Raw genomic sequence first — 113,074 nt, 5'->3', positions numbered from 1 at the left:
CAGAGCGATCCCACCTTGCCGTTCTTCAACGAAGCGCAGGTGGGCGTGCGTTCGGACGCGTTCGGCCAGGTCATTCTCGGCCGGCAATACAATGTGATGATCGAGGGCATCACAGCGGGCGGCTACGGCAGCAACTGGTGGATTCCATACGACTTCAGCTTCCAGCCCGAAGTGACGATGACGGGCGGCATCTGGACCAGCAACCAGGTGCAGTATCAGGCGAGATATAACGGCATCACCTTCGCGGCCGGCTACGCGTTCGGCGGCAATGCGGGCAATTCGTACGGCAGCCAGATCGGCGCGGCGCTCGCTTATAAGCCGGTGGGCGGACCGTTCAGTGTCGGCGGCGCGTACGAAGAGTCGAAGGATTCGGTCAACGGCGCGGCGGCGAAAGCGTGGACCTTTGGCGCTTCGTACACGTGGAATCTCACGCGTTTTTCGGCGGGCTATATCGTCAATCAGAACGATGCCGGCTTTTCGAACTTCGCCAACGGTCCGTTCACCGCGCCCGTGCTCGCCGCACTGAAGTACACGGATTTCGCGCGGCGCCGGATGATCATGGGCGGCATCACGCAGCAGGTCGGCAACGCCTGGCACTTCGCCGCCAACATCTGGCGCACGCTGCAGGACGGCAAGACCGCGAAGCAGGATGGCTCGGCCTGGCAGTATCAACTGGTCGCCGACTACAACCTGTCGAGGCGCACCGACATCTATCTCGAAGGCGATTACGCGCAATACCGCGGCGGTCTGATCGGCGCGCAATTGCAGGGCGTCAACAGCATTGGACTCGCGCAGAAGGGTACGCAACTCGGTCTGATGGCGGGACTTCGGCATCAGTTCTGAAGGCCGCGCCGCGCGCGCCGCGCCCTGCAGCGACGCGTGATTCCGGGTACATTTACGGTCTCGTTTTATTACGCAACAGGGAGTGCACAATGCGCCTGCTTCACACCATGCTCCGGGTCGGCGACCTGGATCGCTCAATTGCCTTCTACACCGAAATGCTCGGCATGAAGCTGCTGCGCCGCGAAGACTATCCGGACGGCAAATTCACGCTGGCCTTCGTCGGCTATACGGACGAACGCGACGGCGCTGTCATCGAACTGACGCACAACTGGGACACGCCGTCGTACGATCTCGGCACCGGCTTCGGCCACCTCGCGGTCGAAGTCGACGACGCGTATGCCGCGTGCGACAAGATCAAGGCGCAAGGCGGCACGGTCGTGCGCGAAGCCGGCCCGATGAAACACGGCACCACCGTGATTGCTTTCGTCACGGACCCGGACGGCTACAAGATCGAATTCATCCAGAAGAAAAAGTGATACGGGCAGCGGGGCGGCGCGAACAATGAACAACGATAATCCCTACTTCAAAGAACTCGGCGACCTCCACGCTGAAATCCAGGCATTGTTCGACGGCTCCGCTGATGACGGCGCGCTACAACGGATCGTCGCGCGCTTCGCACCGCACTTCACGATGGTGACGCCTTCCGGCGTCGCGCTGGATCACGCCGGCGTGCGCGACGTTTTCACGAAGCTGCGCGGCGCGCGTCCGGGCTTGCAGATCACGATCCGCGATAGGGAGATCGTCGCCGACTATGTGTGGGGCGCGGTGGTGAAGTACCGGGAGTATCAGCGCGACGGCGCGGGCAATGCGAACGTGCGGCACTCGACAGCGGTGCTGGATCTCGACGCGCACGGCAAGGTCACGTGGCGTCATCTGCACGAGACGTTCTGCGCGGAGTGACGCGCGAGTCGTCGCGGCTGGCGACCTGAAAGCGACCTCGAAGCAACGTCAACGCAACCTCGAAGTACCTTCAAAAACAGGCTCAAAGCGTCGGCAGCAATTCCGGCGGATGCGACTTCAGCGTTTGCCGCGCTTCGCGGAATTCCGGGAAAATCGATTCGACCGTTTGCCAGAAGCGCGGGCTGTGATTCATTTCTCGCAGATGCGCGAGTTCGTGCGCGACGACGTAATCGATGATGGACAGCGGAAAGTGAATCAGCCGCCAGTTCAAACGAATCTTCCCGTCGCTCGAACAACTGCCCCAGCGCGTGGCCGCCGACGACAGCGCGTACGCGCGATAGTTGACGCCGAGCTTGTCCGCGTAAATCGCGAGGCGCTCGCCGAACAGACGCTTCGCTTCGCCTTGCAGCCAGCCTTGCACGCGGTCCTTGATCTGCTGCGGATCGGCCTGCAATGGCAGCGGCACCTGCAGTGCGGCATCGTGCGCGCTGAACGCGAGCGTGCCGTGCGGCGAGCCGAGTTTCACGCGCACAGGCTGACCGAGGTACGGCACTTCGGCGCCGTCTTTCCAGTCGACCTTCGGCAACGCGCGCTGTTCGACACGCGTTTGCCATTCGATCAGCTTCGTGAAAATCCAGCGCTGCTTTTCGGTGATCGCGGTTTCGATATCGGCGAGCGTGACCCAGCGCGGCGCGGTGATCGTCAAGCCGGTGCTGTCGATCGCAAAGCCAATTGAACGGCGCGCCGAACGCTTGAGCACGTAATGCAGCGTGCGCGAACCGATGGTCACGCTGCGCAGCTTGCTGCCGTCCGGTGCGAGCGGCACGGCCGGCTGCTGCCCGACGGGCGAGCCGGACAAAGGCGCGGACGGTGAAGGGGACGACGACGTCGACCCCGGCTCGGCGAAGAGCGGGAGGTCGAGCTGCCGGTTATCGAGCGCCTCAGCGGGCTGCGACGTAGGAGACTTCTGCATCGGATTCGCTTCGCGCAATACGCCTTCGAGGGCGTGGGCGCGTCAGATTGGTGCGGCGGCGGAACTGCTGTCCGCCGCGCGGTACGCGGTGGGATCGATGCGACGCATTTCAGCTTCGATCCACTGTTCGACGCGCGTGTTCACTTCGTCGGGCGTGAGCCCCGTTGTCTCGATCGGCTTGCCGATCGACACTGTGACTATACCCGCATATTTAAGGAACGAGTTGCGCGGCCACACGCGTCCCGCGTTGTGCGCGATCGGCACGACCGGCGCGCCGGTGGCGATCGCGAAGCGCGCGCCGCCGGTCTTGTACTTGCCCTGCTTGCCGGTCGGCGTGCGCGTGCCTTCCGGAAACATGATGACCCATGCGCCTTCGGCCATGCGCGCCTTGCCTTGCTTGATGACGGATTCGAACGCGTACTTGCCTTCCTTGCGATCGATATGAACCATCTTCAGCATGCCGAGCGCCCAGCCGAAGAACGGCACGTACAGCAGCTCGCGCTTGAACACGTAGCACAGCGGACGCGGCATCAAAGCCGGAAACGCCAGCGTTTCCCACGCCGATTGATGCTTGGAGAGCAGCACTGCGGGACCGTCGGGCAGGTTCTCGTAGCCTTCGATCTTATAGCGGATGCCGTTGAGCCACCGCACCGTGTGGAGCGTCGCACGGCACCAGCCGGCCGCCATCCAGTAGCGGTTGTCGGCGCGCAGGAACGGGAACGCGATGAAGCACGCGGTCGCGTACGGCACCGTGAACAGAACGAAGTAGATCAGCAGCAGCAGGGAACGGTTGAAGCGCATCGGCGTGGTCAGTGAGGGTTGGGGACGCGCATGACGCGCGTCACTCTTGGGCGTCGGCGAGGAAGTCGAGCGCGAACGCGCGCAGGTCGTCGTGCACGATCGTGCCTTCGGGCAAGCCGCCGGCCGCGAGTGTCTTCTTGCCTTTGCCGGTCAGCACCAGATGCACCGGATGACCGAGCGCGGCGCCCGCTTGCAGATCGCGCATCGCGTCGCCGACGACCGGCGTATGCACCGGGTCGACTTCGAAACGCTCGGCGATCATCTTCAACATGCCGGGCTTCGGCTTGCGGCACTCGCAGTGATCCTCCGCCGTATGCGGGCAGAAGAACACCGCTTCGATGCGTCCGCCGACCGTCGCCGCCATCCGGTGCATCTTCAGATGCATCGCATTGAGCGCGTTCATGTCGAAGAGACCTCGACCGATGCCCGACTGGTTGGTCGCGATCGCCACGCGATACCCGGCCTGGTTCAGACGTGCGATCGCTTCGAGCGAACCAGGCAGGGCGACCCATTCGTCCGGCGACTTGATGAACGCATCGGAGTCGACGTTGATCACGCCGTCGCGGTCGAGGATCACCACTTTCTTGTTCGGCATGGCGCGGGGCTCAGGCGGCGAGTCGGGAAATGTCGGCGACGCAGTTCATCTGCTGATGCAGCGCGCCGAGCAAGGCCAGACGGTTGGCGCGCAACGCCGGATCTTCGGCGTTGACCATCACGTCGTTGAAGAACGTGTCGACCGGTTCGCGCAGGGCGGCGAGCGCGGTCAGTGCACCCGTATAGTCACGCGCGGCCAGTTGCGTCTGCACGCGCGGCGCGACCTGTTCGAGCTGCGCATGCAAGGCCTTTTCCGCCCCTTCGACGAGCAGCGTGACCTGCACGCCGCCGGTCGCCGCGCCTTCCGACTTCTTCAGGATGTTCGAGATGCGCTTGTTGGCTGCCGCGAGCGATGCCGCTTCGGCCAGCGTCGCGAACTCGCGCACGGCATCGAGACGCGCGACGATGTCGTCGAGCCGCGTCGGGTTCAGCGCCAGCACCGCGTCGATTTCGCCGGCCGCATAGCCGCGTTCGCGCAGCAGGCCGCGCAGGCGGTCCATGCTGAAGTCGTAGATGGCTTGCGTCGAATCGGCGACGTTCGGCACCGCGGCGAATTGCGCGTAAGCGGTGCGCAGCAGTTCGACGAAGTCGACCGGCAGTTGCTTCTCGACCAGAATGCGCAGCACGCCAAGCGCGTGACGGCGCAGCGCGAACGGGTCTTTCTCGCCGGTCGGTTGCAGGCCGATGCCCCAGATGCCGACCAGCGTTTCGAGCTTGTCGGCGAGCGCGACGACGGTGCCCGTTGCGGTCGCGGGCAATGCATCGCCAGAAAAGCGCGGCTGATAGTGCTCCGAGCACGCGAGCGCGACTTCTTCCGGCTCGCCGTCGTGGCGCGCGTAGTACGTGCCCATCGTGCCTTGCAGCTCGGGGAATTCGCCGACCATGTCGGTGATCAGGTCGGCCTTCGCGAGACGTGCGGCGCGCTTGGCGAGCGTGGCATCCGCGCCGATCAGGCCGGCAATCGCGCCGGCCAGCGCTTCCACGCGCTCGACGCGTTGCAGCGCCGAACCGAGCTTGTTGTGATAGACGACGTTCGCGAGCAGCGGCACACGATCCGCGAGCGGCTTCTTCTTGTCCTGCTCGAAGAAGAACTTCGCGTCGGCCAGACGCGGGCGCACCACGCGCTCATTGCCTTCGACGATATCGCCTGGCGTCGTCGTTTCGATGTTCGACACGATCAGGAAGCGCGAGCGCAGCTTGCCGTTCGCGTCGGTCAATGCGAAGTACTTCTGGTTCGTCTGCATCGTGAGGATCAGGCATTCCTGCGGCACTTGCAGGAACTCGTCCTCGAAACGGCACGAGTAGACCACCGGCCATTCGACCAGCGACGTCACTTCGTCGAGCAGCGCTTCGGGCATCACCACCTGGTCGCCGTTGGCTTGCGCGAGCAGATGCGTGCGGATGACTTCCTTTCGGTCGGCGAAGTTCGCGACCACTCGGCCCTTGTGCATCAACGTCTCGGAGTACGCGTCCGCGTGCTGGATCTGCACGAAACCTTCGGACAGGAAGCGGTGGCCGAGCGTGGTGTCGTCGGCGTCGATGCCGAGCGCGCTGACCGGCACGACCTGGTCGTTATGCAGTGCGGTCAGACGATGCGCCGGACGCACGAACTTCACATTGGTGCCGTCCGGACGCTGATAGGTCATGAACTTGGGGATCGGCAGCTTGGCCAGCGTTTCGTCGAGCGCGCTTTGCAGGCCGTCGGCGAGCGTCGCGCCGGGCGCTGCATAGCGCAGGAAGAACGCCTCGGCCTTGCCGTCCTGTGCGCGCTCCAGGTCGTTCACCGAAAAATCGGGGAAGCCGAGCGCCGCGAGTTTCTTCGCGAGCGGCGCGGTGGGCTGGCCGTCTTTGTCCAGCGCGACGGAAACCGGCAGCACTTTTTCGCGCACGTGTTTTTCCGGCGCAACCGAGCGCACATTTTTAATCGTGACCGCGAGGCGGCGCGGCGTTGCGTAACGTTCGAACGTCAGTTCGCCTTCGATCAGATCGAGCGCCGCGAGGCGCTGTGCAATGCCTTCGGCGAACGCATCACCGAGACGGGCGAGCGCTTTCGGCGGCAGCTCTTCAGTCAACAGCTCGACGAGCAGGGTAGCTTGATGGGGTTGAGTCATGAGGTGATGTTCTCGTCAGTCCTGGTCGATCTTGCGTTCGACTTTCAGCGGCGGCGCCCACGCGGGCATTGCGGCATCTTGCGCGTCGGTGGTGAGGCCGGGCACGCCGTGCACCGGATTGCCGAGCATTGGGAAGCCGAGCTTTTCGCGCGAATCGTAGTAAGCCTGCGCGACCAGACGCGACAGCGCGCGAATCCGGCCGATGTACGCAGCGCGTTCGGTGACCGAAATGGCGCCGCGCGCGTCGAGCAGATTGAACGTGTGGCCCGCTTTCAACACGAGTTCGTAAGCGGGCAGCGCGATCTGCGCTTCGATCATGCGCTTCGCTTCCGCTTCGTAGCTGTTGAAGAACGTGAACAGCAGATCGACGTTCGCGTGCTCGAAGTTATACGTGGACTGTTCGACTTCGTTCTGGTGGTACACGTCGCCATATGTGAGGCGGCGGATTTCCGGGCCGTTCGGGCCTTGCTCTTCCCACTCGGTCCACACGAGGTCATAGACGTTTTCGACCTTCTGCAAGTACATGGCGAGGCGTTCGAGCCCGTACGTGATTTCGCCGAGCACCGGCTTGCAGGCCAGACCGCCCACTTCCTGGAAGTAGGTGAACTGGGTCACTTCCATGCCGTTCAGCCACACTTCCCAGCCGAGGCCCCACGCGCCGAGCGTCGGGTTTTCCCAGTCGTCTTCGACGAAGCGCACGTCGTTCTGCTTCAGGTCGAAGCCGAGTGCTTCGAGCGAGCCGAGGTACAGGTCGAGGATGTTTTCCGGTGCGGGCTTGAGCACCACCTGGTACTGGTAGTAGTGCTGCAGACGGTTCGGATTCTCGCCGTAACGGCCGTCTTTCGGACGACGCGACGGTTGCACGTAGGCGGCGCGCCACGGCTCCGGACCGATCGCGCGCAGGAACGTATGGACGTGGGACGTGCCCGCGCCGACTTCCATGTCGATCGGCTGGAGCAACGCGCAACCCTGCTTGTCCCAATAGGACTGCAGCGTCAGGATGATTTGCTGAAACGTGAGCATGAAGTGCCTTTCGGGCATGGGGCCGGCTCGCGATGCGCCGAAGCGCGCGAGGAGGCCGTGGAGCGAAGTGCTAAACCGGAGATTTTAACGGAAAGGCAGGGGGGTGTCCGTTTTGCGGGGTCGGGCACGAGCGGATGCGATGTTTGCACGACACAGCGCCGCGAGATGCGGCCCTGTGTGGTTGTGCGGGCAGTCGGCGCCGGGTCTGCGCTTACGTCGCCGCCAGCTCGACCTTCGGCGAAAACGAATCGCTTTGCGCGACCGGCCAGTACTTCTCGAACAGCGAATAGCGATACTTGCCATTGAGCAGATCGTTCGGTTCGAGATACTTGAGCAACTCCGACATCAGTTGCACCTCATGCGACGACACGCGCCGCACGATGTGATGCGCACGCAACTCCGCCGGATGCTTGAGCCCTGCGGCCTGAATGATTTCCTTAAGCGCATGCAGTGTGTTGTGGTGGAAGTTGAACACGCGGTCGGCCTTGTCCGGCACTACCAGCGCGCGCTGGCGCATCGGGTCCTGGGTCGCGACGCCGGTCGGGCAGCGGCCGGTGTGGCAGGTCTGCGCCTGGATGCAGCCCACCGCGAACATGAAGCCGCGCGCCGCGTTGACCCAATCCGCGCCGATCGCGAGCGTCTTCGTGATATCGAACGCGGTGATCATCTTGCCGCTCGCGCCGATGCGGATGCGCTGCCGCAAGCCGATCCCGACCAGCGTGTTGTGCACCAGCAGCAGTCCTTCCTGCAACGGCACGCCGACGTGATCGGTAAATTCGAGCGGCGCGGCGCCGGTGCCGCCTTCCGCGCCGTCCACGACGATGAAGTCCGGCAGGATGCCCGTCTCCAGCATCGCCTTCGCAATGCCGAAGAACTCCCACGGATGCCCGATGCACAGCTTGAAGCCGGTCGGCTTGCCGCCCGACAGCGTGCGCAAACGGTCGACGAATTCGAGCAGGCCGCGCGGCGTCGAGAACTCCGAGTGGGTGGCTGGAGAGATGCAGTCGCGGCCCATCGGCACGCCACGCGTCTCGGCGATTTCCGGCGTGATCTTCGCGGCCGGCAGCACGCCGCCGTGACCCGGCTTCGCGCCTTGCGACAGCTTCACTTCGATCATCTTCACTTGCGGCTCGGCGGCCTGCTTCGCGAACTTCTCCGCGCTGAAGGTGCCGTCGTCGTTGCGGCAGCCGAAGTAGCCCGATGCGATTTCCCAGATGATGTCGCCGCCATGCTCGCGGTGATACTTCGACATCGAGCCTTCGCCGGTGTCGTGCGCGAAGTTGCCTTTCTTCGCGCCGAGGTTCAGCGCCATGATCGCGTTCGCCGACAGCGAGCCGAAGCTCATCGCGGACACGTTGAAGATCGACATCGAATAAGGCTGCGCGCGCTCGGGGCCGACCACGATGCGGAAGTCGTGATTGTCCAGCGTGGTCGGTGCAAGCGAGTGGCTGATCCATTCGTGCGCGACGGCCTTGACGTCGACCTCGGTGCCGTACGGTCGGCTGTCCACGTCATTCTTCGCGCGCTGGTAGACGATGCTGCGCTGTGCGCGCGAAAACGGTTTTTCGTCGGTATCGTTTTCAACGAAATACTGGCGGATTTCCGGGCGAATGAATTCGAACAGAAAGCGGAAATGCCCCCACAGCGGATAGTTACGCAGAATCGCGTGGCGTTGCTGCGTCAGGTCGAACAGGCCGAGCGCGACGAGCGCGAGTGGCACGACGAGCCAGAACCACGAGAGGTGATGCGTGGCGGCGAGCGTCGCGCAGACGATGAGCAGCGCGGCTGCGCACCACATGGCCAGATAGCGTCGAGAAAACATGGGGACTCCAGTGCAGTGAAGATCGTCGCGGGGGGATCGCCCAGACCGAAAAGACGGACGGAATCCTCCGCGAAGGAAAGCTGAGGGTTGCGGGGCAGCGTGAAGCGGGCGTTAGCCTGGAGCGGCCTCGCGCGCAGGCCCGGGCGGACGGGATAATCGGCGGGGCAGCGGGCGAAGCCAGGCGCAATGCAATGGCCCGGCAAATCTGACGATGAGGCATGCGAACGATTTGCAAGAGTCGCACGCGAAAGTGAAGCAGGTGTGAACGGAGAGGGCGAGGGAGCGGGAAGCGCAGCGGCGGGCGCGAACGACGCAAACACGGTAAGTGTGTCGGACCTGCGCCGCTTGCCCGCGAGCATCGACTAGCGCGCGCCCAGCAGCGCCGCTTTCTGCCGCCGTTTCTTTGGCCGCTCTTGCGTCTGATCTGGCGGCAGGACAGCCGGCTGTCCGGTCATCGCATGTTCGATGATGCCGCCGCCGAGACACACGTCGCCGTCATAAAGCACCGCCGATTGCCCCGGCGTGACGGCCCATTGCGCGTTGTCGAACGTGAGTTCGAACAGGGCTTCGCCGCCGTTCGCGTTGATGTTCGCCGCACTGAACGTGCACGGCGCATCCGCTTGCCGGTAACGCGTTTTCGCGCCGCACGCGAAGCCTTCCGCCGGCGGCTCGCCCGCGACCCAGCTCGTGTTGCCCGCGCTCAGCGTATGACTGAGCAGCCACGGATGATCGTGGCCTTGCGCGACGTACAGCGAGTTCGAAGGAATGTCCTTGCCCGCCACGAACCACGGTTCGCCGCTGCCGTCCTTGCTGCCGCCGAGGCCGATGCCTTTGCGCTGGCCGAACGTGTAGAACGCGAGGCCGATGTGTTCGCCGATCACTTTGCCGTCGGTGGTTTTCATCGGGCCCGGTTTGGTCGGCAGATAGCGGTTCAGGAAGTCGCGGAACGGCCGCTCGCCGATGAAGCAGATGCCGGTCGAGTCCTTCTTCTTCGCGTTCGGCAACGCAATCCGTTCGGCGATTTCGCGCACTTTCGTTTTGGGAATCTCGCCCAACGGAAACAGCGTCTTCGACAGTTGCGCCTGGTTCAGCCGGTGCAGGAAGTACGACTGGTCCTTGGTATGGTCGAACGCCTTCAGCAGTTCAAAGCGGCCGTCGTTCTCGCGCACGCGCGCATAGTGGCCGGTCGCGATGGTTTCCGCGCCGAGCGACATCGCGTGATCGAGGAAGGCCTTGAACTTGATCTCGGCGTTGCACAGCACGTCCGGGTTAGGCGTGCGGCCGGCCGAGTATTCGCGCAGGAATTCGGCGAACACGCGGTCCTTGTATTCGGACGCGAAGTTGACCGCTTCGACGTCGATGCCGATCAGGTCCGCCACCGATACCACGTCGATCCAGTCCTGCCTTGTCGAGCAGTACTCGCTGTCGTCGTCGTCTTCCCAGTTCTTCATGAACAGGCCGACCACGTCGTAGCCCTGTTCCTTCAGCAGCCACGCGGTGACCGACGAATCGACGCCGCCCGACATGCCTACTACGACTTTCTGCTTGCTCATAAGATGCTCACTGGGTGCTGCATGACTGCATGGATCGTGGAATCGCGAGATAGCCGCTCGTGACGGCCGCCGCGATATTTACCGTTTGGGCCCGACCGAATGCGTTTGCACGAAGTCGAGCGGGAAACGCCGGCCGGCCAGGTAATCGTCGACGCATTGCATGACGAGCGGCGTGCGATGCCGTTCGGGACAGGCGCGCAGTTCGTCGGCGCTCATCCACAAGGTACGGACGATGTCGGGGTCGAGCGAACGCGCCGCGTCCGGCTGGCCGCCCGCGCCACAATAGGTGAAGCGCAAATAGGTTACGCCGCCGTTGTCGTGGTCGGTGCCGCGCCGCTCGAAGTGGGTCATGTACATGCCGACCAGCGCCTCGGGCGCGAACGGATGGGCCGTTTCCTCCAGCGTTTCGCGGATCACCGCCTGCTGCAGCGTTTCGCCCGCCTCCAGATGGCCGGCGGGCTGATTCAGGCGCAAGCCGTCGGCGGTATGTTCCTCGACGAGGAGGAAGCGCCCGTCACGCTCGACGATCGCCGCGACGGTGACGTGCGGCAGCCAGGTTTCCGGTTTCATGGCTGCGCATTTTACCGGTTATGGGCGTGGGCTGCCGGGAGGCGGCCCACATCGGCCCGCGCCGGACCGCACGGACACCCCCGGATTGTCCCCGATTTCTGCGCACCCCCCTGTTTCGGTTACAGTGAGGCGTTAGCCGTTGCACTTGCAAGCCGGCGTGCCTCGTCGGCCGATCTGTCGTCAAACAGGAAGTCGAGGAGGAACACGATGCATATCGGAGTGCCAGCCGAGACGCGCGCGCACGAAACCCGCGTTGCCGCGACGCCCGAAACGGTCAAAAAGTACGTGAGCCAAGGCCATCGGGTCACGATCCAGAGCGGCGCGGGCACCCCCGCGAGCTTTCCTGACGACGCCTTTACGGCCGCCGGCGCGGAAATCGTCGATGCGGCCACCGCCTTCGGCGCCGATCTCCTCCTCAAAGTCCAGTCCCCCACCGACTCCGAGCTGCCGCTTCTGAAGCGCGGCGCGACGCTGGTCGGCATGCTCGACCCGTTCAACGCCGACAACGCGCAGAAGCTCGCCGACGCCGGCGTCACCGCGTTCGCGCTCGAAGCCGCGCCGCGCACCACGCGCGCGCAGAGCCTCGACGTGCTGTCGTCGCAGGCGAACATCGCCGGGTACAAGGCGGTGCTGCTGGCGGCGACGCTCTATCCGCGCTTCATGCCGATGCTGATGACGGCGGCGGGCACCGTGAAAGCCGCGCGTGTGCTGATTCTCGGCGCGGGCGTGGCCGGCTTGCAGGCGATCGCGACCGCCAAGCGCCTCGGCGCGGTGATCGAGGCGTCGGACGTGCGGCCGGCCGTGAAAGAGCAGATCGAATCGCTCGGCGCGAAGTTTCTCGACGTGCCCTACGAAACCGACGAGGAGCGCGAAGCCGCGCAAGGCGTCGGCGGCTATGCGCGGCCGATGCCGCCGTCCTGGCTCACGCGACAGTCGGCGCTGGTCCACGAGCGGGCGAAGCAGGCGGACGTGGTGATCTCCACCGCGCTGATTCCGGGCCGCCCCGCCCCGACGCTGATCTCGGTCGACACCGTGCAGGCAATGAAACCGGGCTCGGTGCTGGTCGACCTCGCGGCCGGGCGCGGTCCGGAGTACGAAGGGCGGCGCGGCGGCAACTGTCCGTTGACCGAAGCCGATCAGGTGGTGGTCAGGCATGGCGTGCAGATCGTCGGCTATACGAACCTGGCGTCGATGGTGCCCGCCGACGCGTCGTCGCTCTACGCACGCAACCTGCTCGACTTCCTGAAGCTGATCATCACGAAGGACGGCGCCCTGAACATCGATCTCGCGGACGATATCGTCGCGGCCACGCTGCTGGCCCGCGACGGCGCAGTCACGCGCAAGGCATAGAGGAGAACGGCGATGGAAGTCATCAACCACACCGTCATCAACCTGATCATCTTCGTGCTGGCGATCTACGTCGGCTACCACGTGGTCTGGAACGTCACGCCCGCGCTGCACACGCCGCTGATGGCCGTGACCAATGCGATCTCGGCGATCGTGATCGTCGGCGCGATGCTGGCCGCCGGTCTCACGCTCGGCGCGCCCGGCAAGTTCTTCGGCACGCTCGCGGTCGCGCTCGCGGCAGTCAACGTGTTCGGCGGCTTTCTCGTCACGAGGCGAATGCTGGAGATGTTCCGCAAGAAAGAGCCGAAGAAGCTCGTTACCGACAAGACCGCCAAGGAGAACGCGTAATGAGCCTGAACGTCGTCACGCTGCTTTATCTGATCGCGTCGGTCTGCTTCATTCAGGCGCTCAAGGGGCTGTCGAATCCGAAGACGGCGCGCATCGGCAATACCTTCGGCATGGTCGGGATGGCGATCGCGATCCTCACGACCGTCGCGCTGATCGCCAGGCAGGCGAGCGAGCTCGGCTCGAATCTCGGCCTCGGGCTCGGCCTGGTGCTGGTCGCGCTGGTGATCGGCGGGGCGGTCGGCGCATTCGTCGCGGCGCGCGTCGAGATGACCAAGATGCCCGAACTGGTCGCGGCAATGCACTCGCTGATCGGTCTCGCGGCGGTCTGCATCGCGTATGCGGTGGTGTCGGAGCCGGCCGCGTTCGGCCTCGTCGATCCCGAGTATCCGATCCCGGGCTTTCTGCCGTTCGGCAATCGCATCGAGCTGTTCATCGGCACGTTCGTCGGCGCGATCACGTTCTCCGGGTCGGTGATCGCGTTCGGCAAGCTGTCGGGCAAGTACAAGTTCCGGCTCTTCCAGGGAGCGCCGGTCGTGTACAGCGGCCAGCATCTGATCAACCTGATGCTCGCGATCGCGATGCTCGGCTTCGGCATCATCTTCTTTCTCACGCAAGCCTGGCTGCCGTTCATCATCATGACGATCATCGCGTTCGTGCTCGGCGTGCTGATCATCATCCCGATCGGCGGAGCGGACATGCCGGTGGTGGTGTCGATGCTCAACTCGTATTCGGGCTGGGCGGCGGCGGGCATCGGCTTCTCGCTGAACAATCCGATGCTGATCATCGCGGGCTCGCTGGTCGGCTCGTCGGGCGCGATTCTGTCGTACATCATGTGCCGCGCGATGAACCGTTCGTTCTTCAACGTGATTCTCGGCGGTTTCGGCAACGAGCCGGGCGCGGCGGTGGCGGGCGGTGCGGCGGAGCAGCGTCCGGTGAAATCCGGATCGGCCGACGATGCGGCATTCATGCTCGGCAACGCCGAAACCGTGGTGATCGTGCCGGGTTATGGGCTTGCCGTGGCGCGTGCACAGCACGCGCTGAAGGAGCTCACCGACAAGCTGGTCGAGAAGGGCATCGAGGTGAAGTACGCGATTCACCCGGTGGCCGGACGCATGCCGGGGCACATGAACGTGCTGCTCGCCGAAGCCGAGGTCGCCTACGACATGGTCTACGAAATGGACGACATCAACGGCGAGTTCGGCCAGGTCGACGTGGTGCTGGTGCTCGGCGCGAACGACGTGGTGAATCCGGCCGCGAAAAACGATCCGAAGTCGCCGATCGCGGGCATGCCGATCATCGAGGCATACAAGGCGAGGACGGTGATCGTCAACAAGCGGTCGATGGCGGCGGGCTACGCCGGGCTCGACAACGATCTGTTCTACATGGACAAGACGATGATGGTGTTCGGAGACGCGAAGAAGGTGATCGAGGACATGGTGAAGGCAGTGGAGTGAGTGCTTTCTGAAGATCACGGGCTGCGTGGCGATGGGCCCGTGATTCTCTCGTTGGTGTGACAGTGGCAGTGGCCTTCACCTTTACCTTTACCTTCCTCTTCGCGTGATGCGGCCGGCTCACTTCGGCTTCGCGTTCACATGCCGCAACAGGTCCGCGAGCCGTCTACCTTCCTGGTCCGGGTACGGTTCGAGCACCTGAAGATCCCCGATCTTCTCCAGACTGAAATTGCGGAAGTCGCCGCGCAATTCGCACCACGCGCCGAGCGTCCAGCGTGCGCCCCAATAGGCTAGCGCGAGCGGCCAGACGCGGCGCTCGCTCGCCGCGCCGATCGCGTCGATGTACGCGAAGCGCACCACGTGGCGGGTGTCGATCGCGCGATGCAACGCATCCAGTTGCGCCGAGAAATCCCCTTTGATGTGAAACGACGGCGCGAAGATCGCCAGCCTTTCGAGCGTCGCGCGTTTGTCGGCGGGCATTGCCGAAGCGATCTTCGCGAGAGCTCCGCGCGCGCCGCTCGCGAAGCCCGCGCCGCCCCACGATTCGAGCATGCGCGCGCCGGCGGCGAGCGCGGCCAACTCGTCGGCGGTGAAGGTGAGCGGCGGCAGACTCGCCGCGCGGCTCAAGCGGTAGCCGATGCCCGCCTCGCCTTCGATCGGGACCCCTGACAATTGCAGATCGCGCACGTCGCGATAGACGGTGCGCAGCGAAATGTTGAGCCAGTCGGCGAGTTGTTGCGCGGTGGTGAGACGCCGGCCGCGCAACAGTTCGGCGATCTGGAACAGGCGGTCGGCGCGGCGCGTCATCGTGGGCGTCTGGTGGAGGAGGACGGGAACGGTCCCGCGATGATAGCGCCGCATGCCGCGCTCCGCTCGTGGTTCGCCGCGTCGCGCGCGGCCGTGGCGCGCGACGCGTTGCGGGTGTGTTGCGTGGTACTGCCGCTCGCATGGCGAGGTGCGCGTTGCGCTGCGCTGTGTCGCTTTTTTTTCGTTGCGCTGCGCGGTCTCGCGGCTTAGCCGTTGGTAAGCGAATGCAGGCCGAGGCGATTGCCTTCCGTGTCGGTGAAGAACGCGATGTAGCCGATGTCCTGCGGCAGCTTGATCACGGGGCCGTCGGTTTTGCCGCCGGCTTTCTCGACGCGCGCGAGCGTAGCGTCGACGGTCGGCTGGGCGTTCAGGTAGACGAGCACGCCGTCGCCGTTCGGCGTCATCGACGGGCTCTGGATGATCGCGCCGCCGGTGGCGGGCTCTTCATACGGAAACACCGCGATCGGCTGACCGCCGAATTCCTGGCGATTGAGTTCGATGTCGAGCGCGGCTTCGTAAAAACGGACGGCGCGATCGAAATCGACGGACGGAATCTCGAACCAGGCAACAACTTTGGATGACGTGGACATGACACTCTCCTGTGGATGGCGGGTAAGCCGTGCAAAGCGCCGGATGGCGTGAGAAGGAGTGTGCGGGGGTGCTGCTGACAGCGTGGTGTCAGTAGGGTATGGCAGGAGACACGAGCGGGTTGTCAGGAGAGCGGGGATGAGGTGCTGCGGCGGGCGGTAATGCGAAAGCACGCGACGTGTGCCGGCGAGTTGCAACGGGCGAAGGGCAGATGGGGGGCGCTGTGATAGGCGGCAGTACTGGGCGGCGAGGCGCGATGGTGGAGCCAGGTGTCGCAGTGGGAAATGCAGCGCTGCAAAAAAACGCCAGCACCACATCGCGTCAGCGAAAAAAAACCGCGGAGCACAAAGGTCCGCGGTTTTCGTAGCCATACCACAAGCGCGCTAAGCAGCATTACCTCAGCCGCCTTCGCTCTTCGCCGCCGGCGTCTCACTCTGCTGCGGCCGTTGACGCACGCTGCCCGCGATCAGATCGAAGCGGAACAGGCGGCACTCCAGAGCGCCGTTAAAGAGCGGCGTCTTGGTCGACTCGCGCAGGCGCAGTTGCCCCGGCAGCTTGCGATCCGAAGTCAGGATGAACGCATGCCAGCCCGTGAAGCGCTGCTTCAACGCATCGCCGAGCGAGTGGAAGAATTCGCTGTCGGGCGCTTCTTCCTGGACGCGGCGGAAACCGTCGTCCTCGCGGCTCTCACGATTGCCGCGGCCTTCGCGCAGTTCGCCGCGCGCGTTGCGGCCGCGCACTTCGATCCGCTCGCCATACGGCGGATTCGCGACGAGGATGCCCGCCGCCGACGAAGGCGGCGTCATGCCGCGCGCGTCCACCTGCTTAAGTGGAATCGACGGCAAGCCGGCGCGCTGGAAGTTCGCGCGCGCCTTGTCGAGCATGTCGCCGGAAATATCGCTGCCGAAAATCTGCAGATCGGCGCGTGAGCTGCGCGCGGCATGCTTCGCGTCGAGCGCGGCCGCCTTCAGCGTCTGCCAGGTCTTGGCGTCGAACTGCTTGAGCTTCTCGAAGCCGAAGCGGCGTTCCGCACCCGGCGCGATGTTCAGCGCGACTTGCGCGGCTTCCGCGAGGAACGTGCCGCTGCCGCACATCGGATCGTACAGCGGCGTGCCGGCGGTCCAGCCGGTCAGGCGCAGAATGCCCGCCGCGAGATTTTCGCGCAGCGGCGCCGCGCCCTTGTCCAGACGCCAGCCGCGTTTAAAGAGCGGGTCGCCGGACGTGTCGAGGTAGAGCGTGCAATCGGTGGCGGTGAGAAACGCGAACACGCGCACGTCGGGCATCCCGGTGTCGATGCTCGGCCGCGCGCCGCTGACTTCGCGCAGACGGTCGCAGATCGCGTCCTTCACGCGCAGCGTCGTGAACTCCAGGCTGCGCAGCGGCGACTTGATCGCGGTGACGTCCACCCGCAGCGTTTCATTCGCGGAGAACCACTGCTCCCAACGCTGTTCGACCGCGAGCGCGTAAATGTCTTGCTCGCTGCGATACGGCCGGTGCGCGATCTTCAGCAGCACGCGGCTCGCGAGACGCGAATGCAGGTTGGCGGCCATGCCGGCGGCCCAGCCTCCGCGAAAATGCACGCCGCCGGGCACTTGCGCGCCGGCCGTGAACGGCGCGCCGTTCAGATGTTTCGCAGCAATTTCGGCGAGTTCGGCCGCGAGCGAGGCTTCAAGGCCGCGTGGGCAAGGGAGGAAGAAATCGAAGGACATTGAGGTTGCCGGAAGGCGTTGGATAAGGCGCTATTGTACGCGGTCGGGGTGGGCCGCCCGGCGCGATGGCGAGGCGGGTCGTTCGCGCAGGTTTGCAGCCCAGCGCGACAAGCACCGTCAATCCGCTTTCCGTGCCGTTTTCGCCGGCCACACCAGCTCCAGCGGATGGCGGCGCAGCCGCTGCCAGATCGCGCCGCGCAGCGAGCGCACCGCGTTGCGCCGCAAGTCGCGCGACCTCGCGGCCATGTAGAAGGCGAGCGCGAAACTCACGGCCACATTGAGTATCGCCATGCTCCCGACCCCCGCCACCGCCCACCACAGTTCCGGCCACTTCAACGCGCTCTTGCCGAGCACGCCGAGCGCGACGCCGATGGAGCCCGCGCTCAGCGTCACGTGCCGCACTTCGAAACTGAACGCGAGCGCGGTGACGATCGCCGGCACGAGTCCGAGCATCAGACCGAGCGAGATGTTGCCGACCACCCCCGCCACGTTCGCGCGACACCAGTGCGCGAAGCGGTCCGCCGTCGCCGCGCCGAGCGTGAGGCGCAGGCGGCGATTGTAGGCGAGCGCATCGGCGACGCGATGCAGTACGAACCAGTTGTCCGCCCAGCCCGCGAGCAGACTCGACGACCACAGCAGCACGCCGGTCAGCGCCGCGTAAAACGGCGTCGGCCCGATGAGCGAGAACGACAGCAGCGTGGCGTGCGCCTTCTGCGGCGAGATGATGTCGGCGTGAAAGAGCGCGTGCCACAACAGCTGCACGGCGAGGCACACCGGAAACACCACCAGCACGTTGCCGAGCACCGCGGCGGCCTGGGTGCGCATCAGCGCGGTCACCGAACTCACGAAACTGTCGACGCCCGCCGGCGTGCCGACGCCGTCGAGTTCGCGGGCGAGCGTGGGCGCGGTCATCGCCGGCTGCTTGGTGGCGAGCGAGAAGTGCAGGAAGTGCATCAGCAGGAAGCTGGCCGCGTAGTTGATGCCGGCAAGCAGGCCCTCCAGCATCGCCTGCAGATGCGCGCCGGTGATCGCGAACTTCACGCAGACCGTGACGACCGTGACGAGTCCGCCGCCGGCCGCCATACGCATCATCTTCAGATACTCGGTGCGATCGCGGGCGATGTAGTGCTCGCCGGTATCCGCGCTGTACTCGACGACCTTGCGCGCGAGCAGCGAGAAATTGCTGCGCATCAGGTGTGCGATGCTCTGGCTCGCGTGATTCGCGTTGACGAGTTCGGCGGTGAGGCGTGCGCTCGCGTGCGGATCGTCGTGCGCCATCCACGCGTTCAGCAGATGCTCGGCGCGCACGATGCGCATGCGCATCCGTTCGACCTGGAACACGATGTCGACGCTCACGCCGTTGCGATAGAGATGGGCGAAGACGTCGTCGGTCGCGCTGCGGCAATCGTCGAGCAGCAGCCGCAGGTAGTTCACTTCGCGCAGCAGCCGCTCTTGCGGCTCGCCGGCCATGACCGCGTGATGCGCGGCTTCGACGGCGAGCATCGCGCGGGTGAGCCGGTAGAACGGCTGCTTTTCCATCGCGACGCGCATGTCGCTGGTGTCGTGCGCACCGGGCGTATCGCGGTCGTCGGGGTCGACCGCGACGAGGCGGCTGCGCACGGTTTGCGACAGACCCGTCGAGCTGATCTGGCAGGTGAGGTTGTGCAGCGCGGCCAGCAGGTCGAGCGAGAACGGCGTGCTGTCGCGCGGTTCGTCCTGGTCTTCGGCGTAGTCGAACAGCGCGTGGATGCGGATCAGCAGATCGGTGGGCAGCGTCGCAATCCACGCGACGTCGCGCTCCGAGCCGAACATCAGCGTGACGATCGCGGTGAGGTCGCGCCGATTCGGCGCGGGCGGGATCAGCGACGCTTCGAGGCGCCCAAGCACCGCGCCGACGAAGCCGGAATGCACCGGCATGCCCGCGTCGCACAGCAGCGAGAGACCGTCGCTCTCACGCAGCAGCGCGCGCAGAATGCCGGCGACGTTCGCCTTCCACGCGGGGTTGCGATCGAGCACGTGGAGCAGATAGCGGATGCGCGTATGCGCCGGGATCGTGCGAGAGGCTTCGGTGTTGGCGTCGGGGTTGAGCGCGCCGGGTTGCACGGCTCGGCCACGGCGAATCCAGTGTGCGAGTTCGATCAGCCACTCGCTGCGTTCGGGATAGGGCGCGTTGCGGTCGGCGATCGCCAGCAGCGCATCGAGCTGATGGCCGCCGTCGCGCGACGCGCGCCATTTCTTGATAAATCGTTTGAGCGGGTCGAACATGGTTTGCCTGCGGGATGTGTGCGACGGGTCAAAGGATCGGTGATTTTTCGCTGGCTTTCCTTGATAGCGCCAGTCCGTGCGTCGATTATGACCGGAGCCCGGTTTCGGGCGTGACGTTGTTGTCCCGGAGGAAGAGAAAAGTGGTCAACGTGAAAATCGAGAAGTTCATCGACGGCAAACGTGCAACGTCGTTCAGCGTGCCGGTTGCGGTTCTGCGAATCGCCGGTGCGGTGTTGCCGGGCGCGGCCCTTGAGTCGCTGGCCAGACGTGGGTTGAACGTGCGGCAGCTTCTCGAAGCGAAACGCACCGGCGCCAGCTATACGACGACGATGAGCGTGCGGGAGCGGGGTGTCTGGACGGAGGTCGTGGTGTCGTTGAAGTAGCGCGGGGGGTGCGTGATGCGGGTCGCTGGTCGGGCACGCTGTCGATGTCGACGCATGCTGTCGTGCGCGACACCGCTCACGTGGGCAACGAGGCTGTCGGTCAACGATGGTGATGAGGCGAGTGCCGGCGCATGTCCCGATACGGTTCCGCGCCGCCGAAATTGCCGACCTTGCTCACGCGCTCCTGATGTGCTGCTAACGTGCTCAGCACCGCGAAAGTATCGATGCGGCCCACGCAAAATCGCGCAGACCGCCCAGCCTGAAGCGCCGAGCCCTCTACTTCAACCGCCAGCCGCCGTCGTAGTCGCCCCGGCGACCGGACACGCCGGCACCGCCACCGCCGCCTCCTTGCCCGAAGATGACGACGTACTGGTCGCCCCACGCGGAGCCGCCGCAGCCATCGCCTGCACGGCCGTCGCAATTTGACCGGTGATCTGCTGCAACGCGCGCCGGTGTCCATCGACCAGCGCGTCATACCCGCCACTGACCGTTTCGTTCACCACGCTGCGGCACGTCATCACCGCGTTGCTGCGCACGGCCCGCACGCTCCACACCGCGTCGATCAATGCATGCGAGCCGGGCCACGACTCGAAGCGCTGCACGTTCATGCTGACGCGATAGACCGGCGTCGCATCCGGATGCGCGGTGCCATAGACGTCGATGGTGCCGAGCTGCTGCGTGAGACTCGTCGACAGCGCCCGGCGGATTTCGTCGCCCGGCAGCGACGCCCAGCGTTCCTCTTCGAGCACCTTGACCTGAGTCGGACCGGTCTGCACGACCAGCTGACTCTTCGCCACTTGCGGCGGCACGTCGATCGGCGCGACCTCGATCAGCAAGGCCGGCGCCGCCGAAGTACGCGCAACAACCGGCGCGGCGGAGCCGGACGCATCGGCGCCGAGCGTATAGAAGCGGCTCGACGGCGACGCGCACGCCGCGAGAGCCAGCACCGCGGCCAGTGCGCCGGCGGTCACGGCGCCGCGCACGAGCGCGCGCGGCGGGCGGGGGAGCCGGGCAAACATCATGGTTTATCTCCTGATTTACCGCGCAACAGCGATTCGGGATGACGCTCCAGGTAATCCGACAGCGCGTTCAACGACTGCAACGTGCGCGTCAGTTCCTGCAACGCCTGATGAACATCCGACTGCAACGGCGAGTCCTGCTGCAACGTCGCCTGCGCCGAGCCGAAGGTCTGCTTCGCGGCCGCGAGCGTGTCGCGGGCCTGCGGCACGACTTCCTTGTCCAGACGCGTGAACAGTTGATCGGCGTTCTTCAGCGCGCTGTTCAGGTTGCTGCCGATCTGGTCGAACGGCACCTTGTCGAGCTTCTTCGCGATGTCCGCGACCTGGAGCTGCAACTCATCGAGCGTGTTCGGGATCGTCGGCAGTTCGAGCGGGTCGCTCGCGACATCGACGGTAGCCGGCGGCGCCTTCGGGAAGATATCCAGCGCAACGTACAACTGGCTCGTGATCAGATTGCCGGTGCGCAACTGGCCGCGCAGTCCGTGCTTGACGAGTTGTTGCAACATCTGCTGACCGGCGAGGCTGCCCGGCGCCGGCGCGGTTTCGCGGAAGCGCTTGCCGAGGCGGTCGGGGAACACGTTCATCGTCACCGGCATTGTGAAGCTGCGCGTCTTGGGATCGTAGTCGATGCCGATGTTGGTCACCTGGCCCAGCACGATGCCGCGGAAATCGACCGGCGCGCCGATCGACAGCCCGCGCAGCGACTGGTTGAAGTTCATTACCACGCGCAGCGGCACGCCGTCCGGATCGCGCATGGCGTCCGCTTCATCCGATGCGAGGCGGAACGTCATGTTGTTCGGCGCCTGCGCGCCCACACCCTGGCCGGGCGGCGACTGGAACGACAGGCCGCCGACGATTACCGTCGCGAGCGACTGCGTGTTCAGCTTGAAGCCGCTCGAATCGAGCCGCAGATCGACGCCGCTCGCATGCCACCAGCGCGAGTTGGTGCCGACGTACTGATCGAACGGCGCGGACACGAACACCTGCATGGTCACGCCGGTGCCGTCCTTGTCGAGCGAGAAGCCGACCACCTGACCGACCTGCACGCGCCGGTAGAAGATCGGCGAGCCGATGTCGATCGAGCCGAGCGAGTCGCCGTGCAGCACGAACTGATGGCCCTTCTGGTCGCCGGTGATCGGCGGCGGCGTTTCGAGGCCGACGAAGTCCTTCTCGGTGTCCGTCGAGCGGCCGGCATCCGCGCCGATGTAGGCGCCCGAAAGCAGCGTGGTCAGACCCGACACGCCGCTCGCGCCGACCCGTGGCCGCACCACCCAGAAGCGCGAGTCCTTGACCGCGAATTTCCCGCCTTCCTTGGTCAGCTGCACCTGCACCAGCACGTGCGACAAATCCTGCGACAGTGTGATGGTCTTCACCGAACCGACGTCGACGTCCTTGAACTTGACCTTGGTCTTGCCCGGTTCGAGCCCCTCGGCGCTGATGAAGCTGATCGTGATGGTCGGGCCTTTCTCGGTCACCGACTTGATCACGAGCGCGATGCCGATCAGTGCGGCGATCAGCGGAATCACCCAGACGAGCGAAGGCAGCCAGCGGCTGCGCGGCTCGATGTCGGGGTCCGGGAGTTGCGGCGGTAGCCTGGGTCCGTTCGAATCGCTGCGCGGCGCATCATCGGAGGCGGGCGTCGGTCCTTGCGGGCTAGTCATGGTCGAGATCCTGAGGTGTTTTAGTATTGCCGTCCACGTGGTCCCAGATGAGCCGTGGATCGAATTGCATGGATGCCAGCATGGTCAGAATCACCACCGAGCCGAACGCGATCGCGCCCGGTCCGGCCGTGATCACGGCAAGCGATTTGAAGCGGACCAGCGCGACGGTCAGCGTGACGACGAACACGTCGAGCATCGACCAGCGGCCGATCCGTTCGACCATCCGGTACAGCGTGGTGCGCTGCTCCGGCCGCCAGCGAGAGCGGCGCTGAGCGCTGACAGTGAGCAGCACCAGCACGCTCAGCTTGAGCATCGGCACCATGATGCTGGCGATGAACACGATCACCGCGAGCGGCCAGTCGCCCGAGGTCCAGAAGTACACGACGCCGCTCATGATGGTGTCGTCTTCGGAGCCGAGCAGCGACGCGGTGTGCATCACCGGCAACAGGTTCGCGGGAATATACAGCAGCGCGGCGGCGATCAGCAGCGCCCACGTACGCATCAGGCTGTCGGGGTTGCGCGAGTGCAGGTGCGCGCCGCAGCGTGCGCAGTGCTGCGGCGTGACCGAGCGGATGCGCGGTTCGACGCGTCCGCACGCGTGACAGGAGACGAGACCCGCGCGCTTCGCGGTGACGTATTTCATCGTGGACTCATCCCTGATGCGGCGCGGGCGGCACGCCGGGCGGCAACGACGCTTGCGTCGTTTGTGCTCGAGGTTGCGCGATGTCCGGCTCGCCGGCCGGCGGCGCGTTGGGCGCCGCCGCCTGGAGATCGGCGGGCGCGGGCGGTCCTGCCTGCGAGCTGACGGCGACCGCCGCGCTGTCGGCTGAGGTGCGCGGCAGCGGCCGCTGGCTGCGGTCGCCGAGTTCGTCGGCGAGGTCCCACAGCACGCGCGGATCGAACGTGACGACCACCGCGAACATCAGCGTCAGCGTGCCAAACGCGAACAGCGCGGCTTCGGGGATCACGCGCGCGAGGCTGACCATCTTCACGATCGTGATCAGCACGCCGAGCATGAACACTTCGATCATTCCCCACGGGCGCACGAACTGGATCGCGCGCAGCACGCGGTTGAACGCGGGCGGCACGTAGCCGGCGCGCAGCGGCACCAGCACGTAGAGCAGCGCGACCAGTTCGGTCAGCGGAAACAGGATGGTCGAGCAGAACACCATCACCGCGACGATCTGCATGTCCTCGTCCCACAGCGCGATGAGCGCGCCGAACAGCGTAGTCTGCGATGTGATGCCGTTGGTCTCGAGTTCGACGATCGGAAAGCCCTGCGCGATCACGAAGGTGATCAGCGCGGCCAGCGTCATTGCGCAGATGCTGTCGAGCTTGCGCGACACGCCGCGATAGAGCGTCGCGCCGCAGCGCGGACAGCGCGCGCTCGTGCGGCCCACAAGCCGTGGCTTGCGGAACAGCGTATCGCATTCATGGCACGCGATCAGGTTGTCATGGTCCATACGGCAGAAGGGCTAACGACATGAAGGGCAGCGTGCAGGCCGGTTCTTATGGCAGGCCGGGAGTGCAGCAATAGTACCAAACGTGGCTTTGCCGCCGCACCGGCCGTTGCAGCGGCGCGGCGCGCGTACCCGAGGCGGTGCGGCATCCCTCGACATCCTCCGCATCCCGGTCCCGAATCGCCGGACAACGGATCGCGTTGCAGCAAAATTCGAACCCGGCCCGGCCGAATCGTTCAGCCGGCTTCTTTTGCATGGGGTAGCATGGCGGCCTTGGCGTGTATCGCAGCGGGCATGTCCCTGGCCACACACACCGATGCCATCCGCATCGACGCAGGGAATAGCAGGGCAAGCTGCGCCGTTAACCTCTCTTAGCTTGCGTTGATCTGTCATGGCACTCAATCCTTCATTCGGCAGCCGGGAGTCCTACACGCGGACCGCCATCGCCTTTCACTGGTTGATCGCGCTACTGATCGTGTGCGGCTTCGCGCTCGGCTGGGTGATGACCGACATTCTGGGCTTCACGCCCACCAAGCTGCGCTACTTCTCCTGGCACAAATGGATCGGCGTCACGGTATTCGCGCTCGCGATTCTGCGCATCCTGTGGCGCGCGACTCATGCAGCCCCGCCGATGCCGCGCCGCATGCCCGCCTGGCAGCGCGGCGCGGCGCATCTCACGCATCTGCTGTTGTACCTGCTGATGATCGCGATTCCCGCCTCGGGCTACCTGTACAGCTCGGCGGCGAACGTGCCGGTGGTGTACCTCGGGCTGATCCCGCTGCCGCGTCTGATCGCGCCGGACCCGCACCTGAAGGAACTCCTGAAGACCGTACATATCACGCTGAATTACACGTTGCTCGTGCTGGTCGCGCTGCACGTCGCGGCCGCGCTCAAGCATCAATGGCTCGATCGCGACGGCCTGCTGTCGCGCATGCTCCCTTTCCTCAAATAAGGACAACCATGAAGGTCTCGTTTCATCGCTACATGCTCGCCGCGTTCGCCGCGGCCTCGCTGACCGCGGCCGGCAGCGCGCTCGCGCAGGTGGACCTCGCGAAGAGTTCGGTGACGGCCATCTCACGGCAGATGAACGTGCCGGTGGAAGGCAAGTTCAACAAGTTCACCGCGCAGGTCAAGTTCGATCCGGCCAAACCCGCCGACGGCAGCGCGCAACTGAACATCGACGTGGCCAGCTACGATCTCGGCGACGAGAGCTACAACGAGCAGGTGCGCGGCAAGGAATGGTTCGACGCGAAGACTTACCCGAGCGCGACCTTCGTGTCGAGCGCGATCGCGCCGGCCGGCGGCAACCAGTTCAAGGTGACCGGCAAGCTGACCATCAAGGGCAAATCGCAGACCGTGGTGGTGCCGGTCACGGTGAGCCAGCAAGGGGCGGCGCAAACCTTCGACGGCTCGCTGCCGATCAAACGCTCGCAATTCGACATCGGCACCGGCGAATGGAAGGACACGTCGGTGGTCGCCGATGATGTCGTGATCAAGTTTCATATCGTCGCGGCGCATAAGTGAAGCGTGCGATGCGCGTGATGTCTGCTGCGCTCGTCGCCGGGCGCGGCTGTTTTTTTCACCGCTTTTTTCACCGTACTCCAGGAGCATGAATTGAAAACATCCATGTTGATCGCCGTCGGCGCGCTGGCTTCTTCCGTCTCGCTCGGCGCGTTCGCCGCCGATACCTATCAGCTCGACCCGACCCACACGTATCCGAGTTTCGAAGCGGATCACTTCGGCGGGCTATCGGTGTGGCGCGGCAAGTTCACGAAGAGCTCCGGCACGGTGACGCTCGACCGCGCGGCTAAAACCGGCACGGTGGACGTGACCGTCGATCCCGCTTCGATCGACACCGGCAACGCCAAGCTCGACGAACATCTGAAATCGGATGCGTTCTTCGACATCGCCAAATATCCGGCGGTGACCTACAAAGGCACCGCGATCAAGTTCGACGGCGACAAGCCGGCCGAAGTGGTCGGCAATCTGACGCTCCACGGCGTGACCAAGCCCGTGAATCTGAAGATCGAGTCGTTCAAGTGCATGCAGCATCCGGTGCTCAAGCGCGAGGTGTGCGGCGTCGAAGCGAGCGCGCAATTCAACCGCGCCGATTTCGGCATGGACTTCGGCACCAAGTACGGCTTCAGCATGGAGACCCGACTGCATATCCAGTCGGAAGGGATCAAGCAATAGGCGCTTCGACCCACGCTTCGACGCAGCGTCGCGCATCGTTTTTGCGGCATGTCCTCGGACCGCGCCGCTGAATCGCGCAACCGTTGCACGGCAACACAAAAAACCGCTTCATTCGCTTTGCGACGAAGCGGTTTTTTGTTGCCTGTCCGCGCCTGATCCGATGCTTGTGCGCTGCGGCTCGATGCGTTATGCGGCGCTGCATCCAATTTGTTGCTCGCCTTCGATTTTTTTTCCAGTTAAATAGAGCGCTGGCACCGTGCCGGTGATGCGCGTATCCGGTGCGGCAATATTGGGCCAGCGAGCCCACATCGATAATATTTCGCGCGAACTGGAGATCTGGATGAATGCAACAACGGCAGCAAGCATGGCGGGGAGTCGGCAGAGCTCGTGGCGCGCGGTGGTCGCCGCGTCGATCGGCAATGCGCTCGAATGGTTCGACCTGGTGGTGTATGGCTTCTTTGCGGTGACGATCGCGAAGCTGTTTTTTCCGGCCGGCAACGACACGGTCTCGCTGCTGTTGACGCTCGGCACTTTCGGCGTGTCGTTCTTCATGCGCCCGCTCGGGGCTATCGTGATCGGCGCTTATGCGGATCGCGCCGGGCGCAAAGCCGCGCTCACGCTGTCGATCCTGCTGATGATGTGCGGCACGCTGATCATCGCGATCCTGCCGACGTATCAGAGCATCGGCCTCGCCGCGCCGTTGATTCTCGTGATCGCGCGTCTGATGCAGGGCTTCTCGGCGGGCGGCGAGTTCGGCAGCGCGACCGCTTTTCTCGCGGAGCATGTGCCGGGGCGGCGCGGTTTCTTCGCGAGCTGGCAGGTGGCGAGCCAGGGGCTCACGACGCTGCTCGCGGCCGGCTTCGGCGTGCTGCTGACCGGCTCGCTGACGCCGGAGCAGATGGCGTCGTGGGGCTGGCGCGTACCGTTCTTCTTCGGGCTGCTGATCGGGCCGGTCGCCTGGTACATTCGCACGAAGCTCGACGAGACGCCGGAATTCCTCGCCGCCGAGACCACCACGACGCCGTTGCGCGACACCTTCGCGACCCAGAAGCAGCGGCTCGTGATCGCCATCGGCGTGGTGGTGCTCGGTACTGTGTCGACGTATCTGGTGCTGTTCATGCCCACCTACGGCGTGAAGCAGTTGGGGCTGGCGCCGTCGGTCGCGTTTTCGGCGATCGCGCTGACCGGTGTGATCCAGATGGTGTTCTCGCCGCTGATCGGTCACCTGTCGGACCGGCATGGACGCACGACGATCATGCTGGTCCCGGCGCTGCTGCTTCTCGTGCTGATCTATCCGGCGTTTCTGTATCTGGTCGCGCATCCGACCTTCGGCACGTTGATGGTGATGCAGATCGTGTTCGGCTTTCTGATGACCGGCTACTTCGCGGCGCTGCCGGGTTTGCTGTCGGAGATGTTCCCGGTGCAGACGCGCACGACGGGCATGTCGCTCGCATATAACATCGCGGTGACGATCTTCGGCGGCTTCGGGCCGTTCATCATCGCGTGGTTGATCAGCGCGACGGGGTCGAAGGCGGCGCCGAGCTACTACATGATTTTTGCCGCGGCGGTGAGCCTCGTGGCGTTGATGGCGGCGCGTCGCAAGCTCGGGTTTCGCTGACGCACCGAGGTGGCGATAAACGCAAAAGGCCGGTTCAATCCTGAACCGGCCTTTTGATTTGCGAAGTCTGCGGCTACAGGAGCATCATACTTGCGCGCCTGCGTTCGGGTCGTTCGGATCGGTGCGTTCCTTCTTGTCCTTCACCAGGTCTTCACGCTTCACGCCGAGCCACATCGCGAGCGCGGCGGCGACGAACACCGACGAGTAGATACCGAACAGAATACCGACCGTCAGCGCAAGCGCGAAGTAGTGCAGTGTCGGGCCGCCGAACAGGAACATCGACAGCACCATCATCTGCGTACAGCCGTGCGTGATGATGGTTCGCGACATCGTGCTGGTGATCGCGTGGTTGATCACTTCGATCACGGTCATCTTGCGTTCGCGGCGGAAGGTCTCGCGAATCCGGTCGAAGATAACGACCGACTCGTTGACCGAATAGCCGAGCACCGCGAGCACGGCAGCCAGCACCGACAGCGAAAACTCCCACTGGAAGAACGCGAAGAAGCCGAGAATGATGATCACGTCGTGCAGGTTCGCGATCACGCCGGCCACCGCGTACTTCCATTCGAAGCGGAACGACAGGTAGATCACGATGCCGATCACCACGCACGCGAGCGCGAGCAAGCCGTCGGTGGCGAGTTCCTTGCCGACCTGCGGACCGACGAACTCGACACGCTGTAACTGCACCTGCGGCGTTTCGGCCTTCAGCGCGCTCATCACCTGATCGCTCTGTTGCGCCGACGTATAGCCTTGCTTGAGCGGCAGACGGATCAGCACGTCGCGCGAGGTGCCGAAGTTCTGCACCTGAGCGTCCGCATAACCGAGCTTGGCCAGCGTGCCACGCACGGGATCGAGCGGCGCGGCGCCCGGATACTGCACTTCGATCACGGTGCCGCCGGTGAACTCCACCGACAGATGCAGCCCGCGATGCGCGAGGAAGAACACAGCGGCAAGGAACGTCAGCAGCGAGATTGCGTTGAAGAGCAACGCACGCTGCATGAACGGAATATCTTTGCGAAAACGGAAAAATTCCATGGTCTTGTTCTCCGGGACTCAGCGGGATGAACCCGGTTTCTGCGGCGTGTTCGAGGAACCCGGCGACGAACCCGACGCGTCGCGGCGGCGCACGGTCGGCTTGCCGGTGCGCGCCTGCGCGCTGGCGGCCGGGGCCTTCGGCCTGGCCGCGGCCTTGGCGACGGCTTGTGCGGTGTCGGTGGCGGCGTCGTTAGCGCCGAGGTAGGCGCCGGCGCCCGCGGGCGCGGTTTCCGGACGCCACACCTGGCCGATCGCCAGCGACTTCAGCTTCTTCTTGCCGCCGTACCAGAGGTTGACCACGCCGCGCGAGAAGAACACCGCCGAGAACATCGACGTCAGGATGCCGATACAGTGGACCATCGCGAATCCGCGCACCGGGCCGGAGCCGAAGGCGAGAAGCGCGAGGCCGGCGATCAGCGTGGTGACGTTCGAGTCGAGAATCGTCGCCCATGCATGCGCGTAGCCGTTCTGGATGGCCAGTTGCGGCGGCGCGCCGTGGCGCAGTTCTTCACGTACCCGCTCGTTGATCAGCACGTTCGCGTCGATCGCCATACCGAGCGCGAGCGCGATAGCGGCGATACCCGGCAGCGTGAGGGTCGCCTGCAGCATCGACAACACCGCGATCAGCAGCAGCAGGTTCACCGACAGGCCGATCATCGAGATCACGCCGAACAGCATGTAGTACGCGATCATGAACACCGCGATCGCCGCGAAGCCCCACACCACCGAATGGAAGCCCTTCTTGATGTTGTCCGCGCCGAGGCTCGGGCCGATCGTACGTTCTTCGATGATTTCCATCGGTGCCGCGAGCGAACCGGCGCGCAGCAGCAGCGCGAGGTCGGCGGCGGCTTGCGGCGTCGGCTGGCCGGTGATCTGGAAGCGGTCGCCCAGTTCCGACTGGATGGTTGCCACCGTCAGCACTTCACCCTTGCCGCGTTCGAACAGCACCATCGCCATCGGCTTGCCGATGTTGTCGCGCGACACGCTGCGCAGCGCGCGGCCGCCGGCCGAGTCGAGACGCAGGTTGACGGACGGACGCTGATGTTCGTCGAAGCCCGCCGATGCGTCGATGATCCGGTCGCCCGTGAAGATGACCTGCTTGCGCAGCAGCACCGGCGTCTGGTTGCCTTGCGTGAACAGCTCGTCGCCCGGCGGCACCGGGTCGGACGGATTCGGGTGCGTGTTGACCGGATCGGCGAGGCGCGCTTCGAGCGTCGCCGTGCGGCCGATGATGTCCTTCGCCTTCGCCGTGTCCTGCACGCCCGGCAGTTCGACCACGATGCGGTCGGTGCCTTGCTGCTGGATCACCGGCTCGGCCACGCCGAGTTCGTTCACGCGGTTATGCAGCGTGGTGATGTTCTGCTTGAGCGCGGCGTCCTGCACTGCGCGTTGCACGGCCGGCGTGAACGTGCCGACCAGTTGCAGACCGCCGTCCTGGCCAGGTTGCGTCGCCCACTGGAGTTCGCTGATGCTACGGTTGAGCAGCTTGAGCGCCGCGTCCGCCGTGGCCTGGTCCGCCACATTGACCAGCACCGATTGACCCACGCGATTCACGCCGCCGTCGCGCACGTTGTTGTCGCGCAGCAGCGTGCGCACGTCCGAGGCGTCGGAGTCGAGCTTTTTGTTGAGCGCGCCGGCCATGTCCACTTGCAGCAGGAAGTGCACACCGCCGCGCAGATCGAGACCGAGGTACATCGGCAGCGCGTGCAGTGCCGACAGCCAGGTGGGCGATGCGCTTTGCAGGTTCAGCGCGACGATGAACTGCGGATCGGTCGGATCGCTGTTCAGCGTTTTCTGCAGCAGGTCCTTGACGCGCAATTGCGTGTCGGTGTCCGGCAGACGCACGCGGATGTTCGCGTTGGTCGTCGAGTTGTCGAACGTGACGGCGGTCGGCTTGATCTGATTGGCGGCGAGCGTGGCCTCGACTGCGGCCAGCGTGGTCGAGTCGAGCCTGACCGTTGCCTTGCCGCTCGACACCTGCACCGCCGGCGCTTCGCCGAAAAGATTGGGCAGCGTGTACACGAGGCCGATGACCAGAGCCACCAGCATCACGGCGTATTTCCAGAGGGGGTAACGATTCATGAGTGGTCCAACGGGAAGGTTGGCTTGGAAGCGATGCGTCCGGCGATGAGCGCGGGCGATTCGGCGCGGTTGGCGTGAATCGCCGGCGAGGCCGCGCCGGACGCGAGAGAGCAGGCCTTACAGCGACTTGATCGTGCCCTTCGGGAGAATCGTCGTGACCGACGCCTTTTGCACGGTGATTTCCGTGCCTTCCGAGATTTCGACGCCGACGTAAGCCTCACCCACCTTGGTCACCTTGCCGACGATGCCGCCGTTCGTCACCACTTCGTCGCCCTTGGCCATGGCCGCGAGCATGTTGCGATGCTCTTTCTGGCGCTTCATTTGCGGGCGAATCATGATGAAGTACAGCACGCCGAACATCAGGATCAGCGGCAGGAAGCTCATCAGGTTCGATTCAATGCCACCTGTTGCTGTGCCTTGGGCAAAGGCATTGGAAATGAACGACACGTTGGTCTCTCCGTTATCAGTCAAACGATCAAAAAAATCAGCCGATTATTCTACCACCGGCCTGACGCGCGTCGGCGCGGCGAATCGGCTTTGCGATCAACCGTTTAAAGCCTTTTACGCCGTCCGCGAAAGTAGATTGTAAGGTTTTCCCCGCGAGGCGCGCGGATTCTTCGGTCGAATCCGCGTGCCGCACGGCTTATGGCGCCTGTTCGACGCCGCGCGCGCGGTTCTCGTGGAAGCGTTTGCGGAACGGCTCGAACATCTTCGCGTCGATCGCGTCGCGCATTTCCTGCATCAGTTCGAGGTAGTAATGCAGGTTGTGGATCGTGTTCAACTGCGCGCCGAGGATTTCGCCGACACGATGCAGATGATGCAGGTAGCCGCGCGTGAAATTGCGGCAGGTGTAGCAGCCGCATTGCTCGTCGAGCGGGCGCAGCGAATTCTTGTGCACGGCGTTGCGGATCTTGATGTCGCCGAAACGCGTGAACAGCCAGCCGTTGCGCGCGTTGCGGGTCGGCATCACGCAGTCGAACATGTCGACGCCGGCCGCGACGCCCGCCACCAGGTCTTCCGGCGTGCCGACGCCCATCAGGTAGTGCGGCTTGTTGGCCGGCAGCTTCGGGCCGATGTGATTCAGCACGCGCATCATGTCTTCCTTCGGCTCGCCGACCGACAGTCCGCCGATCGCGAGGCCGTGAAAGTCCATCTCCGCGAGGCCCGCGAGCGACTCGTCGCGCAGGTCCTCGAACATGCCGCCCTGGACGATGCCGAACAGCGCGTTCGGATTGCCTAGCCGCTTGAACTCGTCGATCGAGCGCTGCGCCCAGCGCATCGACATGCGCATCGAATCGGCCGCTTCCTGGTGCGAGGTCGGAATGTTGTTGGTCGCGTACGGCGTGCATTCGTCGAACTGCATCACGATGTCCGAGTTCAGCACCTTCTGGATCTGCATCGACACTTCCGGCGACAGGAACAGCTTGTCGCCGTTGATCGGCGACGCGAACGTGACGCCGTCCTCGGTGATCTTGCGCAGCTCGCCGAGCGAGAACACCTGAAAGCCGCCGGAGTCGGTCAGGATCGGCTTCTTCCAGCCCATGAACGCGTGCAGGCCGCCGTGGGCTTCGATCGTTTCGAGACCGGGGCGCAGCCACAGGTGGAAGGTGTTGCCGAGGATGATCTGCGCGTGCATTTCCTCCAGCTCGCGCGGCTGGACCGCCTTCACCGTGCCGTAGGTGCCGACCGGCATGAAGATCGGCGTTTCGACCACGCCGTGATTGAGCGTGACGCGGCCGCGCCGCGCCTGGCCGTCGGTGCCGAGCAGTTCGAATTTGAGGCCGCCGAGATCGGTCTCGGGGCGCTCGGCGGCAGTCGTTTGTTGCGGTTGATGACCGAGGGTCATTGAGTCACTCCTGGGCAACCGGAGAACAGTCCGGCGCAAATGTTGAAACGCCGCCGGAAGAGTTCGCGGCGGCTGAGGGAACTGCAAAAAAGTTGAAGCGGCTATTCAGTTGGCGAGGCAATCGGCCCGGCCAGCTCGGCTCAGACGTCGCGGCGCGTCAACAGCATTGCATCGCCATAACTGAAGAACCGGTAACGCTCTTCGATCGCATGACGATACGTCGCGCGAATCGTTTCGATGCCGGCGAACGCCGACACCAGCATCAGCAACGTCGACTTCGGCAAGTGAAAATTCGTCACCAGCCGGTCGACCACGCGGAATTTGTAGCCCGGCGTGATGAAAATGTCGGTTTCCGTGCTGGCCGCGCCAAGCGGACGGCCGGCGGCTTCGGCGTCGCGCGCGGCGGCTTCGAGCGCGCGCATCGAGGTCGTGCCCACCGCGATCACGCGATTGCCGCGTGCCTTGGTTGCCGCGATCTTGTCGGCGAGCGACTGCGGCAGGTGATACCACTCGCTGTGCATCTTGTGCTCGGCGAGATTCTCGACCCGCACCGGCTGGAACGTGCCCGCGCCGACGTGCAGCGTGAGCGTCGCGCGCTCCACGCCGCGAGCGTCGAGTTGCGCGAGCAGCGCGTCGTCGAAATGCAGGCCGGCGGTGGGCGCCGCGACCGCGCCGGGATTCTGCGCGAACACGGTCTGGTAGCGGGTCTCGTCGGTCGAGTCGGGATCGTGTTCGATGTACGGTGGCAGCGGCAGGCGGCCAAACTGCTCGATCAGCGTCAGGCAGTCGTCGGGGAAATGCAGCGTGTAGAACGGCTCGACCCGTTCGCCGATCGTGACGTCGAACGCATCCGCGAGACGGATCGTCGTGCCCGGCTGCGGGCTCTTGCTCGCGCGGATCTGCGCGAGCGCCGTGCGCTCGCCGGTGAGACGCTCCACCAGCACCTCGATCTTGCCGCCACTGGCCTTCTGGCCGAGGAAGCGCGCCTTCAGGACCTTGGTATCGTTGAAGACCAGCAGATCGCCCGGCGCGATGCATTCGGGCAACTCGGCGAAGCGGCGGTCGATCAGCCGCGCGGCGTCGGCGTGGCCCGTGTTGTCCACTTCGAGCAGACGGCTGGCACTGCGCTCGGGCAGTGCAACTTGCGCGATCAGCTCGGGCGGCAGATCGAAATCGAAATCGGAAAGCGTAAACATGCGGACGACTGGAAGCGAATTGGGACTGAATTGAGCCGAAGCCGGAGCCGGGCGGCTATGATTGCGGGACGCCGGAGCGGCCCGCGAGTCCGCGCGCACGCAGCGAACCCCGCCGGCGGCGAACCCTTTGACAGCCGATATTGTACTTGCGAAGCAGCCCATGCCTTTGTCCGACCGCCGATTGCCCTCCGCTACCGACGAAGTGAGCGCCGAACCGAAGCGCCGCGTCGCGCGAGGCAAGGCGGCGGAGCAGGCGGGCGACGTGCCCGCGGACGCGTCGCTGGAGCGCGAAATGGCCGCGCCGGCAGACGGCCGGGCCCACGACAGACCAACGGGATCACCCGGCGCGGCGGAACCATCTGACGCGGCCGACCCATTCGGCGACAAGCCCACTGGCAGGTCTGTGCCAAAGTCCGCCGCCAGGTCCGCCGCGAAGTCCGTTGACAAAGCCGCCGCGAAGGGCGCCGAGAAAGGTCCCGACGAAGGCACGGAAAAACGCGCCGCCAAGCCTCCCGCGAAACCTGCCGACAAGCTCGCCAAACTCGGCCTCACGCGCGCGATCGACCTCGTGCTGCATCTGCCGATGCGCTACGAGGACGAAACTTCGCTGACGCCGATCGGCCATCTGTTGCCGGGCGGCATCGCGCAAACCGAGGGCGTGGTGTTCGACAACGAGATCGCCTATCGGCCGCGCCGTCAGTTGCTGGTGAAGCTGCATGACGACGCCGGCGACGAACTCGTGCTGCGCTTTCTGAACTTCTACGGGTCGCAGGTCAAGCAAATGGCGATCGGCGCGCGGCTGCGCGTGCGCGGCGACGTGCGCGGTGGTTTCTTCGGTATAGAGATGGTGCACCCGGCGGTGCGCGTCGTCGACGAAGACACGCCGTTGCCGCAGGCGCTGACGCCGGTCTACCCGAGTACCGCGGGCGTCACGCAGGCGTATCTGCGCAAGGCGATCGACAACGCGCTGTCGCGCACGTCGTTGCCGGAATTGCTGCCCGAGTCGGTCGCGCGGACTTATCTGCAACCGCTCGGCGTGCCGTCGCTGATGGACGCCGTGCGCACGCTGCATCATCCGGGCGTGCAGTCCGACGAGACCGCGCTGATCGACGGCACGCATCCGGCGTGGGTGCGCATCAAGTTCGAGGAACTGCTCGCGCAGCAGATGTCGCTCAAGCGCGCGCACGACGAGCGTCGCACCCGCGCCGCGCCTGCCATGCCGCGCCGCAAGCAGGGCGACGAGTCGGCGCTGGTGGCGCGGCTGCTGGCGGCGCTGCCGTTTTCGCTGACCAGGGCGCAGGAGCGCGTGGGCGGCGAGATTGCGCTCGATCTGACCCAGCCGCATCCGATGCAGCGGCTTCTGCAAGGCGACGTCGGCAGCGGCAAGACGATCGTCGCCGCGCTGGCCGCCGCACAGGCCATCGACGCCGGCTACCAGGCCGCGCTGATGGCGCCGACCGAAATCCTCGCCGAACAGCACGCGCGCAAACTGCGCGGCTGGCTGGAGCCGCTCGGCGTGAGTGTCGCGTGGCTCGCGGGCAGTCTGAAGACCAGGGAAAAGCGCGCCGCGATCGAAGCGGCCGCGCTCGGCACCGCGCAACTCGTGATCGGCACGCACGCGATCATTCAGGACGCGGTGGAGTTCGCACGCCTCGGGCTCGTGATCGTCGACGAACAGCATCGTTTCGGCGTCGCGCAACGACTGGCGCTGCGCGCCAAAGCCCAGAACGCCGCCGACGGCGCGCACGACTTCCAGCCGCATCAACTGATGATGTCCGCGACGCCAATTCCCCGCACGTTGGCGATGACCTATTACGCCGACCTCGACGTGTCGACCATCGACGAATTGCCGCCCGGCCGCACGCCGATCCTGACCAAGCTCGTCTCCGACGCACGCCGCGACGAAGTGATCGCCCGCGTGCGCGAGGCGGCGCTGACCGGGCGTCAGGTGTACTGGGTGTGTCCGCTGATCGAGGAAAGCGAGACGCTGCAGTTGCAGACCGCCGTCGAGACCTACGAGACGCTGGTGGCCGCGCTGCCGGAGCTGAACGTCGGCCTCGTGCACGGGCGTCTCGCGCCCGCCGAAAAGGCCGCCGTAATGGACGCGTTCACCCGCAACGACGTGCAGTTGCTGGTCGCGACGACGGTGATCGAAGTGGGAGTCGACGTGCCGAACGCGTCGCTGATGGTGATCGAGCATGCGGAGCGCTTCGGCCTCGCGCAGCTGCACCAGTTGCGCGGACGGGTGGGGCGCGGCAGCGCGGCGTCGGTGTGTGTGCTGTTGTACACCGGCCCGTTGTCGATGACCGCGCGTGCGCGCCTGCAGACCATGCGCGAAACGACCGATGGCTTCGAGATCGCCCGGCGCGACCTCGAGATTCGCGGACCGGGGGAGTTTCTCGGCGCCCGTCAGTCGGGCGCGGCCATGCTGCGGTTCGCCGATCTGGAAAACGATCAGTGGCTGATCGAGCCCGCGCGCGAGGCCGCCGCAGTGTTGCTCGAACAGTATCCGGACGTGGTGCTGCAGCACCTGGCGCGCTGGCTCGGCGCGCGTGAGCATTACCTGAAGGCGTAAGAAGGCTTGAATGAAGCGTGGCGGGTTTGACTTCGCTCGCTACGCGCGCGGCGATCGGAAAATTCCGTCGACGCATGGCGCGCACGCCGGGAAACCAGAGGTTGGCGAACCGACCCTATAGGTGTATAACTAGAACCTATCGAATTCACCGCACTGATTGGTCCCCTAATGACGCTCACCGAACTGAAATACATCGTGGCGGTTGCCCGCGAGCGGCACTTCGGCCGGGCCGCCGAAGCGTGTTTCGTCAGCCAGCCGACGTTGTCGGTCGCGATCAAGAAGCTTGAAGACGAGTTGAACGTGCAGATTTTCGAGCGCGGCACCAGTGAAGTTAGCGTCACGCCGATCGGCGAACAGATCGTCACGCAGGCTCAGCGCGTGCTCGAACAGACGCTCGCGATCAAGGAAATCGCCAAGCAGGGCAAGGACCCGCTGGTCGGGCCGCTGCGCCTGGGCGTGATCTACACGATCGGGCCGTACCTGCTGCCCACGCTCGTCAAGCAGATGATCAAGCGCGTCCCGCAGATGCCGCTGATGCTGCAGGAAAATTACACGCTCAAGCTGATCGAACTGCTCAAGCAGGGCGAAATCGACGTGGCCATCATGGCGCTGCCTTTTCCCGAAACGGGTCTGATGCTGCGCCCGCTGTACGACGAGCCGTTCGTCGTCGCGCTGCCGTCCGGCCACGCGTGGGAGAACCGCAAGAAAATCGACGCCGACGATCTGAAGCAGGAAACCATGCTGCTGCTCGGCAGCGGCCATTGCTTCCGTGACCACGTGCTGGGCGTATGCCCGGAGCTGATGCGTTTTTCGCAGAACGCGGACGGTATCCAGAAGACCTTCGAAGGCTCGTCGCTGGAGACCATTCGCCATATGGTCGCGAGCGGCGTCGGCATTACCGTGCTGCCGCGCATGTCGGTGCACGAGGTCAAGCCGCATGCGGCCGGCATCGACGCCGGCCTGCTCAGCTACGTCGCGTTCGACGAACCCGTGCCGGATCGGCGCGTCGTGCTCGCGTGGCGCAAGAGCTTCACGCGCATGCCAGCGATCGACGCCATTTGCGACGCGATCGCCGCCTGCGATCTGCCGGGCGTGAAGAAGCTCGATCTGCCGGTCGCGCTTAACTAGGCAACGCCGCGCCTTTTCTACTTCTCCCGCTTCTTCGGCTCTATCTCCGTCCGCTAGCTGGCGCCGCATCATGCGCCGGCTGCCGGGCGCATCGGCGCGCGCGCGCGTGGCGTCGGGGAAGTCCAAGCGCCTATTGAATAGATATAATTAATCAAACACTATATTTCAATAGTATTGATATAGTTTCCTCCATGGATCGCTCGATCCCTTATTCGATAAGGCTCAGGAGGAAATCATGACGCAGCCGAACCCGCAGCAAATCCACGCGCTCGTCGCGCAATCGGTCGGCGCTGGCGCTGTCCGCGTGAGCGCGCCGGCGCCGAGCATGCGCACCGTCGCGTTGTCGTTGCTGGTCGATCGGGCCTTGTCCGCATGACGCACGGCTCCCGGCATCTATGCCGCGCTGCCCCCTCGATCACTCACGATAAAAAACCACGCAGGAGTTACGCATGTCCGAACGCACGCTCACCAACGCTGCCGGCGCACCCGTCGTCGATAACCAGAATTCGATGACCGCCGGCGCGCGCGGCCCGGTCGTTCTGCAAGACGTCTGGCTGCTCGAAAAGCTCGCTCACTTCGATCGCGAAGTGATTCCCGAGCGCCGCGTTCACGCCAAAGGCTCGGGCGCCTTCGGCACGCTGAAGGTCACGCACGACATCTCGCGCTACACGAAGGCGAAAGTGTTTGCGGCAGTCGGCAAGGAAACGGCGCTGTTCATGCGCTTTTCGACGGTGGCGGGCGAGCGCGGCGCGGCCGACGCGGAACGCGACGTGCGCGGCTTCTCGATCAAGTTCTATACGGAAGAGGGCAACTGGGACGTGGTCGGCAATAACACACCGGTGTTCTTCATTCGCGATCCGCTGAAGTTTCCGGACTTCATCCACACGCAAAAGCGCGACCCGTACACGAACATGCGCAGCAACGTCGCCGCGTGGGACTTCTGGTCGCGTCATCCGGAGTCGTTGCATCAGGTGACGATTCTGATGAGCGACCGTGGCATCCCGAAGAACTACCGGCAGATGCATGGCTTCGGCTCGCACACGTACTCGTTCATCAACGCGAACAACGAACGCTTCTGGGTGAAGTTCCACTTCAAGTCGATGCAGGGCATCGAGAACTTCACCGATGCCGAAGCGGCGCAGGTCGTCGCGCAAGACCGTGAAAGCGCGCAGCGCGATCTGATCGGCAACATCGACGCCGGCAATTTCCCGAAGTGGCGCTTCGCGATTCAGGTGATGCCGGAGGCGGACGCGGCGAAGTATCGCTTCAATCCGTTCGACATCACGAAGGTGTGGTCGCAGAAGGACTATCCGCTGATCGACGTCGGCACGATCGAACTCAACCGCAACGCGGCGAACTATTTCGCGGACGTCGAACAGGCCGCGTTCACGCCGGCGAATGTGGTGCCGGGCATCGGCTTCTCGCCGGACCGTCTGTTGCAAGGGCGCCTGTTCTCGTACGGCGACACGCAACGCTACCGCCTCGGCATCAATCACCATCAGATTCCGGTGAACGCGTCGCGCGTGCCGAACCCGCATTCGTTCCATCGCGACGGCGCGATGCGCACGGATGGCAATCTCGGCGGCAACGTGAACTACGAGCCAAACCGTTTCGGCGATTTCGCGCAGGACCCGAGCGCGTCGGAGCCACCGCTGGCGGCGGGCACGGTGGACCGCTACGACCATCGCGCGGACGACGACTACTACACGCAGCCGGGCATGCTGTTCGCGCTGTTCGACGCGGCACAGCGTGAGCGTCTGTTCGGCAACATCGCGCGGCATATCAACGGCGTGCCGCAGGAGATCGTCGCGCGTCAGATCGAGCATTTCCGCCGCGCCGACCCGGCGTATGCGGAAGGCGTGATCGCCGCGCTGGCCGAACTCGCGGAAACCAGCAGAAAGTGAGCAACGGTGGTTGAAGCAATGCAGCAGAGCGGGGCGCATCGGCGTCCCGCTGGTATCGATATGAATCGCGGGAGTACGATCATGATTCAGATGATGATGGCCACGCTGGGCGGCTCGCCGGCCGCACGCGGCGCGCAATGGCAGCAGGCATTCAGAATGCGCAAGGCAATGGGTTTCGTGATCGTCGCGAGCGGGTGGGCGGTGATCGTCGCGCAGGCGTTGCAGCACACGCTGGGCGGCTGATCGCAGCCTGGCCGTCGCTGCGGCAAGTGGCCATGCGTCACGCGAACGCAGCGAATTTCCAGGCTAAACTGTCGAGCGTTCGATGTTTCGCGTTTGCCTCGCGCAAACCGTCACTTTGCCGACCGGTTCGTATCACTCTTCGAAGGAGTCATCATGGCCAAGAAAGAACCCGCAGCCGTACAGCACGTCAATATCGGAATCAGCGACAAGGATCGCAAGAAAATTGCAGATGGTCTGTCGCGTTTGCTCGCCGACACCTACACGTTGTACCTGAAGACCCACAACTTCCACTGGAACGTGACGGGCCCGATGTTCAACACGCTGCACCTGATGTTCGAAACGCAATACACCGAACTGGCGCTCGCGGTCGATTCGATCGCTGAACGGATTCGCGCGCTGGGCGTGCATGCGCCGGGCAGCTACAAGGATTTCGCGAAACTGTCGTCGATTCCGGAAGCGGACGGCGTGCCGGCCGCGGAAGAAATGATCCGCCAACTGGTGGAAGGCCAGGAAGCCGTGGTGCGTACCGCACGCGCGATCTTCCCGTCGACGGAAGCCGCGAACGACGAACCGACCGCCGACCTGCTGACGCAACGCATGCAAACGCACGAAAAGACCGCGTGGATGCTGCGCTCGATGCTCGCCTGAGCGTTGCCACGTCGCTAACGAGTCGCTTCATGCAGGCGCCGGCGTTGCATCGGCAGCACTGAAATGAAATGACACAGAGCCTCCCTTTGCGGGAGGCTTTTTTGTTTGTGTCGCCGGTGACGACCGGTGCGAATGAGTGGCGTGGTCGACGCCGCGCCCGCGCGCAAGCTGTCTCCCGCGCACATCCCGTAAAATAGCCGCACCGTCTTCGCCCATCATCGACTTCACCGAATCCGCCCATGTTTGCCCGACTTCCGTTGTATCTGCGCCTCGTGCGCATGGACAAGCCGATCGGCAGCCTGCTGCTGTTGTGGCCGACGCTCAACGCGCTGTGGATCGCCTCCGACGGTCATCCGTCCTGGCCGTTACTGGTGATCTTCACCTTGGGCACGGTGCTGATGCGCTCGGCGGGCTGCGCGATCAACGACTATGCGGATCGCGATTTCGATCGCTTCGTGAAGCGCACCGAGAACCGGCCGATCACGTCGGGCAAGATCAAGGCATGGGAAGCAGTCGCGCTGGCCGCGGGTTTGTCGTTGCTGGCGTTTCTGCTGATCCTGCCGCTCAATACGTTGACCAAGGAGCTGTCGGTGGCGGCGCTATTCGTCGCCGGATCGTATCCGTTCACCAAGCGTTTCTTTGCAATTCCGCAGGCGTATCTCGGCATTGCGTTCGGCTTCGGCATTCCGATGGCGTTCGCCGCGATTCAGGATCACGTGCCGATGCTCGCCTGGGTGATGCTGCTGGCCAATGTGTTCTGGTCGGTCGCATACGACACCGAATATGCGATGGTCGATCGCGACGACGACATCAAGATCGGCATCCGCACCTCGGCGCTGACGTTCGGCCGCTTCGATGTGGCCGCGATCATGCTGTGCTATGCGGTGACGCTGGGGATTTATGTCGGCATCGGCGTGATGCTCGGTTTCGGCGTGCTGTACTGGCTGGGATGGGCAGCCGCGGCGGGCTGCGCGATCTATCACTACACGCTGATCCGCAACCGCGACCGGATGGCGTGCTTCGCCGCGTTCCGGCATAACAACTGGCTCGGCGGCGCGTTGTTTGTCGGGATTGCCGCGCATTACGCGGTGGCTTCGTTCTGATTTCGGCGCAAGACCTGCCTGGGGCGCGGCCTGTTGGTACCGCACTGCCGCGGCTTTTTTCAGCGGCGCGCCGCGTCGTTTCAATGCCGTCGCGCTACTTGGGCACGCCTTCAGATAGCGTGGACGCAGCCTCGATTCACACCCTGGCGCCGCGTCCTGCGGCGTAATTCCTTTCTCGCTCGCTGAGAGTTTGACGTCGCAAGCGCAAGCGAGCGCCGCGCCGTCAAACGACCCTCACTGCTTGCCGAACTCGTCGCCCATTTCCTTCGCGCGCGCATCGGCGGCGAGCGCGCCGCGCACGATCGCGTCCTTGATGCCGCTCGCGTCGAACGACGTCAGCGCGGCCGCAGTCGTGCCTCCCTTCGATGTCACGCGTTCGCGCAGCACGCTCGGCGGCTCGTCGGAATTCGCCGCGAGTTGCGCCGCGCCGGTGAAGGTCGCGACGGCCAGCGCGCGGCCTTGCGCTTCATCCATGCCGAGCTGGCGCGCGGCTTCCTGCAACGCTTCGATGAAATAGAACACGTAGGCCGGGCCGCTGCCCGAAATCGCGGTGACCGCGTCGATCTTCGCTTCGTCGTCGAACCAGACCGTTTCGCCGACCGCGCCGAGCACCTGCGACGCGAGCGCGCGGCCCGCTTCGTCGACGGTAGGGGTGGCGACGAGACCGGTCACGCCCATGCCGATCAGCGCTGGCGTATTCGGCATCACGCGCACGATGCGGCCGTGGCCGTTCAGCCAGCGCGACATGTCGCCCATACGGATGCCCGCGACGATGCTGATCGCCAGTTGCGACGCCTGCAGATGCGGCGCGAGCGCCTCGGCGACACTCTTCAGAATCTGCGGCTTCACTGCCAGCACGACCGCGTCGTATTCGGCGAGCGCGCTGTCAGCGGCCGCACCCGTGCGGATGCCGAATCGCTGCTCATTGCGCTTGCGCGCGTCTTCGTTGGGATCGATCGCGTAGAGGTCCGTAGGGGCGATGCCGCGCTTGATGAGGCCGCCGATCAACGCTGCGGCCATATTGCCGCCGCCGATAAAAGCAATTTTCATGATGTTCGGATGAGTTTCGATGAAGAGCCCGTACGGGCTCGGAAAAAATCAGCGAGCGTAATCCCGCGCGCCGAAGATCGCGGTGCCGACGCGCACGATCGTCGCGCCTTCGAGCACAGCCGCTTCGAGGTCGCTCGACATGCCCATCGACAGCGTATCGAGTTCGAGACCGTCGTTGCACAGCCGCTCGAACAACTCGCGCAACTGACGATGCGGCGCACGTTGTGCGTCGAGGTCGCCGGCCGGTTCGGGAATCGACATGAGTCCGCGCAGATTCAGTTTCGGCAGCGCGGCGATCTGCTGCGCGACTTCGACCGCCTCGGGAATGCTGACGCCGCTCTTGGAGGTCTCGCCGCTGACGTTCACCTGCAGGCAAACGTTCAGCGGCGGCAGATGGTCGGGGCGTTGCTCGGAAAGCCGCTGCGCGATCTTCAGGCGATCGACCGAATGCACCCAGTCAAACTGCTCGGCGACCGGCCGCGTCTTGTTCGATTGCAACGGCCCGATGAAATGCCATTCGAGCGACGCGCGCAAATCGGCGAGCGACTCGATCTTGGCAAGCGACTCCTGCACGTAGTTCTCGCCGAATGCGCGCTGGCCGGCGGCGTGCGCGGCGCGCACGTCGTCGGCGGGGAAGGTCTTCGAGACCGCGAGCAGCGTGACCGAACGCGCATCGCGTCCGGCCGCCTGCGCCGCCGCGGCGATGCGCTGCCGCACCGCTTCGAGGTTGTGAATCAGATCGGGCATGGAACGGAACCGGTGGTTCAGAAAAGCGATGGCCCGATTATACGGACAGCATGTGCTCGACCAATTCGATCCAATGCGCGACCGGCGTCGACGTGCCGCTTTGCAGATGCGCAATGCAGCCGACGTTCGCCGACACGATGACCTGCGGCTCCTGAGCCTGCAATCGTTCGAGCTTCTGATCGCGCAGCGCGTAAGAGAGCTTGGGCTGCGTCAGCGAGTAAGTGCCGGCCGAGCCGCAGCAAAGATGACTGTCGGCGGGCAGGCGCACTTCGACGCCGAGCGCGGCGAGCAGATGTTCGACCTTGCCGCGCACCTGCTGGCCATGCTGCAGCGTGCAGGGCGGATGAAACGCCACGGTATGCACCGAGCGGCGTCGCGTGACGGCGGTGAGCGCTTCCTCGAACTCGGGCAGGATCTCCGAAATGTCGCGCGTCAATTCGACGATGCGGCGCGCCTTCTCCGCATATGCCGGATCGTGGCGCAACAGGTGGGCATATTCCTTGACGGTCGCGCCGCAGCCGGACGCGTTCATCACGATCGCCTCGGCGCCCTGTTCGACGTAGGGCCACCATGCGTCGATGTTGGCGCGCAGATCGTCCAGCGCCTCGTCGTTGTAGCCCAGGTGCAAACGGATCGCGCCGCAGCAGCCGGCATCCGGTGCGACTACCGTTTCGATGCCGAGCGCATCGAGCACACGCGCGGTCGCGATGTTCACGTTCGGCATCATCGACGGTTGCACGCAACCCGCGAGCATCAGCATCTTGCGCTCATGTTTCGCGCTCGGCCATTCGAGCGGACGCTGCCGCGCGGGCACCTTGTCGCGCAGTTTCTTCGGCAGCACGCGGCGGAAATGCTGACCGAGACGCATGGTCGGCGTGAAGATCGCGCTGTTCGGGACGACGCTCGCCAGCAGCCGCCGCACCAGACGCTGACCGAGCGGGCGCGTGACTTTTTCTTCGGTGAGCTTACGACCGATTTCGACCAGTCGGCCGTATTGCACGCCGGAAGGGCAGGTCGATTCGCAATTGCGGCAGGTGAGGCAGCGGTCGAGGTGAATCTGGGTACTGCGCGTGACCGGCGCGCCTTCCACCATCTGCTTGATCAGATAGATGCGCCCGCGCGGACCGTCGAGTTCGTCGCCGAGCAACTGGTAGGTCGGGCAGGTGGCCGTGCAGAAACCGCAATGCACGCAATTGCGCAGAATGGCGTCGGCCTCGTCGCCATCGGGCGTATTGCGAATGAAGTCCGCGAGGTTGGTTTGCATCGCGTCGCTCAGAAGTCGGAGTAGAGACGGCCGCGATTGAAGATGCGGGCCGGGTCGAAAGCGCTTTTCAGGCCGCGATGAATTTTCATCAGCGGCGCGGGCAGCGGCGTGAACACACCGGCGCTGCGGTCGTAACCGTGGCCCGTGCGGAAGATCGTGGCATGACCGCCGGCCTGCTTCGCGCTGATGCGCACGGTTTGCGCGTCGGTGTCGGTGATCCACCAGCGCTGGCCGCCGCCCCATTCCATCAGCTGCGCGCCGGGCAGTTGCAGCGGCTCGGTGATCGATGGCAACGCTAGACGCCAGAGCGCGGCCTTCGGCGGAATCGCGGCGAAGAACGAATCGGTCTGCTCGCGCAGGCCGGCCCAGAAACGTTCGGCTTCAACCGCATCGACGACTTCGCCGCCGAGCGACGTGCGTGCCGACTTGACCGCCGCTTCGGCGCCCGCGAGGCGCACCGCGAGCGTGCCGTGACGCCACGCGCTCGCGGTGATCGGCAGCGGCCGGCCGCCCCATTCATTGAGCTTACGGACCGCGTCCGTGCCGTTCATGTCGAACTTCAGCGTGGCTTCGGCCTGCGGCAGAGGCAGCACTTTGACGGACAGTTCGAGGATCAAGCCGAGCGTGCCGAGCGAGCCGGCCATCAAACGCGAGACGTCATAACCGGCGACGTTCTTCACCACCTGACCGCCGAAATGCAGCTTCTGTCCCTGACCGTTCATGATGACCGCGCCGAGCACGAAGTCGCGCGCCGCGCCTGCGGCAGGGCGGCGCGGCCCGGCGATGCCCGCCGCGATGCAGCCGCCGAAGGTGGCCTGCGGCCCGAAGTGAGGCGGCTCGAAGGCGAGCATCTGATGATGTTCGGCGAGCGCGGCTTCGATCTCCAGCAGGGGCGTGCCCGCGCGCGCCGTGATGACCAGTTCCGCCGGATCGTACGCGATGATGCCGCGATAAGCGCGCGTGTCGAGGATGTCACCTTCCAGCGTCTGACCATACCAGTCTTTGGTGCCGCCGCCACGGATGCGCAACGCGCGTCCCTCGGCGCTGGCGGAACGCACGCGTTCCGACCATACGGCGACGATGTCGTCCTCTTCCATGGTGTCCTGCTTCGTTGTGTTTCGTTTGATTGTACCGGGCGGGGGCTCGCTGGCAACCCGGAGCGGACCCGCATCCGACAATCAGGGTGAGGAAGGACAAGCGCTGCCGCAGCGGCGTGGCCAGGCGGCGCCGTGCGGGGCTAGAAGCGCGGCAGCTCGGGGTGCGGCAGCAGGCCGCCGCGTATGTGCATCTTGCCGTACTCGGCGCAGCGCGCTCGCGTGGGAATGCCCTTGTCCGGATTGAGGAGGCCGGGCGCGTCGAAGGCTCGCTTGACCGCGTGGAACGTGTCGCGCTCTTCCGGCGAAAACTGCACGCACATCGAGTTGATCTTCTCGATGCCGACGCCATGCTCGCCCGTCACCGTGCCGCCCAGTTCGACGCACGCTTCGAGGATGTCGGAACCAAATGCTTCCGCGCGATGCCACTCATCCTGATCGTTGCCGTTGAAGAGGATCAGCGGATGCATGTTGCCGTCGCCCGCATGGAACACGTTGATGCAGCGCAGGCGGTAGGTTTGCTCCATCGCTTCGATGCGCGCGAGCAGCGGGCCGATACTGCGGCGCGGCACGGTGCCGTCCATGCAGTAGTAGTCGGGCGAGATGCGGCCGGCGGCCGGAAACGCGTTCTTGCGGCCGGACCAGAAGCGCAGCCGTTCGGCTTCCGAGCGTGAAATCTGGATGCGCGTCGCGCCCTGTTCGCGCAGCACCGCGGTCATGCGTACGATTTCGTCGGCGACTTCCTCGGGCGTACCGTCCGATTCGCACAGCAGGATCGCCGCCGCGTCGAGGTCGTAGCCCGCTTTGACGAATTCCTCGACGGCGCGCGTGGCCGGTTTGTCCATCATCTCCAGGCCCGCCGGAATGATGCCCGCCGCGATGATGCCGGCGACCGCTTCGCCGCCTTTCACGACGTCGTCGAAACTGGCCATGATGACCTGCGCGGTTTGCGGCTTCGGAATCAGCTTGACGGTGACTTCGGTGACGATCGCGAACATGCCCTCGCTGCCGATCAGCACCGCGAGCAGATCGAGGCCAGGCGCATCCGGCGCGAGCGAGCCGAATTCGACGATCTCGCCTTCCATCGTCACCGCGCGCACGCGCAACACGTTGTGCACGGTGAGGCCGTATTTGAGGCAATGCACGCCGCCGGAATTCTCCGACACGTTGCCGCCGATCGTGCATGCGATCTGCGACGACGGGTCCGGCGCGTAGTACAGACCATACGGCGCTGCGGCTTCGGAGATCGACAGGTTGCGCACGCCCGGCTGCACCGTGGCGGTTCGCGCGTACGAGTCGACTTCGACGATCTTCCTGAAACGCGCGAGCGACACCACCACGCCGTGCCGGATCGGCATTGCGCCGCCGGACAGACCGGTGCCCGCGCCGCGCGGCACGATCGGCACGTCGAGCCGATGGCAGATCTGCACGATGCGCTGCACCTGGGACTCGGTCTCCGGCAACGCGACCGCGAGCGGCAAACGCCGGTACGCGGCGAGTCCGTCGCATTCGTAGGCGACGGTGTCTTCCTCGCGATACAACAGACAGTGGGTCGGCAACACGGCCATCAGCGCCTGCACGACTTCGCGCTGGCGCTGGGCGAGTACTTCAGCCGTCAGTTCAGCGGGTGCGTTCATGTGACTTGTCTCCTCGTGCCTTTCGCCAAACTTGCTCGTATTTCGAGCAGTGCTGTTTCCGAAGCCGGCGCGGCGGCCGTTGCCGATGTCGTTGACTTTGCTGTTGCAGCGTGGCCGCGCTGGATCATGGCTATGTCGTCACTCAAGCAGCCCAGGAAAAGATCTTGCCCGGGTTCATCAGGTTGTGTGGATCGAGCGCGTGCTTGATCGAACGCATCGTGTCGACGGCGACGTCGCCATGTTCTTCGAGCAGGAAGCCCATCTTGTGCAGGCCGACGCCGTGCTCGCCGGTGCAGGTGCCGTCCATGCGCAGCGCGCGTTGCACGATGCGATGGTTCAGACGCTCGGCCTCGGCGAGTTCTTCCGGCTTGTCCGGGTCGATCAGGATCGCGACGTGGAAGTTGCCGTCGCCGACGTGGCCGACGATCGGGCAGGGCAGCGGCGACGCCTTCAGGTCCTGCTCCGTTTCCACCACGCATTCGGCGAGGCGGGAGATCGGCACGCAGACGTCGGTGGTGACCGCGCGGCTGCCGGGCTTCAATTGCAGCATCGCGAAATAGGCGTTGTGACGCGCGTTCCACAGACGGCTGCGGTCTTCCGGGCGGGTCGCCCATTCGAAGCCTTCGCCGGCATTTTGCGCGGCGATCTCCTGGACCAGTTCGGCCTGCTCTTTCACGCCGGCCTCGGTGCCGTGGAATTCGAAGAACAGCGTGGGCGCCTCGCGCAGCGTCAGATTCGAATGGCGGTTGATCGAGCGGATCGCGAGCGAGTCGACGAATTCGACGCGCGCAATCGGCACGCCGATCTGGATCGTTTCGATGACCGCGCGCACCGCATCGCCCATCGACGGAAAAGTACAGACCGCCGCCGACACCGCTTCCGGTTGCGGATAAAGGCGCACGGTGATTTCGGTGATCACGCCGAGCGTGCCCTCCGAGCCGACGAACAGACGCGTCAGGTCATAACCCGCCGACGACTTACGCGCCCGCGTACCGGTCTTGATGACTCGGCCGTCCGCCAGCACGACGGTCAGGCCGAGCACGTTCTCGCGCATCGTGCCGTAACGCACGGCGTTGGTGCCCGACGCGCGCGTGGCCGACATGCCGCCGATGCTCGCGTCCGCGCCCGGGTCGATCGGAAAGAACAGGCCCGTGTCGCGCAGCGCTTCGTTCAGTTGCTTGCGCGAGATGCCGGGCTCGACGGTGACGGTGAGGTCTTCGGCGTTGATCGACAACACACGGTTCGTTTCCGACAGGTCGATCGACACGCCGCCTTGCACGGCGAGCAGATGTCCTTCGAGCGACGAGCCGTTGCCGTATGGAATGATCGGCACGTTGTACTGGCCGCACAGTTTGACGACGGCCTGCACGTCTTCCGTGGTGCGCGCGAAGACGACGGCGTCAGGCAGTTGAGGGTCGAACGGCGATTCGTCGCGGCCATGATGGGCGCGCACGGCTTCGGCAACCGACACGCGTTCGCCGAAGGTGGCTTTGAGCGCGTCCAGCAGCTCGGCGGGAAACGGCCGGCGCAGCGGGGCCGGTGGCACGGGATGGTTCACGCTTGTCTCCAGATATTTTGGGGCAGAGCTGGTTTGCAGCAGGTGTTTCATTTTACGCCGATCGCCCGCGAGCCGGCGTCAGGACGGCCACCGCTCCTATAATGGCGGCGACTTCACGATGCGCGCAATATGGATAAACGCGGTGGCCCGACGGCTTGTTCGCACCATGCTGCAGCGACGCATCGCCACCAATGGACGGGAGACATCATGGGCAACCGCTTGAGCAAGATCGCGACTCGTACGGGCGACGACGGCACCACCGGTCTCGGCGACGGGCGCCGTGTGCGCAAAGACAGCGCGCGCATTGCCGCGATCGGCGACGTCGACGAACTCAATTCGAACCTCGGCGTGCTGTTGTGCGAAACGCTGCCCGAGAGCGTGCGCGCGGCGCTGGTTGCGATTCAGCATGACCTGTTCGATCTCGGCGGCGAACTCTGCATTCCCGGCCACACGATGATCACCGACCGGCATCTCGCGCAGCTCGACGACTGGCTCGCCGACTACAACGCGGCATTGCCGCCGCTGAAAGAATTCATTCTGCCGGGCGGCTCTCGTGCGGCGGCGCTTGCGCATGTGTGCCGCACCATTTGCCGCCGTGCCGAGCGGGCGATCGTGGCGTTGGGAGAACATGAAGCGATTAACGCGGCGCCGCGTCAATACGTGAACCGGTTATCCGACCTGCTGTTCGTGCTCGCGCGTGTGCTCAATCGCGCTGACGGCGGCACCGACGTGCTGTGGCAGCACGATCGCAACGCAAGCTAGCGCGCGTTAGCCTACGGCCAGCGTGACCGGCTTGCCGATGCGGCTCATCATTTCGACCAGCGTGTCGATGGTGAACTTGGCGGTTTTCTTGTTGACCACGTCGGATACGCGCGGACGCGACACCATCAGAATTTCTGCCGCTTCGGCCTGCTTCAGATGATGTTGTTCGATCCAGGTGGAGAGCTCGGTCATCAGTTGCTCTTTCAGCAGCCGCGTGTCGTTGATCTGCTTTTGCGAGGCGGCGTGCAGACGCTTCGCCTCGGCGGCTGAAAAGCCCAGTTCGAGGAACAGATTGGCGCCAGGCTTCGTTACGTGACGAATTTTGGTGTCGATCGTCATTTGTTAAGGTTTCCTATCATTGATGATGGCGCGGTAACGCGTCTCGGCAATCTTTCTGTCGTGCGGCCCAAGCTTCTGGGTTTTCTTCTGGAAGCAATGCAGCACGTACAGCGCTTCGACGTACTTGGTCACATACATCACGCGAAAAATGCCGTCAGGGTCTCTGATGCGAATTTCGCGCGTTCCGGCGCCGATAGAGTCAAACGGTTTCCAGTCGTCAGGGTCGAGCCCTGCCTGAATCTTGCCGAGTTGAAACCCTGCGCAACGACGTGGTTCTTCGGGAAAGGCGAGTAAATCGCGATAGCTGGAACCCAACCAGCGAATTTCTTTTTCCTGCTCCATGACTGCCTTTCGTGTACAAAATCTTATACGTAACATTCCGCCCGGTCAAGTCGTACACGACAGGGCGATGAGTTGTTACGTTACAGAGGCGGCTCATGAAGCACCATTCGTCCGTTCGGCTAAAAAAAACCCGGCTCGAATTGAGCCGGGTTTTTTTGCGGACCTGCCTGAAGCAATCGGGCAGCGCTTTAGTTGCCGCTGCCGCGCGCAACGCGTCGTTGCTTGACCGACTCGGCGAGACCTTCGAGCACGGCGACGCTTTCGTCCCAGCCGATGCACGCGTCGGTGATGCTCTGGCCGTACGTCAGCGCGCAACCTTCCTGCAGATCCTGGCGGCCCGCCACCAGGTGCGATTCCACCATCACGCCGACAATCCGTTCGTCGCCCGAAGCAATCTGGCGGCCGATGTCCGCGCACACCGGAATCTGATTCTCGTGCTTCTTCGAGCTGTTCGCGTGGCTTGCGTCGATCATCAGCCGCGCCGCGAGACCGGCCTTGCCGATATCCGCGCAGGCAGCGTTGACGCTGTCCGCGTCGTAGTTCGGCGTTTTGCCGCCACGCAGGATGATGTGGCAGTCTTCATTGCCGGCCGTCGACACGATCGCCGAATGACCGCCCTTGGTGACCGACAGGAAATGGTGCGGCTGCGACGCGGCTTTGATAGCGTCGACCGCGATCTTCACGTTGCCATCCGTGCCGTTCTTGAAGCCGACCGGGCACGACAGCCCCGAAGCCAGTTCGCGGTGGACCTGCGATTCGGTGGTGCGCGCGCCGATCGCACCCCACGAGATCAGATCGGCGATGTATTGCGGGCTGATCATGTCGAGGTATTCGGTGCCGGCCGGCAGGCCCAGTTCGTTGATACGCAACAGCAGCTCGCGTGCGGTGCGCAGGCCGTCGTTGATCTTGAAGCTGTTGTCCATGTGCGGGTCGTTGATGAGACCCTTCCAGCCGACCGTCGTGCGCGGCTTTTCGAAGTACACGCGCATCACGATTTCGAGTTCGCCGGCGAAACGCTTGCGTTGCTCGATCAGGCGCCCGGCGTATTCCATCGCCGCTTTCGGATCGTGAATCGAGCACGGCCCGATGATGACGATCAGACGGTCTTCCATGCCGTGCAGAATGCGATGCATCGCGTTGCGCGAGTTGTAGATCACGTCGGACACCGATTCGTCGCAGGCGAATTCGCGGATCAGGTGAGCGGGCGGCGTGAGTTCTTTCAATTCGCGAATGCGGACATCGTCGGTATTGTGCGGGGGCATGTTGTTCTCCTGAATCGGTTCGTAGCGTGTTCGCGCGGGCAACGAAGGTTGCGATGCCAGAGCGCGCGACAATCAATAAATGTTCAACGGCGAAAGTGTCGGATGAGGTTCAAAAGCGTGAGGCGAAAAAAAACCGCCAGGCTGGGCTGGCGGTTTTTCGGGAATTCCTGGTGTCCTGCGTGCACTAACACCCCTCTCGATCCGCCAGCGGTCTGAGATACCAAAAAAAGTAAAAGTAAAACTTGGCGGACATGACGAAATGAGGTCGCTGGTCAAAAAGGGTGAGTGACTTTATAACCCGCTCAGGCTCGGTTGACAAGCGGAGGGGTGCAAAAATGCGGAAAATCCGCATACTTCGCGCATATTGCGCACGAAGTATGCGTTTGCTGCAAAATCAGGCAGTGCCGCCCACGGTCATCCGGTCGATGCGCAGCGTCGGCTGGCCGACGCCCACCGGCACGCTCTGGCCTTCCTTGCCGCACACGCCGACGCCCGAGTCGAGCTTCATGTCGTTGCCGATCATGCTGACGTACTTGAGCGATTCCGGACCGCTGCCGATCAGCGTCGCGCCCTTGACCGGGTATGTGATCTTGCCGTTTTCGATCATGTACGCCTCGGAGGCCGAGAACACGAACTTGCCGTTCGTGATGTCGACCTGGCCGCCGCCGAAGTTCACCGCGTACAAGCCGTTCTTCACCGACGCGAGAATTTCCTGCGGGTCCTTGTCGCCGTTGAGCATGTACGTGTTGGTCATGCGCGGCATTGGCAGCGCCGCGTACGACTCGCGACGCGCGTTGCCGGTGACGGGCATCTTCATCAGGCGCGCGTTCAGCGTGTCCTGGATGTAGCCCTTCAGGATGCCGTCCTCGATCAGGGTCGTGCACTGGGTCGGGTTGCCTTCGTCGTCGATATTGAGCGAGCCGCGACGGTTCGGCAGCGTGCCGTCGTCGACCACCGTGACGCCCTTAGCGGCGACCTGTTCGCCGATACGTCCCGCGAACGCCGACGAGCCCTTGCGGTTGAAGTCGCCTTCGAGGCCGTGGCCGATTGCTTCGTGCAGCAGCACGCCGGGCCAGCCCGGTCCGAGCACGACGGTCATCGCGCCGGCCGGCGCCGGACGCGCGTCGAGATTCACCAGCGCCGCGTGCACGGCGTCGTCGACGTAGCGCGACAGCACTTCGTCGGTGAAATAGCCATAGTCGAAACGCCCGCCGCCGCCGCCGCTGCCGATTTCGCGGCGGCCGTTCTGCTCGGCGATCACCGTGACCGACACACGTACGAGCGGACGGATGTCGGCCGCGAGGGCGCCGTCGCTGCGCGCCACCAGCACCACGTCGTACTCGCCGGCGAGGCCCGCCATCACCTGCTGGATGCGCGGATCGCGCCCGCGCGCCATCTTTTCGATGCGCTCGAGCAGCTTGACCTTGGCGGTTGCGTCGAGCGAATGGAGCGGATCGGAGGGCAGATACAGATCGCGCCCGGCGATGCCGGTCAGCGAAGTGGCCGCCTTGATCTTCTGCTTGCCGCCGCCCGCCTTGGCGATCGAACGGGTGGCGAGCGCCGCCTGACGAATCGCCTCGGGCGACAGATCGTCCGAGTACGCGAAAGCGGTGCGATCGCCCGACACGGCGCGCACGCCGACGCCCTGGTCGATGCTGAAGCTGCCCGATTTCACGATGCCTTCTTCGAGACTCCACGCTTCGCTGCGCGTGTACTGGAAGTACAGGTCCGCGTAGTCGATCTTGTGCGTGAAGATTTCGGCGAGCGTGCGGGTGAGCAGGGATTCGTCGAGACCGTAGGGCGTCAGGAGGATGTCCTTGGCGGTGGCGAGATTACGGATACCGGGTTCGATGATGTTCATGCGAAGTATGTTCTGCTCGATACGGAGGATTCGGTTAGCGCCCGAGTCACGCTAGGTGCGTGCGGGGCGCCGCAGTTTCAATGTCGTTTCAACTGAGCACACGATGACGCCAGGCGGGCAGGCTCTGTCGCACTTCGTCGATGCGCGCACGCTCGAGATTGCCGGCGACCACGCCGGCGCCTTCATCGCGCACCGCGACGACTTCGCCCCACGGGTCGATCAGCATGCTGTGGCCCCAGGTCCGGCGGCCGTTTTCGTGTTTGCCGCCTTGCGCCGCGGCCAGCACGTAACACTGGTTTTCGACCGCCCGGGCGCGCAACAGCATTTCCCAATGCGCGCGGCCGGTGGTGTAAGTGAAGGCGGACGGCACCACGATCAGCGCGCAATCGCCCATGCGCCGGTACAGCTCCGGAAAGCGCAGATCGTAGCAGACCGACAGACCCACGCGGCCGAACGGTGCCTCGAAGCTGCGGACCTCGCCGCCGGGGCGGATGGTGCGCGCCTCGTCGAACGACTCCTCGCCCTTCTCGAAGTTGAACAGGTGAATCTTGTCGTAGCGCGCGGCTTCGTTGCCTTGCGGATCGAACACCAGCGTGGTGTTCAACACGCGCGACGCTTCCGGCGCGGTGATCGGCAGCGTGCCGCCGATCACCCAGATTTTGTGGCGGCGCGCGGCATCGGCGAGAAAACGCTGGATCGGGCCGTCCCGATAGGCTTCGCGCACGGCCAGCTTGTCCGTGTCTTTGAATCCCATGAAGCAGAAGTATTCGGGCAGCAGGACGAGTTGCGCGCCGTCGGCGGCGGCTTCGGCGATCAGGCGCCCGGCTTCGGCGAGATTGCGCTCGCGGTCCGGCGTGCTCACCATCTGCAGCGCGGCGATCCGGAAAATGCTGGCGAGGGAACCGCTGGAGTGCGCGGCGGACGGCGATGGAGAGACGTGTGTTTCGCTCATGAGCGTTTCGAAGAACTCCCGGCAAGGCGGGCGGCGCGAACCGCTGACGCCAATTACGTCGATAACGTCGTTCAGGGCTGGCTGGAGCCGCCGTCGCGGCACTGGGGCGTTCGGCCGGCCGAACGGGCAAACAGAACGCCGGAAAAACTCAGTGCGCTTCCACGGTCGAAGCCGGAGCGTCCATCTTACCGCGATCGCCCGTCACCCGCTCGACGTGCGGTTTCGACCACGAACCGGTGATCGCATACTCGCGCGCGAACACGTGCGAGACCGAGTGGGTGAGCGCCAGATCGGCCACCAGCGCGCCGAGGCCGAACAGTGGGTTGATGACCGCCGCGGCGATCACCGCGGCGCCCGCGCTGACGGTCGGCGTGACATGCAGATGCATGTCCTGGGTCTTCTGCGCGAGGTCGACGGAGCCCTTCATGTCGACGCGCGCCGGCGCGGTCACCATCCTGAAGTTGTCCGTGCGGCCGATGCCGTTGTGAATCTGCGCGGTGGCCGTGACGCTCGAGAACGGCAGCCCCTCGCCGATTACATCGCGGAAATCCAGCGTGGCGATGCGCGCAAGGCTTTGCAGGCTGAGCACGCCCAGCAGCGTGGCGACACCTGGGTCGATCTTGAGGATCTGGCCGTGGCGCAGGTCCCCGGCCAGATTGCCGTTGAGCGTCGGAAAGTCGATCGCGGCTGGCGCGCCGAGCCACATCATCTTGCCCGACAGCGAACCGGTGCCGCCCTTGATCGTGCGCGGCAGGCCGAAGCGTTCGACCAGCCCGCCGGCGTCCTTCACGTCCAGCTTGAAATCGACCACGGTGCGGCGCGGCAACGCTTCGTCGGCGACGCTGCCCAGCTCCGTCGAGGTGCGCCAGTTCGCGGTGGCGGTGAGCGTCGCGGCGGGATTCGTGATGTCGAGTTTGTCGAGCTGCCAGACCGGCACGCCGTCTTCCTCGAAGTTGTGCGCGTCCACTTCGAGGCGGCCGATGTCGCGGTCGCGCACGATCAGCTCGTTGACCACCAGATCGATCGATGGCATGTTCTGCGCCGGCGCCGACATCGCCGGGCCGAGCATATCCTTGTCCTCGACCGACGGAATCACGACGCGCGCAAAGCGCGCCTGCAGCGCGCCCGGCGAATCGCGGGTGACGCCCGGCAGCCACGACACGTGGCCGGACACCTGGTTCGACGCGATGTTCGCCTGCCATTTGCCGTCCGCATGCGACGCGCCGACCACCACGCTGTCCCAGTGGCGCTTGAGCAGCGTCAACGTGTCGATGTGCAGCGCGAAGCGGTTCGGCAGGAATTGCGTGACGGCCGGATTCGGCGGGGCGGGGGCGGCCGCCGGGGCCGGCGGCGTCGCGGACGCGGCGGGCGCGCTCTGGGTGCGCATCTGCGCGGCGAGCGCTCGCCACGCGTCGGCGTCGAACACCGGCACGTCGACGGCGGCGACCACGCCTTCCGACGGCAGGTCGGCGGGCCGGTTCACGCCGATCGCGCCGCGCACCACCGTCGGCATCGCTTTCGGCTGATAGCGCAGCAGATACGCGGCGGCGACCGGTCCGAAGGTCAGGTCGGCGCGCTCCAGTCCGGCCTCGCCCGGCGTCGCGGACGGCCTGACGGCGAAGTGCAGCGGCATCGGCGTGCCGGCCTCCTTGTTGAAGGGCGCGGGGAAGTCGAGCGCGAGGCCGGTCAGGTCCGAGTTCGCGCTCACTTCCGGCAAGCTGCCTTTAGCGCCGCGCACGTTCAGCGCGTACGGCGCGGTGCCGCTCAGGCGCGCCAGCACCTGCGCGGCCGGGCCATGCAGATCGAGGCCGCGCGCGGCATCGACGGCGATATGGCCGCCCAGCGCCAGCGCGTAGGTGCCGTCCTGCCGCAGGCCGCCGTTCGCGTGCACGTCGCCGCCGAGGAATTGCCCCGAAAGCCGGTCGACCTGCGCCGTGCGCTCGGTGAAGCGCACCCGGCCGTTCAGCTGTGACAGCGGCGGCACGTGCGGCACGCTCAGCCGGTTGTTCATGAAGCCGACCGCGCCTTCCACGCCGATATGCGGCTTCGGCGTACGCGGCACCGTCAGCTTGAGCGCGAGCGACGCGGGCCCTTCGGCGCGAATCTTCTCGGTCTGGTGGCGGGCCATGATGCCGAGTGAACTGCCGTTCACGTAGTCGAGCATGTCGGCGAGCGGCCCGCGGCCGTTGCCCTGGATGATGAGTTTCGACTCGCGGGTGCCGAGGTCGTCGATCCGGCCGTTGACGCCGGTCAGCGCGACGCGCCGGTAGCGTCCGCGCTCGATATCGAAGCGCATCACGTTCTGCTTGAGTTCGAACACGCCGTCGATGCCGTCGAGCGGCGGCCACACGTTCGGCGTGCCGTTCCTCATGTTGCGCGGCGGGTAGGGCGAAGGATCGAACTTGCCGCCCCTGAACGGCGCGACGATATGAAAGATGCCGGCGTCGGGATCGCGCGAATAGGGGAATTTGGTCAGGTCGCCGTGCACTTCGATCGTCGCACCGTGCGACACGCCGGCCTGCAGCCCGTGGCCGAGGTAGATGCGCAGCTTCTCGCTGATGCTGGTCGGCAGATAGCGGACGATGCGCGTCACCTGGGCGCGCTGGAAGTCGGCCTTCAGGTCCAGCGAGCCGCGGCCGTGGCCGGGGTTGCTGTAGTTGGCGCTTGCGGTGGCCGCGACGTCCGCGTTCGAGACGGCGAAATCGGCCAGCTTCACGGCGAACCCCGGGCGCGCCTCGCCGGGCGCCTTCGGCGTGATGGTCCAGTCGGCTCGGCCGTGCAGACGATCGAGCTTCAGGCGCGGATCGTCGAACACGCCTGGCAACGTAATCGCCACGTTGGACGTGTCGAGGAGCGCGCTGCCGTGGTTTTCGTCGGCGTCGACGCTGCCCCACAGATTTTCGATGCCCGGGATGCCCGCGCGCGGGTGATTGCGCGGGGTGAGCCCCGGCCCCGGTTCCTGAGCGGCCACGCTGATGCCCTGCAGATCGCCCTTGAAGCGATAACGCTCGATCGGCTCCGCGCCGTTCGAGCGGCGATCGCCGCCCACTTGACCGGACTCCGGCTTGCCGCGCTCGACTTCGATCACGTAGTTGGCCATCAGACCGCGCGGATTGAAGCGCACCAGATTATTCAGCAGCTGTCGCGGCAGCGGCAGCGCACGGCTGAATTCCGCGAGAATGCCCAGGTCGACGCGGTCGCCGGTGACGCTCACGAGTTGCCCATGCTGCTGCGACGCCGTCCGGTAGCGCCCATCAAGCTTCGCGAACGCGAGCGTGCGGGTGAGCGGCGTGCCGTCGTCGAGCGGCGGCTGGCCAAGTTCGGCGCGCAGGTCGGTGAGTTGCAGCCGGTAGTCGCCCTGCTCGGCGACGTCGAGATGCCACGAGAAATGAGCGACCGGCAGCAGCAGCTTCGGCTGAGTCGGCCGCACGCGCAGCGCGACGTCGGTGCCGTTCAGTCTGCCGCTCGCCGTCTTCATCCGGCCATCGGCGAAGTCGGCCCAGATCGCGTTGTCGACGCGGCCAGCAAATGTCTCGATCGGGAAATTGATGTAGCGCGCGAGCGTCGGCAGATCGACCGGACCCGTCGACATATACACCTGGCCGGTCCAGTTGATCGGCTTGCCGATGGCGCTGAGCGGCGCGTGCCGGAAATGCGAGCGGAAGTCGATTGGGCCGTGCAGCACCTGGCCGTCGGCGGGCGCCTGCAGTGCGAGCCGGTGGTCGTAGCCGTCGTTCAGGATCGCGATGCGGATGTCGCGCAGCGCGAGTTCGGGCGCCGTGTGTTGCGCGTCGCGCCAGCGCAGCACGCCGCCGCGCAGCACGATCGCCTGCTGGCGCAGGAGCCAGGTGGACAGTGTGTCGTTGCCGCTATGGCGGGTCGGCACCGGCACGCCCGCGACCGACAGCACGCCGTCCGCGTTGCGCGAGACCAGCACGTCGGGCTGCTCGACGATCAGGCTGGAAAGCGCCGGATGAAACTGCCAGAGGGATTTCCATGACACCGTGGCGGTGGCGCGCGGAATCGTCAGCGCGGCGTTGCCTTCATGGTCGCGGATGACGAGGTTGGTGACGTCGACGCCCGGCTGAAAACCGCTCCAATGCGGCGCCAGCTTGCCGATGGTGAACTGCGTGCGCAGCTTCTCGGAAACGATGGCTTCGATGCGCGGGCGGAACGAGTCGACCCGCGGCAGCACCACGTAGCGCAAGCCGAGAAACAGAGCCGTCGCGATGAAATAGAGGACGAGCGCGAGCGTGAGGACCACGCGCAAGGTCCGACGCAGCACGATGTGGTCGTTTCCGCTCACAGGCCGGACCTGCCCGGTTTCGTGCGGGTCGGCGGATTCGTTTCGCTCGGACATGCTGCGGCGGGTGGGCGATATGGTAGTTTTGCGAATTAACGACGAAATGTAACACACGGCAAAGGGTCGGCGGACTTCCGGCAAACCCTGTCTGCACGCCGTTCCGGCGCTTGCGCCGAAGCGCCGGGCCGCAGTGTTACAGCGAATTGAACCACGCTATCCAAGCAATGAGCGAGCCAGACCTTTGATGACTGACGCCACACTCCCGAGTTCCAGCTATTCACATTACGCCGCGCGCGCTGCGGCGGCCCGTCCGTCGCTCGTGACGCACGTGGCAGCACTGGCGGCCGCGCCGCTGACCCGCGCGCGCATCGATGCGCGTTTCGACGCGTTGTGCGCCGACGCGGCTGGCACGCCATTGAACGAGGATGCACTCAAACGGGCCTTGCGCCAACTGCGCACCGAGGTGTTCTGTGCGGTGATGGAGCGTGATCTGGCGGGCAAGGCGGACATCGCCGAAGTCACCGGCGCGATGACCGATCTGGCGGAGACGACGATCCAGCGCGCGCTCACGGTGCTGTCCGCCGAGCTGGAAACGCTGTACGGCGAGCCGCGCGGTCCGCAGGGCGAGCGCCTCGCACTCGGCGTCGTGGGAATGGGCAAGCTGGGCGGGCGCGAGCTGAACGTGTCGTCGGACATCGATCTGATCTTCGTCTATGAAGAGGACGGCGAGACGGCGGGCGGCCAGCGTTCGCCGATCGCGACGCAGGACTTCTTCACGCGCCTCGGCAAGCGTCTGATCGGCGCGCTCGCCGAAGTGACCGCCGACGGCTACGTGTTCCGCGTCGACATGCGCCTGCGGCCGAACGGCGACTCGGGGCCGCTCGTGTGCAGCCTCGGCATGCTCGAAGAGTATTTCTACGTGCAGGGCCGCGAGTGGGAGCGCTATGCGTGGATCAAGGGCCGGCTCGTGTCGGAAGGCATGAGCGATGCCGCGCAGCGCTTGCAGAAGCAGCTCGACGCGATCGTCACGCCGTTCGTCTATCGCCGCTATCTCGACTTTGGCGTGATCAGCGCGATTCGTGCGCTGCATTTGCAGATTCGCCAGGAGGCGCAGCGTCGCGCGTCGATGCGGCCCGACAAGGCCGACGACATCAAGCTCGGACGTGGCGGCATCCGTGAAATCGAATTCAGCGCGCAGGTGTTCCAGCTGATTCGCGGCGGCCAGGACGCGGGCTTTCGCGTTCGGCTGACGCTCGCCGTATTGCGCCACGCAGCCGCGCATGGGCTGCTGGACACATCGGTGTGCGAGAGGCTCTCGGCCGCCTACCGTTTTCTGCGCGAACTCGAACACCGTCTGCAATACCGCAACGACGCGCAGACCCACGCGATGCCGGTCGACCCGGAAGAGCGCGCAGCACTCGCCCGCACGATGGGTTGCGACGACTACACGGTGCTGATGGCGAAGCTCGATGCGCATCGCGAATTCGTCGAACAGCAGTTCGACCAGATTTTCGCCGACAAGGTGAGCGGCCGCGACGGCTGCGGCGCCCCCGAAGACGGCGCCGCCGCATGGGTATGGAGCAGCGCGCTTGCCGACGACAGCGCCGACGAAGCATTGCGCGCGCGCCTGATCGAACTCGGCGTGGCCGAGCCGGGCGAGCTGCTCGCGCGTCTGCGCGCGGTGTGGCAGTCGTCGCGTTACGCGGGGCTCGCCGAGCGCAGCCGGCAACGCTTCGACATCGTCGCGCAGCGCGCGCTGGAAGCCGCGCGTACGCTCGAACCGGCCGAGCGACGCGGCGATACGGTCGCGCGCTTCTTCGATCTGCTCGAAGCGGTGAGCCGACGCGGCGCGTACCTCGCGCTGCTGACCGAATATCCGCAGGCGTTGCATCAGGTGCTCTCGGTGCTGGGCGGCTCGCGCTGGGCGGCCGGCTACCTGATTCGCCATCCGCAATTGCTCGACGAGCTGCTGGACGCCGAAGCGATCAACAGTCCGTTCGACTGGCCCGAGTTCAAGCGCACGCTGCGCCTGCGGCTCGCGGCCGCCGATGGTGTCGAGCAGCAGATGGATCTGCTGCGCCACGCGCACCAGGCCGAGGTGTTCCGCATTCTGCTGATCGATCTCGCCGGCAAGCTGAGCGTCGAGCACGTGAGCGACCGGCTGTCCGAACTCGCCGACGCGGTGCTCGACGTCACGCTCCAGGCCGTCTGGAACCAGTTGCCGAAGCGCCACCGCGACGTGCCGCGCTTCGCGGTGATCGCGTACGGCAAGCTGGGCGGCAAGGAACTGGGCTACGCGTCCGACCTCGACGTGATCTTCCTGTACGACGATCCCGACGACGCCGCTGCCGATGTCTACGCGACCTACACCCGCCGCCTGATTACCTGGCTGACCACCGCGACCGGCGCGGGCACGCTGTTCGACGTCGACCTGCGCTTGCGGCCGAACGGCGAGTCGGGTCTGCTCGTCACCGATCTGGACGCGTTCCGCCGCTACCAGCTGCGTGAAGGCGACGCGGCCAACACCGCATGGGTCTGGGAGCACCAGGCGCTGAGCCGTGCGCGTTACTGCGCGGGCGATGCCGAGATCGGCGCGAAATTCGAGGCCATCCGCGAGCAGGTGCTGACCACGCCGCGCGAAGCGGCGCCGCTCGCGAAGGAGATCGTCGAGATGCGCGCACGCGTCGAGGCGGGGCATCCGAACCATACGCCCGCGCTGTTCGATCTGAAGCACGATCGCGGCGGCATGGTCGATATCGAATTCACCGTGCAGTACTGGGTGCTGTTGCACGCGGCGAGCGATCCAGAGCTGATCCGCAATACCGGCAACATCGCGTTGCTGCGCGAAGTGTCGCGCTTCGGACTGATGAGCGAGGAGGAAGCGGAGACGGTCGGCGCGGCGTATCGCACGTACCGCAAGTTGCAGCACAAGCTGCGCCTGGACGGGATGGAGAAGGCACGGGTCGATCCGGCGCTGGTCGTCACCGAGCGGCAAGCGGTGCTGGCGTTGTGGAAGCGGGTGTTCGGGTGAGGCGTCGTTGCGTGACCTGAGAGCGGGGCGACGCGGGTTGTGTTGCCTTTTGCCCGTGTTGCGCCGCGTTGTTCTGATCGCCCGCGCTATCCGCGCTGCACGCGCGAGTAGGGCAAACGGCCGGGATGAGCGCTAGGTGAGCGCTTTCCCGGCCGCGTCGTTTCAGGCGGCCAGCATTTCCTTCGCATGCTTGCGGGTGGTCGCGGTGATTTCCAGTCCGCCGAGCATCCGCGCGACTTCCTCGACGCGGCTCGCCTTGTCGAGCGAGGTCACGCTGCTCACCGTGCCGCCCTGGCCGTTGCCGGCCTTCGCCACCTGGAAGTGGTGATCGCCGCGCGCGGCGACTTGCGGCAAGTGCGTCACGCACAGCACCTGGCGCGCTTGTCCGAGTTGATGCAACAGCCGCCCGACCACCTCGGCGACGCCGCCGCCGATGCCCGTATCCACTTCGTCGAAGATCAGTGTGGGCGTCGGACTCGCAGCGCTGGCGATGACCGCGAGCGCCAGGCTGATACGCGCGAGTTCGCCGCCCGAGGCGACCTTGGCGAGCGGCCGCAGCGGCACGCCGGCATGACCGGCGACCCGGAACTCGACCTGCTCCAGGCCATGCGCGCCGCCTTCGGGCAGCGGCACCAGCGCGACTTCGAAGCTGCCGCCCTTCATCGACAGCTCCTGCATGCCGGTGGTGACCGCCGCGCCCAGCGCGCTGCCGGCTTTGGCGCGCGCCTTCGAGAGCTTTTTCGCCTCGCTCAGGAACGCCTCTTTGGCCTTGGCTTCGGCGGCGTGCAGGCTGTCGAGATCGGCGGCGGCGTCGAGCGCGGCCAGTTGTGCGCGCCGTGCTTCGTGTTCCTCCGGCAGCGTTTCCGGCTGCAGGCGGAATTTGCGCGCGGCCGAGTGCAGCGCGTCGAGGCGCTTTTCGACTTGCGCGAGCCGGTCCGGATCGAGTTCGAGCTTCTGCGCGTAATGACTCAGCGAATAGGCCGCTTCCTGCAGCTGGATTTCGGCGGGTTCGAGCGCGGCCAGCACGTCGTTCAGCGCCGGGTCGATCTCGGCGAGGTCGCGCACCTTCGACACGATCGCAGCAAGGTGCGTGATCATCGCCTCGTCGGATTCGGACAGCGCGCCGAGCGCGCCTTGCACGCCGTCGATCAGATTCGCGGAGTGCGACAGACGACGGTGCTCGCTATTGACCTCTTCCCATTCGCCAGGCTGCGGCGCGAGCTTGTCGAGTTCGGTGAGCTGCCACGCGAGGCGCTCGCGTTCGAGTTGCAACTCGCGGTCGCGCGTCTGAGCGTGCTCGACCGCCTGCACCTTCTCGCGCCACGTGCGCCACGCACGCGTGACGGCGGCCGCGGTGTCGGACAGGCCAGCATGGGTATCGAACAGTTCGCGCTGCGCATCGGGGCGCATCAGCAATTGGTGAGCGTGCTGGCCGTGAATGTCCACCAGCATCTCGCCGACCTCGCGCAATTGCGTAAGCGTCGCCGCCGTGCCGTTGATGAACGCGCGCGAGCGGCCATTGGCGTCCACCACGCGCCGCAGCATCACGGTGCCGTCGTGCTCGTCGCTGTTGGCGGTCGCGCCGAGCGCCTGCTCGTCGAGCCATTGCTCGACCTGCGCATGGGTCTCGAACTCGGCGGTGATGTCGGCGCGGCTCTCGCCGGTGCGCACGACGTTCGCGTCGGCGCGCGCGCCGAGCGCGAGCGCCAGCGCGTCGATCAGGATCGACTTGCCGGCGCCGGTTTCGCCCGAGAAAACAGTAAAGCCGCTGTCGAATTCGAGGTCGAGCGCGGCGACGATGACGAAGTCGCGTATCGAGAGGTGGCGAAGCATGGAGGTCGTCTGATGAGCTTGAAGTTCAGGTTTCGGCAGCGGCGGTCGCTTGGGCTTGGGCGTTCCAGCGTGACTTCGCCGCTCAGGGCTTGGGATCTTCTTCGTGCGACGGATACTCGTTCCAGTGCAGCTTCTTGCGCAGCGTCGCGTAATAGCTGTAGCCGACCGGATGCAGCATCGGCACCGTGTGACGCGAGCGGCGCACTTCGATCGTGTCGCTCAACTCCAGCGACGTGAACGACTGCATGTCGAAATTGACGTTCACTTCGCGCCCGGAAACGATCTGGATGCTCACCTTCGAGTCGTCCGGGAGCACGATCGGCCGGTTCGACAGCGCGTGCGGCGCGATTGGCACGAGTACGATGCCCTGCAGTTGCGGATGCAGGATAGGCCCCTGCGACGACAACGCGTAAGCGGTCGAGCCGGTCGGCGTGGCGACGATCAGGCCGTCCGAGCGCTGGTTGTACATGAAGCGCCCGTCCACCGAGACGTGCAGTTCCGCCATGCCGGAAAAGCCGCTCCGGTTGACCACCACGTCGTTGAAGGCCAGCGCGTGGTAGATCGGATTGCCATCGCGCATGATCCGCGCTTCGAGCAGCACGCGTTCTTCGCGTTCGAAATTGCCGGCCAGCATTTGCGGCACGATCTCGCGCATGTCGGAGATCGGGATGTCGGTGATGAAGCCCAGCCGCCCGTGATTGATGCCGATGAGCGGCGTGCGGTACGGCGCCAGTTGCCGGCCGATGCCGAGCATCGTGCCGTCGCCGCCCAGCACCACCGCGACGTCGGCGCGCGCGCCGATCTCGGCGGGACGCAGCGCCGGGTAGTCGGTGACGCCGATTTCGGCGGCGGTTTCGGCTTCGAACACGACTTCGAACCCGCGCTTCGCGATGCACGAAGCGAGCGCGGTCAACGGCTCGCCGATGCCTGGCGTATTGTTGCGCCCGACGAGCGCGACGGTCTTGAACTGGCTGGTCACTTGCATGCCGGCATTACACCATAGGTGGGGCCTGAAAAGAACCGCAGACAGACCCGGTGGCGGACCGGCTCGTGGGGGTGGCCGGCGCATGCCGCGATTATCGTTAGAATGGTGAAGCCTTGATGACAGGCGCGCCGCTCGAAGTGGGGCGGCGGGCTGCCGGTCGACGCGCGCCGACGGTGGCCGGAAATTGGGCGCAAACGGAGACCGGCGTGGCGCCCGGCTGGGTGCGCGGCTCCGTGCTGGAGCGTCGAGCACGCCGTACCGAGGCAGACAGTGGCGCATTCGTCACGGATGGGCGCCGTTAGCGCTCGCGGTCGTCCCGGCATTAAGCTAAAATTTTTCGTCATGCTAGATCCTCGCGCACAAACCCTCCTCAAAACGCTGATTGAGCGATATATCGCCGAAGGTCAGCCGGTCGGCTCGCGCACGTTGTCGCGTTACTCGGGCCTCGAACTGAGCCCGGCAACGATCCGCAACGTGATGTCCGATCTCGAGGACCTGGGGCTCGTGATCAGTCCGCACACTTCCGCGGGCCGCATTCCCACGCCGCGCGGCTACCGCCTGTTCGTCGACACGATGCTGACGGTGGAGTCCGCGGCCGACGAAGAAGCGGTGATGCGCGCCGTCAAGACCACGCTGCAGGCGGGCGAGCCGCAGAAGATCGTCGCGGCGGCGGCCAGCGTGCTGTCCAACCTGTCGCAGTTCGCCGGCGTCGTGCTCACGCCGCGGCGCAGCCACGTGTTCAAGCAGATCGAGTTCATGCGTTTGTCCGACAAGCGCATCCTGCTGATCATCGTGACGCCCGAAGGCGACGTGCAGAACCGCATCATGGCGACCCAGCGCGACTTCTCGCCGTCGCAGCTGGTGGAAGCCTCCAATTACATCAACGCGCACTTCGCCGGCCTTTCGTTCGACGACGTGCGCCGCCGCCTGCGCGAAGAGATCGACGAACTGCGTGGCGACATGACCACGCTGATGCACGCGGCCGTCACGGCCAGCACCGACGAATCCGACACCGGTGAGACCGTGCTGATTTCCGGCGAGCGCAACCTGCTCGAAGTCGCCGACCTCTCGTCGGACATGGCGCGCCTGCGCAAGCTGTTCGACGTGTTCGACCAGAAGACCAGCCTCCTTCAATTGCTCGACGTGTCGAGTCACGCGGCGGGCGTGCAGATTTTCATCGGCGGCGAGTCGAACCTCGTGCCGATCGAAGAGATGAGCGTCGTCACCGCGCCGTACGAGGTGAACGGCAAGATCGTCGGCACGCTCGGCGTGATCGGGCCGACCCGCATGGCCTACAACCGCGTGATTCCAATCGTCGACATCACCGCGCGTCTGCTTTCGCTGACCCTGAGCCAGCAATAGCGGGCCGCCGTTTCTCGTCATTTCTTGCCACTCCCTTCAGTTACGCCGCGGCGGACCTTGTTGCCCATGATGCGTGAGCGCGCGCCGCTTGCCAATCGGCCGAACGGCCAGGGGCGGCGGCGGACCTGACAAGAGACCGCGCCGCTATAATGAATCTCCACTGAATCGACTCTCCGCGTAAAGCGGTGACTTCCGCTGCCTATGCGCTTCGACCTCGAGCGGCCTTCCCAGAACGCCACCTCACATCGCGTCGCCGTGCTGCTGATCAATCTCGGCACGCCCGACGCGCCGACGCCGCGCGCGGTGCGCCGCTATCTCGCGCAGTTCCTGTCCGATCCGCGAGTGGTCGAAATTCCGGCGTTGCTGTGGCAGATCATCCTGCGGCTACTGATCCTGCCGTTGCGCGGGCGTAGCTCCGCGAAGAAGTACGCGGCGGTCTGGATGCCCGAAGGCTCGCCTCTGCGCGTGTACACGGAAAAGCAGGTGGAGGGATTGCGTCATCTGCTGCATCTGAACGACTACACGGTGCTGGTCGACTACGCGATGCGCTACGGGACGCCGGGTATTCCGGCCATGCTGAACCAGTTGAAGCTGGCGGGCGCGGAGCGGGTGCTGCTGGTGCCGATGTATCCGCAATACTCGTCGTCGACCACGGCCACCGCGTTCGACGACGCCTTTTCCGCCCTCAAGCGCATGCGCAATCAGCCGGAAATCCGCACGGTGCGCCAGTACGCGGACCATCCGGCGTACATCGCGGCGCTGGCCGCCCAGGTGCATCAGTATTGGCATCAGCACGGCCGGCCAGACTTCGCGGCGGGCGACAAGCTGGTGCTGAGTTTTCACGGCGTGCCCAAGCGAACGCTGGATCTGGGCGACCCGTACCACGAGCAGTGCCAGCAGACCGGCGCGCTGTTGATGCAGGCTCTTGGGTTGACGCCGGTGGAATGCCGGATCACGTTCCAGTCGCGTTTCGGCAAGGCCGAATGGCTGCAGCCGTACACGGCGCCTACGTTGAAGGAGTTGGGTGCGGCGGGCGTGCGGCGCGCGGACGTGTTCTGTCCGGGCTTTACCGCCGACTGCCTTGAAACGATTGAAGAAATCGGCATGGAAGTGCGCGACGAGTTCCTGCATGCGGGCGGCAAGGAGTTTCACCGGATTGCCTGCGTGAACGCTTCGCAGCCGTGGATTGCCGCGCTCGGCGAGATCGTCGCGCAGAATCTGCAGGGCTGGCCGGTGCAGGCGGTGCCGGTGCCGCAAACCGCGGGAGTTTGAACAGGCTCATGAACTACAAGATTTCCACCGACGCCGGCGCGAAGCTGCGCATCGACAAGTGGCTATGGGCGGCGCGCTTTTTCAAGACGCGCTCGCTCGCGGCGGACGCGGTCGACAAAGGGCATGTGCGCATCGGCGGGGCCGGCGTCAAGCCGGCCAAGGACGTGCGGGTCGGCGACCTCGTCGAGATCGAAATCGAGCGGATCGTCTGGCAGGTGCAAGTGCTGGGCGTATGCGACGTGCGCGGTCCCGCGAGCGTCGCGCAGACGCTCTATGCGGAGACCGAGGAAAGCAAGGTGAAACGACAGGTCGAGCAGGAGCGGCGCAGGACGTATCGCGAGCCGGCCGCCGAGTTGCACGGCCGGCCGACCAAGCGCGACCGGCGCACTATCGACAGATTTTCAGGTGGGGATTGTTCAGGTGGGGATTGAACAGTTGGTGCACGCCGCCATACTCGGTCGTGTGGTCATTAACCGCGCCGGACATGCAGATGGTCGTGGTGCCCGCAACCAGTACCAATGCGACCACCCCAATTGCAACGGTCAGTTTCACGGTACTCCCCCTTCGGACGATTCGATACTTGAAAACGGGCGAATCGGGTTGAATTGAAAATGTCGGTAAGGCTTTCGTTAGATTAGGGTTAACGTGTCTTTTCCGATGCTTTATTGGAGCATAGGCCACTTGTCGGCCGCACTCAATCTCAATCTGATCGCCCTGCATTGATCGTTGTTACGGCGCATTTCGGCCGTGCGTAGACGGCGCGAAAAGAACGTGCAGAGCCGCTTGAAACGGGTGCTTCCGGCCCCATCTGCCGTGTTGATATGCGGTTGCGAGTCGAGCCGCCTGTCGCGATTTTGCAACGTATAAATTGCGATAAGTTTCACCCGCTCCCGCCACCGTTGGTTTTTACTTTTTAACGACTTTCAGCGACATGGAAAACACGCAAGAGAACCCGACGAGCCAGACCCCCACGCCCGCCGACGAAACCGCGCGCCAGGCCGCCGAGGCCGCGGCCTCCCAGGATTCGGCTGCGAACGCCGCAGCGGACGCGCCGGCAACCGCCGAGCAGGCCGCGCTGGCCGAAGCGCAGGCAAAGATCGCCGATCTGCAGGAAAGCTTCCTGCGCGCGAAGGCCGAGACCGAGAACGTGCGCCGTCGCGCTCAGGAAGACGTGGCCAAGGCGCACAAGTTTGCGATCGAAAGTTTCGCCGAGCATCTGCTGCCGGTGATCGACAGCCTCGAAGCGGCCGTCGCTCACTCGTCCGACGATCTACAGAAAGTGCGCGAAGGCGTCGAGCTGACGCTGCGTCAGTTGACCGGCGCGCTTGAGAAGGGCCGCGTCGTCGCCCTGAACCCGGTCGGCGAGAAGTTCGACCCGCATCGCCATCAGGCCATTTCGATGGTGCCGGCCGATCAGGAGCCGAACACTGTCGTCGCCGTGCTGCAAAAAGGCTTCGTGATCGCCGACCGCGTGCTGCGTCCCGCACTCGTGACGGTCGCGGCGCCGAAGTAAGCGACACAGAGCGTCGCAAGCCTTTCCATCTGGCAGGCACCGCGATGGCCAATATTCCCGTCGACGCAACCGCGTTTGGCGTCTTCGACATGCAGGAGCTCAGCGCCGACTCGTTCGATGCTGAGCTCGCCGAAGCCGGGGATGAGCCTGCCGTGGTGTTTTTCTGGGGTCTCGACTGCTTCAACTGCGAGATCGCCAAGAAGGCGATGCTGGCGCAGCCGGACGCGATCCGCGCGCTGGACCTCAAATGGTTTCACAGCAATGTCTACGAGCATCGCGAGCTGGGCCGGCGCTTCATGCTGCACGGAGTGCCCACCTGGTTCTTCTTCTACCGTGGCAAGCGGCTCGGGCGGGCAACCGGCTGGCACGGCCTCGGGCAGTTCGAGGCGGCGGTTGCGGCGGCGCGGGACAAGATTCGGGCCGCCGATGCCGCACGTGGCACCCAGGTCGATGGAACGGATTCGGACAAAAGTTCGCCCGATTGAAAAAAATTAAAGACCGCATCGTAAAAGAGGTCTTGAAAACGATGCGGACGCACTTATGTTGAGTGCAGGTATGAATTGAGAGCGGATCGCCTGACCGCCGGATGGGCAAACAGGGCGATTCCCGCAGCGATCAAAGTTAGGAGATTAGAAAAAATGGGCAAAATCATCGGCATCGACCTCGGCACGACCAACTCGTGCGTGGCGATCATGGAAGGCAATTCGGTCAAGGTGATCGAGAACTCGGAAGGTGCGCGCACCACGCCGTCGATCATCGCTTACATGGAAGACGGCGAGATTCTGGTCGGCGCACCTGCGAAGCGTCAGTCGGTCACGAACCCGAAGAACACGCTGTACGCGGTCAAGCGTCTGATCGGCCGCCGCTTCGAAGAAAAAGAAGTGCAGAAAGACATCGGCCTGATGCCGTACAAGATCATAAAGGCCGACAACGGCGACGCATGGGTCGAAGTGCGCGATCAGAAGCTGGCGCCGCCGCAAATCTCCGCGGAAGTCCTGCGCAAGATGAAGAAGACCGCTGAAGACTACCTCGGCGAGCCGGTCACCGAAGCAGTGATTACGGTTCCCGCGTACTTCAACGACAGCCAGCGTCAGGCAACCAAAGATGCTGGCCGCATCGCCGGGCTGGAAGTGAAGCGGATCATCAACGAACCGACCGCAGCGGCTCTGGCGTTCGGTCTGGACAAAGCCGAAAAGGGCGACCGCAAGATCGCGGTGTATGACCTGGGCGGCGGTACGTTCGACGTGTCGATCATCGAAATCGCGGACGTCGACGGTGAAATGCAGTTCGAAGTGCTGTCCACGAACGGCGATACGTTCCTCGGCGGTGAAGACTTCGACCAGCGCATCATCGACTACATCATCGGCGAGTTCAAGAAAGAGCAGGGCGTCGATCTGTCGAAGGACGTGCTCGCGCTGCAACGCCTGAAGGAATCGGCTGAAAAGGCAAAGATCGAACTGTCGTCGAGCCAGCAGACCGAAATCAACCTGCCGTACATCACGGCCGACGCATCGGGTCCGAAGCATTTGAACCTGAAGATCACGCGTGCGAAGCTGGAAGCGCTGGTTGAAGAGCTGATCGAACGCACGATCGAGCCGTGCCGCGTCGCGATCAAGGACGCAGGCGTGAAGGTCGGCGAAATCGACGACGTGATTCTGGTCGGCGGTATGACTCGCATGCCGAAGGTGCAGGAAAAGGTTAAGGAATTCTTCGGCAAGGATCCGCGCCGTGACGTGAACCCGGACGAAGCCGTCGCCGTTGGCGCCGCGATTCAAGGCCAGGTTCTGTCGGGCGACCGCAAGGACGTTCTGCTGCTCGACGTGACCCCGCTGTCGCTCGGCATCGAAACGCTCGGCGGCGTGATGACGAAGATGATCAACAAGAACACCACGATCCCGACCAAGCACGCACAGGTCTACTCGACGGCTGACGACAATCAGGGCGCCGTGACGATCAAGGTGTTCCAGGGCGAACGCGAAATGGCGGCGGGCAACAAGCTGCTGGGCGAGTTCAACCTCGAAGGCATTCCGCCGGCACCGCGCGGCACGCCGCAGATCGAAGTGAGCTTCGACATCGACGCGAACGGCATCTTGCACGTCGGCGCGAAGGACAAGGCGACCGGCAAGGAAAACCGCATCACGATCAAGGCGAACTCGGGTCTGTCCGAAGCTGAAATCGAGAAGATGGTGAAGGACGCCGAAGCGAACGCTGAAGAAGATCACAAGCTGCGTGAATTGGCCGATGCCCGCAATCAGGGCGACGCGCTGGTCCACAGCACGAAGAAGGCGCTCACCGAATACGGCGACAAGCTGGAAGCGGGCGAGAAGGAAAAGATCGAAGCCGCGCTGAAGGACCTCGAAGAAACGCTGAAGAGCGGTTCGAGCGACAAGGCCGCGATCGAAGCGAAGATCGAAGTGGTCGCAACCGCCTCGCAGAAGATGGGCGAGAAGATGTACGCCGACATGCAGGCTGCGCAAGGCGCGGAAGCTGCGGCAGCGGGCGCGGCGGGTGCGGGCGCATCGGCAGCAGGTGGCGCGAGCCAGCAGCAGGACGATGTGGTCGACGCCGAGTTCAAGGAAGTGAAGAAGGACTAAAGCCAGGTCGTATTTCGACCGTAAAGCCGTGCACAGCGATGTGCGCGGCCCGGCTGCACAAGGCCGCGTCCATCCGGACGACCGACGTGCAAGAGCGGTTATCACGCCTGGCGAGCCTTTTGGGGCTCTCCGGGCACATTTGTTTTATGGAGGGCGTTGTTTTGAGCCGTATCAAAGCGGGTAAAAACAGCGGCCGGACGAGTCGTGAGACTCCAGCATTCAAGAGGAGCCACCGCGTCGCATTGCGCGAGTGGCGTTGAACCGATATGGCGAAACGGGATTACTACGAGGTTCTGGGCGTCGCAAAGAACGCGAGCGACGACGAAATCAAGAAGGCTTATCGCAAGCTCGCGATGAAGCACCACCCCGACCGCAATCCGGGCAACAAGGATGCGGAAGAGCATTTCAAAGAGGTGAAGGAAGCCTATGAAATGCTGTCGGACTCGCAAAAGCGTGCCGCGTACGATCAGTACGGCCACGCGGGCGTCGATCCGAATATGGGCGCAGGCGGTGCGCAAGGCTTCGGCGGCTTTGCCGATGCGTTCGGCGATATTTTCGGCGACATCTTCGGCCAGGCGGCCGGTGGCGCCGCGCGCGGCGGCGGCCGTGCGGGCCCGCAGGTGTACCGCGGCGCCGATCTGCGCTACAGCATGGAAATCACGCTTGAGCAGGCCGCTCACGGCTACGACACGCAGATTCGCGTGCCGAGCTGGGTCTCGTGCGAAGTCTGTCACGGCTCGGGCGCGAAGCCCGGCACCAAGCCGGAAACCTGCCCGACCTGTAGCGGTTCGGGTTCGGTGCGGATGTCGCAAGGCTTTTTCAGCATCCAGCAGACCTGTCCGAAGTGTCACGGCACCGGCACCTATATCCCCGATCCGTGCGGCCACTGCCACGGCGCGGGCAAGGTGAAGGAAACCAAGACGCTCGAAGTGAAGATCCCGGCAGGTATCGACGACGGCATGCGCATTCGCTCGGCCGGCAACGGCGAGCCGGGCATCAATGGCGGTCCGTCGGGCGATCTGTACGTCGAAATTCACATCAAGCAGCACTCGGTGTTCGAGCGTGACGGCGACGATCTGCATTGCCAGATGCCGATTCCGTTCACCACAGCGGCGCTCGGCGGTGAAATCGAAGTGCCGACGCTCGCCGGCCGCGCCAGCTTCACGGTGCCGGAAGGCACGCAGTCGGGCAAGACGTTCCGTCTGCGCGGCAAGGGCATCAAGGGGCTGCGATCGAGCATTGCCGGCGATCTGTACGTGCACGTGCAGGTCGAGACGCCGGTCAAGCTCAACGACACGCAGCGCGAGTTGTTGCAGCAGTTCGAAAAAGCGCTGGTGGAAGGCGGCTCGCGGCATAGCCCGCAAAGCAAGAGCTGGTTCGATCGGGTGAAGAGCTTCTTCGATTAATGGCGGTTTGAAGTTGGCGGTAAGCATGACGGCAGATGAACGCGACGCGGTGTTCGCACTGCTCGACGATTGCGACGCGACGGCCGTGCGCCGTTCGAGTCGCCTGTACACGGGGTTTGTGCATGAACGGGTTTGCGCGGACGCCGCGCAACTCGACGCCGTGTGTGAGAGCGTCGTTGCCGATACGCGGGCGGGTCTGCATGCCGTCGTGCTCGCCGACTATGAGTTTGGCCGGACGCTTCTCCTCGGCGCAGAAGTGAGCCGGCCTCTGAAAACGCAGCGTGGCGATGCCTCGCTGCGTTTTTTATTGTTCGAACGCTGCGTGCCACGTTCGCGTGAAGAGGTCGACGCGTGGCTCATGGAGCGCGACGGCGGAGCGGTGCAGCCGTCGATAGCGGGTACGGCCAACGTGCGCGCGAGCGTCGATCCCACGCAATTCGACGCGGCGATCGACGCGATCCATGCCGCCTTGTGCGCGGGCGATTCGTATCAGGTCAACTACACGTACCGGCTCGGCTTCGACGTGTTCGGCTCGCCTACCGCGCTTTATCGGCGGTTGAGGGCGCGTCAGCCGGTTCCGTTTGGCGCGTTCATCGCGTTGCCGGATGATCGCTGGGTGTTGTCGTGCTCGCCGGAACTCTTTGTCGAGAAGCACGGCGCCCGGTTGCGCGCGCGCCCGATGAAAGGCACCGCGCCGCGTTCGGACGAACCGGCCGCCGATCGGCACGCCGCCGAGTTCCTCGGCCACGATCCGAAAAACCGCGCCGAAAACGTGATGATCGTGGATCTGTTGCGCAACGACCTGTCGCGCGTCGCGCAGACGGGTTCGGTCAAGGTGCCGGCGCTGTTTTCGGTGGAACCGTACGCGTCGGTCTGGCAGATGACTTCGACCGTCGAAGCGACGTTGCTGGCCGGTACATCGTTCGCCGGCGTCCTGCGCGCGCTGTTTCCGTGCGGCTCGATCACCGGCGCGCCGAAGCATCGCACGATGCAGCTGATCGATGAGCTCGAGAGCACGCCGCGCGGTCTTTATACCGGCGCGATCGGGTGGCTGGATGCGCCCTCGGGCGCGACTCGTGCGGATGCCGATGCCGTTGCCGCTGGCGCATCAACCATTGCCGGCCCGGCCTCCACGAACGACTCCGCTTGCGGCGACTTCTGCCTGTCCGTCGCCATCCGTACCCTGACGTTGAAGCGGTCCGCGCAAACGGGCGGTCTGCAAGGCACGATGGGCATCGGCGCGGGGATCGTCCTCGACAGCGTGGCTGCCGATGAATACGCGGAGTGTCGATTGAAAGCCAGATTCCTGACCGGCGCCGACCCGGGCTTCGAACTGTTCGAAACGATGTACGCGACGCGGGAAGAGGGCGTGCGGCATCTAACGCGTCACCTCGAACGGCTCGCGTCGAGCGCCGCAGCGCTTGGCTTCAGACTGGACGACATCGACGCGATTCGCGCGCAGATCGCCGCGCAGTGCGCGTCGCTGCCGGCGCAGATTCCGCATCGCATGCGACTGGCGCTGAGCAAGGACGGCACGGTGCACGTCGGCGCCGCGGTCCTGATGCCGCTGGCCGACTCGACAGTCGGCGTACTGCTCGGCCCTGACCACGCGTTTCTCGCGACCGAAGCCGGCGACCCGCTGCTGCACTACAAGACCACCCGTCGCGCCGACTACGACCGCGGCTGGCGCGAAGCCGAGGCGAAAGGCGCGTTCGATACGCTGTTCTTCAACGACCGGGGCGAACTGACCGAAGGCGGTCGGTCGAACGTGTTCGTAAAGCTGGCGGGACGATGGTGGACGCCCCCGCTCGCGTCGGGCGTGCTGCCCGGTGTGATGCGAAGCGTATTGCTCGAAGAAGCGTCGGGCCTGCAAGCGGCGGAAAAAATCCTGACCCAGGCGGACGTGCTGAACGCTGAAGCACTGCTGATCTGCAATGCATTGCGCGGCGCGCTAGAGGCGCGGCTAGTCCGCTAGAACACGGACGAAGAAGGGGAACGAAGCCGCACGCGTGCATCAAAAAATGCGCCGCGTGCGCACCGACAAAAAACCAATGACCCAAACGCACCAGCGCCCCGCCGTTCGGCGAGGCGACGCACGCATCAGAACGTGTGCTCAGGGCTAGGGAACGAACCGTCCTTCACCGCGCGCACATACGCTTCCACAGCGGCCTGAATGCTGACTTGCCCCTGCATGAAATCCTTCACGAAGCGCGGCCGTTTGCCGGGGAAAATCCCCAGCATGTCGTGCAGCACCAGCACCTGACCCGAGCAGTCGAGCCCCGCGCCAATTCCGATCGTCGGAATACGCAACTGCTTCGTGACTTCGCTCGCGAGCTGTGTCGGAATCGCCTCCATCACGATCAGCTGCGCGCCTGCTGCCTGCACGGCGAGCGAGTCGCGCAGCAGCTGGCTGGCACCCGCCTCGGTCTTGCCTTGCACCTTGAAGCCGCCGAACGCATGCACCGACTGGGGCGTGAGGCCGACGTGCGCGCACACCGGAATCGAGCGCTCGACCAGAAAGCGCACCGTTTCCGCGAGCCACTCGCCGCCTTCGAGCTTTACCATCTGCGCGCCGGCGCGCATCAATTCCACCGAGCTACGGAACGCGTCTTCCGGCGTGCCGTAGGTGCCGAACGGCAGATCGGCGACCACCAGTGCCGCGGGCCGCGCCCGCGCCACGCTGGCCGTGTGATAGGCGATGTCCGCGAGCGATACCGGCAGCGTGGTCGTCTGCCCTTGCAGCACGTTGCCGAGCGAATCGCCGATCAACAGCACGTCGACGCCGGCGCGATCCAGCAGCGCCGCGAAGCTCGCGTCGTAACAGGTGAGCATCGCGATTTTTTCGCCGGCGTCGCGCATCGCCTGCAGTTTCGGCACGGTGACCGCGTTCCGGCTCGCTTCCTGCAAATAGGTCATGGGTCAATCCAATGGAAAAAAGAGGTGGCCGCGCCGCTTAGAGCGACGTGCCTTTGACAAAGAATTCCTTGCGACCGCGCATGGTTTCGATGCGTTCGGCGAGTAGCGCAAGGTCCGCGTCGGAATCGAGCGGATTCAGATGTTCGGCGTTGACCGTCAGCACGGGCGTGCGGTCGTAGTGATAGAAGAATTCGTTGTACGCGTCACATAGCGCGCGCAGATACGCGTCGGAGATCTGCAGCTCCATCGGCACCGCGCGCTTCTGGATGCGCGCGAACAGCACCTCGGGACTGGCCTGCAGGTACACCACGAAATCCGGCGCCGGCGCGCTGACGTTGAGCTGCGCCGCGAGCGCGCGATACAACTGCCACTCGTCTTCCTGCAACGTCAGACGCGCGAAGATGTCGTTCTTCTGCGTCATGAAATCGGCGATGAGCGGCGTGCCCGAGCCGTGCGCCGCGTTCACTTCCTGCGCCTGCTGCGCGCGCTGCAATGCGAAGTGCAATTGCGTGGGCAACGCGTAACGCGCGGTGTCGCGATAAAAGCGTTCGAGAAACGGATTGTCCTGCGGTCGCTCGAACAATTCCTGCATCGACCAGCGCTGTGCGAGCCGTCGCGCGAGCGAAGTCTTGCCGACGCCGATCGGCCCTTCGATTGCGAGATAACCGAACGGAGGACGCAGTTGCGGCGCGGTGACCGTAAGTGGAGGTGAACTCATTCGCAGCGGCCTTTGTCGGCGGTGGCGCCGCCAGTCAATGCATTGAGCATCGGGCACTGACACGGGCCCTTCACTTTCTCGATGCGTTGATCGCTGACGCCGGCGAGCAGCGCATCGGCACGGCCGTGTTGCGGAATGACCAGCGCCGCGTCGATTTCGATGAGCGGGACCAGCGCGAACGCGCGTTCGGTCAAGCGGGGATGCGGCACGATCAGATCGGCTTCGTCGATCGACTGGTCGCCATAAAGCAGGATGTCCAGATCGAGCGTTCGCGGCGCGTTGCGAAACGGCCGCTCGCGGCCGAACTGATGCTCGATCTTGTGGCACAGCGCGAGCAGATGCCGCACGGGGAGAGTCGTCTCGACTTTCACGACGCAGTTGAAATAGTCGTCACCGCCCGCGTCGATCGGGGCAGTGCGATACAGGCTCGACTTGGCGAGCACGGAGATGGTGTGCTGTTGTGCGAGGCACACCACTGCGTCTTTCAGGGTCTGGCGCGCGTCCCCGAGATTCGCGCCGAGGCCAAGATAAGCAACCGTCATGGCATAACTTCCTGCAACTATCGTTCGACGGCTTCAGCGAACGCCGCGTCAGTCTTCGTGCGAGCCGTCGTGGCCCGCGTCGTTGTCTGTGCGTTCGGCTGGCGTGCCGCCCTCCATTCCGTCGCCCGGTTTGCGGCTTCTGGCGCCACTGCTGCGCCGCCGTCGTTTTCTGGGACTCCGGTCCTTCCCGCCTTGCGTGAGCAACGTCTCGCGTGCGGCGACGTCTCCTTCGATGAACTCCGTCCACCACGCACCGACCGACTCATCGAGTTCGCCCGATTCGCAGCGCAACAGGAGGAAATCATACCCCGCTCTAAATCTTTGGTGTTCCAGCAGCTTCAGCGCGCTTCTTCCCGAACGTTTTTCGAGGCGCAACTGCAGGCCCCAGATCTCGCGCATATCCGACGAGAAGCGCTTGTGGATCGCGAGTTTCTCGGTCTGCATGTCGAGAACTTCGTCCATCGCGCGATGCAGCGCGGGCACCGGATACTCGCCGTTCGCCTCGAACTTCTGCCAGCGTTGCTGCACGTCGTGCCACAGCAGCGTGGCGAACAGGAAGCCCGGCGACACCGGCTTGCCGGCACGCACGCGCGCATCGGTGTTGGAGAGCGCGAGCGTGATGAATTTTTCGCCGATCGGCTGCTCGAGCACCACGTCGAGCAGCGGCAGCAGACCGTGATGCAGACCTTCCTGGCGCAGGCGCTTCAGGCAGGCGAGCGCGTGACCGGACAGCATCAGCTTGAGCATCTCGTCGAACAGACGCGCGGCGGGCACGTTGTTGATCAGATCGGCCATCTTTGCGATCGGCTCGCGCGTGCTGTCTTCGATCTCGAAATCGAGCTTTGCGGCGAAACGCACCACGCGCAGCATCCGGACCGGGTCTTCGCGATAGCGCGTGGCCGGGTCGCCGATCATGCGCAGCAGGCGCGCGCGCATGTCGGCCATGCCGTTGTGATAGTCCAGCACGGTTTGCGTGGCCGGATCGTAGTACATCGCGTTGATCGTGAAGTCGCGGCGCGTGGCGTCTTCGTGCTGCTCGCCCCACACATTGTCGCGCAGCACGCGGCCGCTCGCGTCCACCGCGTGGGTGCGGCGGTCGAGCTCGTCGCGCTTCAGACGGCGCGGCGGCGCGGCGTCCGCGGCGGGCGGATCGACCAGCGCGCGGAACGTCGACGTCTCGATGATCTCCTGGCCGAACTGCACGTGCACGATCTGAAACCGCCGGCCGATGATGCGCGCGCGGCGGAACAGCTTCTGCACCTGTTCTGGCGTGGCGTCGGTGGCGACGTCGAAGTCTTTCGGCTTGATGCCGAGCAACAGATCGCGCACCGCTCCGCCGACGATGAACGCGCGGTGGCCCGCCTGCTGCAGCCCCTCGGTCACGCGAATCGCGTTCCGCGAGATCAGCGAGGGATCGATGCCGTGCACGTCATGCGGAATGATGACCGGCACGTCCGGGTCGCGCACGGCCTTGACGGCGGCGCCAGGCGCGCGGATGGTTTTGCGGCGCGGCTTGGCCGCGCCTTCGGTAGTGGAGGTCTTGCGCGCGGATTCGCGGCCCGATGCGTCTGCTTCGGCTTCGGCGGGCAGGGTGTCGTCAGCGGGCGCCGCGTCCTGGCCGAATAGCTTGCGGATAAGTTTTTTGATCACGAGGGTTGAAAGAGTTCGAGGATGCGCCAGCCTTTGGCTTGCGCATGGGCGCGCAATGTGTCGTCCGGATTGGTCGCGATGGGGTCGGTGACTTTTTCGAGCAGCGGGATGTCGTTGTGCGAATCGCTGTAGAAATAGCTGTGCTCGAAGTCGCTCCACGTTTTGCCGAGCGAGGCGAGCCACGCTTCGGTGCGGACGATCTTGCCTTCCTTGTAGCTCGGCGTGCCGGTGGGGCGACCGGTGTAGGCGCCGTGCGGATCGCCGTCGACGGTTTCCACTTCGCACGCGATCAGCGTGTCGACGCCGAAGGCCTGCGCGATCGGGCGCGTGATGAATTCGTTGGTGGCGGTGACCACGCAGCAGAGGTCGCCGGCTTCGCGGTGCTGCTTCACGAGGTCCAGCGCGACCGGAAAGATGGCCGGCGTGATGACTTCGTGCATGTACTGCGCGTGGATGTCGGCCAGCTGGGCCCGCGTGTACTTCGCGAGCGGCGTGAGCATGGCGATCAGATAGGCGTGAATGTCGAGCTTGCCGGCCTTGTAGTCGGCGAAGAAGCGGTCGTTTTCACGGGCGAAATTTTCGGCGTCGACCATGCCTTGTTTCACCATGAAGCGGCCCCATTCGTGGTCGCTGTCGGTGGGAATGAGCGTGTGGTCGAGATCGAAGAGTGCGAGGTTAGCCATGGGGGCCTATTTTACTTGAAGCGGATGAAGCGGCGTGCGAACCCGCGGGCGAGGCCGTTTGCGAGCCGGCGGGTGAGCCCGACGAACCGGGCGCGGCGCGCTGTTCGTCCAGCATGATGCGCAACAGTGGCAGCGTGACCGCGCGCTTCTGTTCGAGTGAGAAGCGGTCGAGCGCGTCGAGCAGCGCCATCAGGCTCGGCATGTCGCGGCGAAAGTGCGTGAGCAGGTAGGCGGGGACGTCGTCGGCGAGCATGATGCCGCGCTCGCGCGCCGCCATTTTCAGCACCGCCGCCTTGCCTTCGTCGGGCAGCGGCGCGAGATGGAACACGAGTCCCCAGCCGAGGCGGGTGCGCAAATCCTCGCGCACGGTCATGCCGATCGGCGGCGCGTTGCCCGCGGCGACCAGCGCGCTGGTGGGATGCGCGCGCACTTCGTTGAACAGGTTGAACACGGCGATCTGCTGCGCGGCCGACAGCGCGTCGCAGTCGTCGATCGCGTAGAGCGCCACGCGCGGATCGAAGCTGAACGCGGCGAGGCTGCTCTGCGGCCCGGCGAAGCGCGCATGCCCCGGCGGCGCTTCGTGCACCAGCGCCTGCAACAGATGCGTGCGGCCGCTGCCGGATTCGCCCCAGACGTAGAAGGTGCGATCGGCGACCGGCCCGGCCGAGAGCGCGTTGTCGAGCTCACGCAGCCGCGTGACCAGCTCCGCGTTCGCGCCGGCGAAGAAATTGTCGAATGTCGATGGCGGCGGGGTGCCGAGATCGAGCGTCAGTTGACGAAGCACAGTAGGTGAATGCCGAAAATGAGGCTAAGGCCGCAGTGGCCCGGATATCGGGCCGAAAACAGTCAGTGTCAGTTGTTGTAAAGGGTGCTCGACAGATAGCTTTGTCGCAACTCGCGGATCGCCACCGACAGGATCGCGCTGACTGGCAACGCGAGCAACACGCCGAAAAAGCCGAACAGTTGGCCGAACGCCAGCAACGCGAAGATCACCGCGAGCGGATGCAGCCCGATCCGTTCGCCGACGAGACGCGGCGTGAGATAGAAACTCTCGACGATCTGCGCGACGCCGTAAATCAGCGCGACCATGCCGAAGCCGTACCAGTCGCCGAACTGTAGCAGCGCCGCCAGCAGCGCCAACGCCAGACCGGTCGCAAAACCGATGTACGGGATGAATACCGCGAGTCCCGTAAAAATACCGACCGGCAACGCGATCTCGAAACCGGCGAGGCTCAGCGCGATCGAGTAATACGCGGCCAGCACCGCCATCACCAGCAACTGGCCGCGCAGATATTGCGACAGCATTTGGTCCATGTCGCGGGCAAGCTGCAGCGTCTTGTCGAGCCAGCGGCGCGGCACCACGATCTGCGCGCGCGCGAGCATGCGGTTCCAGTCGAACAGCAGATAGAACAGCACGAGCGGCACCAGCACGAGGTTGCCGATCACAGCCATCATCAGGTTGCCGCTGGTGCGAATCGAGGTCCACGCGTACAGCGCGACGGTCTGCGCGCTGCCTTCCAGTTGCCCCATCACGAGGTCGCGAACGCTGGCGAAATCGAGCGAGTCGGCGAGACCGAGCAGCGCTAGCTTGGGTTGCAGCCACGCGCTCGCATGCGCGAACAGCAAGGGCACCTGCTGACGCAATTGCGGGCCTTCCTTCTGAACCACCGCGAGCACCAGCAGCACGAGCAGGGTCATCAGCAGCGTGAAAAACAGCATCATCAGCAACGCGGCGAGTCCGCGCGGCACACGCCGGCGCACCATCCACGCGACGCCCGGTTGCAGAATGTACGCGAGAATCGCGCCGAGCAGAAACGGCGTGAGGACCGGACTGAGTAGCCACAGCAGGATGCCGACGCCCAGCGCGATGGCCACCCAGATGACGGCGCGGCGCTGAACGGGAGTCGGGATCGAGGAGTTTTGTTGCAAAGTGGTTTCCCAGGTGTTGTCGGGACCGGATGATCAAATTCCAGCCAGTCGGCCAGCATCGGGTAAAATCGCATTTTACCGACCTTCGAGCTCTTCCCCATGAATCACCCGAAATCCGCCCAGCCTTCAACTGATTCGGCCCAAGGTTTGTCGTATCGCGACGCCGGCGTGGACATCGACGCGGGCGACGCCCTTGTCGACGCGATCAAGCCCTTTGCCAAAAAGACGATGCGCGACGGTGTGCTGGGCGGCATCGGCGGATTCGGCGCGCTGTTCGAAGTGCCGAAGAAATACAAGGAGCCGGTGCTCGTGTCCGGCACCGACGGCGTCGGCACAAAGCTGCGCCTCGCGTTCCAACTGAACAAGCACGACACCGTGGGCCAGGATCTGGTCGCGATGAGCGTGAACGACATTCTCGTGCAAGGCGCCGAGCCGCTGTTCTTCCTCGACTACTTCGCGTGCGGCAAGCTGGACGTCGGCACGGCGGCCACCGTCGTGAAGGGCATCGCGCACGGTTGCGAACTGTCGGGTTGCGCGCTGATCGGTGGCGAAACGGCGGAAATGCCGGGCATGTATCCGGACGGCGAGTATGACCTGGCCGGTTTCGCGGTCGGCGCGGTGGAAAAGAGCAAGATCATCGACGGCAGCACGATCGCCCCGGGCGACGTGGTGCTGGGCCTCGCATCGAGCGGCATTCACTCGAACGGTTTTTCGCTGGTGCGCAAGATTATCGAGCGCGCGCAGCCGGATCTGAACGCGGACTTCGACGGCCGCTCGCTTGCCGACGCGCTGATGGCGCCGACGCACATCTACGTGAAGCCGTTGCTGTCGCTGATGCAGCAGATCGCCGTCAAGGGCATGGCGCACATCACCGGCGGCGGCCTGGTCGAAAATATTCCGCGCGTGCTGCGCGAAGGCCTGACGGCTGAGCTGGATCATCGCGCGTGGCCACTGCCGCCGCTGTTCTCGTGGCTGCAAAAGCACGGCGGCGTCGCCGATGCGGAAATGCACCGCGTGTTTAACTGCGGCATTGGTATGGCAGTCGTGGTTTCCGCAGCGGATGCGGAGGCGGCGATCGGCTTGCTGTCGGCAGCCGGCGAGCAGGTCTGGAAGATCGGCACGATTCGCGAAAGCGCGGCTGGCGAAGCACAGACCGTCGTCGTCTAAGAGATAGTCTTGCCCGCGCGGCGGGTGCGCGGTTCGTGCACACGCCGCGCGGGTTCAGTATTTCAAAACGCGTCCGCTTCCGGACGCATCAGCCCGTCCGCAGCAAAGCTTCAAATTAGCGCCTCGACCTCATCGAGCACCCGCGCGGTAGCGTGCGGATCGCAGCAGTCCACCACCACCCGTTCTGTCATGCTCCGCAGCCACGTGAGCTGCCGCTTGCATAACTGCCGGGTCGCAAAGATTCCCTTGTCGCGCATCGTCGAATAATCGACCGCGCCGTCCAGATATTCCCAGACCTGCCGATAGCCGACGCAGCGCATCGACGGCATCTCGGGCAGCAGATCGCCGCGTTCGCGCAGCTTCACCACTTCATCGATGAAACCGCCGGCCAGCATCGCGTCGAAGCGCTGCTCGATGCGCGCGTGCAAGATGCTGCGATCGGACGGCTCCAGCGCGATCGGCACGAAGCGCCAAGCAGCGGCGGCTTCATCCTGCCGCGTGGGTGCGGCCAGTAACGCCGACATCGCCTGGCCCGACAGCATGAACACTTCGAGCGCGCGCTGAATCCGCTGCGAATCGTTCAGCGCGAGGCGCGCGGCCGTCACCGGGTCCACCGCCGCAAGCCGCGCGTGCATCGCCGGCCAGCCTTCGCGCGCGGCGTCGGCGTCGAGCGTGGCGCGCACGTCGGCGTCGGCGGAGGGCAGATCGTTGAGCCCCTGCGTGAGCGCCTTGTAGTACAGCGTCGTGCCTCCGACCAGCAGCGGCAGCCGGCCGCGCGCATGGATGTCGGCGGTCAGCCGCAACGTGTCGGCGCGAAACTGTGCGGCCGAATAGACATCGGTCGGATCGACGATGTCGATCAGATGATGCGGTGCGACCGCGCGTTCTTCGGCGGTTGGCTTCGCAGTGCCGATATCCATCTCGCGATACACCAGTGCCGAATCGACGCTGATGATTTCCACCGGCCGCCGCGCGGCGAGCGCCAGCGCCGCGGCGGTTTTACCGGAGGCGGTGGGCCCGAGCAGGCAGGGAATCGGCGTGGGAGAACCCGATGCGTGTGACGTCATGAGTGAACCCGCACGCGTCCAGACAAAATCAGCGAGCGCACCGTCACTGCCCGCGCATGAACAGCCGATCGAGGTCGGACAGCGTCAGTTGATACCACGTCGGACGTCCGTGGTTGCATTGATCGGCGCGTTCGGTCGCTTCCATCTGGCGCAGCAGCGCGTTCATTTCGTCGAGCGTCAGACGCCGGTTCGCGCGCACCGCGTGATGGCAGGCGAGCGTGCCGAGCAGTTCGTGCTGACGCTCGGTCAACACGCGCGAGCCGCCGAACGCATGCAGATCGGCGAGCACCGCGCGCGCCAGCGCCTGCAGATCGGCGTCCTTGAGCAGCGCGGGCACCGCGCGGATCGCCAGCGTGGTCGGCGACAGCACGGCGAGGTCGAAGCCGAGCGCGTCGAGCGTGTCGCGCTCTTCTTCCACCGTGCCGATTTCGATCGGATCGGCCTGCATCGTCTGCGGGATCAGCAGCGGTTGCACGGCGATCGCGCGATCGGCCAACGCGTTCTTGAACTGCTCGTACAGGATGCGTTCGTGCGCAGCGTGCATGTCGACGATCACGAGGCCGTGTGCGTTCTGCGCAAGCACGTAGATGCCGTGAATCTGACCGAGTGCGAAGCCGAGCGGTTGCTCGTCGGCGGCGTTGAACCCGGGCGATGCGTAGGGCGCTGACGCGTTATACGGCGACGGCGTTTCGGCGGCTGAGTCGCGCGCTTCCAGCAGCGTCGCGCCCTCCGCCGTGCCGACATTGTTGTCTTTGCGGCCAAACAGCGCGTCGTAGAACGCCAGCGGTTGCGCGACCGGCAACGTCCCCTGCGTCATACGCGCCTGGCGCATCCACGTGTTGCCGGGTGGCGGCGACGAACCGAAGCCGCCGCCGGGCCGGCCAGCACCGAACCCGCTCGAAGCGCCTCCGATACCCGCAGCGGAGCCGAAATTGCCGCCACCGATGCCACCGCCCATGCCCGCCGCGCCACCCAACGGTGTCGCGCCGAACGAAGCCGGGCCGCCCGCCGCAGGCTCCAGATGCGCGGCGTGTCCGCCCGCAGTCGTTTCCGGCGACGCGCCCGCATGTCGTGCCAGCGCGCGTTGCACCGCGTGGAACACGAACTGGTGGATCGAGCGCGAGTCGCGGAACCGCACTTCGATCTTCGATGGATGCACATTCACATCGACGCCTTCAGGCGGCAGATCGAGGAACAGCACATAGGACGGATAGCGGTCGCCATGCAGCACGTCTTCATACGCGGCGCGCACCGCGTGCGTGAGCAGCTTGTCGCGCACGAAACGGCCGTTGACGAAGAAGTACTGCTGATCGGCGCGCCCGCGGCTTGCGGTCGGCAGACCGGCGCAACCGTAGACGGCCAGCGGCCCGGCGGATTCGTCGAGCGGCAGATGCGCCGTCGCGAACGTCTCGCCGAGAATCTTCGCGACCCGCACGGGCGGCTCGCTCGCGTTCCAGTGTTCGACCGCCTTGCCGTTATGTAGCACCGAAATCGCGACGTCCGGCCGTGCCAGCGCCGCGCGACGAATCTGTTCGAGGCAATGGCCGAGTTCGGTCTGTTCGCTTTTCAGGAATTTGCGACGCGCGGGTGTGTTGTAGTACAGATCGCGCACTTCGATCGTCGTACCTTGGGTACCGGCCGCGGGGCTCAGCACGCCGGTTTGCGCGTCGACGCGCACGGCATGGGGCGCCTCGGCCGTGCGGCTCGTGATGGTCATCTGCGCGACCGACGCGATCGACGCCAGCGCCTCGCCGCGAAAACCGAGCGTGGCGACCGCTTCCAGTTCGGCGAGCGAGCGGATCTTGCTGGTCGCGTGACGCATCAACGCGAGGGCCAGTTCGCCTTCGGGGATGCCGCAGCCGTCGTCGGTGATCGAGATGCGTTTGACGCCGCCTTCGTCGAGCAGGATGCGCAGCGTTTGCGCGCCGGCGTCGAGCGCATTTTCCAGCAACTCCTTGACCACTGACGCCGGCCGCTCCACCACTTCACCGGCGGCGATCTGGCTGATCAGCTGATCGGGAAGGGGCTGGATCGCGCGCAACGGGCGCAGTGCGGGCGCGGCGGTGGCGGACACTGCGGCCGCCGCGGAGTCGGCAGGCGTTTCGGAGAATTCTGACATGGCGAAATTATAGCGATTCGGCAAGCGAGCCCGCTGGCACTGCAAAGGGCGACGGATTTTTATTCGGCGCCGGGCACTTTCTGTATCATGACGCGGTCAATTTCGGGCGGTGAGCATGCGCTTGCCACTTTCGTTCGCAGGCCTGCCGGCAAGGCTCTTTTCACCACCTTCATATTCGTTTAACAGACAGAGGACGCTCCTTGGACACGCTGCTACATTTCGTCAACCTCGTCCTGCACATCGACAAGTTCCTCGGAGACTTCATTCATGTGTACGGCGCCTGGGTCTACGCGGTGCTGTTCCTGATCGTGTTCGCCGAAACCGGCCTCGTGATTCTGCCGTTTCTGCCGGGCGATTCGTTGCTGTTCATCGGCGGCGCGTTCTGTGCGACCGGCCAGATGAACCTCGGACTGCTGATCGTGCTGCTGCTGGTTGCGGCGGTCGCCGGCAATACCGTCAACTACATGATCGGTCGGGCCATCGGGCCACGCGTGTTCGATTCGCACATTCCTTTTCTCGAACGCTTCCTCGATCGCAGCGCGCTGCAAAAGACGCACAACTTCTATGAAAAGCACGGCGGCAAGACCATTGTGCTCGCGCGTTTCATTCCGGTGGTGCGGACCTTCGCGCCTTTCGTGGCCGGTGCTTCGTCGATGACGGTGAGCCGCTTCCAGTTGTTCAACGTGCTCGGCGCGCTGCTGTGGGTGTTGCTGCTCGTGCTGCTCGGTTATTTCTTCGGCAACATTCCGTTCATCCGTCAGTATCTGAATGTGATCGTGCTGGTGGGTATCGGCGCGGCTATCGTGCCGGTGCTGCTCGGCGCGTTGTGGAAGATGCTGCGCAAGGATGCCGCCAAGGCGCCTACCCGCTGACGTGTCATTGCAAACGTAGGTCGCCTATGGACAAAAGGCGTCGCGAACTTCGCGACGCCTTTTTCTTTGTGCGGTGCCGAAGGTGCGGTGCCGATGCGTTGTGCCGTTCACGACGCAGCGCAACCTTCGCTTCAACCGGCAGCAGCGCCCGTTGCACCTGGGCCGATCACGCGCGGCGCAAGCGGAGTTTCCGGCGTCGGATAGCCCGCCTCCTTGAAGGTCTGGACGATCGCGCGATTCGTGTCGAAATAGACCTGCCAATAATGATCGTTGCCGGTGTAGGGACGCACGCAGAGTAACGGTCCTTCCGGCGTGAAGCTCAACACTTCGATGTCGGGTGCGGGGCTCTCGGAGACATTCGGAATCTGCACGATGGCCGCCCGCAAGCGGTTCATCGCGTCGGTCGGATCGACGCCGTTGGCAATCTTCGCGGTCAACTCGACGCGGCGCACCGGCAACACGCTGAAGTTCGAGATCGTGTCGGAGAAGATCTTGTTGTTGCCGACGATGGTGGTCACGTTGTCCGGCGTCACGATAGTTGTGCCGAATAGACCCAGCTCCGAGACCGTGCCGGTGACGCCTCCTGCGGTGACGAAGTCGCCGACCTTGAACGGCCGCAGCACCTGCATGAAGATGCCGGCCGCGAAGTGCGCGAGCAGGCCGCCCCAGGCTGTGCCGATCGCGAGGCCGAGACCGGCGAGCAACGCGGCGAACGAAGTCGTCTGGACACCGAACACCTGCAGGATCGCGAGGATCAGCAGCAGGTTCAGCAACGCGCCGAGAATCGAGCCGAGATAGTGAGCGAGGGTGGGGTCGACCCGGCCATTGCGGCCAAGCACTTTGCGCAGCAAGCCGGTGATCAGGCCGATGACCCAGCGGCCGACGATCCACAGAACGATCGCGCCGAGAACCTTGGTGCCGAGGTCGATGCCCCGGGTCATGATGAACACGCGTACGGTATCGAGATCCAAGATGTCCCTCGTTGGATAAGTTGCCTTCGACTGATTGAACGACGGTGGCGCAATACAGCGGCAAATCCCCGGCGACGGCGCAAACGGTAACACCCGGTCTTCGGGAGTTATAGGCGACGGCGCTCGCATACGCAAGGACCGTTCCCGTTGGCCGAGCGAGCGGCTTGGCGGGAAAGAGCGGGCGGCGAGGTGGCTGCGATTTAAGAGATGACGGCTGGCCGGGCGCGAGCTTGCGCAGCGCTGTCGGCGAGGCGTGTGATGTCAGTTCGTGTCGCGACCCGGTGCCTCGCTAACGAGCCGTGTCGATGCGAGCCGGCCTACATGTGGAGATGCGATTCCGAATACGGAGAGGTGTGAACGACGAGCGTTGCGTCGGCTCTGTTTTTCGCGGCACGCTTGCGGCGTGCTACGTGATGCCACGCGAAAGCGGCGACGAGGGCAAGCACGTAAGCGGCGGCACGCGTGCAAAACGCAGACGGTGTGCTGAACTTGCCGTAGCGGTTTTGCGCGTCGGCGAACACGAGAAAGGTAAGTGCCGCATCGAGCAGCAACGCCACCAGTATCAGTGCGGCGAACACATGCGCGCCATTGATTGCCGGGCCCGGCGTGAACCGGTTGTAAAGACGGCATGCGATCACGACGATCGCAAGTAAAGCGAGGTTCGACACGAGGTCGAACATAAAATTGGCCATATCGATTCAATGAAGCGCGGGGCGTTGTGGCGTTGCCGAAGCGTCTGTCGACGCAAGGTTTCAGCGGGTTACGCCGGAACGGCCGCGATCATTGCATAACTTTCCATCTCGATAAATGACGGGGTTGGACTCAGTTGATGTTGTGCGTGCGGGGCGAGAAAGTATCGGAAAAGCCTTATTTTTCTTGGCGTAATGGCCGGTTGCGTTGTGGGAGGAATGCAGTAGAACTGAATGATCAGAAACGATACGACACGCCGATTTGCACCGTGGGATACCAGCGGTAGCGAGACGCCTTCTCGCTCAGTTGCTGCAGCCCGGTCGCAATGATCTGCTGACTCAACGCGGGACCGGCGGCCTGAGCAAGCGCGGGCGATAGCGTGTACGAAGAGCGGGGGATGCCGTAAGCGACGCCCAGGTCGAACACGAGGCCGAAGCCTTTTCTCGAGGGCTGCAGACCGTAGCCGATACCCAGGTACGGCATCACGGGCGGATGCTTGGCTGTTGCCGTCGCATATTCGCCCGGGAAGGCCGGCAAGGTTTGACCTTGAAACTGGTAGGTGCCGTTGGTGGGAACGGAATCACCGCTGACTTCGTTGTCGGTAAAACGCACGCCGGCCGTGATGCGAAAGCCGCTGTTCGACCACGGGAAAAAATCGCCGTAGAGACCGCCCTGGCGCAGACGCACATCGTCCTTGTAGCGATTGCCTCCCACGGTGAAGTCGTGCGAGAACTTGATCGCATTGAAGTCCGCATGCACGCCGAACCACGACGTGACGCTCAGTGCCGCGCCGACTCCCACGCCAAGCGTGCCGCCCTGTACGAATATTTCCTGAGCGTGTGCTGTTTCGATCGAGCAGGCCAAACCGACTACCCAGATTACTTTTATCGTTTTCACGGGTGCCCCCTAAGCGATAGGGCGGCGCGCGGTCATTGCCTCGGCGGGCCCTGTCTTATGGTCTTTTCCAGAGCGCTCCAAGGCGCCGTGAAGCGATCATGCGTGGGCAGGCCGTAAGCGGTCTGTGGGGTGTCGAACTATTTTGGGGAATGAACGAGGAGCGCTTAAAACGCGAAGCAAAAGAAAAGGGCCTACATGCGTTTGCATGTAGGCCCTCGAATCTTTTGGTAGGCCGTACGGGATTCGAACCTGTGACCAACGGATTAAAAGTCCGCTGCTCTACCAGCTGAGCTAACGACCCAAAAGAGAAGCGAGATTATATCGATAGCCTCAGCAGGCGTCAACCCGTTGTGACCACTCGAACTATCGACACTTCAGTTTGTGGAAAACCCGGGCATCGCTACCCGGGCTTTCCAGCGAGAGGCGCGCGTGACTATAGCTTCGGACACTGCGCGTTACTGCCAACAACTCAACTGATTGCGACTACTTGATCTGCGACAGCTTGCTCTGAGCCGACTGCGCGACGTCCGAGCCGGCGTATTGCGCGACGATCTGCTCGAGTGTCTTCTTGGCCGCAGCCTTCTGACCTTGCTCGAGCTGATTGTTCGCAATGGCCAGCAATGCTTCCGGCGCACGCGGATGTTGCGGGTACTTGGCCACCACACCTTGCCAGGTCGCCGTCGAACCCTTGTAGTCGCGCAGTGCATACAACGCGTTGCCGAGCCAGTACTGCGCGGTCGGCTGATAAGGGCTGTTCGGATACTTGGAGATGAAGCTGCGGAACGACGCCGCCGCATTCTTGAAATCGCCGCTGCGGAACTGCTGTGAAGCCGCATTGAACGACTCGGTTTCGCCCGGCTGCACCTCGCCCTGAACGCCGTCCACCGTCTGTTGCTGCGGCTCGAATTTCTTCAGGCGCGTGTCCAGATCGGTGTAGTAGTCCTTCTGCTGCTTTTGCAGCGTGGACAGCTGATTCGCCATGTCCTCGTTCTGCCCGCGCAGTGTCGCGACCTGCTGGTTCAACTGGTCGAGACGGTTGGACTGATCGAGGATCGTGCGTTGTGCGGCCGACAGCTGGCTCGACAAGCTATCGGTCTTCGAGCGCAGATCGAGAATGGCCTGGCGGGCCTGATCGTCGTCGAAGATGCCCGCATGCGCGGGCACGGCCGCGAAGGCCGTGCCCGCGATGCAGGCCGCTGCGGCGAACCGCAGCCAGGAGAAACGTTGCGTCATTCGGCTCATCACCCGTTGACTTACTGTTGATACACGAGGTCGGCGCGGCGGTTCTGTGCCCACGACGCTTCGTCATGACCCGTAGCGACCGGCTTTTCCTTGCCGAGGCTCACGGCTTCCATTTGCGAGTCCGTCACGCCCATCAGCGACAGCGAACGGCGCACGGCTTCAGCACGCTTCTGGCCGAGTGCCAGGTTGTATTCGCTGGTGCCGCGTTCGTCGGTGTTACCCTGGATCAGGACGTGACGTTGCGGATGGCTCTTCAGGTATTGCGCGTGTTGTTGCAGCAGCGACTGGTAGTCGTCCTTCACCGAATAGCTGTCGAAGTCGAAGTAGATGCTGCGCTTGGCGAGCGGGCTGTTCGGATCGTTCAGCGGGTCGACGTTGACCTGTGCGACGTCGTTGGGGTTCGGCTGGGTCGACACTGCACCGCCCTTGCCGGCGTTCTCGTCGAGCTTGACGCCCGAGTGACATGCGGCCAGCGCGCCGACCATCAGTACAGCAAATACATAGCGAAGTTTGGACATCATTTTGGTTACTCTCCTTGTGTTATTGCATCAACGTTATTGCATAAACGGGCCCCAGGACGGCTCGCGTACGCTGCCCCCCTGAACGGACAGGACCTGCCGAGTGCGACCGTCGGTCGATACTGCGGCCAACACGCCACGGCCGTTCACCTGTGTGGCGTAAAGAATGTACTGACCGTTCGCCGCGAAGCTCGGCGATTCGTCATGTGTCGTGTCCGTCAGGCCCGTAGCGGATCCGCCTTGCAGGTCCTGGATGTAGAGCTTGAACCCGCCGCCGACGCGCGAGATATACGCGAGCTGCTTGCCGTCCGGGCTCACGCGCGGGCTGGTGTTGTAGCTGCCCGTGAACGTGACGCGCTGCGCCGAGCCGGAGCTTTCGCCCTGGACCGGCATCTTGTAGATCTGCGGTGCGCCGCCACGGTCGCTGGTGAAATAGATCGACTGGCCGTCAGGAGAGAAGGTCGGCTCGGTGTCGATCGAGCTGCCTTGCGTGAGACGACGCAGGCCGCTGCCGTCCGCGTTGACGGCGAAAATCTGCGTGTTGCCGGTGCGCGAGAGCGCCACGGCGAGCGTGCGTCCATCCGGCGACCACGCCGGCGCACTGTTGTTGCCCTTCTGATCCGACACGACCACGCGACGGCCCGTGGGCAGGTCGTGGATGTAGACGATCGGCTTCTTCTTTTCGAACGAGACGTAAGCGACCTTGGTGCCGTCAGGCGACCACGCCGGCGAGATGATCGGCTCGGGGCTCGACAGCGCGATGCGCGCGTCCTGGCCGTCCGAATCGGAGATCTGCAACTGGTAGCGGCCGCCCGTCTTGATGACGTACGACAGGCGCGTGGCGAACACGCCGCGACCACCCATCAGCTTCGCGTAGATGTAGTCCGCGACCTTGTGCGCGCTCATGCGCAAGCCGCTTTCGGGGCTCACCAGGACGAGGCCGCCGAGGCTTTCGCCCTTGACCGTGTCGTACAGCTTGAAGCGCACTTCGTACTGGCCGTTCGGCAGGCGGTTCACGCTGCCCGAGACGAACGCGTTGGCGCCCTTGGCCTTCCACGCGCCGAGGTCGACGGAATCCGTCTCCGACACAGGCGTGGAGCCCGCATCGATGTTCGTGAATTTGCCGCTGCGTTGCAGATCCTGACGCACGATCGTGCTGACCTGCTGCGGCGAGTTCGCCTCATTGGCGAAGTTCGCCGTGGCGATTGGAAACTGGGTGGACCCGACGCCCGTCACGAGGACGTTGAGTTGCGCATTGGCGGCGCCGCCAACGGCGATCAGGCACGATGCTACGAGTGTCCGCAGGCCTAGCTTGGTCATCAAACTCATGCTGTATGGATTCCCCAAAAACGGTTTTACTACACTTCACGACAGCAGACAGACCGGAAAAAGACTAATTCGTTCCCGAGCGCGCCCCGCCGGGCGGGGTGTCGCGTCTGCTATCAACTGACTGTCTGTCCTGGTGCTGCAATCAACTTGCCGGGCGCAGCGTAATCAGGAAACTCTCGGGCGTCTTGCCGTTGGTATCCAGCGGCATCGGATCGGTGCGATGGACCGCCCGCAGTGCGGCGGCGTCCCACGCGGCGTTGCCGCTGCTACGCGAGACCGTTGCGCTCAGCAAAGTACCGGTCGGCGAACAACGCACCGAGATCACGGTTTCCAAACCTTCTGTTTCTCCGCCCCACGAGACGTTCGGGAGCACCGCGCGGCGCACCTTGTCCGCATAACCCGGCGATGCCGCCGTGCCACCGGAGCCGCTGCCCGTGCCGCTCTTGCCCAGCCCGTTGCTCGACGAACCCGTGCCACCGACCGCGCCCTGCATCTGCGCAAGACGTGCGCGCCGTTCTGCATCGAGCTTCTTCGCCTGCGCCGCTGTATCGGCCTGCGCCTTGGCCTTCGCCGCTTTCTGCGCGTCGGCCTTCTTCTGCGCTTCAGCTTCGGCCTGCTTCTGTTGCTGTTCCTGCTGCTGTTCTTTCAGTTGCTGCTGCTTCTGCTGTTCGGCCAGTTGCTGTTGCTTCAGCTTGTCGGCCTGCTGTTGCTGCTGCAATTGCTGCTGCTTCAGTTTGACTGTTGCGGCTTTCTGCGCGGCCTGGTCGGCGGCCAGTTGCTGCTGGCGTTTCGCCTCGGCTTCCTGCTGCGCCTGCAGTTTCTGCTGACGCTGCTGTTCAGCCAGTTGCGCTTCGCGGGCCGCTTGCTGTTGCTGGCGCTTCTTTTCCTGCAGCGCGATATCGGCCTGCTCGTCCCGCACGGGCGGGGCAGGGGCGACCGGCACGGGCGGCGGCGGAACGGGACGCGGGATCGCCGTGTCTGGCACCTCGGTCCACAACTCGGCTTCCGCGCCTTCGGGCGTACTGTTTTGCCACTGGATGCCGTGATACAGGAAGAACCCGAGCAGCGCGTGCATCACCAGCGCGAACGCAAAGGCTCGCCCGGTGCCGCGTTCACGCGGTGGCTGGAGCGGGTATTCGGAGTTCTTGCGGATCATTGCGATTTGACGAGCAATCCAACGCGCTTGACGCCCCGGGCTTTCAGCTCGGACATCACGTTCATCACGACTTCGTACTTCACGGTCTTGTCGGCGGCGATGACGACGGGCTGGTCAGGATGCGACTCCGCCCGGTCGGCGATGAAGCCGTTCAGGTCGGCCTTCGACATGTTTTCCTGCTGCTGCGCGCCGGAATCGTCCTTGTACTTGACGCTCATGTTGCCGTCCGCGCGAATGTTCACGATCACGGGCGGCGTTTGCTGCTGCGGCGCGGCGCCGCCGACGGTCGGCAGATTGACGATCGACGGAGCGACGAGCGGCGCGGTCACCATGAAGATGACGAGCAGCACGAGCATCACGTCGATGTACGGCACGACGTTGATGTCGGCCATCGCGCGGCGTGAGCGCGAGCCGCGCATGCTGGAGGAGCGGGAGCCTGCCATCGTGGCCTCCTTACTGAGCCTGGCGCTGCAGGATGTTCGAGAACTCTTCGATGAAGGTCTCGAAGCGGATCGCCAGGCGGTCGATGTCGTGCGCGTAGCGGTTGTAGGCGACTACGGCCGGAATCGCGGCGAACAGGCCAATCGCGGTGGCGGTCAGCGCTTCGGCGATACCCGGCGCGACGTTCGCCAGCGTGGCCTGCTGCACGTTGGCGAGGCCGCGGAACGCGTTCATGATCCCCCACACCGTGCCGAACAGACCGATGTACGGGCTGACCGAGCCGACCGACGCAAGAAACGCGAGATTGGCTTCGAGCACGTCCATTTCACGCTGGAAGGCGGCCCGCATTGCGCGCCGTGCGCCGTCGAGAATCGCGCCCGGATCGTTCAGGCGTTTCTCCTTGCCCTTCAGGAATTCGCGCATGCCGGACTCGAAAATCCGTTCCAGCGCGCCGATGGTGTGACGGTTATTCGCGGCGCTCTGGTAGAGCGCCTGCAGGTCGCCGCCCGACCAGAAATCGCGTTCGAAGCGTTCAGTTTGCGCGCGCGCCCGGCGGATCGCAAACCACTTGCGGAAGATGAAAGTCCACGACAGCAGCGACAGCAACAGCAGCAGGGCCATCACGGCCTGAGCCAGCAAGCTCGCATTGAGTACTAGGGAAACGATCGACAGATCTTGTGTAGTGTTCATAAAGGTTCGTTTTAACGTCCCGGGAAGGGGGCGTCCGGCTGCAAGGCCGCTCGAAGCTTACCGTGGGCAAAACGGAGGCTTCGGCGATATCGCAAGCCGAACCGTGCTTGTGTTGCTTGATCGGTATGAATTCACTGGCCCCGAAACAACGGGGTTCAGACATTGTTCGTTGACAGACCGTCGTCGTCCTGACCCGGCCCGCGCCGCAAAGCGGCCAGAACCGGAGGAGGAATCGCGGCCGGTCGCAGCGCAATGCGGTCGACGCAGCCGACCCGGATCGAACCGGTAGCAAGCAGCGTGCCTTCGCGCCACGCTTCCTGCGCGAAGTCTACCGAAGCCCGGCCCAGACGCTCGATCCGGCTGACGATCTTGATGACGTCGTCAAGTCTGGCTGGCGCCCGATAGTCCAGTGCGGTACTGCGCACGATAAAAATTGCGCCCGTTTCTTCCGCGAGCCGGCTCTGGTCGACGCCGCACGCGCGCAGCCATTCGGTGCGCGCCCGTTCGAAAAATTTCAGGTAGTTGGCGTAAAACACGATGCCGCCGGCATCGGTATCTTCGTAGTACACGCGGATCGGCCACGTGTAGCCGATTTCCGCGCCAGGCTGGCTGGTCGACATATTCATGCGGCGCATTTTACCGGAACGCACACTCCACGGTCTGTTTCAAAGTGTGCGCCCCGTCTGGCGGGCTTCAGCCGCGATGAATCGACAAACCGGCGAACGATTGTGCCACCGGCATCAGCTCGATCGTGTTGATGTTGACGTGAGCCGGGCGGGTGGCGATCCAGTAGATCGAATCCGCGATGTCTTCGGCCGTCAGCGGCTGGACGTTTTCGTACACCTTGCCGGCTTTTTCGTCATCGCCGCGAAAGCGCACGTTCGAGAACTCCGTGCCGCCGCACAGGCCCGGCTCGATGTCAGTGACGCGCAGCGCGGTGCCGGCCAGATCGGCGCGCAGGTTCAGGCTGAACTGGCGCACGAACGCCTTGGTCGCGCCGTACACGTTTCCGCCTGGGTACGGCCAGCGGCCGGCCACCGAGCCCAGGTTGAAAATATGTCCGCGATTACGCTCGATCATGCCGGGCAGCAGCGCATGCGTGACCTGCACGAGGCCCGTGCAGTTGGTCTCGATCATGGTGTTCCATTCATCGAGGCTGGCCTTTTGGGCCGGCTCGACGCCGAGCGCGAGGCCGGCGTTGTTGACCAGCACGTCGATGGCGGCGAACTCGGCCGGCAGCGCGGCCGGCGCCGCTTCGACGGCGGCGCGGTCGCGCACGTCGAGCTCGTACGGCAGCAGCGCGTCGCCGAGCTCGTCGGCGAGCGCTTGCAGGCGGTCTTTGCGGCGCGCGGTGGCGACGACGCGATGGCCGCCTTTTACGAAGGCGCGAGCGATGGCGGCGCCGAATCCCGCGGACGCTCCGGTGACGAACACGATCATTGCAGTTCCCTGGTCGGTAAGAGAGAAAGGCCCCAAGCCTACTTCCAATGCGGCGCTGCGGCAAGGATGAACCAGCCGGATGAGCGGCTGTGGCAGGGGCGCAAAGCGGGTTCCCGGCTCGCTCGCCCGAGCCGGTTGCGCACTGCACGAGACGCCGTGGCGGCCCGTCCCGCCGGCCTGCGCCGCCGTGTCGGCGAGCCGGTTGCCTATTCGATCCTCTTCCAATAAACTAACGCGCTCGACCCTGCGTGACTGGCGATAGAACCGATTCAACCAATCGGGTTCAAGGTGGAACAACCCACCGTGAAGCGCAGGGTGCCGTTTTGCCGTTCGCCTGGGCAGCCGTGATCCGCGCGCATTAATCTGCGCTGACGGTGGCTGCCCTGCCTCGCGTGTGCGGCGACTCTCCGTTCGCCACGTCAGGGCTGGCCCAGCCGCCAGCAGCGCTGCGTACCCTCTACGCAAGATTCGGCGCATGATCCGGTCAACCTGAACACACTCAACGGAATCCGTATGTTTGATAGAGCCCAAAGCACCATCGCCAACGTCGATCCTGAACTCTGGAAGGTCATCGAGCAGGAAAACCGCCGTCAGGAAGAGCACATCGAACTGATCGCGTCGGAAAACTACACGAGCCCGGCTGTCATGGCTGCGCAAGGCTCGCAACTCACCAACAAATACGCCGAAGGGTATCCGGGCAAGCGCTACTACGGCGGCTGCGAATACGTCGACATCGCCGAGCAACTGGCGATTGACCGCGTGAAGCAACTGTTCGGCGCCGAAGCCGCCAACGTGCAGCCGAATTCCGGTTCGCAGGCGAACCAAGGCGTGTTCTTCGCGATGCTCAAGCCGGGCGACACGATCATGGGCATGAGCCTCGCGCACGGCGGCCACCTGACCCACGGTTCGCCCGTCAACATGTCGGGCAAATGGTTCAACGTGGTGAGCTACGGCCTGAACGAAGCCGAAGACATCGACTACGATGCCGCCGAAAAGCTGGCGCAGGAACACAAGCCGAAGCTGATCGTCGCGGGCGCGTCCGCCTTCGCGCTGCGTATCGATTTCGAACGTCTGTCGAAGATCGCCAAGTCGGTCGGCGCGTACTTCATGGTCGACATGGCGCACTACGCCGGTCTGATCGCCGCAGGCGTCTACCCGAACCCGGTGCCGCATGCGGACTTCGTCACCACGACCACGCACAAGAGCCTGCGCGGCCCGCGCGGTGGCGTGATCCTGATGAAGGCCGAGTTCGAAAAGCAGATCAACTCGGCCATCTTCCCGGGCATCCAGGGTGGTCCGCTGATGCATGTGATCGCCGGCAAGGCAGTCGCGTTCAAGGAAGCGCTGTCGCCGGAATTCAAGGTGTACCAGCAGCAGGTGGTCGAAAACGCGCGCGTGCTGGCGGAAACGCTGGTCAAGCGCGGTCTGCGGATCGTGTCGGGCCGCACCGAAAGCCATGTGATGCTGGTCGACCTGCGCGCGAAGAAGATCACCGGCAAGGCAGCGGAAGCAGCCCTCGGCGCGGCGCACATCACCGTCAACAAGAACGCGATTCCGAACGATCCGGAAAAGCCGTTCGTGACGAGCGGCGTGCGTCTCGGCTCGCCGGCCATGACCACGCGCGGCTTCGGCGTCAAGGAAGCCGAGTTGGTGGGCAACCTGATTGCCGACGTGCTGGACAACCCGGAAGATGCCGCCACGATCGACCGTGTGCGTGGCCAGGTCGCCGAGCTGACCCAACGTTTCCCGGTCTACAAGTAAGCCGTCATGCATTGTCCCTTCTGCCGCCACGCCGATACGCAGGTCGTCGACTCGCGCGTATCCGAAGACGGCGCGACGATTCGCCGGCGCCGCCGCTGCCCGGCCTGCGACAAACGTTTCACGACGTATGAGCGGGTCGAGCTGGCGTTGCCGTCGGTCGTCAAGAAGGATGGCAGCCGCACTGAATTCGATCGCCGCAAGATCGTCGCGAGCATGCAACTGGCGCTGCGCAAGCGTCCGGTTGCAGCGGATGCGATCGACGCGGCCGTCGCCCGCATCGAGTATCAGTTGCTCGGCAGCGGCGAGCGCGAGGTGCGCAGCGAGCGCCTCGGTGAACTCGTGATGAACGAATTGCGCGCGCTCGACACGATTGCCTACGTTCGTTTCGCGTCCGTCTACCGGCGCTTCGAAGACGTCTCCGAATTCGAAGACGTGATCGAAGAATTCCGCCGCGCCTCTTCTCCTCCCAAGCCCGCGCGCAAGCGCTGAGTGCAATCGCGCTGCGCGTTGTCTTTGCGTAGCCGTGGTCCCACGCGTTAATTCGCGCATCAGTCTCTCCCGCTCGATGATGGTCGTCGCGTGCATTTTTGCGCGGGATGGCGTCTGAGTGCCACCTGGCCATCCGGCCGATTGTCGAGCCATCCGCGAATCGCTAGATTGGCTGCATTCTTCGTAACCGTCAGGAATGCAGATGAAATGCGATGCGCTTTGCTGGCCGTCTCACGGCGGCTTCACGCTGATCGAAACGTTGGCCGTGGTCGCGCTGCTCGCGGTGATCGCGGTGCTGGCGACGCCGTCGTTCGTGGCCTGGCACGTGCGCGATCAGGTCGACGCACGTGCGAAAGCGCTTGCGTCGACGCTCGCCTATGCGCGCAGCGAAGCGCTGCGGCGCGGCGCGCGCGTCACCGTGTGCCGGATCGATGCGGCGCGGACCTGCCTCGCCGCCGGACAGCCATGTGGCGACGGCATCACCGATTGGTCCTGCGGCTGGGCCGTGCTGGCGGAGCGCGGCGGCACGCTCTCGCTGCTGCGCGCGCAACCGCTGCTTGCCGCCGTAAGCATCACCGGTGTGCAGACCAATCTCACGTTCACGCCGCCGGCGGGCCAATTGATCGGCACGTTCCGCAGCTTTGAGGTCGCCCCGCGAACGCCGGGCAAAGCGACGCAAGGGGACAAGTGGCGGCGCTGTATCCGGATCGCGGCGGGAGGGCGCGCGCGGATCGCCGAGGGCGGGTGCGGAGCGGCGTCATGATGGGCGCTTCACCGAAGGCAGGTTCGCGCCGTTGCGTAGTGAAGTGCTGCGGCAGCTCGCTGATCGAAGTCATGCTGGCCGTCGCGTTGATGGCGGTCACCGCGCTCGGCCTGATCGCTGGCCAATTGTGGACTGCTCGCGAAGGCCGGGCGATGGCGCTGCGTGAACACGCGTCGTGGATTGCCGATTCGGTCGCTGAAGCGATGTGCGCGCCGGCGACGAGCGATACCGCGACCCGGCAATGGAGCGCTCGGGCCAACGTGCTTCTGCCGCAAGGTGCGGCGTCGGTGGGCGCGAGCGGAGGACTCTCCGCGGCTCTCGTAACGTGGTCGTCCCTGCACGACATGCCGCATGCCGATGAAGTGATCGACAAGCCGGAGTCTTGCGGCGGCGCGGATGTTCCTGCCGGCTCGTCGTGTGTCGCGTTGGCGTTCGCGCAATGACGCGGCGCTGGCATCCCCTCTGCGGTCACACGCTGCTCGAGTTCGTAATCGCCATGGCGCTGGGGCTCGTGGTGACGGCGGGCGCCGTGTCGCTTTATACCGCGCAACGACGTGCGTTCGAGTACGCGAGCAATGCGATGCGAATCCGCGATGCGGGTTTGACCGCGCTGACGCTGATTGGCCAACAGATGCAAATGGCCGGCTTCGCGCCCGCCGACCTTGCGCGTTACGACGGGCCGCCCGCGCTCTTTGGATGTTCCGGCGGCCGTCCGACGGGGGCGGACGACAGCCTCGCGTGCACGAAGCTGTCGAGTGGCTCCGATGGCGTCGCGCTCCGCTACGTGGGCGACAGCGTGTCCACATGGCCGTCGACGGGCGGGCAGGTGACCGACTGCCTTGGGCAAGCGGTAACCGCCGACACAGCGGCACTGGCCGACCAGGGGGCGCTGGTGGTCAACCGCTATTTCGCGAGCGTCAGCACGTCGAGCGGCGAGCCGGAGCTTTACTGCGAAGGCAACGGCAACGGGGCGTCTGCGCAGCCGCTGGTCGAAGGCGTCGAACGCGTGCGGATCAAATACTGGCTGGCCGGCGCTCTTGATGCGACAGATGCGTCGGCGGTGTTGGCCGATCAATGGCCGCAGATCGTTGCGGTCGATCTCTGCGTACTGGTACGTGGTGCGCCGCAAGGTCAGCGTTCGCGTTATGTCGATTGCGACGGCGTGAGCACGCTCGGCGCCGACTTGCGGCCGCGGCAGGCGTTTTCGCGGCGCGTGGCGTTACGCAATCACGCGGAGGCTTCGCTGTGATGCTTATGAGGCGAGCAACGGCAGAACGCCTGCGCATGCGTGGGCAGCACTGCTGGCGTAGCAAGGAGGCGCAGCGCTCAGGTGGCCTCAGTCGCAAGCGCAATGGCTGTCGCAGCCATCATGCTTCGCTGGGCCGGCAAAGCGGCGTCGTTCTGCCGATCGTATTGCTGATCTCAGCGATGATGCTGGCGACTTCGGCGATCTGGTTCGAAACGTCGATCGCGGCTGCCCGCGCGGCGTCCAATGTGCGCGACTATTTACAGGCTTTCCATGCCGCCGATTCAGCGCTGAACCTGTGCGCTCGCAGCGTCGTCGCAGCGGGTGAGGATGCGCCGGGAGCGCCGCAGATCGCATCCGGCGAACCGGCCCAATGGAAACTCGAAAGCGCGTTCGAGGCCGGCGCCATCACACCCGTCGCGCAATGGCCCGGCTCGCTGCACGCGCCGCAGTGTCTGATCGAGCCGTGGCGTCTCGCCACCCGCGCCAACGCCCAGGCGTATTTGCTGACGTCGCGCGGCTTCGGCCGCACGAGCGAGTCGCAGGTCTGGCTGCAGATGGAACTGGTGATCGACGGCGAAACGATCGAGCGTCATTGGCGACGCGTCGCCGCCCGGCCATTTTGATGGGGAGGTTCATGAGGAGAACGTACACATCCGCATTCACGCTGCTCGAACTGATGATCGCGTTGGCGATAGCCGCCACGCTAGCCGCGTTTGCCGTGCCTTCGTATCGCAATCATGTCGCGCGAACGCATCGTATCGACGCGGCGTCCGCGCTCTTTCGGGCAGCGCAATTCGTCGAAGGCGCGGCAAGCGATGGCGTGGCGACGCTGCCCGCCGGCTTGGATCAGGCGCCGCAATTCGGCACGCCGATTTATCGCCTGCATGTATTGCCGGCGGACGATGCAAATGGCGGTTATTCGATCGAGGCGTCGCCGGGCGAATCCGGGCCGATGCGCGATGACCCGTGCGGCACCTTTACGCTCGATGCGACGGGGCAGCGAGGCAATCGCATTGATGGAGGCGCTGGAGGCGGGACGAGCGTAGCCAGCAGTGAATGCTGGAATACGACCTAGAAGCTTGGAGAAGAAGCGACGAGCCTCCGCCGCCGCAATTGCTCGCTCAATACCCGCTATCCGTCGACTCAGCCTTCTCGCGAGCGGAAGGCGTCGCGGATTCGCGTTTCATCTGCTGCCAGATTCGATACGCTTCCCACGCCGCAAGTCCCAGGCTGCCCCATTTGAGGGCGGGTTTTGCACCGGCGACGACGGTCGCGCGAAGCGGTTTGGCGAGCAGCATCGAAACGATCGAGCTGACGAACGGATACTGCTTGAGCAAGGCGCCGATGGTCCCCGCATTGATGAAGCTGGCCTTCGGCCCGCTGCCGGTCCGCATGCCGCCAAAGCCCGGCACGATGAACTTGAGCCAGCTGAAGTGCGTGACCGCCTGCCGCAATTCGATGGTCGCCTGGGCGAGTTCCATGCGCTCGACGTCCGCTCGCACCAGCAGCAATTCCTTGCGCAGCGCTCGCAAGTGCGGAGCGCTCAGCTCTTTGGCCTGGTGGCGCTTGTTACGGAAGGCGGTATCGGAATGGCTCTGGTTCATGGCGTGTCGGCGGCAGTGGAGGTGGGACAGTCAACGACGCTGCAAAACGGCGCTGCAAGTTGCTCGAGATTCTCGGCGAAGGCGTAGGGCGCCTGAAGCCGCGCCCGGTGCGTCTTCGATGTCACGGCTTGCGGAACACGTCGCGGTCTTTTTCGAACTCGGCGATGGTCGCTTCGAATACCAGCGGCGCATTGCGCAAGCCGCTGCGTGCTTTCAGCGCGCACGCGAGGCCTGCGATCGCATAGACCGCGGTGATGCCGGCGAGCGCCTGCCATCGGTAGGTATCCCAGAACGCAATGGCGATCAGCGCGGTCAACGCGATCAGCGCCATCGTGGCAAGCATCATCGCGGCGAGGCCGAGGAACAGCACGGCGAGCAGGCGATCTTTCTCTTCGGCGAGTTCGATGCCGACCAGTTCAAGCCGTGTCTGCAGAATGGCAAACACGGAACCGATAATACGGCGCAACGGACTATGTTCTCCGCGCGATTGTGTTTCGATCGTCATGGCTGTGGGCGTTGCGCGTGAAGGCACGTGCGAGACGTACGCGCCAAGAGAAGCGGACCGGCCAGGCATGCGCCGGTCAATTCGGTTCACTGATGCGCCGGACCTGTACCGTCCGACGGCCGCACCAGTGCTGTTACTTGCGGTTGATCAGCAGCCCCAGCAGCACGCCGGCGCCCGCGGCAATACCGATGGACGCCCACGGATGCTCATGCACGTAGTCGTCGGTAGCACGGGCAGCTTTTTTGCCTTTCTCGACCACCACGACCTGCACGTCAGCCGCCTTTTCCTTAGCCTGTTTCAGGCGCGTCAGCGCCGTTTCACGCAATTCCGAAGCGCGCTCGCCGGTCGCGCTCGCGGCCTGTTTCAGCAAATCTTCTGCGTCCGCGAGGACGGTTTTGATATCCGACATCAATCTCTCCTTGTTGATTTCCGACATTGACAGCTCCCCTTTGTCTCACGCCACGCGTGAATCGTAACCAAAGAAACGGCCGCTGGCGAGCGCAGTGCCCGATCGCTCCCAGCTAACGCACAAACCGTTCCTGGTTACGCAAAGTATGAAAAACACGCTTTGTAGGATAGCCCAGCCAAAGTTTGCCTAGGATGGAGTTGATCTGTCCCGCAAAGTTTCAAACAAATCGGCGAAAATTACAAAAACGCATAAAGTAGTGACGCAATGTTCCTTCGTCATGTACGGTCGCTGCCTTATGCTTTATGTTTGCGGGGCGCCGCGGGCGAAGGTCCGTGCCGAACTTCCAATACTTTAAGGAGATGCACCATGAGTCTACGGCTGGGCGATATTGCACCGGATTTCGAACAGGAATCGAGCGTTGGCCGCATCAAGTTTCATGAGTGGCTGGGCGATAGCTGGGGCGTGCTGTTCTCGCATCCTGCTGACTTCACGCCGGTCTGCACAACCGAACTCGGCCTGACCGCCAAGCTCGCCGACGAATTCGAGAAGCGCGGTGTGAAGACGATTGCGTTGTCGGTGGACAGCGCCGAATCGCACAAGGAGTGGATCAAGGACATCAACGAGACTCAAGCCGCCAATGTCGGCTTCCCGATTCTCGCCGACGGCGATCGCAAGGTTGCCGAGCTGTACGACATGATTCACCCGAACGCAAACGAAACCCTGACGGTGCGTTCGCTGTTCGTGATCGATCCAAAGAAGAAGGTGCGTCTGATCATCACGTATCCGGCCAGCACTGGCCGCAACTTCGACGAAGTGCTGCGCGTGATCGACTCGCTGCAATTGACCGACAACCACTCGGTCGCGACGCCGGGCAACTGGAAGCAGGGCGATGACGTGGTGATCGTCCCGTCGCTGAAGGACGAGGAAGTCATCAAGCAGAAATTCCCGAAGGGCTACAAGGCGCTGCGTCCGTACCTGCGCATGACGCCGCAGCCGAACAAATAAGCGGCTGACGCGTCGCACCGTGGCGCTGTGGTAATCACATGGCGCTGCATAGAAAAAGGCCGGTTCGACAGAACCGGCCTTTTTTCAATGGGCGGCGAGATTATGTCGCAGGCAATGCAATCGCCGCTTCAGCCAGCCCGCAGCCAACCGTCAGAAAAACGCCTGAATACCCGTTTGCGCCCGGCCGAGAATCAGCGCATGAATGTCGTGCGTGCCTTCGTAGGTGTTCACCACCTCGAGGTTCACCAGATGACGCGCGATGCCGAATTCATCCGAGATACCGTTGCCGCCGAGCATGTCACGCGCGAGCCGCGCAATGTCCAGCGCCTTGCCGCATGAATTACGCTTCATGATCGACGTGATCTCGACGGCGGCCGTGCCTTCGTCCTTCATGCGGCCGAGGCGCAGCACACCCTGCAGGCCGAGCGTGATTTCGGTCTGCATGTCGGCGAGCTTCTTCTGGATTAACTGGTTCGCGGCGAGCGGCCGGCCGAACTGTTTGCGGTCCAGCACGTATTGACGCGCGGTGTGCCAGCAGGCCTCGGCGGCGCCGAGCGCACCCCACGCGATGCCGTAGCGCGCCGAATTCAGACACGTGAACGGGCCGCGCAGCCCGCCGACGTTCGGCAAGCGGTTCTCTTCCGGCACGAACACTTCGTCCATCACGATCTCGCCGGTGATCGACGCGCGCAGGCCCACCTTGCTGTGGATGGTCGGCGCCGACAGCCCCTTCCAGCCTTTCTCCAGGATGAAGCCGCGGATCGTGTCCTTGCCGTCTTCCTCGAGCTTCGCCCACACGACGAACACGTCGGCGATCGGCGAATTGGTGATCCACATCTTCGAGCCCGACAGCGAATAGCCGCCGTCGACTTTCTTTGCCCGCGTGACCATGCTGCCCGGATCGGAGCCGTGGTTCGGCTCGGTCAGGCCGAAGCAGCCGATCCATTCGCCGGTGGCGAGCTTCGGCAGGTACTTCTGCTTCTGCGCGTCGGAGCCAAATTCGTTGATCGGCACCATCACCAGCGACGACTGCACCGACATCATCGAGCGATAGCCGGAATCAACACGCTCCACCTCACGCGCGATCAGACCGTACGCGACATAGTTCAGGCCGGGGCCGCCGTATTGCTCGGGAATCGTCGGGCCGAGCAGGCCGAGTTCGCCCATCTCGCGAAAAATCTCGATGTCGGTTTTCTCGTGACGGAACGCTTCGAGCACGCGCGGCTGCAGCTTGTCCTGCGAGTAGGCAGCGGCGGCGTCGCGCACCATGCGTTCGTCTTCGGTGAGCTGCTGATCCAGCAGCAGCGGGTCTTCCCAGTGAAACTGCGCGGCTTCGGCCATGACGTATCTCCTGATTTCTTGCTCGATCCAAGCTTGACTTGTGTTCCGCTATGCGAAACAATGTTTTGCAAACAACGCCCGAGTGTACCACCCGATGACGCACACATCCACTCTCTCCGAACCCGTCGACGAGCGCAAATTTGTCGTCGCCCTTGCACGCGGGCTGGATCTGCTGCGCGCGTTCAAGCCCGGCGAAACGATGCTCGGCAACCGCGATTTCGTCGAACGCACGGGTTTGCCGAAGGCGACCGTCAACCGTCTCGCGTACACGCTGACGGTGCTCGGCTATTTGCGGCTCGACGAAGCCCTCGGTAAATATGCGCTCGACGCCGGTGTCTTGTCGCTCGGTTTCGCGCTGCTCTCGGGCACCGACACGCTCGAACTGGCGCGTGCGCACATGCGGACGTTTGCGCGCGAAGTGGGCGCGGCGGTGTCGCTCGGTTGCCGCGATGGACTCGATATGATTTATCTCGACACGATCCGCAGCGAAACCGCGCTGACGCTCGGGCTCGCGTCCGGCTCGAAACTGTCGATGCTGACGAGTTCGATGGGCCGCGCGTACCTGGCCGTGCAGCCGCTCGACACGCGCGCCGCGCTACTGGCCGAACTGAAAAAAGCCGCCGGCAAAGTCGGCGCGACGCTGGTCGCCGACGCCGAAGCGGAAATCGCCGCGTTCGCCAAAGAGCGTTGCTGCTATTCGTTTCGCGCGTGGCACGACGATGTGAACGCGGTCGCTGTGCCGTTTCGCGAGCCGCGCGAAGGGCGTTGGCTGGTGCTCAGTTGCAGCGGACCGGCGTCGTCCATGGGAGAGGAGGTGTTTCGCGACAAGGTCGCGCCGCGTTTGAAGGCGCTCGCGCGGCGGCTGGGCGAACCGGGCTGAAGCGGGGCCGCATTTGGAGCGTCTTGCGCACGCGACGTCCTCGCGCTTTCAGGCCACCGGGTGAAGGGGCTGGCAGTAGCGGCGCCTTGGCGATACGGGTTAAGCGGCAGACGCACACGAGCGGTTCCCCACCCACCACCGCACCAGATCGCGTTGCACCGTACTACACCGCACGCCAGCGCTCCCGCGCAATCACTCCGCCCGGTCGTGATAATGCGCAGTGAATAACGGCCCCTGCACGAAGCGCACGTCGTACTGCTGCAAAGCGAGAAACTGCGCTTCATCTATCACGCGATTGAAAATCAACGGAATCCGCAGCCGCCCCGCATAGCCGACGAGCGGCTTCACCGTCGCATCGCGCAACGCGATCGCGGCATCCATCTTGATGAAGTCGAGCCGCGCCGTCTCCGACACCGACAGAATCTGCCCCGCGTTCGACAGATTGCCCGCCACCTTGAAGCCGTAGTGCTGATAGCTGCGCGTCAGATAGCCGAGAAAGGTTTTGTGCGCGACCGCCGCCGCCGGCAACTCGATTACCACCCGCGACGGGTTCAGCCCGAACGAGATCAGCACGGTCGAAAAATGCCGTCCATGGTCGTACTTCACGCTCTTGAGCAGCCGCTCGTGCACGCGCAGAAAGAGCAGCCCATGCCGCTGCGCGCCGAAGAAATTGATCGCATGCAACGCGCGTGACATGCGGTCGAGCGCGACCAGTTGCTGGTCGTCGCCGATGCGGTCGAACGGATCGAACACGTCGAACGGCGCCGCGCCGAGCGGACAGGTGACGGCCTGGAAGCCGAGTTCGTCGCCGAAACGGTCCACCCCCTCGGCACCCGACGACAACGACTGCGCCAGCGCATGCACGCTGATATCGAAGATCGGTTCATACGCGCTCGCGAGCTGCGTGTCGTCGAAGTTCGCCAGCGCGACGTCGCTGTGCGCGCCTCGTCCCATCACCAGATGTTCGCCGAGAAATGGGTGAGCGGCGGCGCGGGTAACGAGATCGGAGATGGTCGGCGGAATCATGGAGGCGGATGGATGGCGACGGGGGACGCGCACTGGGCGCTCGGCAACGCGACGCGATTGCCGCATCCGTTGATGGTAGCAGTCCGCAATCCGCGCACATGAACAAAATGCTCATAACGTTATCGGCCGATCATCCGTGTGCATTCGCTGGGCCCGTGGCAGCCGTCGAATTTCAGGGTATACGTTAATTTCACTATTCATAATTCGTTTTACTATTCGTAACTCTCGGCGCGGGCGTGCGACAACCTGTCCTCGCGGCTGACGAGCAGCGAGTCGGCCCCGGCGCTACAGACCAATGCAGTGAGGATGAGGAGACTTTCCATGAACGCGATCCCCGCCGCGGGCGCCAACGCCCCTAACGTGCTCGACGTCGAGCAGGTGCTGCGCGAAACGCATCAGCCGGGCTTTCAGACGATGCTGTTTGCACTGTGCGGACTTTGCCTGCTGATCGACGGGTTCGACGCGCAGGCGATGGGCTACGTCGCGCCCAGCGTGATCGGCGAATGGCATGTGTCGAAAGCGGCGCTCGGGCCGGTGTTCAGCGCCAGCCTGTTCGGCATGTTGCTGGGCGCGCTTGGGCTGTCGGTGCTGGCCGACCGCATCGGCCGCCGCCCGGTGCTGATCGGCGCGACCTTTTTCTTTGCGCTGTCGATGCTGGCCACGCCGTTCGTCTCGACGATTCCCGCGTTGATCGCGCTGCGTTTCATCACCGGTCTCGGACTCGGCTGCATCATGCCCAACGCGATGGCGCTGGTCGGCGAATTCTCGACGCCGGCGCATCGCGTCAAGCGCATGATGCTGGTGTCGTGCGGCTTCACGCTGGGGGCGGCGCTCGGCGGCTTCGTCAGCGCCGCGCTGATTCCGGCGTACGGCTGGCGCGCGGTGTTCTGGGTTGGCGGCACGGTGCCGTTGCTGCTTGCGTTCGCGATGCTCGCCGCGTTGCCGGAGTCGCTGCAATTTCTTGTGCTCAAGGGCCGCGGCGCGCAAGCTTTGCGCTGGCTCGCGAAATTCAATCCGGTCTTGCCGATCGACGCCAACACGCGTCTGGTCGTGCGTGAAAAGGGCAACGGCGGAGCGCCGGTCGCCGAGTTGTTCCGCGCGGGCCGTCGGCCGGTGACGCTGATTCTGTGGGCGATCAGCTTCATGAACCTGATCGACCTGTACTTCCTGTCGAACTGGCTGCCGACCGTCATGCGCGACGCCGGCTATTCGGCGGGCACGGCGGTGATCGTCGGCACCGTGTTGCAGACCGGCGGCGTGGTCGGCACGTTGTTGCTCGGCTGGTTCATCGAGCGCTTCGGATTCGTGCGCGTGCTGATTCCGTGTTTCTTCGGCGCGGCGCTGGCGGTCGGCGTGATCGGCGCGGTCGCGCATGCGCTGCCGTGGCTGCTGATCGTGGTATTCGCCGGCGGCTTCTGCGTGGTGGGTGGACAGCCCGCGGTCAACGCGCTGGCCGGCCATTTCTATCCGACCACGCTGCGCTCGACCGGCATCGGCTGGAGCCTCGGCATCGGGCGGATCGGCTCGGTGATCGGGCCGTTGGTCGGCGGCCAGCTGATTGCGCTGAACTGGTCGAACGCCGCGCTGTTCCAGGCGGCCGCGGTGCCGGTGCTGTGCTCCGCGCTGCTGGTGATCGTGCTGGCGGGCGTGACACGGCAACGCGCCGGCTGGTCCGCGCCGCAGTCGACGTGAGACGGACAGACTCGAGTATCAACGGAGAATCTTGCATGGACACCCCAACACGTACGCCGCTTCGTACCCCGCCCGCGGCCAGCTCGCGGCTTGAAATCGAACCCGGCTATCAATCGGGCTTCGCGAACGAATTCGCGACGGAAGCTTTGCCCGGCGCGTTGCCGGAAGGCCGCAATTCGCCGCAGCGCGCGGCGTATGGTCTGTATGCCGAACAGGTGTCGGGCACCGCGTTCACCGCGCCGCGCGGTCATAACCGCCGCTCGTGGCTCTACCGGATTCGTCCGGCGGCCGTGCATAAGCCGTTCACCCCGCTGCCGTCGGAGCGGCTCGTCGCCAATTTCGCCGACGTACCGCCGACGCCGCCGAACCAGTTGCGCTGGGACCCGTTGCCGATGCCCACCGAGCCGACCGATTTCATCGACGGCTGGGTCACGATGGCCGGCAACGGCGCGGCCGAAGCGATGAACGGCTGCGCGATTCATCTGTACGCGGCGAACCGCTCGATGCAGGACCGCTTCTTCTATACCGCCGACGGCGAATTGCTGATCGTGCCGCAGGCAGGGCGCCTCGACATCGCGACCGAAATGGGCCGCATCGAACTCGCGCCGTTCGAGATCGCAGTGATCCCGCGCGGCGTGCGCTTCGCGGTGAGCCTGCCGGACGGTGCGGCGCGCGGCTACATCTGCGAGAACTTCGGCGCGTTGCTGCGCTTGCCGGATCTCGGCCCGATCGGCTCGAACGGCCTCGCCAATCCGCGCGATTTCCTCACGCCGCATGCCGCTTACGAAGACCGCGAAGGCGACTTCGAACTCGTCGCGAAGCTCAATGGCAATCTGTGGCGCGCGGACATCGGTCATTCGCCGCTCGACGTGGTCGCGTGGCATGGCAACTATGCGCCGTACAAATACGACTTGCGGCGCTTCAACACCATCGGCTCGATCAGCTTCGATCATCCGGACCCGTCGATTTTTCTGGTGCTGCAATCGCAAAGCGACACGCCGGGCGTCGATTCGATCGACTTCGTGATCTTCCCGCCGCGCTGGCTCGCCGCCGAAGATACGTTCCGCCCGCCGTGGTTCCATCGCAACGTCGCGAGCGAGTTCATGGGCCTCGTGCACGGTGTGTACGACGCGAAGGCCGAGGGCTTCGTGCCGGGCGGCGCGAGTCTGCACAACTGCATGTCGGGTCACGGCCCGGACGCGGACACGTTCGAGAAAGCGTCGCATAGCGATACGTCGACGCCGAAGAAAGTCGGCGACACGATGGCCTTCATGTTCGAGACGCGCACGCTGATCAAGCCGACCCGCTTCGCGCTCGAAACCGCGCAATTGCAGGCGCATTACTACGAGTGCTGGCAAGGTCTCAAGAAACACTTCAACCCGGAGCAACGATGAATGCATTGAGCGATCTTCACGCGACGCTCGATCCGTCGCGCAAAAGCTGGGTCGAGTCGGCCAACGATTCGGCCAGCGACTTCTCGATTCAGAACCTGCCGTTCGGCATTTTCAGCGACCGGCGCCATGGTCAGCAAGACGACGCGCGCCGTGTGGGCGTAGCGATCGGCGATCAGATCGTCGATCTGGCCGCGTTGCAGGCGGCGGGCTTGCTGAACGTGCCGTCACGTGCGGACGTTTTTGCCAGCGCGCTTGCCCGCGACACGTTGAACGATTTCATCGCGCTCGGCCGCGATGCATGGCGTAGCGTGCGCATCCAGTTGAGCACGCTGCTCGCACGCGACACCGCGACCTTGCGCGACGACGCCGCGTTGCGCGCAAAGGCGCTGGTGCGCCAGGCCGATGCGCAACTGCATCTGCCGGTGCAGATTCCGGGCTACACCGACTTCTATTCGTCGAAAGAGCACGCGACGAATGTCGGCTCGATGTTTCGGGATCCGAAGAATGCGCTGCTGCCGAACTGGTCGGAGATGCCGATCGGCTATAACGGACGCGCGTCGTCGGTGGTGGTGAGCGGCACGCCGGTGAGCCGTCCCAACGGTCAACTGAAGCTGCCGGATCAGGAGCGTCCGGTGTTCGGCGCGTGCCGCAAGCTGGATATCGAACTGGAAATGGGCTTCGTGATCGGCGCGGGCAATGCGTTGGGCGAGCCGGTCGCGTGTGCGGATGCCGAAGCGCATATCTTCGGCATGGTGCTGCTGAACGACTGGAGCGCACGCGACATCCAGCAATGGGAATACGTGCCGCTCGGTCCGTTCAATGCGAAGACCTTCGCGACCACGATCTCCCCGTGGATCGTCACGCTCGACGCGCTCGAACGGTTTCGCGTCGCGCAGCCGGTGCAGGAGCCGCAGCCGCTCGCGTATCTGCGTCACGACGGCGAGCATGCGTTCGACATTCATCTCGAAGTGACGCTTCGTCCACAACAGGCGAAGCAGGCGAGCACGATCGCGCGGACCAACTTCCGGCACATGTACTGGACGATGGCGCAGCAACTCGCGCATCACACGGTGTCGGGCTGCAATACGCGAGTGGGCGACCTGATGGGTTCGGGCACGATCAGCGGCCCGACCGAGGATTCGTACGGCAGCCTGCTCGAATTGACGTGGAACGGCAAGAAGCCGCTTGAGTTGCGCGAAGGCGGCACGCGCACGTTTATCGAGGACGGCGACGAACTGACGCTTGCGGGCTGGTGCCAGGGTGACGGGTACCGCGTGGGCTTCGGCGCGTGCGCCGGTCAAATTCTGCCGGCGCGGCGTGAGGGCTAAAGTTGGCCCTGGCGGCGAATTGAGCGGTTAAGCCGGCACGAGTGCCGGCTTAACCGTTCGACGTGGCGGGAGCGTGGGCGATGAGTGCGCCGTCCGCTCACCCCTTCAACAACCCGAACACCGCGACGCCGTTCGTCGTCCCGACATACACCTTGCCGTTGGCGATCATCGGCGTGATGAACTTGTTGCCCGCGCCGAACTGATCGCGCGTTCCCTTCCGGTTGCTGTTGTACAGCTCGACGGCGAGATTGGCCGGGTCGAACGCATGCAGCGCCGCAATGGTGCCGTTTTCCGCCGCCCACACGATGCCGTTCGCCGAACCGTTGGCGGAGATGCTCGGCGTCGTGCCGGGATAAGCGAACGTCATTGTGGTTTGCGTGGTCGGCGCGGTCGACAGCCGCGCATTGGTCACCGTGAACGCCTTGAGATTGTCGCCGACCGAGCCGAAATAAATGCGGCCGTTGAAGTACGCGGGCATACCGAACTCTCCGCCGCGCAGCGTCCCCTGAATCTCCTGATAGATGTTGTTGCTCGCGGCATTGAATTTGCCCATCGAGTCGCGATTCAGCACGTAGATGATGTCGTCCTTGCCGGTGCCGAGCGTGAGGTGCTGGACGGCGCCGTTCGCATCGGTGACATCGGGCAGCACGATCGCGCCGCCAGAGCCGAGGTCTTCGTCGGCGTTGGACTCGGCAACGGTGTTCGACATCGCGAAATAATCCGCGACGGCAAGACCGCCTGCCGCGCGCAGTTTCAGATACGAATTGCCGAAGTTGCCTTGCGCGGGAAAGCCGCTCGCGGTCAACGAGGTGTCGAACGTGCCATTGCCGCCGAGCAGATAGATCGACGAGCCATCCGACGCCGGCCCGGCGCCGCTCATCCAGATCGCGCCGCCCGCACCGTTCGGCGTGACGTTGAGCACGGAGGTCTGCTGCAAGGTGTCGGCGCTATAGGCCATGATCCAGCCGGTGTAAGCGCCGGCATCGCAATGCGAGGTCCATGTCGTATAGATCACGCCGCCTATCTGCAGCAGGGCCGCGCGCTCCGCATACAACGACGGCGCGAACAGCACGCTGCCGTTGAAGCTGTTAGAGCCGCTGCCGGGGTAGGTGGCGCTGACTTCGGTCGGGCCGTTCAGCAGTTCCGCACCGCTCGCGAGATCGAGCGCGTGCACGCGCTGATGGTAGCCGCCGTTCGTGTCCTTCGACATCGCGACCAGGTAGATCGTGCCGTGCGCGCCGCGTGAGCGGTCGATGACCGGCGTCGACGTGATGCCGATCTCCTTCGTGATCTGGCCGCAGCCGCGGTCGTCGCTCGGCGTTTCGCCGCTGCCGAGCGTGCTGACCTGCCAGAGCTGCGCGCCGCTGTCGGCGTCGAGCGCGTACACGCTGTCGTGTTCGGTCACGACGACCAGCACGTTGTGCGTGCCGCCCGCGATCGCGAGCGCTTCGACGAAGAGCGGCTGCGCATCGACCTTGCCGTCGACGGTGAAAAAGCCGACCTTGCCGAACGACGTCGCGTTGACGTTGGCGGGCGTCAGAATCGTCTCGTTGAGAGTCTGGCCGGTGCGGCCGATGTCGTTGTGATAGGTGAGCACGTCGTGCCTGGCGGCCATCGCCGTGCCG

The 113,074-nt window shown here is 64.5% G+C and carries 104 protein-coding genes, 1 tRNA gene and 1 riboswitch (1 of these 106 cut by a window edge); of the genes, 42 read left to right on the top strand and 63 right to left on the bottom strand.

Going from position 1 to position 113,074, the window contains the following annotated elements:
- The 3 genes from BGI01S_RS23200 to BGI01S_RS23190 all read left to right on the top strand — a co-directional run.
- On the top strand, window positions 1-843 hold the 3' portion of the coding sequence (locus BGI01S_RS23200; RefSeq protein ID WP_042328424.1) for a porin. 267 nt of this gene lie to the left of the window's left edge; only the last 843 of its 1,110 coding nucleotides appear in the window; its start codon lies off the left edge, out of view; it ends in the stop codon at window positions 841-843.
- Window positions 844-932: 89 nt separating this feature from the next.
- On the top strand, window positions 933-1,319 hold the full coding sequence (gene gloA / locus BGI01S_RS23195) for a lactoylglutathione lyase (RefSeq protein WP_042328423.1): 387 nt from the start codon (window positions 933-935) through the stop codon (window positions 1,317-1,319).
- Between the two features lie 25 nt (window positions 1,320-1,344).
- On the top strand, window positions 1,345-1,743 hold the full coding sequence (locus tag BGI01S_RS23190; protein WP_042328422.1) for a hypothetical protein: 399 nt from the start codon (window positions 1,345-1,347) through the stop codon (window positions 1,741-1,743).
- 82 nt (window positions 1,744-1,825) lie between these two features.
- Here the strand turns inward: BGI01S_RS23190 and BGI01S_RS23185 are convergent, their stop codons facing one another.
- The 8 genes from BGI01S_RS23185 to BGI01S_RS23150 form a co-directional block, all read right to left on the bottom strand.
- Window positions 1,826-2,716 (bottom strand): M48 family metallopeptidase, encoded by an 891-nt coding sequence (locus BGI01S_RS23185; protein WP_042328485.1) that lies wholly within the window; start codon window positions 2,714-2,716, stop codon window positions 1,826-1,828.
- A gap of 42 nt (window positions 2,717-2,758) precedes the next feature.
- Complete coding sequence (locus BGI01S_RS23180; RefSeq protein WP_042328421.1) at window positions 2,759-3,517, bottom strand: lysophospholipid acyltransferase family protein; 759 nt, start codon at window positions 3,515-3,517, stop codon at window positions 2,759-2,761.
- A gap of 40 nt (window positions 3,518-3,557) precedes the next feature.
- The gene (gene gmhB / locus BGI01S_RS23175) at window positions 3,558-4,112 is read right to left on the bottom strand and encodes a D-glycero-beta-D-manno-heptose 1,7-bisphosphate 7-phosphatase (protein ID WP_042328420.1); all 555 of its coding nucleotides are present in this window, start codon (window positions 4,110-4,112) and stop codon (window positions 3,558-3,560) included.
- A 10-nt stretch (window positions 4,113-4,122) separates the two neighbouring features.
- Window positions 4,123-6,222 (bottom strand): glycine--tRNA ligase subunit beta, encoded by a 2,100-nt coding sequence (gene glyS, locus BGI01S_RS23170; RefSeq protein ID WP_042328419.1) that lies wholly within the window; start codon window positions 6,220-6,222, stop codon window positions 4,123-4,125.
- A gap of 15 nt (window positions 6,223-6,237) precedes the next feature.
- Entirely contained in the window at window positions 6,238-7,245 is a 1,008-nt protein-coding gene (gene glyQ, locus BGI01S_RS23165) for a glycine--tRNA ligase subunit alpha (RefSeq protein WP_084585476.1), read from the bottom strand.
- Between the two features lie 211 nt (window positions 7,246-7,456).
- On the bottom strand, window positions 7,457-9,067 hold the full coding sequence (locus BGI01S_RS23160) for an FMN-binding glutamate synthase family protein (protein ID WP_042328418.1): 1,611 nt from the start codon (window positions 9,065-9,067) through the stop codon (window positions 7,457-7,459).
- Between the two features lie 362 nt (window positions 9,068-9,429).
- On the bottom strand, window positions 9,430-10,620 hold the full coding sequence (mnmA, locus tag BGI01S_RS23155; RefSeq protein WP_084585469.1) for a tRNA 2-thiouridine(34) synthase MnmA: 1,191 nt from the start codon (window positions 10,618-10,620) through the stop codon (window positions 9,430-9,432).
- A 78-nt stretch (window positions 10,621-10,698) separates the two neighbouring features.
- Window positions 10,699-11,190: an NUDIX hydrolase gene (locus tag BGI01S_RS23150; RefSeq protein WP_042328417.1), complete on the bottom strand. Its 492-nt coding sequence runs from the start codon at window positions 11,188-11,190 to the stop codon at window positions 10,699-10,701.
- A gap of 207 nt (window positions 11,191-11,397) precedes the next feature.
- Here BGI01S_RS23150 and BGI01S_RS23145 point away from each other — a divergent pair, with 207 nt between their 5' ends.
- The 3 genes from BGI01S_RS23145 to BGI01S_RS23135 are packed head-to-tail and all read left to right on the top strand — an operon-like array spanning window position 11,398 to window position 14,339.
- Window positions 11,398-12,540 (top strand): Re/Si-specific NAD(P)(+) transhydrogenase subunit alpha, encoded by a 1,143-nt coding sequence (locus BGI01S_RS23145; protein ID WP_042328416.1) that lies wholly within the window; start codon window positions 11,398-11,400, stop codon window positions 12,538-12,540.
- 12 nt (window positions 12,541-12,552) lie between these two features.
- The gene (locus BGI01S_RS23140; RefSeq protein WP_042328415.1) at window positions 12,553-12,885 is read left to right on the top strand and encodes an NAD(P) transhydrogenase subunit alpha part 2; all 333 of its coding nucleotides are present in this window, start codon (window positions 12,553-12,555) and stop codon (window positions 12,883-12,885) included.
- Window positions 12,885-14,339 carry an NAD(P)(+) transhydrogenase (Re/Si-specific) subunit beta gene (locus BGI01S_RS23135; RefSeq protein WP_042328414.1) on the top strand — a complete coding sequence of 485 codons (1,455 nt, stop codon included), beginning with the start codon at window positions 12,885-12,887 and terminating at the stop codon, window positions 14,337-14,339. The genes BGI01S_RS23140 and BGI01S_RS23135 overlap by 1 nt, the downstream gene beginning before the upstream one ends.
- 117 nt (window positions 14,340-14,456) lie before the next feature.
- Here BGI01S_RS23135 and BGI01S_RS23130 read toward each other — a convergent pair whose 3' ends face one another.
- The 4 genes from BGI01S_RS23130 to BGI01S_RS23115 all read right to left on the bottom strand — a co-directional run bounded on the left by BGI01S_RS23130 (window position 14,457) and on the right by BGI01S_RS23115 (window position 19,705).
- A complete protein-coding gene (locus tag BGI01S_RS23130) occupies window positions 14,457-15,197 on the bottom strand; it encodes a helix-turn-helix transcriptional regulator (RefSeq protein WP_042328413.1) in 741 nt (246 codons plus the stop codon).
- Between the two features lie 152 nt (window positions 15,198-15,349).
- A complete protein-coding gene (locus BGI01S_RS23125; protein WP_042328412.1) occupies window positions 15,350-15,733 on the bottom strand; it encodes a VOC family protein in 384 nt (127 codons plus the stop codon).
- Between the two features lie 396 nt (window positions 15,734-16,129).
- Window positions 16,130-17,440: a THUMP domain-containing class I SAM-dependent RNA methyltransferase gene (locus BGI01S_RS23120; RefSeq protein ID WP_042328411.1), complete on the bottom strand. Its 1,311-nt coding sequence runs from the start codon at window positions 17,438-17,440 to the stop codon at window positions 16,130-16,132.
- A gap of 117 nt (window positions 17,441-17,557) precedes the next feature.
- Window positions 17,558-19,705, bottom strand: coding sequence for a site-specific recombinase (locus BGI01S_RS23115; protein WP_042328410.1), 2,148 nt, complete (start codon window positions 19,703-19,705; stop codon window positions 17,558-17,560).
- 110 nt (window positions 19,706-19,815) lie between these two features.
- On the opposite strand from BGI01S_RS23115, the gene BGI01S_RS23110 reads away from it, so the two are divergent.
- A complete protein-coding gene (locus tag BGI01S_RS23110; protein ID WP_157004256.1) occupies window positions 19,816-20,088 on the top strand; it encodes a hypothetical protein in 273 nt (90 codons plus the stop codon).
- Window positions 20,089-20,369: 281 nt separating this feature from the next.
- Here the strand turns inward: BGI01S_RS23110 and BGI01S_RS23105 are convergent, their stop codons facing one another.
- The 4 genes from BGI01S_RS23105 to BGI01S_RS23090 are packed head-to-tail and all read right to left on the bottom strand — an operon-like array spanning window position 20,370 to window position 24,231.
- The gene (locus BGI01S_RS23105; protein ID WP_042328408.1) at window positions 20,370-21,110 is read right to left on the bottom strand and encodes a PqiC family protein; all 741 of its coding nucleotides are present in this window, start codon (window positions 21,108-21,110) and stop codon (window positions 20,370-20,372) included.
- A complete protein-coding gene (locus tag BGI01S_RS23100; protein ID WP_042328407.1) occupies window positions 21,107-22,768 on the bottom strand; it encodes a PqiB family protein in 1,662 nt (553 codons plus the stop codon). The genes BGI01S_RS23105 and BGI01S_RS23100 overlap by 4 nt, the downstream gene beginning before the upstream one ends.
- The gene (locus BGI01S_RS23095; RefSeq protein WP_042328406.1) at window positions 22,761-23,411 is read right to left on the bottom strand and encodes a paraquat-inducible protein A; all 651 of its coding nucleotides are present in this window, start codon (window positions 23,409-23,411) and stop codon (window positions 22,761-22,763) included. Before BGI01S_RS23095 ends, BGI01S_RS23100 begins: the two co-directional genes overlap by 8 nt.
- A gap of 7 nt (window positions 23,412-23,418) precedes the next feature.
- Window positions 23,419-24,231 carry a paraquat-inducible protein A gene (locus BGI01S_RS23090; RefSeq protein ID WP_042328405.1) on the bottom strand — a complete coding sequence of 271 codons (813 nt, stop codon included), beginning with the start codon at window positions 24,229-24,231 and terminating at the stop codon, window positions 23,419-23,421.
- A gap of 388 nt (window positions 24,232-24,619) precedes the next feature.
- On the opposite strand from BGI01S_RS23090, the gene BGI01S_RS23085 reads away from it, so the two are divergent.
- From BGI01S_RS23085 to BGI01S_RS23075, 3 genes are all read left to right on the top strand, one after another.
- On the top strand, window positions 24,620-25,180 hold the full coding sequence (locus BGI01S_RS23085; RefSeq protein ID WP_042328404.1) for a cytochrome b: 561 nt from the start codon (window positions 24,620-24,622) through the stop codon (window positions 25,178-25,180).
- An 8-nt stretch (window positions 25,181-25,188) separates the two neighbouring features.
- Window positions 25,189-25,752 carry a YceI family protein gene (locus tag BGI01S_RS23080; RefSeq protein WP_042328403.1) on the top strand — a complete coding sequence of 188 codons (564 nt, stop codon included), beginning with the start codon at window positions 25,189-25,191 and terminating at the stop codon, window positions 25,750-25,752.
- Between the two features lie 102 nt (window positions 25,753-25,854).
- Entirely contained in the window at window positions 25,855-26,421 is a 567-nt protein-coding gene (locus BGI01S_RS23075; protein ID WP_042328402.1) for a YceI family protein, read from the top strand.
- Between the two features lie 186 nt (window positions 26,422-26,607).
- Here the strand turns inward: BGI01S_RS23075 and BGI01S_RS30365 are convergent, their stop codons facing one another.
- On the bottom strand, window positions 26,608-26,787 hold the full coding sequence (locus tag BGI01S_RS30365; protein WP_157004255.1) for a hypothetical protein: 180 nt from the start codon (window positions 26,785-26,787) through the stop codon (window positions 26,608-26,610).
- Between BGI01S_RS30365 and BGI01S_RS23070 the strand changes: the two genes are divergently transcribed.
- The gene (locus BGI01S_RS23070; RefSeq protein WP_042328401.1) at window positions 26,762-28,039 is read left to right on the top strand and encodes an MFS transporter; all 1,278 of its coding nucleotides are present in this window, start codon (window positions 26,762-26,764) and stop codon (window positions 28,037-28,039) included. The genes BGI01S_RS30365 and BGI01S_RS23070 overlap by 26 nt on opposite strands.
- An 84-nt stretch (window positions 28,040-28,123) precedes the next feature.
- Here BGI01S_RS23070 and secF read toward each other — a convergent pair whose 3' ends face one another.
- The 5 genes from secF to queA form a co-directional block, all read right to left on the bottom strand.
- Window positions 28,124-29,074, bottom strand: a complete 951-nt coding sequence (secF, locus tag BGI01S_RS23065) for a protein translocase subunit SecF (RefSeq protein ID WP_042328400.1) — start codon at window positions 29,072-29,074, stop codon at window positions 28,124-28,126.
- Between the two features lie 18 nt (window positions 29,075-29,092).
- On the bottom strand, window positions 29,093-31,156 hold the full coding sequence (gene secD / locus BGI01S_RS23060; RefSeq protein WP_042328399.1) for a protein translocase subunit SecD: 2,064 nt from the start codon (window positions 31,154-31,156) through the stop codon (window positions 29,093-29,095).
- Window positions 31,157-31,273: 117 nt separating this feature from the next.
- Window positions 31,274-31,603, bottom strand: a complete 330-nt coding sequence (gene yajC / locus BGI01S_RS23055) for a preprotein translocase subunit YajC (RefSeq protein ID WP_007179286.1) — start codon at window positions 31,601-31,603, stop codon at window positions 31,274-31,276.
- Window positions 31,604-31,799: 196 nt separating this feature from the next.
- Window positions 31,800-33,002: a tRNA guanosine(34) transglycosylase Tgt gene (gene tgt / locus BGI01S_RS23050; RefSeq protein ID WP_042328398.1), complete on the bottom strand. Its 1,203-nt coding sequence runs from the start codon at window positions 33,000-33,002 to the stop codon at window positions 31,800-31,802.
- 140 nt (window positions 33,003-33,142) lie between these two features.
- On the bottom strand, window positions 33,143-34,198 hold the full coding sequence (gene queA, locus BGI01S_RS23045) for a tRNA preQ1(34) S-adenosylmethionine ribosyltransferase-isomerase QueA (RefSeq protein WP_042328397.1): 1,056 nt from the start codon (window positions 34,196-34,198) through the stop codon (window positions 33,143-33,145).
- Between the two features lie 160 nt (window positions 34,199-34,358).
- On the opposite strand from queA, the gene recG reads away from it, so the two are divergent.
- The 7 genes from recG to ubiA all read left to right on the top strand — a co-directional run bounded on the left by recG (window position 34,359) and on the right by ubiA (window position 41,799).
- Window positions 34,359-36,773 carry an ATP-dependent DNA helicase RecG gene (gene recG / locus BGI01S_RS23040; RefSeq protein ID WP_042328396.1) on the top strand — a complete coding sequence of 805 codons (2,415 nt, stop codon included), beginning with the start codon at window positions 34,359-34,361 and terminating at the stop codon, window positions 36,771-36,773.
- A 168-nt stretch (window positions 36,774-36,941) separates the two neighbouring features.
- Window positions 36,942-37,901, top strand: a complete 960-nt coding sequence (locus BGI01S_RS23035; RefSeq protein WP_042328395.1) for a LysR substrate-binding domain-containing protein — start codon at window positions 36,942-36,944, stop codon at window positions 37,899-37,901.
- Between the two features lie 235 nt (window positions 37,902-38,136).
- On the top strand, window positions 38,137-38,277 hold the full coding sequence (locus tag BGI01S_RS30360; protein ID WP_157004254.1) for a hypothetical protein: 141 nt from the start codon (window positions 38,137-38,139) through the stop codon (window positions 38,275-38,277).
- Between the two features lie 73 nt (window positions 38,278-38,350).
- Window positions 38,351-39,805, top strand: a complete 1,455-nt coding sequence (locus BGI01S_RS23030) for a catalase (protein WP_042328394.1) — start codon at window positions 38,351-38,353, stop codon at window positions 39,803-39,805.
- Between the two features lie 81 nt (window positions 39,806-39,886).
- Window positions 39,887-40,048, top strand: a complete 162-nt coding sequence (locus BGI01S_RS30645; protein WP_167335674.1) for a hypothetical protein — start codon at window positions 39,887-39,889, stop codon at window positions 40,046-40,048.
- 153 nt (window positions 40,049-40,201) lie between these two features.
- Window positions 40,202-40,696 carry a Dps family protein gene (locus BGI01S_RS23020; RefSeq protein ID WP_042328392.1) on the top strand — a complete coding sequence of 165 codons (495 nt, stop codon included), beginning with the start codon at window positions 40,202-40,204 and terminating at the stop codon, window positions 40,694-40,696.
- 239 nt (window positions 40,697-40,935) lie between these two features.
- On the top strand, window positions 40,936-41,799 hold the full coding sequence (gene ubiA, locus BGI01S_RS23015) for a 4-hydroxybenzoate octaprenyltransferase (RefSeq protein ID WP_042328391.1): 864 nt from the start codon (window positions 40,936-40,938) through the stop codon (window positions 41,797-41,799).
- A 234-nt stretch (window positions 41,800-42,033) separates the two neighbouring features.
- Here the strand turns inward: ubiA and proC are convergent, their stop codons facing one another.
- From proC to BGI01S_RS22985, 6 genes are all read right to left on the bottom strand, one after another.
- On the bottom strand, window positions 42,034-42,849 hold the full coding sequence (gene proC, locus BGI01S_RS23010; RefSeq protein ID WP_042328390.1) for a pyrroline-5-carboxylate reductase: 816 nt from the start codon (window positions 42,847-42,849) through the stop codon (window positions 42,034-42,036).
- A gap of 48 nt (window positions 42,850-42,897) precedes the next feature.
- Complete coding sequence (locus BGI01S_RS23005) at window positions 42,898-43,596, bottom strand: YggS family pyridoxal phosphate-dependent enzyme (RefSeq protein ID WP_042328389.1); 699 nt, start codon at window positions 43,594-43,596, stop codon at window positions 42,898-42,900.
- Between the two features lie 37 nt (window positions 43,597-43,633).
- On the bottom strand, window positions 43,634-44,860 hold the full coding sequence (gene glcF / locus BGI01S_RS23000) for a glycolate oxidase subunit GlcF (protein WP_042328388.1): 1,227 nt from the start codon (window positions 44,858-44,860) through the stop codon (window positions 43,634-43,636).
- Between the two features lie 8 nt (window positions 44,861-44,868).
- Window positions 44,869-45,957 carry a glycolate oxidase subunit GlcE gene (glcE, locus tag BGI01S_RS22995; protein WP_042328387.1) on the bottom strand — a complete coding sequence of 363 codons (1,089 nt, stop codon included), beginning with the start codon at window positions 45,955-45,957 and terminating at the stop codon, window positions 44,869-44,871.
- A gap of 140 nt (window positions 45,958-46,097) precedes the next feature.
- Window positions 46,098-47,591 carry an FAD-linked oxidase C-terminal domain-containing protein gene (locus tag BGI01S_RS22990; protein WP_042328386.1) on the bottom strand — a complete coding sequence of 498 codons (1,494 nt, stop codon included), beginning with the start codon at window positions 47,589-47,591 and terminating at the stop codon, window positions 46,098-46,100.
- Between the two features lie 142 nt (window positions 47,592-47,733).
- Window positions 47,734-49,149, bottom strand: a complete 1,416-nt coding sequence (locus BGI01S_RS22985; protein WP_042328385.1) for an FAD-linked oxidase C-terminal domain-containing protein — start codon at window positions 49,147-49,149, stop codon at window positions 47,734-47,736.
- A gap of 207 nt (window positions 49,150-49,356) precedes the next feature.
- On the opposite strand from BGI01S_RS22985, the gene BGI01S_RS22980 reads away from it, so the two are divergent.
- Window positions 49,357-49,911 (top strand): cob(I)yrinic acid a,c-diamide adenosyltransferase, encoded by a 555-nt coding sequence (locus tag BGI01S_RS22980; RefSeq protein ID WP_042328384.1) that lies wholly within the window; start codon window positions 49,357-49,359, stop codon window positions 49,909-49,911.
- Window positions 49,912-49,917: 6 nt separating this feature from the next.
- Here BGI01S_RS22980 and BGI01S_RS22975 read toward each other — a convergent pair whose 3' ends face one another.
- From BGI01S_RS22975 to BGI01S_RS22950, 6 genes are all read right to left on the bottom strand, one after another.
- Complete coding sequence (locus BGI01S_RS22975) at window positions 49,918-50,250, bottom strand: helix-turn-helix domain-containing protein (protein ID WP_042328383.1); 333 nt, start codon at window positions 50,248-50,250, stop codon at window positions 49,918-49,920.
- 3 nt (window positions 50,251-50,253) lie between these two features.
- The gene (locus BGI01S_RS22970; RefSeq protein ID WP_042328382.1) at window positions 50,254-50,592 is read right to left on the bottom strand and encodes a type II toxin-antitoxin system RelE/ParE family toxin; all 339 of its coding nucleotides are present in this window, start codon (window positions 50,590-50,592) and stop codon (window positions 50,254-50,256) included.
- 188 nt (window positions 50,593-50,780) lie between these two features.
- Window positions 50,781-51,854, bottom strand: a complete 1,074-nt coding sequence (gene aroG / locus BGI01S_RS22965; protein WP_042328381.1) for a 3-deoxy-7-phosphoheptulonate synthase AroG — start codon at window positions 51,852-51,854, stop codon at window positions 50,781-50,783.
- Between the two features lie 394 nt (window positions 51,855-52,248).
- A complete protein-coding gene (gene tldD / locus BGI01S_RS22960; protein WP_042328380.1) occupies window positions 52,249-53,715 on the bottom strand; it encodes a metalloprotease TldD in 1,467 nt (488 codons plus the stop codon).
- 88 nt (window positions 53,716-53,803) lie between these two features.
- Window positions 53,804-54,667 (bottom strand): carbon-nitrogen hydrolase family protein, encoded by an 864-nt coding sequence (locus BGI01S_RS22955; protein ID WP_042328379.1) that lies wholly within the window; start codon window positions 54,665-54,667, stop codon window positions 53,804-53,806.
- Between the two features lie 148 nt (window positions 54,668-54,815).
- Complete coding sequence (locus tag BGI01S_RS22950) at window positions 54,816-59,027, bottom strand: YhdP family protein (RefSeq protein WP_042328378.1); 4,212 nt, start codon at window positions 59,025-59,027, stop codon at window positions 54,816-54,818.
- Window positions 59,028-59,172: 145 nt separating this feature from the next.
- On the opposite strand from BGI01S_RS22950, the gene glnE reads away from it, so the two are divergent.
- Complete coding sequence (gene glnE / locus BGI01S_RS22945) at window positions 59,173-62,001, top strand: bifunctional [glutamate--ammonia ligase]-adenylyl-L-tyrosine phosphorylase/[glutamate--ammonia-ligase] adenylyltransferase (RefSeq protein WP_084585475.1); 2,829 nt, start codon at window positions 59,173-59,175, stop codon at window positions 61,999-62,001.
- A gap of 162 nt (window positions 62,002-62,163) precedes the next feature.
- Here the strand turns inward: glnE and recN are convergent, their stop codons facing one another.
- The gene (gene recN / locus BGI01S_RS22940; RefSeq protein WP_042328376.1) at window positions 62,164-63,834 is read right to left on the bottom strand and encodes a DNA repair protein RecN; all 1,671 of its coding nucleotides are present in this window, start codon (window positions 63,832-63,834) and stop codon (window positions 62,164-62,166) included.
- A gap of 82 nt (window positions 63,835-63,916) precedes the next feature.
- Entirely contained in the window at window positions 63,917-64,819 is a 903-nt protein-coding gene (locus tag BGI01S_RS22935) for an NAD kinase (protein ID WP_042328375.1), read from the bottom strand.
- A gap of 342 nt (window positions 64,820-65,161) precedes the next feature.
- Between BGI01S_RS22935 and hrcA the strand changes: the two genes are divergently transcribed.
- The 8 genes from hrcA (at window position 65,162) to BGI01S_RS22895 (ending at window position 74,941) form a co-directional block, all read left to right on the top strand.
- Window positions 65,162-66,181, top strand: coding sequence for a heat-inducible transcriptional repressor HrcA (gene hrcA / locus BGI01S_RS22930; protein ID WP_042328374.1), 1,020 nt, complete (start codon window positions 65,162-65,164; stop codon window positions 66,179-66,181).
- A gap of 201 nt (window positions 66,182-66,382) precedes the next feature.
- Entirely contained in the window at window positions 66,383-67,453 is a 1,071-nt protein-coding gene (hemH, locus tag BGI01S_RS22925; protein WP_042328373.1) for a ferrochelatase, read from the top strand.
- An 8-nt stretch (window positions 67,454-67,461) separates the two neighbouring features.
- Window positions 67,462-67,884, top strand: coding sequence for an RNA-binding S4 domain-containing protein (locus tag BGI01S_RS22920; protein WP_042328372.1), 423 nt, complete (start codon window positions 67,462-67,464; stop codon window positions 67,882-67,884).
- 500 nt (window positions 67,885-68,384) lie between these two features.
- Complete coding sequence (grpE, locus tag BGI01S_RS22915; protein WP_042328371.1) at window positions 68,385-68,966, top strand: nucleotide exchange factor GrpE; 582 nt, start codon at window positions 68,385-68,387, stop codon at window positions 68,964-68,966.
- 44 nt (window positions 68,967-69,010) lie between these two features.
- Complete coding sequence (locus tag BGI01S_RS22910) at window positions 69,011-69,451, top strand: thioredoxin family protein (RefSeq protein ID WP_042328370.1); 441 nt, start codon at window positions 69,011-69,013, stop codon at window positions 69,449-69,451.
- Between the two features lie 153 nt (window positions 69,452-69,604).
- Window positions 69,605-71,560: a molecular chaperone DnaK gene (dnaK, locus tag BGI01S_RS22905; protein WP_042328369.1), complete on the top strand. Its 1,956-nt coding sequence runs from the start codon at window positions 69,605-69,607 to the stop codon at window positions 71,558-71,560.
- 266 nt (window positions 71,561-71,826) lie between these two features.
- Complete coding sequence (gene dnaJ / locus BGI01S_RS22900) at window positions 71,827-72,966, top strand: molecular chaperone DnaJ (protein WP_042328368.1); 1,140 nt, start codon at window positions 71,827-71,829, stop codon at window positions 72,964-72,966.
- Between the two features lie 25 nt (window positions 72,967-72,991).
- Entirely contained in the window at window positions 72,992-74,941 is a 1,950-nt protein-coding gene (locus BGI01S_RS22895; protein ID WP_042328367.1) for a chorismate-binding protein, read from the top strand.
- Window positions 74,942-75,066: 125 nt separating this feature from the next.
- On the opposite strand, the gene panB is transcribed toward BGI01S_RS22895, so the two are convergent.
- The 7 genes from panB to BGI01S_RS22860 all read right to left on the bottom strand — a co-directional run bounded on the left by panB (window position 75,067) and on the right by BGI01S_RS22860 (window position 81,404).
- Entirely contained in the window at window positions 75,067-75,882 is an 816-nt protein-coding gene (panB, locus tag BGI01S_RS22890) for a 3-methyl-2-oxobutanoate hydroxymethyltransferase (protein ID WP_042328366.1), read from the bottom strand.
- Window positions 75,883-75,919: 37 nt separating this feature from the next.
- The gene (locus tag BGI01S_RS22885; RefSeq protein ID WP_042328365.1) at window positions 75,920-76,600 is read right to left on the bottom strand and encodes a deoxynucleoside kinase; all 681 of its coding nucleotides are present in this window, start codon (window positions 76,598-76,600) and stop codon (window positions 75,920-75,922) included.
- On the bottom strand, window positions 76,597-77,142 hold the full coding sequence (folK, locus tag BGI01S_RS22880; protein ID WP_042328364.1) for a 2-amino-4-hydroxy-6-hydroxymethyldihydropteridine diphosphokinase: 546 nt from the start codon (window positions 77,140-77,142) through the stop codon (window positions 76,597-76,599). Before folK ends, BGI01S_RS22885 begins: the two co-directional genes overlap by 4 nt.
- Before the next feature lie 48 nt (window positions 77,143-77,190).
- Window positions 77,191-78,792, bottom strand: coding sequence for a polynucleotide adenylyltransferase PcnB (gene pcnB / locus BGI01S_RS22875; RefSeq protein WP_042328363.1), 1,602 nt, complete (start codon window positions 78,790-78,792; stop codon window positions 77,191-77,193).
- A complete protein-coding gene (locus BGI01S_RS22870) occupies window positions 78,789-79,475 on the bottom strand; it encodes a histidinol-phosphatase (protein ID WP_042328362.1) in 687 nt (228 codons plus the stop codon). The genes pcnB and BGI01S_RS22870 overlap by 4 nt, the downstream gene beginning before the upstream one ends.
- On the bottom strand, window positions 79,468-80,259 hold the full coding sequence (gene hda, locus BGI01S_RS22865) for a DnaA regulatory inactivator Hda (RefSeq protein WP_042328361.1): 792 nt from the start codon (window positions 80,257-80,259) through the stop codon (window positions 79,468-79,470). Before hda ends, BGI01S_RS22870 begins: the two co-directional genes overlap by 8 nt.
- Before the next feature lie 68 nt (window positions 80,260-80,327).
- Window positions 80,328-81,404 carry an AI-2E family transporter gene (locus BGI01S_RS22860; RefSeq protein WP_042328360.1) on the bottom strand — a complete coding sequence of 359 codons (1,077 nt, stop codon included), beginning with the start codon at window positions 81,402-81,404 and terminating at the stop codon, window positions 80,328-80,330.
- Window positions 81,405-81,503: 99 nt separating this feature from the next.
- On the opposite strand from BGI01S_RS22860, the gene purM reads away from it, so the two are divergent.
- Complete coding sequence (gene purM, locus BGI01S_RS22855) at window positions 81,504-82,571, top strand: phosphoribosylformylglycinamidine cyclo-ligase (protein WP_042328359.1); 1,068 nt, start codon at window positions 81,504-81,506, stop codon at window positions 82,569-82,571.
- Between the two features lie 110 nt (window positions 82,572-82,681).
- Here the strand turns inward: purM and miaA are convergent, their stop codons facing one another.
- Window positions 82,682-83,638, bottom strand: coding sequence for a tRNA (adenosine(37)-N6)-dimethylallyltransferase MiaA (gene miaA / locus BGI01S_RS22850; protein ID WP_042328358.1), 957 nt, complete (start codon window positions 83,636-83,638; stop codon window positions 82,682-82,684).
- Window positions 83,639-83,681: 43 nt separating this feature from the next.
- A complete protein-coding gene (gene mutL / locus BGI01S_RS22845; protein ID WP_042328357.1) occupies window positions 83,682-85,757 on the bottom strand; it encodes a DNA mismatch repair endonuclease MutL in 2,076 nt (691 codons plus the stop codon).
- Between the two features lie 200 nt (window positions 85,758-85,957).
- Between mutL and BGI01S_RS22840 the strand changes: the two genes are divergently transcribed.
- Entirely contained in the window at window positions 85,958-86,629 is a 672-nt protein-coding gene (locus BGI01S_RS22840) for a VTT domain-containing protein (RefSeq protein WP_042328356.1), read from the top strand.
- Between the two features lie 131 nt (window positions 86,630-86,760).
- Here BGI01S_RS22840 and BGI01S_RS22835 read toward each other — a convergent pair whose 3' ends face one another.
- The 12 genes from BGI01S_RS22835 to ydfG all read right to left on the bottom strand — a co-directional run bounded on the left by BGI01S_RS22835 (window position 86,761) and on the right by ydfG (window position 96,003).
- On the bottom strand, window positions 86,761-87,600 hold the full coding sequence (locus BGI01S_RS22835) for a mechanosensitive ion channel family protein (RefSeq protein ID WP_042328355.1): 840 nt from the start codon (window positions 87,598-87,600) through the stop codon (window positions 86,761-86,763).
- Between the two features lie 317 nt (window positions 87,601-87,917).
- Window positions 87,918-88,292, bottom strand: coding sequence for a hypothetical protein (locus BGI01S_RS22830; protein WP_042328354.1), 375 nt, complete (start codon window positions 88,290-88,292; stop codon window positions 87,918-87,920).
- A gap of 235 nt (window positions 88,293-88,527) precedes the next feature.
- Entirely contained in the window at window positions 88,528-89,187 is a 660-nt protein-coding gene (locus tag BGI01S_RS22825) for a hypothetical protein (protein WP_042328353.1), read from the bottom strand.
- 225 nt (window positions 89,188-89,412) lie between these two features.
- Window positions 89,413-89,488: transfer RNA gene (locus BGI01S_RS22820), tRNA-Lys, on the bottom strand.
- A gap of 182 nt (window positions 89,489-89,670) precedes the next feature.
- A complete protein-coding gene (gene ybgF / locus BGI01S_RS22815) occupies window positions 89,671-90,420 on the bottom strand; it encodes a tol-pal system protein YbgF (protein ID WP_042328352.1) in 750 nt (249 codons plus the stop codon).
- 20 nt (window positions 90,421-90,440) lie between these two features.
- Window positions 90,441-90,950, bottom strand: a complete 510-nt coding sequence (gene pal, locus BGI01S_RS22810; RefSeq protein WP_042328351.1) for a peptidoglycan-associated lipoprotein Pal — start codon at window positions 90,948-90,950, stop codon at window positions 90,441-90,443.
- 33 nt (window positions 90,951-90,983) lie between these two features.
- Window positions 90,984-92,276 (bottom strand): Tol-Pal system beta propeller repeat protein TolB, encoded by a 1,293-nt coding sequence (gene tolB, locus BGI01S_RS22805; protein ID WP_042328350.1) that lies wholly within the window; start codon window positions 92,274-92,276, stop codon window positions 90,984-90,986.
- 142 nt (window positions 92,277-92,418) lie between these two features.
- Window positions 92,419-93,432 (bottom strand): cell envelope integrity protein TolA, encoded by a 1,014-nt coding sequence (gene tolA, locus BGI01S_RS22800; RefSeq protein WP_042328349.1) that lies wholly within the window; start codon window positions 93,430-93,432, stop codon window positions 92,419-92,421.
- A complete protein-coding gene (gene tolR, locus BGI01S_RS22795; RefSeq protein WP_042328348.1) occupies window positions 93,429-93,875 on the bottom strand; it encodes a protein TolR in 447 nt (148 codons plus the stop codon). The genes tolA and tolR overlap by 4 nt, the downstream gene beginning before the upstream one ends.
- Window positions 93,876-93,885: 10 nt before the next feature.
- Window positions 93,886-94,563, bottom strand: a complete 678-nt coding sequence (tolQ, locus tag BGI01S_RS22790; RefSeq protein WP_007179119.1) for a protein TolQ — start codon at window positions 94,561-94,563, stop codon at window positions 93,886-93,888.
- A 155-nt stretch (window positions 94,564-94,718) separates the two neighbouring features.
- Complete coding sequence (gene ybgC, locus BGI01S_RS22785) at window positions 94,719-95,198, bottom strand: tol-pal system-associated acyl-CoA thioesterase (protein WP_042328346.1); 480 nt, start codon at window positions 95,196-95,198, stop codon at window positions 94,719-94,721.
- A gap of 58 nt (window positions 95,199-95,256) precedes the next feature.
- Window positions 95,257-96,003: a bifunctional NADP-dependent 3-hydroxy acid dehydrogenase/3-hydroxypropionate dehydrogenase YdfG gene (ydfG, locus tag BGI01S_RS22780; protein WP_042328345.1), complete on the bottom strand. Its 747-nt coding sequence runs from the start codon at window positions 96,001-96,003 to the stop codon at window positions 95,257-95,259.
- 238 nt (window positions 96,004-96,241) lie between these two features.
- Window positions 96,242-96,350: riboswitch (ZMP/ZTP riboswitch) on the top strand.
- Window positions 96,351-96,516: 166 nt separating this feature from the next.
- Between ydfG and glyA the strand changes: the two genes are divergently transcribed.
- The 7 genes from glyA (at window position 96,517) to BGI01S_RS22745 (ending at window position 101,340) form a co-directional block, all read left to right on the top strand.
- On the top strand, window positions 96,517-97,764 hold the full coding sequence (gene glyA, locus BGI01S_RS22775; protein ID WP_042328343.1) for a serine hydroxymethyltransferase: 1,248 nt from the start codon (window positions 96,517-96,519) through the stop codon (window positions 97,762-97,764).
- Between the two features lie 6 nt (window positions 97,765-97,770).
- Window positions 97,771-98,253 carry a transcriptional regulator NrdR gene (gene nrdR / locus BGI01S_RS22770; protein WP_042328342.1) on the top strand — a complete coding sequence of 161 codons (483 nt, stop codon included), beginning with the start codon at window positions 97,771-97,773 and terminating at the stop codon, window positions 98,251-98,253.
- Window positions 98,254-98,449: 196 nt separating this feature from the next.
- On the top strand, window positions 98,450-99,016 hold the full coding sequence (locus BGI01S_RS22765) for a GspH/FimT family pseudopilin (RefSeq protein WP_042328340.1): 567 nt from the start codon (window positions 98,450-98,452) through the stop codon (window positions 99,014-99,016).
- Window positions 99,013-99,459, top strand: coding sequence for a type IV pilus modification PilV family protein (locus BGI01S_RS22760; protein ID WP_042328339.1), 447 nt, complete (start codon window positions 99,013-99,015; stop codon window positions 99,457-99,459). The genes BGI01S_RS22765 and BGI01S_RS22760 overlap by 4 nt, the downstream gene beginning before the upstream one ends.
- Window positions 99,456-100,265 (top strand): PilW family protein, encoded by an 810-nt coding sequence (locus BGI01S_RS22755; RefSeq protein ID WP_042328337.1) that lies wholly within the window; start codon window positions 99,456-99,458, stop codon window positions 100,263-100,265. The genes BGI01S_RS22760 and BGI01S_RS22755 overlap by 4 nt, the downstream gene beginning before the upstream one ends.
- Before the next feature lie 179 nt (window positions 100,266-100,444).
- Window positions 100,445-100,888: a pilus assembly PilX family protein gene (locus tag BGI01S_RS22750; protein ID WP_042328482.1), complete on the top strand. Its 444-nt coding sequence runs from the start codon at window positions 100,445-100,447 to the stop codon at window positions 100,886-100,888.
- Between the two features lie 11 nt (window positions 100,889-100,899).
- The gene (locus tag BGI01S_RS22745) at window positions 100,900-101,340 is read left to right on the top strand and encodes a type IV pilin protein (protein ID WP_042328336.1); all 441 of its coding nucleotides are present in this window, start codon (window positions 100,900-100,902) and stop codon (window positions 101,338-101,340) included.
- Window positions 101,341-101,386: 46 nt separating this feature from the next.
- Here the strand turns inward: BGI01S_RS22745 and BGI01S_RS22740 are convergent, their stop codons facing one another.
- The 3 genes from BGI01S_RS22740 to BGI01S_RS22730 all read right to left on the bottom strand — a co-directional run bounded on the left by BGI01S_RS22740 (window position 101,387) and on the right by BGI01S_RS22730 (window position 102,810).
- Window positions 101,387-101,869: a DUF3318 domain-containing protein gene (locus BGI01S_RS22740; protein ID WP_042328335.1), complete on the bottom strand. Its 483-nt coding sequence runs from the start codon at window positions 101,867-101,869 to the stop codon at window positions 101,387-101,389.
- A gap of 121 nt (window positions 101,870-101,990) precedes the next feature.
- Window positions 101,991-102,374, bottom strand: coding sequence for a phage holin family protein (locus BGI01S_RS22735; RefSeq protein WP_042328333.1), 384 nt, complete (start codon window positions 102,372-102,374; stop codon window positions 101,991-101,993).
- A 133-nt stretch (window positions 102,375-102,507) separates the two neighbouring features.
- Window positions 102,508-102,810 (bottom strand): DUF883 family protein, encoded by a 303-nt coding sequence (locus BGI01S_RS22730; RefSeq protein ID WP_007179108.1) that lies wholly within the window; start codon window positions 102,808-102,810, stop codon window positions 102,508-102,510.
- Window positions 102,811-103,149: 339 nt separating this feature from the next.
- Here BGI01S_RS22730 and BGI01S_RS22725 point away from each other — a divergent pair, with 339 nt between their 5' ends.
- The gene (locus BGI01S_RS22725; RefSeq protein ID WP_042328332.1) at window positions 103,150-103,788 is read left to right on the top strand and encodes a peroxiredoxin; all 639 of its coding nucleotides are present in this window, start codon (window positions 103,150-103,152) and stop codon (window positions 103,786-103,788) included.
- 150 nt (window positions 103,789-103,938) lie between these two features.
- On the opposite strand, the gene BGI01S_RS22720 is transcribed toward BGI01S_RS22725, so the two are convergent.
- Window positions 103,939-105,129, bottom strand: a complete 1,191-nt coding sequence (locus BGI01S_RS22720; RefSeq protein WP_042328331.1) for an acyl-CoA dehydrogenase — start codon at window positions 105,127-105,129, stop codon at window positions 103,939-103,941.
- 94 nt (window positions 105,130-105,223) lie between these two features.
- Here BGI01S_RS22720 and BGI01S_RS22715 point away from each other — a divergent pair, with 94 nt between their 5' ends.
- Window positions 105,224-106,009: an IclR family transcriptional regulator gene (locus tag BGI01S_RS22715; protein WP_042328330.1), complete on the top strand. Its 786-nt coding sequence runs from the start codon at window positions 105,224-105,226 to the stop codon at window positions 106,007-106,009.
- 192 nt (window positions 106,010-106,201) lie between these two features.
- Here BGI01S_RS22715 and BGI01S_RS22710 read toward each other — a convergent pair whose 3' ends face one another.
- A complete protein-coding gene (locus BGI01S_RS22710; RefSeq protein ID WP_042328328.1) occupies window positions 106,202-107,035 on the bottom strand; it encodes an EAL domain-containing protein in 834 nt (277 codons plus the stop codon).
- Window positions 107,036-107,356: 321 nt separating this feature from the next.
- On the opposite strand from BGI01S_RS22710, the gene BGI01S_RS22705 reads away from it, so the two are divergent.
- Genes BGI01S_RS22705 through fahA form a run of 3 tightly spaced genes read left to right on the top strand, consistent with a single transcriptional unit; the run spans window position 107,357 to window position 111,449 of the window.
- The gene (locus tag BGI01S_RS22705) at window positions 107,357-108,727 is read left to right on the top strand and encodes an MFS transporter (RefSeq protein ID WP_042328327.1); all 1,371 of its coding nucleotides are present in this window, start codon (window positions 107,357-107,359) and stop codon (window positions 108,725-108,727) included.
- A gap of 35 nt (window positions 108,728-108,762) precedes the next feature.
- A complete protein-coding gene (gene hmgA, locus BGI01S_RS22700) occupies window positions 108,763-110,121 on the top strand; it encodes a homogentisate 1,2-dioxygenase (protein ID WP_042328325.1) in 1,359 nt (452 codons plus the stop codon).
- Window positions 110,118-111,449, top strand: a complete 1,332-nt coding sequence (gene fahA, locus BGI01S_RS22695; RefSeq protein ID WP_042328323.1) for a fumarylacetoacetase — start codon at window positions 110,118-110,120, stop codon at window positions 111,447-111,449. The genes hmgA and fahA overlap by 4 nt, the downstream gene beginning before the upstream one ends.
- A gap of 97 nt (window positions 111,450-111,546) precedes the next feature.
- On the opposite strand, the gene BGI01S_RS30635 is transcribed toward fahA, so the two are convergent.
- A partial coding sequence (locus tag BGI01S_RS30635) for a pyrrolo-quinoline quinone (RefSeq protein WP_042328322.1) occupies window positions 111,547-113,074 on the bottom strand: 1,528 nt, incomplete at its 5' end.

It is taken from the genome of Paraburkholderia ginsengisoli NBRC 100965, assembly GCF_000739735.1.
Taxonomy (GTDB): domain Bacteria; phylum Pseudomonadota; class Gammaproteobacteria; order Burkholderiales; family Burkholderiaceae; genus Paraburkholderia; species Paraburkholderia ginsengisoli.
The sequence above is the reverse complement of the archived record's forward strand: the minus strand, read 5'-3'. Positions and strand labels throughout refer to the sequence as shown.

Excerpts from the sequence above, each read along its gene's own strand:
- BGI01S_RS22920 (WP_042328372.1), top strand. The coding sequence starts at position 67,462 with ATGAACTACAAGATTTCCACCGACGCCGGCGCGAAGCTGCGCATCGAC.
- BGI01S_RS22730 (WP_007179108.1), bottom strand. The coding sequence starts at position 102,810 with ATGTCGGAAATCAACAAGGAGAGATTGATGTCGGATATCAAAACCGTC.
- BGI01S_RS22955 (WP_042328379.1), bottom strand. The coding sequence starts at position 54,667 with ATGAGCGAAACACACGTCTCTCCATCGCCGTCCGCCGCGCACTCCAGC.
- BGI01S_RS23070 (WP_042328401.1), top strand. The coding sequence starts at position 26,762 with ATGAATGCAACAACGGCAGCAAGCATGGCGGGGAGTCGGCAGAGCTCG.
- glyA (WP_042328343.1), top strand. The coding sequence starts at position 96,517 with ATGTTTGATAGAGCCCAAAGCACCATCGCCAACGTCGATCCTGAACTC.
- tolQ (WP_007179119.1), bottom strand. The coding sequence starts at position 94,563 with ATGAACACTACACAAGATCTGTCGATCGTTTCCCTAGTACTCAATGCG.
- BGI01S_RS22725 (WP_042328332.1), top strand. The coding sequence starts at position 103,150 with ATGAGTCTACGGCTGGGCGATATTGCACCGGATTTCGAACAGGAATCG.
- ydfG (WP_042328345.1), bottom strand. The coding sequence starts at position 96,003 with ATGATCGTGTTCGTCACCGGAGCGTCCGCGGGATTCGGCGCCGCCATC.
- secD (WP_042328399.1), bottom strand. The coding sequence starts at position 31,156 with ATGAATCGTTACCCCCTCTGGAAATACGCCGTGATGCTGGTGGCTCTG.
- mnmA (WP_084585469.1), bottom strand. The coding sequence starts at position 10,620 with ATGAGCAAGCAGAAAGTCGTAGTAGGCATGTCGGGCGGCGTCGATTCG.
- BGI01S_RS30365 (WP_157004255.1), bottom strand. The coding sequence starts at position 26,787 with ATGCTTGCTGCCGTTGTTGCATTCATCCAGATCTCCAGTTCGCGCGAA.
- glyQ (WP_084585476.1), bottom strand. The coding sequence starts at position 7,245 with ATGCTCACGTTTCAGCAAATCATCCTGACGCTGCAGTCCTATTGGGAC.
- BGI01S_RS23145 (WP_042328416.1), top strand. The coding sequence starts at position 11,398 with ATGCATATCGGAGTGCCAGCCGAGACGCGCGCGCACGAAACCCGCGTT.
- fahA (WP_042328323.1), top strand. The coding sequence starts at position 110,118 with ATGAATGCATTGAGCGATCTTCACGCGACGCTCGATCCGTCGCGCAAA.
- recN (WP_042328376.1), bottom strand. The coding sequence starts at position 63,834 with ATGCTTCGCCACCTCTCGATACGCGACTTCGTCATCGTCGCCGCGCTC.
- BGI01S_RS23150 (WP_042328417.1), bottom strand. The coding sequence starts at position 11,190 with ATGAAACCGGAAACCTGGCTGCCGCACGTCACCGTCGCGGCGATCGTC.
- BGI01S_RS23125 (WP_042328412.1), bottom strand. The coding sequence starts at position 15,733 with ATGTCCACGTCATCCAAAGTTGTTGCCTGGTTCGAGATTCCGTCCGTC.
- BGI01S_RS23080 (WP_042328403.1), top strand. The coding sequence starts at position 25,189 with ATGAAGGTCTCGTTTCATCGCTACATGCTCGCCGCGTTCGCCGCGGCC.
- gloA (WP_042328423.1), top strand. The coding sequence starts at position 933 with ATGCGCCTGCTTCACACCATGCTCCGGGTCGGCGACCTGGATCGCTCA.
- BGI01S_RS23100 (WP_042328407.1), bottom strand. The coding sequence starts at position 22,768 with ATGACTAGCCCGCAAGGACCGACGCCCGCCTCCGATGATGCGCCGCGC.
- BGI01S_RS22910 (WP_042328370.1), top strand. The coding sequence starts at position 69,011 with ATGGCCAATATTCCCGTCGACGCAACCGCGTTTGGCGTCTTCGACATG.
- BGI01S_RS23190 (WP_042328422.1), top strand. The coding sequence starts at position 1,345 with ATGAACAACGATAATCCCTACTTCAAAGAACTCGGCGACCTCCACGCT.
- gmhB (WP_042328420.1), bottom strand. The coding sequence starts at position 4,112 with ATGCCGAACAAGAAAGTGGTGATCCTCGACCGCGACGGCGTGATCAAC.
- BGI01S_RS22950 (WP_042328378.1), bottom strand. The coding sequence starts at position 59,027 with ATGTCCGAGCGAAACGAATCCGCCGACCCGCACGAAACCGGGCAGGTC.
- BGI01S_RS23035 (WP_042328395.1), top strand. The coding sequence starts at position 36,942 with ATGACGCTCACCGAACTGAAATACATCGTGGCGGTTGCCCGCGAGCGG.
- ybgC (WP_042328346.1), bottom strand. The coding sequence starts at position 95,198 with ATGCGCCGCATGAATATGTCGACCAGCCAGCCTGGCGCGGAAATCGGC.
- BGI01S_RS22710 (WP_042328328.1), bottom strand. The coding sequence starts at position 107,035 with ATGATTCCGCCGACCATCTCCGATCTCGTTACCCGCGCCGCCGCTCAC.
- pal (WP_042328351.1), bottom strand. The coding sequence starts at position 90,950 with ATGATGTCCAAACTTCGCTATGTATTTGCTGTACTGATGGTCGGCGCG.
- BGI01S_RS22745 (WP_042328336.1), top strand. The coding sequence starts at position 100,900 with ATGAGGAGAACGTACACATCCGCATTCACGCTGCTCGAACTGATGATC.
- BGI01S_RS30645 (WP_167335674.1), top strand. The coding sequence starts at position 39,887 with ATGATTCAGATGATGATGGCCACGCTGGGCGGCTCGCCGGCCGCACGC.
- purM (WP_042328359.1), top strand. The coding sequence starts at position 81,504 with ATGAATCACCCGAAATCCGCCCAGCCTTCAACTGATTCGGCCCAAGGT.
- BGI01S_RS23075 (WP_042328402.1), top strand. The coding sequence starts at position 25,855 with ATGTTGATCGCCGTCGGCGCGCTGGCTTCTTCCGTCTCGCTCGGCGCG.
- BGI01S_RS23085 (WP_042328404.1), top strand. The coding sequence starts at position 24,620 with ATGGCACTCAATCCTTCATTCGGCAGCCGGGAGTCCTACACGCGGACC.
- BGI01S_RS22975 (WP_042328383.1), bottom strand. The coding sequence starts at position 50,250 with ATGACGATCGACACCAAAATTCGTCACGTAACGAAGCCTGGCGCCAAT.
- tolB (WP_042328350.1), bottom strand. The coding sequence starts at position 92,276 with ATGAGTTTGATGACCAAGCTAGGCCTGCGGACACTCGTAGCATCGTGC.
- queA (WP_042328397.1), bottom strand. The coding sequence starts at position 34,198 with ATGTTTACGCTTTCCGATTTCGATTTCGATCTGCCGCCCGAGCTGATC.
- BGI01S_RS23135 (WP_042328414.1), top strand. The coding sequence starts at position 12,885 with ATGAGCCTGAACGTCGTCACGCTGCTTTATCTGATCGCGTCGGTCTGC.
- BGI01S_RS22740 (WP_042328335.1), bottom strand. The coding sequence starts at position 101,869 with ATGAACCAGAGCCATTCCGATACCGCCTTCCGTAACAAGCGCCACCAG.
- glcF (WP_042328388.1), bottom strand. The coding sequence starts at position 44,860 with ATGCAAACCAACCTCGCGGACTTCATTCGCAATACGCCCGATGGCGAC.
- BGI01S_RS22760 (WP_042328339.1), top strand. The coding sequence starts at position 99,013 with ATGATGGGCGCTTCACCGAAGGCAGGTTCGCGCCGTTGCGTAGTGAAG.
- BGI01S_RS30360 (WP_157004254.1), top strand. The coding sequence starts at position 38,137 with ATGACGCAGCCGAACCCGCAGCAAATCCACGCGCTCGTCGCGCAATCG.
- miaA (WP_042328358.1), bottom strand. The coding sequence starts at position 83,638 with ATGACGTCACACGCATCGGGTTCTCCCACGCCGATTCCCTGCCTGCTC.
- BGI01S_RS22885 (WP_042328365.1), bottom strand. The coding sequence starts at position 76,600 with ATGAGTTCACCTCCACTTACGGTCACCGCGCCGCAACTGCGTCCTCCG.
- BGI01S_RS23095 (WP_042328406.1), bottom strand. The coding sequence starts at position 23,411 with ATGAAATACGTCACCGCGAAGCGCGCGGGTCTCGTCTCCTGTCACGCG.
- BGI01S_RS22750 (WP_042328482.1), top strand. The coding sequence starts at position 100,445 with ATGATGCTGGCGACTTCGGCGATCTGGTTCGAAACGTCGATCGCGGCT.
- hmgA (WP_042328325.1), top strand. The coding sequence starts at position 108,763 with ATGGACACCCCAACACGTACGCCGCTTCGTACCCCGCCCGCGGCCAGC.
- BGI01S_RS22755 (WP_042328337.1), top strand. The coding sequence starts at position 99,456 with ATGACGCGGCGCTGGCATCCCCTCTGCGGTCACACGCTGCTCGAGTTC.
- BGI01S_RS23005 (WP_042328389.1), bottom strand. The coding sequence starts at position 43,596 with ATGCCCGATCTGATTCACAACCTCGAAGCGGTGCGGCAGCGCATCGCC.
- BGI01S_RS22935 (WP_042328375.1), bottom strand. The coding sequence starts at position 64,819 with ATGCAAGTGACCAGCCAGTTCAAGACCGTCGCGCTCGTCGGGCGCAAC.
- tldD (WP_042328380.1), bottom strand. The coding sequence starts at position 53,715 with ATGAACATCATCGAACCCGGTATCCGTAATCTCGCCACCGCCAAGGAC.
- BGI01S_RS23130 (WP_042328413.1), bottom strand. The coding sequence starts at position 15,197 with ATGCGGCGCTATCATCGCGGGACCGTTCCCGTCCTCCTCCACCAGACG.
- BGI01S_RS22990 (WP_042328386.1), bottom strand. The coding sequence starts at position 47,591 with ATGAACGCACCCGCTGAACTGACGGCTGAAGTACTCGCCCAGCGCCAG.
- glcE (WP_042328387.1), bottom strand. The coding sequence starts at position 45,957 with ATGGAAGAGGACGACATCGTCGCCGTATGGTCGGAACGCGTGCGTTCC.
- folK (WP_042328364.1), bottom strand. The coding sequence starts at position 77,142 with ATGACGGTTGCTTATCTTGGCCTCGGCGCGAATCTCGGGGACGCGCGC.
- hrcA (WP_042328374.1), top strand. The coding sequence starts at position 65,162 with ATGCTAGATCCTCGCGCACAAACCCTCCTCAAAACGCTGATTGAGCGA.
- ybgF (WP_042328352.1), bottom strand. The coding sequence starts at position 90,420 with ATGACGCAACGTTTCTCCTGGCTGCGGTTCGCCGCAGCGGCCTGCATC.
- BGI01S_RS23120 (WP_042328411.1), bottom strand. The coding sequence starts at position 17,440 with ATGTCCTTCGATTTCTTCCTCCCTTGCCCACGCGGCCTTGAAGCCTCG.
- BGI01S_RS22980 (WP_042328384.1), top strand. The coding sequence starts at position 49,357 with ATGGGCAACCGCTTGAGCAAGATCGCGACTCGTACGGGCGACGACGGC.
- secF (WP_042328400.1), bottom strand. The coding sequence starts at position 29,074 with ATGGAATTTTTCCGTTTTCGCAAAGATATTCCGTTCATGCAGCGTGCG.
- proC (WP_042328390.1), bottom strand. The coding sequence starts at position 42,849 with ATGAAAATTGCTTTTATCGGCGGCGGCAATATGGCCGCAGCGTTGATC.
- glyS (WP_042328419.1), bottom strand. The coding sequence starts at position 6,222 with ATGACTCAACCCCATCAAGCTACCCTGCTCGTCGAGCTGTTGACTGAA.
- BGI01S_RS22765 (WP_042328340.1), top strand. The coding sequence starts at position 98,450 with ATGCAGATGAAATGCGATGCGCTTTGCTGGCCGTCTCACGGCGGCTTC.
- tolA (WP_042328349.1), bottom strand. The coding sequence starts at position 93,432 with ATGATCCGCAAGAACTCCGAATACCCGCTCCAGCCACCGCGTGAACGC.
- BGI01S_RS23160 (WP_042328418.1), bottom strand. The coding sequence starts at position 9,067 with ATGTTTTCTCGACGCTATCTGGCCATGTGGTGCGCAGCCGCGCTGCTC.
- BGI01S_RS22870 (WP_042328362.1), bottom strand. The coding sequence starts at position 79,475 with ATGGCTAACCTCGCACTCTTCGATCTCGACCACACGCTCATTCCCACC.
- BGI01S_RS23115 (WP_042328410.1), bottom strand. The coding sequence starts at position 19,705 with ATGTTCGACCCGCTCAAACGATTTATCAAGAAATGGCGCGCGTCGCGC.
- hemH (WP_042328373.1), top strand. The coding sequence starts at position 66,383 with ATGCGCTTCGACCTCGAGCGGCCTTCCCAGAACGCCACCTCACATCGC.
- BGI01S_RS23090 (WP_042328405.1), bottom strand. The coding sequence starts at position 24,231 with ATGGACCATGACAACCTGATCGCGTGCCATGAATGCGATACGCTGTTC.
- recG (WP_042328396.1), top strand. The coding sequence starts at position 34,359 with ATGCCTTTGTCCGACCGCCGATTGCCCTCCGCTACCGACGAAGTGAGC.
- tgt (WP_042328398.1), bottom strand. The coding sequence starts at position 33,002 with ATGACCCTCGGTCATCAACCGCAACAAACGACTGCCGCCGAGCGCCCC.
- grpE (WP_042328371.1), top strand. The coding sequence starts at position 68,385 with ATGGAAAACACGCAAGAGAACCCGACGAGCCAGACCCCCACGCCCGCC.
- BGI01S_RS22970 (WP_042328382.1), bottom strand. The coding sequence starts at position 50,592 with ATGGAGCAGGAAAAAGAAATTCGCTGGTTGGGTTCCAGCTATCGCGAT.
- BGI01S_RS23140 (WP_042328415.1), top strand. The coding sequence starts at position 12,553 with ATGGAAGTCATCAACCACACCGTCATCAACCTGATCATCTTCGTGCTG.
- BGI01S_RS23105 (WP_042328408.1), bottom strand. The coding sequence starts at position 21,110 with ATGATGTTTGCCCGGCTCCCCCGCCCGCCGCGCGCGCTCGTGCGCGGC.
- BGI01S_RS22705 (WP_042328327.1), top strand. The coding sequence starts at position 107,357 with ATGAACGCGATCCCCGCCGCGGGCGCCAACGCCCCTAACGTGCTCGAC.
- dnaK (WP_042328369.1), top strand. The coding sequence starts at position 69,605 with ATGGGCAAAATCATCGGCATCGACCTCGGCACGACCAACTCGTGCGTG.
- mutL (WP_042328357.1), bottom strand. The coding sequence starts at position 85,757 with ATGTCAGAATTCTCCGAAACGCCTGCCGACTCCGCGGCGGCCGCAGTG.
- aroG (WP_042328381.1), bottom strand. The coding sequence starts at position 51,854 with ATGCCCCCGCACAATACCGACGATGTCCGCATTCGCGAATTGAAAGAA.
- BGI01S_RS22720 (WP_042328331.1), bottom strand. The coding sequence starts at position 105,129 with ATGGCCGAAGCCGCGCAGTTTCACTGGGAAGACCCGCTGCTGCTGGAT.
- BGI01S_RS23185 (WP_042328485.1), bottom strand. The coding sequence starts at position 2,716 with ATGCAGAAGTCTCCTACGTCGCAGCCCGCTGAGGCGCTCGATAACCGG.
- BGI01S_RS22895 (WP_042328367.1), top strand. The coding sequence starts at position 72,992 with ATGACGGCAGATGAACGCGACGCGGTGTTCGCACTGCTCGACGATTGC.
- BGI01S_RS22715 (WP_042328330.1), top strand. The coding sequence starts at position 105,224 with ATGACGCACACATCCACTCTCTCCGAACCCGTCGACGAGCGCAAATTT.
- tolR (WP_042328348.1), bottom strand. The coding sequence starts at position 93,875 with ATGGCAGGCTCCCGCTCCTCCAGCATGCGCGGCTCGCGCTCACGCCGC.
- BGI01S_RS23180 (WP_042328421.1), bottom strand. The coding sequence starts at position 3,517 with ATGCGCTTCAACCGTTCCCTGCTGCTGCTGATCTACTTCGTTCTGTTC.
- BGI01S_RS23020 (WP_042328392.1), top strand. The coding sequence starts at position 40,202 with ATGGCCAAGAAAGAACCCGCAGCCGTACAGCACGTCAATATCGGAATC.
- BGI01S_RS23030 (WP_042328394.1), top strand. The coding sequence starts at position 38,351 with ATGTCCGAACGCACGCTCACCAACGCTGCCGGCGCACCCGTCGTCGAT.
- panB (WP_042328366.1), bottom strand. The coding sequence starts at position 75,882 with ATGACCTATTTGCAGGAAGCGAGCCGGAACGCGGTCACCGTGCCGAAA.
- nrdR (WP_042328342.1), top strand. The coding sequence starts at position 97,771 with ATGCATTGTCCCTTCTGCCGCCACGCCGATACGCAGGTCGTCGACTCG.
- dnaJ (WP_042328368.1), top strand. The coding sequence starts at position 71,827 with ATGGCGAAACGGGATTACTACGAGGTTCTGGGCGTCGCAAAGAACGCG.
- ubiA (WP_042328391.1), top strand. The coding sequence starts at position 40,936 with ATGTTTGCCCGACTTCCGTTGTATCTGCGCCTCGTGCGCATGGACAAG.
- BGI01S_RS22830 (WP_042328354.1), bottom strand. The coding sequence starts at position 88,292 with ATGGCCAATTTTATGTTCGACCTCGTGTCGAACCTCGCTTTACTTGCG.
- BGI01S_RS22735 (WP_042328333.1), bottom strand. The coding sequence starts at position 102,374 with ATGACGATCGAAACACAATCGCGCGGAGAACATAGTCCGTTGCGCCGT.